Raw genomic sequence first — 114,351 nt, 5'->3', positions numbered from 1 at the left:
TAAAACACTTATACTGTCTTCACTTTCTTGCTGATTTATTTTAAAAAATATTATGTTATTTATTGTAATATAGCTGGCAAATAACAATACAATTAAGAACCAACCTATGCATTTTTTTCGAGTATCATTCATAACGTAATATCTCCGCTGGGTCTTGTGCAGCTGCCTGCAATGCAGGAGGAATTGTTGCTAAAAATGACAAGAACAATGCAAGTGCAGAAATGTTCACTACATCTTGAGAAACTAATATCACTGGCAAACTTGAAAAAAAGTATATCATAGGATCAAATAGCTTGATGTTAGTAATGTTTTCTAAAAACACTCTAATATTTTCAATATTGAGAGAAAAAACAACCCCTATAATAGAGCCAAGACAAGTTCCTGTAAAACCAATGAGCAATCCACAAGCACAAAATATGCGCATAATGCTTCCGCTTGTTGCACCAAATGTACGCATAATTGCAATTGCAGATTTCTTTTCTTGCACTATCATCATCAAACTTGAAACAATATTGAATGCTGCTACAACTATAATTAAAGTGAGAATTAAAAACATCACATTTCTTTCAGTCTTTAAAGCACTAACATAATGGCTTTGCTGAGATTGCCAACTTTCAGCTCTCATTCCTGTTTCTTTTGCTATAGCGTTTGCTAGCTTATTAGCCATAGCAATATCATCTACAAACACTTCTATACTTCTCACATTATCTTTATAATTAAAAAAAGCTTGAGCTGACTTTATGGGCATATACACCAAAGTATTATCATACTCAAACATACCCATATCAAATATTGCTACAACTTTATATTCTTTCATTTTTGGTATTTCACCAGACAATGCGTCAAATCCTTCAGGTGATATAAGCATAATGTTATCACCATAATCAATATTCAAAGCTTCTGCTAATCTTGCCCCTATTATGATACCTTCATCGAATTTTTCCACGTTACCCATAATTACATTATTCTTAACGGTAGTATTATTAAGTAAGTCTTTAGTTGACACACCACGGACTACGCTACCCACAATTCCACCATTTGCTGCAACGATCACTTGATCATTGGTCATAGAAGTAGCTTTTAATACACCTGGGATTTTCTCAATAGATTTTAACACTGCGTGGTAATCTGAATTTATGCTTCTATCAAAGTAAACATTAATATGGCCATTAATGCCAAGTACAGAGTCGAGCAGCTTTGCCCTGAACCCATTCATTACAGACATTACTACTATTAGCGTTGCAACTCCAAGAGCAATACCAATAATAGAAAACAAGGCCATTATAGAGCAAAATCTAGAATTCTTTACTCGCAAATAGCGAATAGCCATAGTAAATTCAAAGGCAATAGACATTATACTAAGATCTAAATATCATACTTTTTATGCTTCATATAACTGTAATTTTTCCTTTACCTCAAATTAGGTTGTCTAAATTTAGCAAGCTTATAGAATATATTCAATATTCTATATTAAGACCTTCCATATATATCGTCCAATCTTACTATATCATTATCAGATAAAAATTTTCCTACCTGAAACTCAACTATCTCAAGAGGAAATCTTGTACTTTTATTCTCAATTTTATGAAATACCTTCCTTGGAATCTCTATTACATGATTTTTCGTTATAGCATATGTTTTGTCATCTAAACTAACATATCCAACTCCTGATAGTATTATATGGTATTCATCTCTATAGTGGTGAAATTGCTTAGAAGTGCAGCTTAGTGGATTTATAAAAAGATATTTTATAAGAAAATTCTTGCCGATTAAAACTACACTATAAAATCTCCATGGCTTAATCTCTTTCCTTATTGGCTTTACTTCCTTAACTTTATTAATGAACAACATTAGGCTCTTATTTGGCCGTTTATAAACTCTACCTAGTAAATTTTTTGCATCATTTTCTGTCATCAAAACTGGCTCTCTTCCTTTGGTTACAGCTTGAAATGACTCAAAATTCTTATTAAATCTCTTACTTAACTCTAAAACTGAACCCCAAGTGCCAACATTCATCCAATCGAAATTGGCTTCTATCATTACAATATTTTCTGCTTTTTCTATCACTAGGTGATCAATAGATGTATCACCCATTCCTGCACAATTTTGCTGTTCTAAATACAGAAATCTCTCTCGTGATACAAAATGCTTTATACTTTTACAACATAAATTATAGAGAGTTGGAGCAATTTTTTTATCTCACCTATATAGCGTTTTGCTCTAAACACAAATATTCCAGAGTCCAACAATGATCGTTACTTACCTTACGCTCGAATTTTTCTGTAAAATCTTTTACTATATGACATTTCTCTTTCTGACCATATACTTCATTTATATAGCCGTATTCAGAATTGAATTCATGAGGCTTTACCCCAAAAGTGACTATAGAGTCAATTTCAGAGGCTAGCTTAGACGCTTTCTCAATAGAAACATAAAAATTATTCAAATCACCTATAAAATGGTCTGAAGGCAGAACTAAGATTGTCTCGTTCCTATCGCAGAGAAGCACAGCAATTAGCATTGCTGCCGCTGTCCCAATTTTAACTGGTTCAAAAACTACTTTACATTCCTGTAATGCATGTAATTCCTGCATCAATAATGACTCATATTGTATATTTGTGGTAATGATGGGTGGCATATAATCGCCTTTTAGCCTCAACAAAGTGTTGTGAAACATAGTATTCTGACTAAATATTTTCTGAAATTGCTTTGGCTTAGATAGAGGCCAAAGTCTGCTGCCACTACCACCACACAGTATTACAGGGCGCATTTAATTAAGATATTAATTATTTGATTAATATCTTATACTAACGGCAAAATGCATGCAAGTTTTTATTGTGAGATGATTAAAGTAAAAAGTAATTTAAAGTGATGGTTGACTACGCGCATTATGGAATCCCTACATTTCGTGATGAGTCTTGTCTTCTTTCTATCTCTCTATCAATATGAGGAGTGCTGCTTTTTTGATTAACGGCTGCAGCTATTTTTTTATCAGTTTTGTTTTTCAGCTTCTCCTTTAAGCTTTCTCCAACACCTGGTTCTCTGGATTTATTTATACTTTCACTACTTTTATTCAGCGCCTTTTCCAAGTCTCTTTCAATACCTGGACTTCTAGCGTCAAGCTCATCCCATGTGCCCACTATACTGAGTGGCTTATGATCCTTCTGCTCCTGCTTTAGCCCTTCTTCACCTTTAACAATATTAAAGTCACTTTTTGCCTCTTTCCAACATTCTTTCAATCGGTATTTCCACATAGTAAGATAAGCATCACCATACTTTTTCTCATTTTCTACAAATAATAAAATTGGAACCTTAAGTATTGTAGCTCCCATATTTACTAAATTTTTTACTACCACTGCAGGAGTGAAAAAAAGATAACCAAAAGATTTTGCAACTCGATTTTTTCTAGCTATCAAATTCTCTCCTAATTTCATAGGAATAAAAGTCAGCATTCTAGCACAAATCTTAGCTAAATCCGCAACAAAAACAATAGGAACAGATATCAGACTTTTATCTAGCTCTAGACTACTATTTTGATCTCTAATTTCTGAAAAATTAGTGCTTAATTTTTTATAATTACTAGTGTATAGTAATACTCCATTTCTTCCCTTTTCATCAACAACTCCCTGAACTTTACCCTTTCCATTTTTTACCTTTTTCATTAGCACAGAAGAGTGAGTTAATTCAAACGGATATTTAGGATCATTAGTTTTTTTAGCTTCAAAAATTGGAATATGTTTTTCAAGATCGATTTTTGAAAACTCAAATGGTTTATAGTAGCCATAATAATGCTTAACATCCTTGTTTTTTTCCCGATTAACTAAAAAGTCAATAGTAAAATAAGACCTATCGTCCGTTTCCTTGACAAAAGTTAATTCAAAATTTGACCGCTTTCGATCTCTTTCGCCATATGAAAGTTTATATATAGTCTCACCATCACTATTCTTACTTTCTATAACTTTCCCAGATTCTACAATCTGATCGTAATTCCTTGGATATTTGCATTTTCTTCCATCTGTATAGGTCATTACCTTTCTAAGATCTTTGACATAAATTTGAGATTCAGATGAAGCAAATAAACCTTTTGCTTTAAGTGTAAAATCTGTTACTGCTTTTTTAAACACTCCAAACATGTTGTCAAACCAAAATCGCTATAGTTCAATAATAAAATTAGTAAACTAATAATATATTAACACAAAACTAACAATTTTACAAGAAAATATGCCTATAAAAGAAAAAAGTCGTAAAAGCGAGGACTATATAAGTAATGCTTGATAAGTATTTTATGCATGTAATTGTAAAAATCCTTAGAGGTACGCTGTCTATATAATCTTCACACACTACCTGCATTCCAAGAACTGCATGCCAAAAAATGCAAAACACCAGTATAACAAAAAACAAAAGCTCTAGTGGATGATTAATAGCCTGAAATAATTTTTCATTGAGAGATAAAGGGCTATCAACATAAAATGTGCAAGAAAATGAGTAAATAAACCAAGGAAATAAAAATAACAAAATCACCGCAGAAACACGCTGGATCCACCAATGATGTACTGAATTTACAGATTGACTCATATAAATATAAATAAAAAAGCCATAGTAGAAAGAAATAGCATTATTGTTAGTAACATAGCACTTTTTAAAACACTAGCAATTTCTAAATTAAGCCCAGCATCCCACAATAAATGACGAATACCATTAAGAAAATGATACATAAAGCTTACAAAGCATAAGATATAAGCTAATTTAGCAACAGGAGTGAACAATAATGCATTTAAGCACCTTACTATAATTAACTTAGGGGAGTAAACATATAATATAAAATACCAAGAAAGTATGATTAATAAAAGAAATAGCAAGATACCAATCAATCTATGCATAATAGAAAAAAAACTAGTAACTTGTACTTTATATATTTGTAAATGCGGGGAAAGAGGCCTATTACTCATAAAATTTCGTTATCGAGAAATTAAAAAATAAAGTAGAAGTAAAGACAGCAGTATAGTACATAATGACACTATTATTTGAAATGATGAATTATGTACAAAGCCTAAGGAGGTAATCCAGCTGCAGATTCCCCTACTGCTACCTTGTTACGACTTCACCCCAGTCACTGATCCCACTTTAAATAACTCCTTCCTTGCGGTTAGGCCATTAGCTTCGAGTGAAACCAATTCCCATGGCGTGACGGGCAGTGTGTACAAGACCCGAGAACGTATTCACCGTGGCATTCTGATCCACGATTACTAGCGATTCCAACTTCATGTACTCGAGTTGCAGAGTACAATCCGAACTGAGATGTTTTTTAAGGATTAGCTTAGGCTTGCGCACCTTGCAACCCATTGTAGACACCATTGTAGCACGTGTGTAGCCCACTCCATAAAGGCCATGATGACTTGACATCATCCCCACCTTCCTCCAGCTTATCACTGGCAGTTTCCTTAAAGTACTCAGCATTACCTGATGGCAACTAAGGATGAGGGTTGCGCTCGTTGCGGGACTTAACCCAACATCTCACGACACGAGCTGACGACAGCCATGCAACACTTGTGTAAAATCCGGCCGAACCGACCCTATCCCTTCGAATAGGTATGATTTCCATGTCAAGAAGTGGTAAGGTTTTTCGCGTTGCATCGAATTAAACCACATGCTCCACCGCTTGTGCGGGTCCCCGTCAATTCCTTTGAGTTTTAATCTTGCGACCGTAGTCCCCAGGCGGAATGTTTAACGCGTTAGCTGTAATACAGAAAGTAAACTTCCCATATTTAACATTCATCGTTTACAGCGTGGACTACCAGGGTATCTAATCCTGTTTGCTCCCCACGCCTTCGCGCTTCAGCGTCAGATTTGAACCAGATAGACGCCTTCGCCACTGGTGTTCCTCCTAATATTTACGAATTTTACCTCTACATCAGGAATTCCTCTATCCTCTTTCAATCTCTAGATTAATAGTTTTAAAAGCAATTCCAAGGTTAAGCCTCGGGATTTCACTTTTAACTTATTAACCAGCCTACGCGCCCTTTACGCCCAATAATTCCGAATAACGCTAGCCCTCTCCGTATTACCGCGGCTGCTGGCACGGAGTTAGCCAGGACTTCTTCTGTAAGTACCGTCATTATCTTCCTCACTAAAAGAGCTTTACAACCCAAAGGCCTTCTTCACTCATGCGGCATGGCTGGATCAGGCTTTCGCCCATTGTCCAATATTCCCCACTGCTGCCTCCCGTAGGAGTCTGGACCGTATCTCAGTTCCAATGTGGCTGATCATCCTCTCAGATCAGCTATAGATCATTGCCTTGGTAGGCTATTACTCCACCAACTAGCTAATCTAATATAGGCTCATCTAATAGCAATAAATTTTCCCCCGTAGGGCGTATACGGTATTAGTTGCCGTTTCTAACAATTATTCCGTACTATTAGGTAGATTCCTATACATTACTCACCCGTCTGCCACTAAGTTATACAATAGCAAGCTACAGTATAACTCCGTTCGACTTGCATGTGTTAGGCCTGCCGCCAGCGTTCATTCTGAGCCAGGATCAAACTCTCAAATTTAGACTTCAACCTATAAAAGGCTGAGGGTACATCGGATAAATCCGACAAAAAATAATTTAGCTTAATACTGCTGTCTTTATTTCTACTTTAGAAATATTTTAGTCTCCAACTATTCAAACAACTCTAAGGATATTATTATGTGATATAATCACTATGTCAATATGTTTTTGCAAATCAAAAGCATTAATGTATAAATATATAATTATATGGAATATTACCATGAAAAAATACATCTTTCTGCTTGCACTCGCGCCAATGTTAGTTGGCATCACATTATACTTATTGCGCAACATTAATAACACAAAACAATCTATAACTGCAGGTGACAAGTTTTACGAAATATTATTCTTAAAAAAAGATAATAAGTCGCTGCTAGAAGAAATAGATTCAAATTGGAAGTATTTAGCAAATTTTGAACGCGCATTCAATCATATCTCAGATTCAATGCCAACAGACACAGCATCTATTATTTATAATGATTTGGCAGACGATAAAGATGCTCCTGATGTTTTGCGTGAGTTAGCAAAATACTTAGAAGTAATGAGCTTACTTCACTCCAGCGGTGAAAAAACAAATAGAGATAAAATTAGTAATTTAGAATCAAATGCAGTGTACCCTTATTCAAGCCAAGAAGCTATCGCTATAGTAAAGATAAACAGTAACGACATTAAAGGTGCAATTGAAATATTGCATTCATTATTAAATGATAGAGAATGTCCGACTCTAATCAAGGCCAATGCACAAGAATTACTTCGGATATACGAAAACTAAAAAACTTGCTTGCATAATAATTTGGCAGCGCATCTGATGAAATAAAGAACTTTACTTGACAAATCTCCCTATTTTATTAGGGCACTAAAAGTATTTATGACTCAAAATTTGTTTTTGACTGTAGGATCAATCACAAAATCCAGTAAAAACTTAGGTGTTTATTGGTAGATTACGTAAAATTATAGCGGTTTTTAAAATTTTTTCTATACTCAGCCAAGTCGCGGTTGTTAGAACATTATTACAGCACCACTTACAGTAATATAGAGTCAAAATTTCACTACTCAGAGGTTCCTTTTACCTTTTTATTTAGTAAGACTTCTCTATATTTATAGTTAATATATCAAAGAATAAACTTCACTAGAAGAATGTCATTCTAGCACAAAATGACAAAAAGAGGATAAAATCGCAATAGCTATGTATCAAGCACCGTTGTATTTTCTCTATATTTTAGATTACTTTGTTTACCCCCCTCACTTTACCATTCAACTACGCAGATAGTTACTACAAACCGTAAAGATGTTTAAAAGAAATCTAATTTTTTATCAACTCATACATTTCATTAACAACTTCACAATAAGGTGAAGCAGTTGGATAAAAATAATCAAAAAAGAAATAATCCTTTAGTATTTCTGTGCTGCATCCAGAATTATAGTAAGTATCAAGCCTTCCTTTAAATATCAACGATAGTATCTTCATACTTTTTCCAAATCACCTTACCCCAAACTGATCTACGATGTTTGATAAGTATGCATCTCGATCATTTAACCCTTTGCTCTTATATTTACCAAGCATACTTTTCATTTTAGAGTTAAGATCGAATGCTTTTATTTCAAGATCTACACCTTTCTTCATATAATCTAAATCATTAGCTAATTTTGTATTGAAACTCTGTGTAAACTTTGCAGCCAGCTCTCTTGCTTTTCGTCTTTATTAAAGCTAGTATCAAACCAACCTCAGTCACATTTGCAACAATCACATGCTTTACACCATATTCATTTAGAATCAAATGCATTACATATTTCACTAACCGCTTTATTTTAATACTTTTTCTGCTTTAACATTGTTATAAGCAGTGGCACCCATAATATTATTTCCTCGATTATAATGAAAAGTAAAATCTCCTTTACCTACGTCTGGATGATTTTTAATTACTGCGTTTAGCTGATTAACTAAACGAAATTTATTGAGGAAATAAGAAAAAATAGGGTTAAGAATTTCAGATGCTGTTGCATATAAAATCGCATAGTTATGATCTTTCTGTTCATAGTATCGATCAAAAAATGAGCATCTCCATGATGACTTAAATTCTTCTAAACCTAAATACTTTGCTACATATTCAACAACAGTAAGGTCATTGCTAAAAATCCTCCTTAATAAAAAGGGGCATTAAGTTTCACGTTTCTTACAAAGGAGAAGTTATTAAAATTTCAATAACTACACCATTATCAGATAAACTATCACCCAGAACACAAAAATTTTTACACTTTGAATTAGAGTTATTATTTTTATTTGCCATAACATTCAATATCTAATCATACTGCTCTATAAAGCCTATAAAAAAAGAAAATAGGGTGAAATTATAGAACTTTGGCTGAATTTTACCTATTTTTTGAGCAGCCCTTCTGCCTTAAAAGAAACCTCTAAGTTTTTTAGCACGGCTTGGATGTTTCAACTTACGTAGTGCTTTTGCCTCTATTTGCCTAATTCTTTCACGTGTAACATTAAAAATTTTTCCTACTTCTTCTAAAGTATGCTCCTTTCCATCTTTACCAAGGCCAAAGCGCATCCTTAGAATTCTTTCTTCTTTTGGTGTTAAAGTTGCAAGAACATTGGTCGTAATGCCACGCAAGTCGGCAAGTATTGCAGCATCCTCTGGTTTAGAAACTCGCTTATCTTCTATACAATCACCGAAGGTACTACTATCATCCTTTCCTGTTGGAGCTTCAAGACTTACGGGATCTCTTGCTATCTTCATAACTTTGCGTATTCTTTCTAGCGGCATCGCCAATTCTATACTCAATTCCTCTAATGTAGGCTCTCTACCCATTTCATGAGTCATCTTTCTTAATGCTTTGTTGATTTTACTGATAATTTCCACCATATGTACTGGTATTCTAACTACTTTAGACTGTTCAGGTATTGCCCTAGTGATTGATTGTTTTACCCACCAAGTACCATAAGTCGAAAATTTATACCCACGTTTGTAATCAAACTTATCCACAGCCTTCATAAGACCAATATTACCTTCTTGTATCAAATCAAGCAGATCAAGGCCTCTTTTTGAATACTTTTTAGCAATCGAAACCACCAGCCTTAAATTAGCCTTAATCATTTCTTGCTTTGCTTGAGAGACTTCTTGTTCATGTTTCTGTATTCTCTTGATTACCTTCTTAAACTCCTGAATTTTATCTCCTTGTACATAACTCTTAATATTGCTTAAGGCACTAGCTATATACTCATAGCTATCGTTTATAAACCTTAAGAATTTATTTTTTAATTCACCTGTAAAAAGAGATTGATTTTCATTAATCTTGAGAAAACTTATTTCACTAAACTTGTGCTCTAAAAGCACATCATCATAAACATTATAAAAACTTTCTCTATCAATATCGTACTTTCTAGCTTCAGTAATAAGATTAGCTTCTTCAAACGTGATTAGTCTATTTATTTCGTAAAGTTTTTGTGTAATTCTGGTAATAGCAGCATCACTAAACTGAATTTGTAATGCTACAGACCATATTTGATTATATAAATTTTCTAGCTCATTAGAGAAATCTTTAGAATTTTTTTTCAATACCAATGCTTCATTTGTTAAAGCAATGATCTCATCCAATGCCGTGATAACCTTTGGCAATAAATCACTTTCCATTTCAAGAACAGAAATATTTAAGTTAGCTGAACTTATGTCTTCACTCTCATTTCCCTTTTCATCATTACCTTTTTCCTCATCATTAACACAATCTCTAACATCTTCAGCTTCACTTTCTTCTTTGTCTACCATATTGAAATCAGAGTTATAAATTGCATCCAGATTTATAATTTCTCTCAGTAAAAAAGTTCCACCACTTAAATCATCACGCCATGTTTTGATTATTTTGAATGCCACTGATGTTTCAATTATTGCACGTAACATGTTATGCTTTTCAGATTCAATTTTTTTTGCTATCTTAATTTCATCTGCTCGTGACAAAAGCTTTACAGAGCTCATATCCTGTAAATAAATCCTTACTGGATCATCATTTTGCACTAAAGTTGTAGTAGTATTCAACGATGTCTCATCATCATCAAGCTTATTACCATCATCATTAGAAGGAGCTTCTTCCTCATCTTCACTACTTTCGAGTATGTTAATTCCAGAGTCTTGCAATAAAGCTATAGTATCATCTATAAAATCAGTTGAAAAATTTTCATCTGACAACTTATCATTTATATCATCAAAAGTGATAAAACCGCCCTTTCTTATACTTTTGGTTACAAGATCTTTGATGATCTTTTTCCTATCTTCCGTACCATTAATAGTTGACATCATTACCTTTACAGTTTATAATTTTATTTCTTATTTATCAAATAAACTTACAATTAGCAAGCTTATAGTTTTATTCTTAATTTATAGTTACTTGCTACTTCATATAGTTTAAGATACTATCAATTTATTCACATTCTTCTTAATCAACTAATCTCTCTATTCTTACTAATATGGACAATCCAACTGAAAATGTTGCAATTCCAACCACTATAGCAGTAAGCATTAAGACGTGAGGTATAGGATTGGTATATAAGTGAAAATTTGAAGTCAATATAGGAGGTAAAGAATTTTTTACATACCCTAAAGATATGTAAAACAACAAAACAGATGCTTGTAAGATACTTAATCCCATCATTTTTTTGATTAAGTTTTTATCATTTACAATGATATAGAAACCTAGCACCATTAATATAGTAATGCCTACATAATTATATAGAGTCATTGTTTTTTCTTGCGAGCAAAATTTATATATATGATTAACATGGAAGAAGAAACGGTAAGCAATACACCCAGCTCCACTAAGAAAATACCCAATTTTTGACCTGTTCTACTATCAGCTGACAATATACTATAGGATAAAAAATTTTGGCCAAATAAAACTGTTATAATACCAGCTCCTCCATAGGTTAAAATACCTAGTACGTTAGTAAATTTGATAATAGAGTAAGGTATTGCTTTTAAAGTTGTAGGTATATCAAATAACATAGAATATAATATTATCCCAGAAGCAATAATTGTTCCCGCCTGAAAACCTCCACCTGGAGTATATTCACCATGAAACTGTATGTATAAACCAAACAAAATGATAAAAGGTATCATCAAAAATGTTACTGCACTTAATACCGGATCTTTAATCACTTTCTTTCTCTTCTAATATTAACATTATACAAAGTGCAGCAGTAAAAACTACTATAGTTTCTCCAAATGTGTCATAGCCACGAAAGCTTGCTAAAACAGCTGTCACTATATTAGGAATACCAATAGCTTTTTCAGTACTTTCTACATAATAAGGAGCAACGTGCAAGTGAACTGGAGCATTATGACTGCCAAAATCTGGTAATTGAATCATAAAGTATGATAAACATGCAGTCAAAAATAACATAAAAAAAAGTGTTGTGGGGCTATGAGATAAATTTGCTTTGTAATTCTTTACCAAAGAGAGTGCTGCAAACGTAAAGACTGTGCTCAATCCTGCACCAACAGAAGCTTCAGTAATTGCAACATCTGGCGCATTCATAATCAAGTACATAAGTGCAATAAGTGCACTAAATACACACATTAGAACAGCACTTACAACCAAATGTTTCGAAAGAACTATAAAAACTGTAACCGTGAGTAATAGCAAAAGTAATATTAGATTCAGTGTTTCTAGCATCTTAACCTTCTTTAATAGTCTTTACTTTTATAATAAGTACGCGCTAAAACATAACTGTTAGTTGAATTGGCTATCCATATTATAAAAATCAATAATATAACTTTAATAGTATTGATTGAAAATTCATTTTGCCAAGCAAAACCAATCAACAACAACATTGCGCCACTAGAATCTGCAATACCTGCAGCATGTAGTCTAGTATAGAAATCAGGAAATACTACTACTCCTAAGCTTGAAATGACTATTAAACAAACACCTAAAAATATGAGAATGGATGCTACCATAAATTATCAAAACAACATTAATCTCATTAGCGCTATAGTTGATATAAAGCTGATGCTAGCATATAGTAATGCTATATCAATTAAAAAAAAATCATTCAGAACAATCGATATTGCTGTTATGAGTAAAACTAATTGTGTTGATAAATTATTGAATGCTAAAATCTTATTGTAAACATCACTTGACCTAAATACTATACAACATAACATTAAACTCATACAGAACAAAAGCACATAGATAGCAATACTAATCATTTATAAACTATTATAACCTCTATAGATTTCTAAATCGGTACTTCTTCACCACTATCTTAATCATCTATTTCATCATCGTGGCTTTCTTGACTTACATCCAGACTTATGTTAAGTTGATGATCAGAAAAATTTAACAAATTTGCTAGCTTACTTGGACTATTAATATAAGTATTATCTGTGTTTCCTTTCATGTGCTCCTTGCACCTTTTGACCAAAAGGTTAAACAGTTCATGAGTATTCACCTTCTTTTCCGCTATTTCATATAAAGAAACTATCGTATCCTTATGATCTTTAAACTTAACCATTTCAACGGGATCGCTTGCCCCTGTACTCAAATCATGCGTTCTTTGACTTGCTAGCAGAACCAATTTAAAACGGTTGTGTACCTGTTCTACACACTTTTCTACAATAGACTCAACCATAAAATACTACCTTGATAAGCTTTATACTATATCACAAAAAATAAGATGTCAACTTCAGATCTATTGAGATCTAATTCTACATTCTACTTTTTCTTCTTTATCTTTTACTGATTGATTTTCTGTTATTGTAATTGTTATTTCATGATCAAGCTTTTTCAAAAAACCTAACAGTCTCTCTAAAGAAAAACCACTTATCTTACCACTTTTAATTTGTGACACCTTTGGTTGATCAATACCAAGTTTCTCAGCCGCACAAGCTTGATTCCAAGTATTTTTTCCTATAATTTTACTTATTATGCCAAGCAATTTTTTTTTTATTGCTTCACTATCCAGATTGTTTAATGATATTATTTCCATAATTTTTACTCTCAGATACCAACTAACTTTATTAAATATTATATCATAATATTTAATATACCAATATATTAATAGTATATAACTTGTCAATAACTATCTGATACTCAAAATTTTAAATTGACTATAATTTTTATCAAAATACTAGTAATTTCAAACTATTATTTTGTAAAAAACTTACTATTAAAGAGAATAAGTTGAAATTGCAAAGTTTAAAATACAGAAATAATCATTTTACAAACTCGTTTTAGAGACTGTACATGATCTCAAGAAAGGAATAAAGCCGGAGATAGAGTATGTAAATTATGAAAACAGAGCAAGATGAGTAGGAGAAAAATTGAGTAGAGTTCTGTAGAAAGAAACAAAATCAAGAAGATTTAGGATGTATTTTACATAGTGTTACAGGTCCTAAAAAGTGGCTTCAGTGAATCAACAATGTTTTCAAAATGGCAAGATTATTTTAATAAATGAAGTAAAAAATATAGCGGAAGTAAAGAAAGTGTTTTGAAACATATATAAAAAAGTAGTTGCAAAGAAACAAATAAAAGGATTTAACTGTAGAGATCTTTGCAGTATTGTCAAAAGGTAAGTCTCTAATACTCTTATAGAAAAGTGTAGACAATTGTGATAAGCAAAATTCAATACTAGCTTACAAATCGTCTTCTTGCTTCCACCGCTTTGCTTCTAGAAAGATTATGAATAGACCCTTAATATCCGAAATTTACACCTCTATATTTTAATATAGGGATTCATTTCAATTTTTAAAGTTTCTATTTAATGAGAATGCTATATCATATTCGTAATTTAATTTAAATATCTGTTGCTTCTGAAATACTATTTGGTTAGTAAATAAAATCATGTCTAATACAGAAAAAATGAAAAAGGATGTTGCTGTAATTATGGGAAGCGAGTCGGATTATGGCACTATGGTGCATGCTATTAACCTATTAAAAGAATTGGAAATTTCACATGATGTATTTATAATATCCGCACACAGAACACCAGAGAGACTCTTTAATTTTACTAAGTCTGCTCAAGAAAAAGGCTTTAAGGTTATTATAGCTGGTGCAGGAGGAGCGGCTCATTTACCTGGTATGACTGCATCGCTTACTTATTTACCTGTTATCGGTATTCCTGTGCATAGCAAACAATTAAATGGGCTAGATAGTCTATTGTCTATAGTGCAGATGCCAAAAGGTGTTCCAGTTGCAACAATGTCTATAGGAGAGAGTGGAGCATGCAATGCCGCTATTACTGCTGCATCTATACTGTCGATTTCTAATAGTGAAATTGCAGATAGATTAAAAAAATGGAGAGAGGAGCAAACTCAAGCAGTAAAAGAAAAACCAACATTATAATGGCAATAGTTCTTTTAGATACAAAAACCATAAATCGTATAGCAGCAGGAGAGGTAATAGAAAGGCCTGCAAGTGTGGTAAAGGAATTAGTGGAAAATGCAATAGATGCGAGAAGCTCAGAGATAGAAATTAAGATAGAAAGTGGTGGGCGTAACCTCATTACTGTAATCGATGATGGTAGCGGAGTAAAAAAGGATGATTTAGAACTTGCGTTTATGCGCCATGCTACTTCAAAATTGAGTGACAGTGAATTGATAGAGATCAAGCATCTTGGCTTTAGAGGAGAAGCTTTGCCTTCAATTGCAGCAGTAAGCAGAATAAAATTATCATCTAAGGCAAGCAAAGCAGATCAAGCATGGTCTATAAGGTATGAGGGGGGAGAAAAAATAGGAGAGCTTGTTCCTTATCCTTTATCGATAGGAACATATATTGAAGTACGAGATTTATTTTTTGCCACACCAAATAGACTAAAATTTCTCAAAACCGAAAGGGCAGAAAAACAAAGCATTGTTGATATTGTAAACAACTTAGCAATGATCAATTATGGAATTGAGTTTACTCTTATCTCCGATAATAAGAAGCTTCTTAAGTATGCTAAGCAGACCTCATTATTTAGCAGGCTATGCGAAATAGAAGAAGAATTTCATGAAAACTCTTTGCAAATTAGTGAAGAAGAAGATGGCATTAGACTTACAGGATACATCTGTAAACCTACTGTCAATCGTAGCAATTCAACCCAGATCTATACATTTGTTAATGGTAGACCAATTAAAGATAATCTACTTATTGGTGCAATTCGTTATGCGTATCACGACCTTATTCCAAACAATAGATATCCTTTTGCAGCGCTGCACTTAGAGATACCGTATGATCAAGTTGATGTAAATGCTCATCCAAATAAATCAGAGGTAAGGTTTCAGAATAAGAGGCTAATATATGAAATAGTGAGAAGAGGGCTAATAAAAGTGCTATCAAAGAGAATAGATCTTGCAGAAACTGTATTGGCCCAGACTGGAACAACAACGAATCATCTATCATCAGATCCTTTTAGTAGGTCTAGTCTTAAAAATGAATTTTATGGAAGAAGGTCGGATCCTTTCGAAAACCAGTTAATGAGAGAATTTACTTCTCCAAATATAGAGACAAAAAGCTTATCAGAACATTCAAAGTCGTTTGATTATACTGGTATGCAAAAATCTCTTCCACGAGCAGAAACTACAATTTTGGAAAGGGAACAAACCGATCTAATAAGGGACTATCCACTTGGGTTTGCACACTGTCAAATCTACAATACTTATATTATTGCTGAGGTAAGAGACAAACTAATTATAGTAGATCAGCATGCAGCCCATGAAAGACTAGTATACGAGTGTTTAAAGGAGAAATCAAGTATAAAAAGACAAAAACTTCTTTTGCCTGAAATGGTTGAAATCAAAAATCAAGCTGGAATGGAGATGATTAAAACTTATAAAGATAAACTTTTTGAGATGGGTTTTGAGATTGAAATTAAATCAGAAAATAAGATCATAGTAAAAGAAGTTCCTGCAATCTTAGGAGCAGTAGAAACAAAGAGAATGCTCATTGATATAGAGGATAGACTAACAGAAATAGAAGATACATTACCTATAGAGGATAAGGTGAATAAAATACTAGCCACAATTGCTTGTTATGGATCAATAAGAGCAGGTAGAAAGATGAAATTGGAGGAGATGAATGAATTATTGAGGCAAATGGAAAAGACACCTTATTCTGGACAATGTAATCACGGAAGGCCAACTTATATAGAAATGAAATTAAGCGATATTGAAAAGTTATTTGAGCGAAGGTGAAAAGTTATCACAAATATGTATAAATTATACAACCCTAGTTTTGTCATCTCAAAACTCAGATACACAATTGTTTGAACATTGCAATTTGCAGGTAATTTGCATAGTAGATAATGTCATTCCATCACTTGACAATGATTTATTATGCAGCTACTTGATTAAAATTAAGTTTCCTAAATCCCAGGCATTGTCTTTTATGTTAATAATTAATATACAACTCAAGATACTTATCAAAAACGACAATAAAGAATTCAAAAAAAAGCTAGAAATTCTGTAGAATTGACCATAAGATATAGAAAAAAAGGAAGTGTATGATCACATCCTTCAATCTGATCATTAATTTGTAAACAAAATAGTTTTGCATTTTTTGATAAGATTAAGTAATATCAGCGTATTAGTTATACAATTAATAATTTTTATGGATGAGCGTAATCCTTGGAATCTTCGAAAGAAATCGTCAGGTCCAGGTAATGAAGATATTTTAAGTAAAGCTGTGTCTGATATAAGATGCCTTTTTAATGGCTTAACCAGAAATAGAGGGAAAAAACCTTATTTCATCATTTTCATTGTTTTGTTGTTTTATTTTTGTACTGGTTTCTATATTGTCCATCCGAGTGAGGAAGGTATAGAACTTACTTTTGGCAAATATTCTAATACAGAAACATCTGGTTTGCGTTATCACTTCCCCTACCCTATTGGCAAGGTTTTTAAAGTGAACGTTAAAGAAGTAAATCGTGAAGAAATTGGGATAAGCAGCTCTTATGGGCGAGATACAGATCGTGGTGAAGGAGTGATGCTTACCGGAGATGAGAACATAGTCAACGTTAACTTTGAGGTCCAATGGAGAGTCAAGGATGCTAAAGATTATTTATTCAAAGTGCGGGATTATAAACCTGGTTTTAGCGTTAAAAATGCTGCTGAAAGTGCTATGAGAGAAATAATAGGTAAGAATACGATCTCTTTTGCACTCGAAGGTCAAGGCAGGGCTGAAATTTCCAGAGATACTAGAATTTTATTGCAACAGATTCTTGATGAATATCAAATAGGTATAGAGATTTTATCCGTTCAAATGAAAAAAATTGATCCACCAGAAAAGGTGATTAGCTCATTTAGGGATGTACAAAGTGCTCGCGCAGATAAGGAGCGTACCATAAACGAAGCATACGCTTACAGTAATGATATTATACCTCGTGCAAAAGGTGAAGCAATAAAGATAAAATTAGATGCAGAAGCATACGAGAATGAAATAATAAATGAAGCAAAAGGTAATGCAAATCGCTTTTTATCTCTTCATGAAGAATATAGACAAAATCCTTCTCTTGTTAAGAATCGTATCTATCTTGAAACTATGGAAAATATTTTTAGCAAGGTAGATAAGTTTGTTATAACAGACGATCTGAAAGGTATGTTCTCTTATTTACCCCTTACAAATCTAGGAAAATAGTCATGAGTAGTAATATTAAAATTGTTTTTGCTTTTGTATTTGTTGCGTTATTGATTGCATTATCTAATTCAATCTTCGTTGTTCAAGAAACAAAACAAGCAATAGTTATACAACTCGGTAAAGTCGTAAAAAATGTTAGGGAAAGTGGTTTATATTTTAAATTGCCATTTATAAATAACGTAGAATTTCTTGATAAGAGAATTTTAGATTTAAGTCCTGATAAAACTCCAAGGGAAGTGATAACTGCAGATCAAAAGCGTATTATAGTAGATGCTTATGCAAAATATAAAATAATAGATCCTATTACTTTTTATCAAACTGTGAAAAATGAATCAGGGCTAGTTAGAAGATTATATCCTGTCATAGAAGCTCACATAAGGGAGAATATAGGAAGATTTTCATTAATTAATTTGTTAAATGAAAAGAGATCAGAAGTTATGCAATTAATTCAACGTGGAGTTTATTCTGAAGCTGGAAAATTTGGCATAGAGATAATAGATGTAAGAATTAAGAGAGCAGATCTACCAGAAGAAAATAGTTCTGCAATATTCCGCCGTATGCAAACTGAAAGGGAAAAGGAAGCAAAAGAAATTAGAGCAGAAGGAGAACAAGCTGGACAAGAAATTAGATCAAAAGCTGATAAATTAAAAAGGGGAATTGTCTCTAGTGCAGTAAAAGAATCACATGAAATAAGAGGCCGTGGTTATGCTGAAGCAACTAGAATCTATAATGAGGCATTCAAGGTTGATGAAGAGTTTTTTAACTTTTATCGCTCTATGAAAGCTTACAGTAAATCATTTGCTGAGGGTAATACTAAATTTGTGCTTTCACCAAATAATAATTTCTTAGATATTTTGAACAAGGGATGGAAATAGTTTATGAAAAGTAAAGCATTTATTTTATCTATATTTGCATATTTTTTAATTTCATTTTCTTCATATGCTAATCTGTTTGCAAAAACAGTTGCAGATCCTGTATGTAGTTGTAATAAAGGGCTTGCTGATATAGTGGAAGAACTTATTCCCGCAGTTGTAAATATTTCAAGTGAGCAAATAGTTAAGCAAGAAAATAACAGTAGAACTAAAATTCCCTTTACGCCAAGAAATAATTTCTTTGATGACTTTAGAGAATTTTTCGAGCATTTTGATCAATTTTTTGATAGAGCTCCTAGCATTAATAGAGAAGTGACGTTACTTGGGTCTGGATTTATTATAGATAAAAGTGGAACCATAGTAACCAACTATCACGTTATTAAAAATGCCCAAGATATTACAGTTACTATGAACGATAATACTTATTTTAAAGCAGAAGTTTTAGGCTATGATGCAAAAACTGATCTTGCTGTGCTTAAGATTAATTCTGATAAAGATCTTCCTTTTGTTGAATTTGGTAATTCTGATAAAGCAAGAGTTGGTGATACAGTTATTGCAATAGGCAACCCTTTTGGTTTGGGTGGCTCTGTAAGTACAGGAATTGTGTCTGCAAGATCTAGAGACATTAGTATTGGTACTATGAATGAATTTATTCAAACTGATGCTGCAATTAATAGAGGTAACTCAGGGGGACCACTATTTCATCTAAATGGAAAAGTTATAGGTATTAATACTGCTATTTATTCCCCATCTGAGTCTGGCGGTAACGTGGGTATAGGCTTTGCTATACCATCTAATCTAGCTATTTCAATTATTGACACATTAAAAAATGGTAAAAAAATAAAACATGGTTGGCTTGGCGTGCAAGTTCAGCCTATAACAAAAGAATTTGCTGAATCCTTAAGTTTAAAAGATATCAAAGGTGCATTAGTTGCAAGCGTAGTAAAGGGCAGTCCTGCAGAGAAAGGAGGAATCAAAGTAGGTGATATACTATTAGAGTTTGACGGCAAAAAAATTGATAGAATGACGCAATTACCTCATATGGTTTCACGAACTGAGCCCGGAAAGAAAGTACAGGTTAAGTTACTTAGAAAAGGTAAAGAAGTCAATATCAAGGTTGCAATCGAGGAATCTACAAATGATGATTCAGGTAATAATCAAGAAGAAAATAAATCAACATCTAGTTATATAAGTGGTTTAACCGTTTCAAATTTGCCAAAAAAACTAAAAAACAATGCATCCACAAAGGGTGTAGTAGTTACTAGTGTAGATAGTAGTAGTAATTCTACACTACATGTTATTAAGAAAGGTGATATAATTATCCAACTAGATGGAATCGATATTGAAAATACTAATGATTTTCAAAAACAAATTGATTCAGCAGTAAAAAAAGACGGCAAAGATTCAGTAATGCTGCTTATTTACCGCAACGGCAATCAATTTTTCACCTCAATCAAATTGAAGAAGTAGCTATTTATCTAGCTGGTCATGAAAAAATTGCTTAACAAATTTAACTAGCTTCTTTACCCTAAAGGTAAGGGTGTTTCTGTAGATTAATAAAATTTATCCCTATACTGAAAACCTTTCTAATGAGGTTATGGAAGAACTAGACTTCAGTATCAAGCACTGGAACGATATCATCCATAAGATGAAAGAGCTGGAGTGGTAAGAAATTCGATAACATAAAGTATTTTTATGCTCAGTTATAAAAAAACAACTTTCTTTCACAAGTTAATTTATAATTAAATTAATTATATCTAATCGCAAAGGGAGGTGGAGATGCGTTTTAAACTAGAAAAAGAAGATATTCCACAAAACGATTGTAATAATAAAACTGGTCGTAGGGTACCTGCACAAATAAGATTAAATAACAAAACAACATTTAGCCTGCCTAGTGTATCTTACATTATCATCGACAACAATATTGGTCTGAGTTTTTAAATTTGGGATTTGAAGCATGACGTGGCAAGTATACTAAACGACTTATCTCAAGAGCTACAACTAAAGCTAAAAAGCGTAAGAAATGATTACAAATTCGCTTTAGTTACCACCTCTGATCAACCTTATTATTATTACTATGATAGATATTATTGATAGATATTATTGATCGTATACCTCATGGTTACACAGATGATTTCTATGTTAACGCATATAATCGTGAAAGCTATAGTATTTATTATGAACTGCTAGAAAATAGGAAGGTTTTAATAAATCCAAAAGACATAATTAGTAGCGAAAATGTCAGTCTTATTTTGGAAGATCTTAAAAGTTCACCTGATAAAAGACTCAAAATAAAAATAGGAGACTATTTGTTTAAAGAATCAAGAAATATATACAAATTATATAGGAGCGCTCAGGTATATAATTTAACTGGTGGAAAAGTTGGCATATTGAATAATATGCTTTCAGCATTTACTCGTATAAGCAATACATTCGAGTTATTCCCTTTTCATGAAATGGAGAGCTTGAAAGCACAAGATACCTATTTCGCAGTAAAAAAGTTAGGCAATAATTATGTTGGTTGCATATCGTATGAAAATAGCACATGCAAAAATTTTTATAATTTTAACCCTAATTCTTTTGGGTATGAACACGACAATAGACCAGGTCCATATCCTTATTATTACAACTTAGAAAATTTTGATAACTTTTTGGAGGTTGAGGTGAATATTCAAGAACATATAAATTTAGAAACAGAAATTGAATTTTTAAAACGCAGAATTGAAAGATTAGAACATACTGGTATACAAGGTCCTAAAGGTGAGCCAGGTCAAAGGGGACAAAAAGGTGATAGAGGCTTCGATGGAACCCCTGGTCCTCAAGGTAACAAGGGGATATTGGATCGTCAGGTGCGCATGGATCAAAAGGCGATCAAGGACCTAAAGGAGAAAAAGGAAATCAAGGCACTAATGGAATAACTCCAAGTATTAATCAAGTTGTTACCGAATTTTCTTCTAACAGAGCCCATCTATATCCTTTAGCAGCAGCTATAATGGAAGAAGATCAGCGTAATTCTATGGGATTTTTAGAAAGAATAGCACATTTTTTTGGTGAGCATGTAAAGCGAGAAGATTCTTTAAAAGCGTTAGTTAAGGGCGAACAAGGTTCTAAAGGAGATACTGGCTCAAAAGGTGAGAAGGGAGATGCCTCAAGTGCTATAGAAATTGCAACTGAATTAGTTACCAGTAAAAAAGCTGATCTAGGAGAAGCAGTTCTTAACGCAAATGGTATCAAAGGTGAAAATCTTGCAACTCAGATTGCCGGTAAAATTAATCTTAATTCGCAGGAACTTGTGAATAAAATTGATGTAGCAAAACTTACTGAAGGAGTAGTAAGTAAACTTTCTTTAGAGGAAGCAAAAAACATTATAAAAGATACTGTGAGTAAGATAACAAGCGATGCCACAAAGAAAAATAATCCAGATCCTATAGCCTTCCAAAAATATGAAAATTTGCAGAAAAGCTTGCTAAACTACTTGTTGATAGAAGCAGTATGAGCGAGATAGAAGCTCACAATCTTAGAACCTGCTCATAATCTTTTCAGAAGCAAAGCAGCGAAAGCAAGAACGACCATTTGCAGGCTAGTGTTGAGTTTCCGCTCGCAATTTTTCCAAAGTCGCCTACATTTTTGCAACCAAGCAAAAGATCTCTCAACAACCCATCTTTTTGGCAATACAGCAAAGGTGTGTGATGGGTTGTTGAGAGATCTTCTTTTGCCTGGTTGCAAAAATGTAGGCGACTTTGGAAAAATTGCGAGCGGAAACTCAACACTAGCCTGCAAATGGTCGTTCTTGCTTTCGCTGCTTTGCTTCTGAAAAGATTATGAACAGGTTATAAGAGGAAGTCACGTTGCGTAGTTTCAAATTTGTCAGGAGCAAGACGAACAAAACCAATTTTGTATTCCTTTGCTGCTTTGATTAAGTCACTATCAACTTTTCTATTGAAAACATTTGCTCCCTTTCTAACTTCAGTTTGCCAAAAGAGCATTTTGCTGTTCTCCAGTATTGACTTAGCACTCACATTACAGAAAACTATAGAATACAAAACAGCTGTAATTAGAAGAAAAATTTTCATTTATATAATTTTGCTATAATGGTAAGTAACCTAACAGACAAGATCCCGTTTGTAAAGATGCACGGTACTGGCAATAGTTTTGTTATCATAGACTCACGTTCAGCAAATAATTTAGACTGGAATTATAGACAAATTGCTGATCAAGGCAGTTGTGATCAAGTGATAATTATAACAATGTCTAATGCTGCAAACTGCTTTATGCATATCTACAATGCTGACGGTAGTCGAGCTGAAATGTGTGGAAACGCAGCACGCTGTGTTGGATATTTGATAATGTTAGAAAAAGGTACTGAATATATCACTATTGAGCTGATAAATAATCGTATCTTAGAATGTTTTAAAGTAGGTGATAAATCAATAAAGGTCAATATGGGTAAACCACTGCTTAAATGGAATGAAATTCCTCTTTCTTGTGAATGGGATCCTCTTTATCTACCTATAGAGCTTGAAATGCTGAAAGAGCCAGTTGCAGTAAATATTGGTAACCCTCATATAGTTTTTTTTGTTGATAACATAAGCGAAATACCATTGCAGAATTTAGGACCAAAGCTAGAAAATCACGAATTATTTCCTCAGAAAACAAATGTTAGTATTGCACAAATAGAAAAATCTGGAGAAATAAACTTAAGAGTTTGGGAAAGAGGAACAGGTATTACTGCTTCATGTGGTAGTGCGGCTTGTGCAGCATTTGTTGCATCTATACTTCGTAAGTGTTTGGCTACTAAACAAACTTCAGTGCATTTACCAGGAGGTCAATTACTGATTGAGTGGTCAAAAAATATACTGATGACTGGGGATATAGGGTTTTTATGACCTAGGCTAGGCACTGACACTCATTACTTCTAACACCTTTTTACCAATCACAGCAGGGGTTTCTGCAATCGCAATCCCAGCACTGCGCATAACCTCTAACTTTGCACCAGCACTTCCGCCACTAGAGGAGATAATAGCCCCAGCGTGCCCCATACGTCTTCCTGAAGGTGCTGTTTGACCTGCTACAAAACCAACGATTGGCTTTTTAGTTTTTTCTGTTTTCACAAAATGTGATACATCCTCTTCTTCGTTTCCACCTATTTCACCAATAACTACAATACCATGAGTGTCATCATCTTTTAAAAACAACTCCATACAATCAACAAACGTCATACCATGAACAGGATCCCCTCCAATTCCTATACATGTTGACTGACCAAGACCAACAGCGGTTGTTTGTGCTACCGCTTCATAAGTTAAAGTTCCAGAGCGAGACATAATTCCTATATGTCCACGTCTGTGAATATGTCCTGGCATAATTCCTATTTTGCATTCTTCGGGTGTAATAACCCCTGGACAGTTTGGGCCAATCAATCGACTGTTTGAACCAGCGAGAGCGTGCTTTACCTTTACCATGTCAAGTATAGGAATGCCCTCTGTGATGCAAATTATTAATTCTATCTCTGCATCTATTGCCTCAAGTATTGCATCAGCTGCAAATTTAGCAGGTACATATATCACAGTAGCATTCACGTCAGTTTTTTCTTTAGCTTCTGCTACGGTATTAAAAACTGGTAAATTAAGGTGAGTGCTTCCACCCTTGCTAGGAGTTACACCGCCAACCATTTTGGTTCCATAGCTAATTGCTTGTTCTGAATGAAATGTAGCTTGTACACCAGTAAAGCCCTGACATATTAATCTTGTATCTTTATTTACTAAAACAGACATACTCTACTTCACCTCTTGTACTATTTTCTGTGCAGCCTCGTCAAGTTCGTCTTCAGCAATAATATTTAGCCCTGACTCTTCTAAAATTCTTTTTCCTTCTTTGAAGTTAGTGCCTGATAATCTAATCACTAAAGGGACCTTAATATCTATTTCTTTTGCAGCTTCAACTACTCCATTTGCAATGATATCACAACGCATTATACCGCCAAATATATTAACCAAAATTCCTTGTACATTACTATCAGATAATATAATTTTAAATGCTTCAGTGACAGTTTCCTTACTTGCTCCACCACCAACATCTAGAAAGTTAGCAGGCTCTGCTCCATAGTACTTTATTATATCCATTGTTGCCATAGCAAGACCTGCACCGTTCACCATGCAACCAATATTGCCATCCATTTTTATATAACTGAGACCATGCTTTGAAGCTTCTATTTCTTCTTTGACTTCTTCATCGTAATCACGTAGGCTAACGATTTCTGAATGACGATATAGAGCATTGTCATCAAAATTAATTTTAGCATCAAGTGCAATAAAATCTCCAGCATTCGTTTCAACTAGTGGATTAATTTCTATCTGGCTTGCATCAGTTGTAATAAACGCATCATATATATTTTTTGCAATATTCGTTACCTTTCCTATTTGTTCTGAACTCAGATTAAAGCTATTGCAAAGCTTATTGTTATCAAGACTTGTAAAACCAGTAGCAGGGTCAATATTAAAATTCACAATCTTTGTAGGAGAATTTTTTGCCACTTCTTCGATATCCATTCCACCTTCTGAAGAAAATATAAATACTAGCCTGCTAAGCTTTGGATCGACTACTAGACTCAAATAGTACTCTTTTTTAATGCTTGAACCTTCTTCAATGTATACTCTCTTTACCTGCTGTCCGCTTTGCCCTGTTTGATGAGTAACTAAAGTTATGCCAAGCATGTTCTTTACAAGTTGTTGAGCTTCTTTAGTTGACTTTGCTAGCTTTACGCCACCAGCCTTACCCCTACCACCTGCATGAATCTGAGCTTTAACCACAAACACGTCAGATTTTAGTTGATTTATTTGAGTTTCTACTTCTTCTGCAGATGTAGCAACAAAACCCTTTGGTACCGGGACATTAAACTTGTGTAAAATTTCCTTTGCTTGATATTCGTGAATATTCATAAGATAACTAATTATTAACCTTAGTAAAAGCTACCAACCATAACGCTGTCTTCTGCATTCTTGCTGATACCTCTTTTTCCTTGCTTCAGCTTTTTTTTTAGCTGTTTTCTCTGATTTCTTTTCGTGATATTTTTTTTTCATTTTGATCCCTCTTCCTTCCTTTTGAATTATTTTTTTCAACACTGGAAGAGCTCTATCTACATCACCATAATGGACTGATACTTCAATCAAACTCTATACCTCCTTCGGTAATCACTTCAAAATCCATTTATAAATTAGAAAATTAACATTGTCAATTATTTTATAAACTTGAGCGATAGAATATGATATGCAGTGATTTATATGAAAAAAGCTTCATTCTGCTGTCAATCATTTACTTGCTGATAAAAATTGCTCTTAGGTTACAGTGCTCTTGTAATTTTTCTAATCTCGGGGCGGAGAGATTTGAACTCCCGACCCTTTGGTCCCAAACCAAATGCGCTACCAGGCTGCGCTACGCCCCGACTTCTTTACTAAGAGTATCGATAATTCGGAAAAATGCAAGTTTCATTTATTTCTTTTAGGAAAAATATAATGCAGATTTCTTTATATAGAGTGTCAAGTTGCACTAGCCATATTAAAAAATCTAGCTATACCAATTGGTGAAGGTTAATGCAGCAACTACAGCAGTATCAACTCTCAAAATTCTTTTTCCTAGACTCAGTTTCTGACAAAATTTATTGGCAGAATCAAGTTCGCAAGATGAAAAACCACCTTCGGGGCCAACAATAATAGCAACGTTTTTCTTGCCTTTTAGAACTTTATTAGGAGGTTGTCCTTCACCTGTTTCATCACACAAAACAAAATTTTTATTTTGAGAATCGGATAATTCACAAAAATTAATAGGAAGAAAAATCTGTGGTATACTTGTCCTACCGGATTGTTCCGCAGCTTCAATTGCCTGTAATTTCGCTCTACTTAAGTTAATGTTTTTTACTACTGTACGTTCTGTTGAAATAAATTGAATGCAGGTTACTCCCATTTCAGTTGCTTGTCTTACTATGTTGCTTAAGGCGCCGCTTTTTACCAGAGCACAATACAAATATAGATTTTTTTCATGTTGTTGTTGTTTAGTGCGTTCTTTTATTATAACTTTTGTCGATTTACTTGATATATTCACTACTTCTCCTAACCATTCTCCATCCTTTCCATTAAAAAGATAGATGTTATCATGCTTCTTAAGCCGCATTACATTGTAAATATAGTGACTTTGTCGTGGATGAAGCGCCAAACTTACATTTTGTGATAAAGCTTTTTCAACATAAAGCCTAATTTTTTTCATTCAAAACTTTAGTTATTTGCATTCTGTTTGAGTGACTCTTACGGGATTTGAACCCGTGTTACCACCGTGAAAGGGTGGTGTCCTAACCACTAGACGAAAGAGTCGACTTGAATCTAACTGAGTTATATCGATTATACATATAAAGTCAATTCAATTATTTTGAATCACACAGTTAGAGTGATATATCAGTGATTTTATATCGACAGCCTCCTATTATCCCATGTTCAATACTTACTGAACCTATCTCAGATTTAGGAGCTTTAGATCCTAATTCTAATTTTTGTTCAACTTTTGTATCTAAATCATAGCCAGAATCTCTATGGTCAAAATTTTGCCTTATTTCTTTTACGTTAAAGCCAGCCTTGGTCTTGATTTGCTGACTCGCTGGCTTATTAGCACTTTGCTCATTTAGTTTTACTTGCAAATTATTCACTTTATCCTGCACTAATCCATGATAAGTCCCAGAATTATCTTTTATATGTTTTGCTTGTCTTTCTGATCTCTTTTTCGATAAATCTACCTTAGCATAAATAGGCTCTGGTTGCTTTTTATGATTTAAGCTAGTGGGCCTTTTTTACTTCTAAGAACCTGTACATGATCTCAAAAAAGGGATAGAATGAGAGGATAAAGTAGGATATGGGAAGTTTATATCCAAGTGATATAAGTCGAGGAAAGTTTGAGATTATTGTAGCAGATCTGAAGTCTTGCAGGAAGAGGACTGGGTTGTTGAGAGATCTTTTGCTTGGTTGCAAAAATGTAGGCGACTTTGGAAAAATTGCGAGCGGAAACTCAACACTAGCCTGCAAATGGTCGTTCTTGCTTTCGCTGCTTTGCTTCTGAAAAGATTATGAACAGGTTCTGAGAAATCATCTACATCTTCATAAATAGGTTCTCCTGATATACTAGAACAACCACTATCTTTCAATGATAAATTTTCAGTAGATCTTTTATGCAAATCATATACTTCAGCATAAATGGATTCTTCCAATACGCTCAACTCTTCTAATGAGTTACTAACCTTAGCGTCATATACCTCATCATAAATGGGCTCTTTTAAAAGTAAAATATCATCATGCTCAAAAATTCTAGGAGGTTTTTTAGGTGAGTTGGCCTTAAATTTTATCTCTACTTCCTCTTTAAGCTTGTCACAACTTTCCGTTTATTTCAAAATCTCCAATATTTCTTTTCTTTCTTTTTTTATTAGCTCACCAAGCACTAAACAACATTTTTCTTTACGATCTTTGAGACTGTCCTTATCTCCGTACTGAATAGCTTATGCTGCTATTTTGTATTGAAGGATTACATTTCCTATACTATTATTTATTTCATTAATATTTGCTCCAGCACTAATAAGTAACGTCATTACATTATGATCAAGATTTGTTACTGCATACTCTAAAGCTCGATTTAAAGTTTGATCATTATTCAAGTCAAATGACCCCTTGTTCCTAAAAGGATTAATTCTAGAAAAGAGTTTTTCAAAGCTGTTTACTATATTATGAAGACTTAAAGCTAGCTTCACGCCTCTTATATTGCTATTTCTAGCGGATTTAATTAAAAAACTATCTACTATACCCATGATTGTACCCCTCTATACAAAAGCTCACCATTGTGGTACAACTTTAAACTACAACGATTTATTTTATATTAATAATCGCTTTTCACACCCACTTAACAAGAGGCGGCATCGACATCATAATTGCATCGGGGTTACCATTAGTCATTAAACCAAACCTTGTACCACGATCATAAAGAAGATTGAACTCCACATATCTGCCACGTTTTATCAATTGTTCTTGTCGTTGTTCTTTTGTCCAAGATTTTTGCATATGTTTGTGTATGATGTGTAAGTAAATTTCTAAAAAGGCTTCACCTACTACTTTTGTGAACTCAAAATCATTTTTCCAGTTGCCAGAAGTTAGATTGTCATAAAAAATTCCACCAACACCACGTGGCTCTTTTCTATGTTGTAAAAAAAAGTAATCATCACATTGCTTTTTAAATTTCGGATAATATTCGATGTTGAACTCATCGCAAGTTGCTTTAATTGATTCGTGAATATACTTGCAATCTCCCTCATCTTTATAAATTGGAGTAAAGTCCATTCCTCCACCAAACCATTGTTTTGAGGTATATATCAGCCTTGTGTTCATATGTGCTGCAGGGATAAGGGGAGATTGCATGTGAGAAACTAAAGATATACCGCTTGCCCAAAACTCTCCATTGCTTTCACTTGCACCAGGAATTTCATTAATGGCTGAGTCTTCTAGCTTTCCGTATACTCTTGAAACGTTTACTCCAACTTTTTCAAAAATATTACCAAAGATAATTGTAGATTCACCACTTCCTCCACCTGGTCGGTTCCACTTTCTTTTTTCGATTTTTGGTTGTGTGAATGACTGTACCTCAATTGATAAGAAAGATTCGGTGATCTTGTTTCTTAGTGCGCAGAACCATTCAAATGCTTGTGTCTTTTGTTTTTCCATAATGCCTTCTGTTGGCTTATTAATATTATTGTACTCTATATTTACAGGACTTAATTAGATTGGGATAGTAACTACCCATCAAGAATGTTAATAAATCTATAATAATTAAATTAATATAGTAGAATATTTTTATATGTGCAAGGATGCCAAGCAATAATAATGAGTAAAAGATACATAGATAACAAAAAAGAGAACAGAGTTGACTTCATACTAAGAAATTATGGGATGTCAATTATTGTGATGGCAGTCATTATGTTCTTACCTCCAATAGCAATATCAGTACTTTATTTTTCTAATGTATATAGTCAGCATGTTAATATAGAGATTAATTTATTAATTAGCATTCTAATGACTCTCTTTGCGGTATATAATATAAAACGTTACAAGTATCTACTTAATATCATAGAGTTTCAAAATGCAATATTTGCAAATGCGCTGAATCATAATACAGAGTTTTGTCTCATTTTACATAAAGATGAGGGTATTATTTATGCTGATGCGAGGTTCTACGAAAGGTTTAAAGATCACATAAACGATGATGTTACGCTAGATAAAATTCTTGAAGCAGGAGATGTGTCAGAAAAAGACAGAAAATCACTCTATCATGCGTTAAGAAATAACACTTCTGTAAAAATATGCATTTCCTTAAGCAAAAAGAGTAGAATATCTAACTTTCTTTTGCTCTCTGAACCAATACCGGATAATCCACAAATTGCTATAAATAGTAATAAGACTTTAAATTTATCATTAGCCCCAATAGCAAGACCGAATGGGTATTTTGTACTGAAGGCAACACAGGTAAACAAAGAGCAGATATATGAAGAGTTGATAGAGAAACACAATATAGCAACTTACGTTGCAAATACAAAAGGAGGTATCTTATCTGTAAATAAAAGATTTTTAGACATGTTTGAACTAAAAAAATTGGAAAAAGGTAGCTCAATCAATGATTTTATATCTCAATCTAAGTATGACGATACAATAACCAAAAATGAAATTATGTTTTTTACTATAAGCGGTGCTCCATTTAAGGCTTATATGAGTGCTGCTATATTTTGTGATAAATACAATCATAGCTATATACACGGCTTTATAACACCAACTGAATCAAATATTGTTGATTATCAACTACACCCTTGTTTTACAAATTCGTCAATTGCTATTGCACAATGCGACATAAATGGCAATTTTATAAAGAAAAATATAGCATTAGTAAAACTTGCGGGGTCAAATAATGGTTCTATCTTTGCATTGATATCAGATGGTTATCATATGAAAGTGCGTGAATATTTTTCAAGTAATAGGATAAATAATGCGTCCTTTGATGTGCAGCTCAATGGCGGTAATAACATGAAAATATATTTTAATAAATTTCTTCATAATAAAGTGATGTTCATACTTTGTTATTTTATTGATAATACTGAACGTAAAAAACTAGAGATAAAACTTGAGCATTATCAAAAGGTGCAAGCTATAGGGCAATTAGCAGGTGGTATTGCACATGATTTCAATAATATATTAACCGGAATAATAGGATTTTGTGATTTACTTTTACTCCAGCACTCAGCTAGCGATCCATCTTTTGGAGATATAATACAGATACAGCAAAATGCAAAACGTGGGTCAAATTTAGTAAGACAACTCCTTGCTTTTTCAAGAAGACAGACTTTGCAGCCAAAGATTATTAATGTAAATGGTACGATAGCTAATCTTTATGAAATGATCAAAAGATTAATAGGTAAAAATATAAAATTTAATATTTATTATGGTAGCGATTTGAGTGCTGTTAGGGCTGACCAAGGACAATTAGAGCAAGTTATGCTTAACTTAGCAGTTAATGCTGGTGCTGCTATGGAAAAGGGGGGAGAGTTAACTATACGAACCTTTAATCAAAAGGTTGATTCATTAAATTCTACACCTCAGGATATGTTTTCTCCAGATAAGGAAACGATTGAACATGGGAATTATGTTGTGATTGAAGTGATTGATACTGGATGTGGAATGACGAGTGATATAATTGAAAAGGCATTTGATCCATTTTTTTCTACCAAAGATATTACTTCTGGTACAGGTCTTGGCCTCTCTACTGTATATGGCATTATTAAACAAACCGAAGGATACATCTATGTTGCTAGCAAAGTGAATCATGGAACTAAATTTAGCATATTTTTGCCCATAGTTTACATATCGGATGAAAATGATAAAGAGGAAGATAGTAAAGAAATAGAGAAACCGGTAGAGATTAAAGGTAATGGTATAATTTTATTAATTGAAGATGAAGATTCAGTAAGGGAATTTACTGCTAAGGCTCTTACAAGAAAAGGATTTAATGTAATAGAAGCGAGTATAGGCAGCGAGGCACTAGAGATCATTAGAAAAAAAAATCAACACATAGATCTAATAATCACTGATGTAATCATGCCAGAGGTGAGTGGTCCAGAAATAGTTAAAGAAACATTGATACATAGGCCAAATATCAAAGTTATTTTTATTTCTGGGTATGCAGAGGATGCTTTTTTAAAGAGCGATGAAATTAATATAAGAGACTTCCATTTTTTACCCAAACCATTTACTCTGAATGAGTTAGGAAATAAGGTTCAAAGTGTGTTACACAAGACAAAAAAAGGCAGTTTACTTTGAGTATGATTGGCAACAAAAAAAATTTTCTAATGCAAAAATTTCTTGCATATATACAATAGAGTTATTTTATACATAAGATAAAAGGCGTGAGCAAGATCATTGCAATAGTAAATCAAAAGGGTGGAGTTGGTAAAACTACAACTAGTATAAATTTATCAACAGCCTTTGCTGCTGTGGGAAAAAGTACTTTACTGGTAGATCTTGACCCTCAAGGAAATGCTAGTACAGGACTTGGGATTTCTTATCGTAGCAGGAAAGAAAAAAATATATATAAAATACTGCTGAGCAGCGAAAGTGAATTGGTGGAATCGGCAATTTTCAATATAAAGGAAATTCCAAATCTATCGCTGATTTCATCAGTGGTTGACTTATCAGCTGCAGAAATTGAGCTATCACAACTTGAGCAGGGAAAATTCGTACTAAAAGATACGCTAGAGAAAGTACGTAATAATTATGAGTACATAATTATCGATTGTCCTCCATCACTTGGTCTGCTTACTATCAATGCTCTGACCGCTGCTGACTCGATTATTGTTCCTCTTCAGTGTGAATTTTTTGCTCTGGAAGGATTGAGCCATTTAGTTAAGACTGTAGAGCTGATAAAAAGAAATAACCTAAACCCTTTCCTGTTAATAGAAGGAATATTGCTCACAATGTATGACAGACGCAACAAACTTAGTGAGCAGATTAAAAATGATATTTGCCAATATTTAAATGATAAAGTATATAAAACTATTATCCCCTTGTATGAGACCATTATTCCACGTAATGTACGGTTATCAGAAGCGCCTTCTCATGGAAAACCTGCTATTGTATATGATCTTAAGTGTCCTGGTGCACAAGCATATATAAGTTTGGTAAAAGAAATTTTAAAGAAACACATGAGCATCTGTAAAGAGAAAAAGCTGATAAGTGAGGGTGCAGCGTGAAGGACAATAGGCGCTTAGGTAGAGGTCTTGCTGGCCTCATAGGCGATAATTATGGTAATAAAGAAGATCGGTTACCTATTTCATTACTACACCCGAGCAAATTTCAGCCGAGAAAATATTTTGATGAGGAGTCATTAAAAGAACTTGCAGATTCGATAGAGAAAAATGGTATAATACAACCTGTTGTGGTGCGCAAAGATCCAAATAATGAAGGTTATGAAATAGTAGCAGGGGAACGTCGTTGGCGAGCAAGTAAGGTCATAAATCTTGATAGTGTGCCGGTTATCATAAAAGATTTAAATGATAAGGAATGCTTAGAAGTATCGATAATTGAAAACATACAGAGGCAAGATATTAATCCAATAGAAGAAGGTGAGGCGTACAGAAAACTAATAGATGAATTCTCCTATACACACGAAGAATTAGCCTTAACTTTAGGTAAAAGCCGCAGTCACATAACCAATATGATACGAATGATGTCACTCCCTAATGGAGTAAAAACAATGATCAACGAGAAAAAATTGTCTATGGGTCATGCAAGAGCATTGATTAATGTTGAAAATGCGGAAAGTATTGCAGAAAGAATAGTTTCTCAGGGCATGAGCGTTAGACGAACTGAAAAATTGATAAAAGACTTACAACAAAATAACGACCGAAAAGAGCATAAGTGTACTAAAAATCAAGATATGGCAGCATTAGAAGGAGCTATATCTTCTCAGCTTGGTTTAAAGATCAAAATTAATGACAGTAATTCTAAGGGTAAAGTCATGATACGTTATAACAACTCAAATGAATTGGATTTTATATTGAAAATTTTGAATAGAAGACTTGAATCAGCTATTAATGTCGAAAGTAGCTCATAGAAATTTCTTGACAAACCTTCCCACTTTCCTTGCAATGGAAGTGAAATGGTGGAGTTTGTCAAGTAAGTTATTTCATTTCTACCTTCAATAAAAATTTGCACGCAATAGCACAGAAGCATACGTTACTATTCCCTCATTTCTGCCAATAGAACCTAATTTTTCCGCTGTGGTTGCTTTGATACTTACGAATTCACCATTAATTTCTAATATTTTTGATATGAATTCCTTCATTTCTGCTTTGTAAGGCGATATTTTAGGCTCTTCACAAACTATAGTAATATCTAAATTAGACATGCTATATCCTTTTTCCTGTGCTTTTTTAGCAGCAAAGTCAAGAAAATGAGATGAATTGCAATCCTTCCATTTAGAGGAATTAGGAGGAAAATGTTCTCCTATATCGCCACATCCTAGTGCTCCGAGTATTGCATCAACGATTGCATGTATTGCAACATCACCATCGGAATGTGCCTCTATTGCCATATTATGCTCAATTTCCACACCGCAAATTTTTATAAAGCTCTTAGCATCATTTTGAATTTTAACAAATTTATGTATATCATAACCGGTTCCGACACGGAATTTTGGCTCTCCAAAGAGAAGTTTTGCCATATTGATATCCTCTTTTGTAGTTAACTTAAAATTCTTTTTCTCACCTTCAATAATCGCAACATGTTTTTTATGCTCCACCATTAGTGATGAATCATCAGTAAATTCTTTGACTGATTGATGGCACGATAATAATTCTCTGAAATTAAAAATTTGAGGAGTTTGCATGGCTTTAAGTTTTTCTCTTGAAATCGTAGATTCAATGAAATTATTACTCACCAACGATATAGTATCCTCGACTTCTATTGCTGGAACTACTCCTGTATATTGACCATTAATCATAGATTCAATCAAGATGTTTATTAGAATATTTGATACAAAAGGCCTACAAGCGTCATGTATAATAATAAAATTTGGATTGATCTTTTGCAAACTCTCCAGTCCAAGTTTAACTGAACTCTGCCTGCTTTTTCCTCCACATACTGGACTCAGCAATTTAGTATCTATAGTTGATGACGTAACTTCTTTATAGAAATCTTTTTGACTTTCATTCACTACCACTCTTATGTAACTTATGTACTGATTAGCTAAGAATTTCCTAATTGTATGAAATAAAACAGACTTACCTGCCAATTTTATATACTGTTTAGGAATTTTGGCATTGCATCTACTGCCTACTCCTGCTGCAACTATTAATGCTGCTATCTTGTATTCCTCAAGTCTGTTAGTGTACATGCTTACCATTTTCGGTGTTAATACAAGTTATCTAGCATTTTAAAAAAGTTGATCCAATTCTCAAAAAAGAATATTCTTTTACTAGGTGTAATATATGCTAGAGGAAAATAATACACGTTGCTAAGTATAATAAAGAAAATGAGATACATCTTATATTTTTTCATGAAATAGGTGATAATTATAAGAATGCGGCCAGGTATATACAAGATAGATCTACATATCTCCATAAGTCTAATTTTCACACTCATGCACATAAATACCCAATTGCATTTCAAAACTATATAACTTACGCAATAGCTAGTTTCTTGTTTTTAGGAACATCAATACTATTACCAACTTTAATATTACTTACTAATCCAATGACATCTAGGACAGCAAGTTTAGCCATCTTAGCAGCTTTAACTTGCACCTTTTTATCTGTACCACCACTCATGATTCCGTTTATAAATAAGAATCAAAGCTTGTCTCAGCCTTCAATAAAAGAAATCAGTAAATTAATTGACAATGGTGTGAAGCCTGAAAACATTATACTTCTTGGCCATTCCTTTGGAGGAGCAATTGCATCAGAAGTGCTGAAATATTTTACAGACAGAGATATTAAACTCGGAGGTATTATTTTTACCAGCACTTTCAGCTCTTTTTACAATGCAATAAAGCATTTTCCAATTTCTCAGACAAAAATTCTAAGCATACTACCCTCTTGTTTGTTTTAAAAAATGCTTAAGGTCCTAAATTTAGACTTTGATATAGTAAGCAATATACAAAAGCTACAAAATAATGATATATCAATAGCGGTCATTAATCATGAAAGAGACACCTTAATACCATATCCTGCACAATTAGCAAAAGGACTAGAAGATAATCAATCGTTAAATAGAAATTTGACCAAAATCGTTAATTTGAAAAGCTTTGAATATGACCCGCACAACGGAGTTTTATCTGATTGGGAATTGGATGAAAATTTAGCTGATCTAATACTTAATAAAACAATGAATAGATAGTATTTACAAAAATACTGTATATTTTTTGGTAAATTGACTATGTTAGACATATGCAAAAACGTCATATAACTATTTGTTGTGTACTACTTTTTATAATAGGGGCATTATTTTTGATGCGTCCTATGATTGCTCCGTGTCTAATATCCGTTTTTGTTGCACATTTGTTTAACCCTCTAGTAACCAAATTTGAAAAATACAGAATACCGCGTTCATGTTCTGTAGTTTTTATAACACTTGCCTTATTGATAGCTTTTATATTAGTTATTACATTTGTTTTACCTATTATATATTTTCAAATTACTTTAATATTAAATTTCTTAGTGAATAAGATACCTTCACTAAAACTTAAAGTGATTCCTTCTGTGCTAGAATTTCTTAATATAAAAACTGAAGATAGTTTATTTGATCACTTGTCTAAAAATCTAGTAGAAAATTACAGTGATTATATATCTTATTTTATAAATGCTCTTAGCATGGGCAGTAATCTTATAATTCAAGTGCTAAGTTCAAGCTTTAGTTTGATTTACATGGTATCATTAATAGCTATTACGCTTATGGTGTTTTTTTATGTATTACGTGATTGGCCTTCAATTGTAGAAAAGGTTAGTAAACTAATTCCCATTCTTTACAGAGAAAAAGCTGCAGGTTATTTTTCCAAAGTAGATTTCATTATATCTAATTACCTAAAGGGACAGCTAAACGTATGTATAGTTATGATGATCTTTTACTCCGTGGGCCTTAGCATAATTGGGCTGAAGCATTCTGTAGCTATTGGAATTTTATCAGGAACATTAACATTTATACCCTATATAGGGCAATTATTATACACTATTATCGGATTTTTGAGCGCCATTACTCAATTTAGTGGATGGTTTGAAAGTGCTGCTGTCTTGCTATTATTTAGTGTTGGTCAATTAATAGACTCAAGTATATTAGTGCCTTTATTAATAGGAAAAAAAGTTCATATACATCCAACTATCATTATTTTAGGAGTTGTCATATGCACCTCATATTTTGGGTTTATAGGTATATTATTTTTTATTCCAATAATAGCAATGTTCAGTGTATTAGTAGAATATACAGTTAATAAATATTTTGAAAGTGAGCTTTATAAAAATGGCTAATTAGTTCACGATAAAAAGAAAAAGGACCTCTGATACATTTGAGAGATGCAAGTAAATTTTTATGCAAAAATTATTATCAAAAAGTAGTAATGTAAGAGGCTTTACGTGCAATTAAATTTATTTAACAATAATCAAGTTGATTATTGTTGGCAAAATTATATCGTCTTAGACGAAAACAAGCACATATATAACTCGATAATTAATGATTTATCTTGGAAATGCTTAATTCTGTTTGGGCCTAAAAACTCTGGGAAAACTCACCTTGCTCATATCTGGCAATCAAAAAACGATGCTATTTTCATTGATGTAAATAATTTTGTAAGCGAAATGAGGTACAGCGATGCGTTTATTTTAGAAGATGTACAAAACATTAAAAATGAGGAAATGTTGTTACATTGTTATAATTACATGAAAGAAAATGATAAGAGACTGCTAATTACTTCTTCGATTTTACCGAAAAAGCTTAACTTCAAACTAAAAGATTTAAGCTCGCGAATATTATCAACTATCAGCGTAAAAATTTTACCTGCAAGCGAGGAATTACTAAGAATCATGCTAATAAAACAATTTTCAGATAAACAGTTAAAAATTGATCTCAAGGTAATTGATTATATTCTAGCAAGAATAGAACGTTCTTTCCACAGCATTAATAAAGTTATAGAAAAAATAGATAATGAATCTATAGGATCAAATGTAACCATTCCTTTTATTAACACTTTATTAAAAAAAAGTGCCAATTGATTCCTTTTTTTGTAAGGTATTTATTATATATATTAAAAATTTATTAATACCCATACAATAATGAAGTTGAAATCACTATTTCTTTATGTTAAAATTATAATAAATACTATGATGTAATAAGAATAAACAGACATAGCTAAGGGATATTTTATACGATAGTAAAATTTACTCTACAGGATGTTTTTTATAGATTCAATGTTATAATTGAAATATGGTAAAAATAAGATCAAATTTAAAAAAAAGGTTAAAACAAAGGTTTGTAGTACTTACTTTATTGATAAATGCTTTGTTTATCTCATATTTTCTTATAAAAAACACAAAAAATACTTTCAATCAAATTATAGTCAAAGAAATAAATATAGGAGCTGATAATGAAAAATAAACAACTACAAAATAAAAAAGAGAATCTTTACATAACGTATTACATAGATACTTTGGTTTCCGAAAAATCCTCTACACAAAATACTTTGGAAAGTTATCGTTCAGATTTACACCAACTTGAAAAATTTTTATTAGAAGGAGGCACTACCTTAGTTGGTGCAAGTAAAGCTAATATTAAAGATTATGTAAACTTTTTACGTACACAAAAGAAATATAAAATTAGCTCTATATCAAGAAAAATATCTGCTATCAAAAATTTCTATAAGTGCCTATTTAATGATGGAATAATAGACTTTAATCCAGCACCGGCTAATGAATTAAGAAATCCAAAGGTTTCCCGTCCTTTGCCTAAGTATTTAAGTGTTCAAGAAATATTTTTGCTCATGGAAACAGTAAAAAAATCAGCAAGCGGATCGAATAAAAAGATAAGCAGTAAAAGGCTATGTGCAATTTTAGATATCCTTTACTCTTCCGGGATGCGTATTTCTGAACTAATTAATATGAAGTTATGTGAAGTATCACATTTAGTAAACAGTAACGGTAAAGAAGGCTATATAATAATAAAAGGAAAAAGTAGCAGAGAAAGGCAAATCTTTTTTAATGAGCAAGCATTGCAAAGCCTTAAAGATTATTTATCAATTCGTGACAATCTGCTCCCTAACAACAAAAAATCTGATTGGCTATTCCCAGGTGATAAACCTAATCAACCAATTACAAGGCAAAGAGTTGGTCAATTAATAAAGGAATTAGCAAGAAAGTGCGATATTGATCAAAATAAAATCTCTCCACATGTGATTAGGCATTCTCTTGCTACCCATCTACTGAATAGCGGAGCAAATATTGTGCTGATACAAAAAATTCTTGGCCATACTAATCTTTCTACAACACAAATATATACTCATATTGCTAACGAAAAGTTAAAGGACAAATTAGCTGATTCTCATCCTATTACTCAGATGATCAATAATTAAACTTATTGCTTTTAGTTTTGTAGTAAAGTTAAATTCAAATAAGTTTACGTGTGTTTGTGATTGCAAGTTTATTGTTTAATTTACTCCTTATATTATGGGAAGTATTCTATACTTTAATTACTCTCCCTGTAATTTTCTTTCCTGAGTGTGTAATAACCATTTTCCTTGTTTGCTCGGTGAGAGTTGTATTATTCATGTTGCGTTTATTATGTGGCATTAAATATGAAGTGAGGGGAATGGAAAACATTCCTAAGCAACCTTTTATAATTGCATCTAAACACCAATCTCCATTTGAAACATTTATTTTTATACTACTCTTTAGAAAAGCAGTTTTTATTTTAAAACGTGAATTGAAATGGATTCCATTCATTGGTTTGCATCTCATGGCATTAAAAATGATTTTTATTAACCGCTCAGATGGTATTAGTTCTGTGCGTCATATCATAAAATTAACAAAAGTGTGTATAAAAGAAAATAGAGGCATAATAATATTTCCTGAAGGTACAAGAACAACTATAAACCAAAATATAAAATATCAATCGGGTATTGCTGCTTTATATAGCGTATTATCTGTTCCTGTGTTACCGATTGCTTTAAACACTGGTTTGTTTTGGCCAAAAAGCATACTTTCTCTGAGAAAGAATCCCGGAAAGGCGGTAATAGAAATATTACCTCCCATATATCCTGGGTTAAACAAAAATGAATTCTTGCAAAGTTTAGAAAAAATCATTGAAGAAAGAAGTAGTAGATTAATTGCAGAAAAAACTGATATTGCAAATTAACAAAAAAAACTTTATAATTAAAAGAAAAGTACAGGTATTAATATATGGCAAATCATAAAAGTGCTAAAAAAATGATGAAGGTAATAGCAAAGCGTACTTTAGTAAATAAGATGCGGAAAAGCAAAACTCGTACTGCTATTAGAAGATTAGTTGATATAATCAAGTCTGGTGATAAAGAGAATGTTGTCTTGGCATTTCGGAATGCTGAATCCAATTTACACAAATGTGTAAATAAAGGTGTCATTCATAGGAATACCGCTGCGCGTAAAATAAGTCGCTTAAATGCAAAAGTAAAAGCATTGATGACCGCTTAATACGGTTAATGTAAAGTTAGCTGTATTAATATATACTCTTCAGTTTGTTTCTGTATAAAATTAAGTAGCTCAAGTGATGGATAAAAAAGCATTATTGGAACTAAGTAATGGGTCAAAAATTGATCTGCCCGTATTAAGTGGAACAGTAGGTCCTGATGTGTTAAATATTAAGGATTTATATAAGAAGACAGGATTATTCACTTACGATCCAGGATTTGTTTCCACAGCTTCATGTTCTTCTTCGATTACATTTATTGATGGAGATGAAGGAGTTCTTAAATATAGGGGACATAATATAGCTGATTTGGCAGAGAATAATAATTTTACTGCTGTGATTTATTTATTGCTCTATGATGAATTACCCAGTTCAGAGCAACACAAAAAATTTCTTCTCAAAATACAAGAATCATCCAAAGTATCAGAGCAAGTTACAAATATAATCAAAGCATTTTCAAAAACTGCTCACCCTATGTCGATTTTAGTTGCATGTTTTGCAAATTTGTCAGCGTCTTACCATGAAATGCATGGCAAAAATGTCAATGGTGAAGATTTAGATTTTGGAATTTCTGCAATAGCAAAAGTTCCTGCAATTGTTGCAATGATTTATAGACATATCAACAATCAGGAATTCATAAATGCTAATAATAAATTAAGTTATAGTGAGAATTTCTTAAATATGATATTTGGCAGTGCTGTTAATAATACCATTTTTGTAAAAGCTCTGGATAAAATATTTACTCTCCATGCTGATCATGAACAGAATGCTTCTACAGCAGCTGTCAGATTAGTAGGGTCAGCTGGTTCTAATCTATTTGCAAGCCTGTCTGCAGGAGTTGCTACACTTTGGGGTCCAGCACACGGTGGAGCTAATGAGGCAGTTATAAATATGCTCAAAGAGATAGAGCAAAGTGGAGGTGTAGATAAATTCATTGAGAAAGCTAAAGATGATAAAGATCCATTTAAGCTAATGGGATTTGGACATCGTGTTTATAAAAACTATGATCCGCGTGCGCTTATATTAAAGGATGCTTGTCATGAGATTTTAAGCAAACTAGAGCAAAACAATGAATTACTTAAAATTGCAAAAAAACTTGAAGAAATAGCTTTAAAGGATGAGTATTTTATTACACGCAAGTTGTATCCAAATGTTGATTTTTATTCAGGTATAATAATGAATGCTATTGGTATCCCTTCAAGTATGTTTACACCCATTTTTGCACTTGCAAGAACCACTGGTTGGGTTGCCCAGTGGTATGAAATGGTAAACGATAAAGAAACCAAGATTTGTAGGCCAAGGCAGCTCTACCTTGGCAAATAAACTTTCATTCACAATTCGTCCTCAAATAGTCTAATTTTCTTTAGCTATAAAATACAACAAATTGATTTTTTACTAGTTGATGTCTGCTTTTTTGCAGAACATTGGTCAGGCTGTGATATAGAAGGTTGGTTAAATGTTGTTTTGGGCTTATTAAAAGAAGATCGTGCTGAAGAAGCGCCAAAACCACTATCTTTAGCCGAATTATCATCTTTAATTCTTTGTGCATTTTCATCATAGTAATTGAGGCCAAGTAATTTTCTTGAGTTTCCAGTATGTGATTTACCTACAACTAAATTCTTAGGTGAACCAAAAAAACCACTATCTGCACTTGGTCCATCCGTCCCTACTTTTTCTTCAGAAGGGGCAAGAGTTTGTGGTTTCATAGCTGGCACGCGCGCAGGATCAATGAAAAGTTTATAATCCTCATTGATTACAGAGCTCTCTGTGATCTTATTCATCACACAGTAAGCAATGTCTGGGTTAAAAAAGTCTATTGCATATATTCGTTCGGCACCATGTATTAGCAGACCTCTTTCTGCAATATCATTTTTTACATCACGAAATACTTTTGTACCACCAAACACCTTATTATTAATATGATCAACTTCTTTTTCATTTAAAAACTCTATGTAATTACCACAATCAATAACAGGAGCTAAAATTGAAAACTCATCTTTACTTTCTTTATGGGAAATATGCCACATAGAATTAATTGGTAGGTGCGGTAGTGCTTTATGAATTAAATCAACAACTGCAAACTTCAGAGTGTCATTCATTTCATCCTCGGTATTTGGAATATCAAAACAACGGCATGTCAGAGATACTATATGCTTTACTATGTCTTTAACAAGCTTAGGATTATCAAAAATGCTTTTCTTTAGATATACATAATTCCCTTTCTCTTCTAAAAAATCCTTAATTTTTTTAGGACCATTTTCATAACCTGTTATCCTCGATGAGAGCAAATCTACAAAAAAACGTTGCAAATTTCTATCAACACACTCCGCACTATATAGATAAGATCCCTTATCAAAGACTTCATCAATTATATTATAATCTACATGATTTTCTATCTCCTGCTCTATATCATCTGATAGATCCTCACAACCTAGTTCCGATTTTTTGTCTTCTTTTTTTTGCTCTTTAATAAGATCTGTTGCAAATCGCGCAATTTCATTGGCTAGTAAAAACTTTAGATTAGAAATCACCTCCTTCCTAATTGACACCAAAAATTTATTATCTTCAGCCGATTTCCCTTGATCAAAGTTAAAAGGAAAAAACTTTGTATAAAAACAATCATCAAGAATACTTTCATCCGGACAAAATCTTTCTATTACTTTTTTTTTCACACTTTTCAAGTACTCCTTGCGCTGATTAATAGTCATATTTTTATCAAACAAGATAACAATATGATCTTCTTTGTAAGAAAAAGTACCGTCTACAGTACAATTAGTAAACAAATCATCATTAAAACGAAGAATACTATTAAATGCTTTTACTAATTCTCGATTTATTTCACTTTTATTAGGCATAACGCCACCTCTCTAATTAATTAACATAATTATTTACTGCTACCCTGACCACTCTTACTACTAATGGATTGATTTTGCTTCATTCGTTCTTGTTCACGCTTAATTCTATCACTAAAATTATCTATCCTCTTTGGATCTAAATCTTTTTTATAAATCCTTGTTCTCCCTGAATCAGGTACTTTTTTATTTGGATCATTATTACCATGCATATTAGCCTCCGAATTAAATTATTATGTAATGAGTATATTAAGAATCAATTATTAGCACAAGCAGTTTTTTTACATAAATTTTATTCACCATTTTTATACTCCTGGATTCCAGACTGGGATGACAAGAGAGAGCTACTTGGATGACATTCCGCCATGTCATTCCAGCACTTGATGCTGGAATCCAGATGAAAAACCAGTGTCACTCACTGGGATGACAAGAGAGGAGGTAATGGAATAACATCTTTCCTTATTGACTTAAGTCGCAACTGTACAAACATTGCAATATGGCACATCGTTGGCACTACCTCCCATTCAAGACGGTGTCATTCCAATACTTTCTCTCTTGTCATTCAAGTAGCCTCTTTTGTATCATCAAGTAGCTCCTTTAATGTCATTCCAGTCTGGAATTCGGTAAATTTATTTATTATATATGAAAAGTTATTATATTTATATACTTGCAAGTGAACGCAATGGAACCCTATATACAGGTATAACATCAAATTTGACTAAACGAATTTGGGAACACAAAAGCAAAGCCATCTCTGGTTTCACGTCAAAGTACAATGTTTGTAAACTAGTCTATTTTGAAAAATTTCAAGACATAAATTTAGCAATTAGTAGAGAAAAACTCCTGAAAAGTTGGCAGAGAAAATGGAAAATAAACTTAATTGAAAAAATAAATCAAGAATGGAAAGATTTATATGATGAAATTGTATCTGGATGACAGTGTCTGAGTACACAACTTTACGAACATTGTAATATGGCGCATCGTTGGCACTGGCTTCCATTCAAGACGGTTTCATTCCAGTCTGAAATCTAGAAGAGAAAATGGATCCTAAACTGAAATAACAACTCTTTTAGACTAAGTTCTCTGGACTCCAGTGGGCTTTGTTGCATAGCAACTGAAAAAATCTGGTGGATACTGACAAAATTCATTATAAAATAGCCATTTAACTGTTGAAGAAAAAATATGCCACAGAAAATGAAAGTCAGTAACCAAAACGAATATAACAGATGGGTTGTTGAGAGATCTTCTTTTGCTTGGTTGCAAAAATGTAGGCGACTTTGGAAAAATTGCGAGCGGAAACTCAACACTAGCCTGCAAATGGTCGTTCTTGCTTTCGCTGCTTTGCTTCTGAAAAGATTGTGAACAAGCTCTTAAGGGTATGCCAGGTCCACAAGGTCCAAAAGGAGATACCGGAGCTCCAGGTGCGAATGGATTGCCAGGTTCCAAGGGAAAAGATAGAATAGGTGCTACATTAGCTGATCATTTTTTCGTGAGATAAGAAAAGCAAAAAATGAAACTCTGGATGCTAAAAATGCTTCAGAAGGTTTTGCCAAACAAGCTAAAGATACGGAAGATAAGGTTAAAATACTACACAATCAAACAGTGAATCTTACAGGAGAAGCTGAAGATTCTGCTGATCAAGCACTTCAATCCGCAGAAAATGCGGAAGCATTGCATAGTAGCGTAAGAGATATGTTTTGTACAATAAATCCTGCAGATCAAGTTTGTAGTGCACGCAGAAGAAGGAGGGAAACTAAAAAATCAATCAGTGACAAGCGGAGCAAGCAGACCAACTTCATTTATATCTCAAGTAATAAATTTCTTTTACCCTGCGGTAGGACAGGACGAATATAAAGTAAAAAATGAAATACAGGAAGTGGCAAAAATAATAGATGCAGCAGATGTTGTAACAAAATTTGAAGAAGTATTGGGAGCAACAGCTGTGAAATGTGTCATTTCAAAGAAAAGTCTAAATTTTGATCCAGTGGAACTGCAGTCAACCATTATCAATAAGTCATTACTTAATGATGAAAATCATAATGAGTTGTTGAAGTTCTTGTGTGTAACTGCAAAAAAATCACTCCCTAATTACAAACAAACTAGTAAATGTTTGTTTACTTTTAAAGATCATATGGAAAAAAGATTAAAAGACAATGAGCAGCCAAGGAGTTTTATAAGTTATGTCTCTCCTCCTAGTAGCCTCAGTGCTATTAATCAGCAAGTTGTCGGTTATTTAAGGTAATATCATGGAAAAACATATATTTAAAATAGAGGATAAAAACCCGCTCTATAAAAAATTGATTAAACTTCCTGCTGAATATTATATATTAAACAAAAATAGTAAGGTTATCCATTCACATATTGGTACAATTAAAGTAGAGAATATTAATGGTTTAAAGTTAAAGAAGCAGGGAGATAAAATATCTTTATATGAAGGAAATTACCCCTGCAGGCAGAAAGATCTGATGAAAGTGGAAACTCTATAAAAGAGGATCTTATTGTAGAACAAGAAGCTATAATAAGTACAAATAGAAACAATATTATAGAAAAGCTTGAATCAAAACCTGTCTTGATTTCGCTTTACAACATAAAAGATAGTCCTGACTTTGGCCTCAAATTGTCTGTTAGAGATATAACTGGAGTACTCAATTTTATCAATTTTAACGATGAAAATGACCCAGTACTACAAAAAAATTCAAGAAGAAAAAGGTGGACTTTATTTTAGAATAGAAGGTGATTATATCTATATATCAGATAAAGAAGGAAAATGTTTTCCATTATGTGAAGATGGTAGTTGCTATAAGTAGCAATACACAAAAAAATGAACATGATATATTAAAAATTAGTGAGATATCAACAATAATAAAAAAACTTAACTAAAACTGAGCAATGAAGTGCACCGGAAGCAACAGCTAAGACAGAGCAAAATTTTACTTTGCAGCAAGGAGAGAAGTTATCGGATAATATCTATCAAGCAGATATCATGTTAAACGGTAAGCTCGTAGCTACTTTACCGAAAATAGGTTACTGCATGCTTGATGACCAATTGGTCATACATAATCACGTTACAGAAGAAGAGATAAAAATTCCTAGAGACTTTCATTATCTTAAAGTAGTCAAATCCAGTAGTAATGATGATTATCAATTAACGTTTTGTAATTTCTTAGGTAATGAGTTTTTTGAACATAAAAAATACGATTCTCAATACTCAAATATTCCAAATAAATATCAATATATAAGTTTAAATTGTATGAAAAAGGAATATAAGCCAGATTTCTGCAAGTTACTTAACGATCAATCATCGTTTTTTATTGTGAAAGGAACTACTAATCAAGATTCTTCAGGCCACTGCCCAGCTGATGTATTTGAATTAACAAAAAGTGGAAAAGGTAAGAAAATGGCTACATTAATTGATCAATTTTGCTCTTTCAATAAAGAGGGTAAGTTTCAATATTGTGATTACCATAGAAAAGCAGATTACGATTTTTATGATTCTTATAAAATTAATAAAGAGTACAAAACAACAGATGAATTTCTCTTCAATGATGACATAGTCCTTTATACTATTCCAGAGCTATTTTAATCGCATACAAGGTATATTATAATTGTTTTTAAAATTGAATCGAGTAGACTTTCAAGCAGTGTAAAAATGTATTCTTTTTAGTTTAGATTCGCTACCATTTTGCCGCTCGTTAGTACCGCAGTGGTTTTGTAATAGAACACAAGCTGCAAAAACTTAAGGAAAAAATGGGTCAGTGCTTGACATTGGCATCTAGTTCTTTCCATAAAAAATGCTGTAAAGTGTTCACCAATTTAGTTGGATCCCAGTACTGGGATGATATTATGAAGACCTAGCAGTTTATGACGGTGTCATTCCAGCGCGTGGCGCTGGAATCTAGTTCTTATTACCTGAGTCTTCTGGGTCCCAGTACTCAGATGACAAGAAAAGGGAGTATTGGTTTCAGCATTAGCCATGCATCTGGATCCCAGTATCAAGTATAGCACTTCTCGCAATAGTCCGAATAGGATAAGATATGTGCTTATGGCTATGGTAGAGCAGTAGCATATTATGATCTGTTCGGATTATTGTAAAAAGAGCTATACTGGGATGATAAGAGAAAGAGGACACTGGGATGACATTATGAAGACCTCTAGCAGTTTATGACGATGTCATTCCAGTCTGGAATCCATCTTTTTTGTAATTTTATTGAAAATATCGTATAGCTATTTGTTCACAATTAATTCTTCTGGATCCCAGTACTCGGATGATAAGAAAAGAAACACTGGTTTCAATATTTGCATGCATCTGAACAGATACAGATGGCTAAAATATTGAAGAAAGCATACGCGTCAAGTTAAGAGCAAGTTTTACCCTAGCCTTCTTTGACTTGTCAAGAAAGGTCTTTTTTTTCCCCAGATCCTATTATCACATGCTGAAATGACATCGAAGGATGCTCTTGCTTCTTCATGTAATTATGCAAAAAGTCCTTTGAATTTTTGCAGCTTGAAAAATCTTTATAAAATTTACTTTCTTTAAATGCTTTAATCTTCTCTTCATTATTTAATGAGCCATTTTTAGAAAAATATTCATCTGTAATGTGAATATATAAACTAATCAACTCAGGAAAAGTGTAATCAGTTTTGTTGGAAGACTTTAAACACGTAATTGGCAATTTATGTATATCTTTATCAGCTTTTTTAGAATCAATACATTTATCATTCTTTCTTAATGTTGTATGCTGCTTAAAAAAGCCTTCATATTCCTCAAAATCTTCAAATATTTCTTTTTTTTTGATAATCTTTCCTTCTACCGCTTTGATCTATTTTTTCTATTTCTGTTGCAAGTTGCGCTGGCTGTTTTATCGTTTTATCTCCCTCTCGATTAAAGTACATTGTATAAGGAGTAATTGAATTTACGATTTTATATGTCTTTCAGTGGCAGCCAAGAATCTTTAATACCAATTTGATTATCGGAGCAAGAAAAATTTTTAATTTTGCTATGAATCCAAAATAATAAAGAGAAGCTTGTTTAAGTGAACTTGCAGCATTGCTAACGATGCATCTTAAATGTATATCCTTATACTTAAAATTTTTATGAACCTCTGCAGCCACATGTCCACCTAGGCAGTCTCCAAATAATATGATATCATCTGGCTTTATACCTTTTTCCAATAAGTTAGTTACAACTGCTACACCAGATTTAACTCTATTGCTACGTATCAATGAGTTATTTTTACTTAAACCAAGTCAAGGATAATTAAAGAGATGTACAGTAATTCCTTGCTCTGTAGCCCAATTCCAATTTTAGGAATAATCTTTACCAGGGCTTAACGCTCTATTTCCACCAATAAAGTATATCAGATGTTTTTCACCTCGATTATTGTTTTGATTTTTACCAAGAAGCGTCATTGTCTCTATTTTCATCCCGTTTTGAGTTTTTATAAATTCTCTTTCAGTTTGCTCTCTTATTTCTTTCATATTTTAACTCTCACTATGCTGATTTAATTATACAACAAAATCTTAAAAAAATCAACAAATCTTAATTTATGAACAATATAAACCTTCTCAAATTCATTGAATTATGCTTTCAAACGGTAGTGCCGGGGTGTGAGTATAATGATTATCAATATATAAAAGTCATAGCAGAAAGGCTTGAAGCAGCAAGCGCTGATGAAGCAAGAAGAATAATATTCAATATGCCGCCGCGTTCAATGAAGTCCATTTGTGTAAGTGTTGCATGGCCCGCATGGATACTTGAAAATCAGCCAACTGCAAGAATAATAGTTGCAAGTTATTCTCGTTTGCTTAGCGAAAAGCACTCACTCGATACCAGGTGCATAATGCAATCTGATTGGTATAGAAAGCTATTTCCGAAAGTAGAATTATGCAAAGATCAAAACACTAAATATAAATTTCAAAAAGTGCAAAGAGGATGTCGGATTGCAACATCAGTTGGGGGAACATTAACCGGTGAAGGTGGAGATTTCATTATCGTGGATGATCCACTAAGTCCCGCACAAGCTTTGAGCGAAACATTTAGAAAGCGTGCTGCAAACTGGTTTGATCAGGCTTTAGTAACCAGGCTCAACGACAGAAAAAAAAGAGTTATCGTTCTTGTGATGCACAGACTCCATTTAGAAGATTTAACTGGTCACTTCCTCTGTAAACCAAGAAACATATGGCATCATGTCTGTTTACCAATAATAGCTGAAGATAAGGAGATTATTTATTCAGTTAATAATCATATTCCAGAGCATGAACAGGAAATATACTCAAGAAAAGAAGGTCAATTGTTGTATTCCCTAACTGAAGGAAAAGAAGAAATTGAGATGATAAAAGTTGAACTTGGGAGTTATGGTTTTGATGCTCAATACCAACAAAACCCTCTACCACTTTCAAGTGCTCTAATTAAACGAGAGTGGTTGAAGCGCTATAAAAATTTTCCTGATAGCCTCTTGCATGTAACACAAAGTTGGGATACTGCAATTTCAACAAACAATACAAGTGACTTTAGTGTCTGCACTACCTGGACAAAAGTAGATAATACATTCTATTTACTCGATGTATATCGCACAAAACTTGAATATCCAAAACTTAAAGAGAAAGTTCTATCGCTGGCTGCAAGGTGGAAGCCACACGCAATTTTAATCGAAGCAAAAGCAAGCGGTCAGCAATTGGTTCAGGAGCTCGGGAAAAAAAGTGATTTACCTATTATTCAAATAGTACCACATGATGACAAATTAACTCGATTTCACCGAATTGTCCCAATTATAGAATCTGAGAGGGTTTTTCTCCTTAACCAAGCAGTATGGCTTAGCGACTTTGAGTATGAGATTTTAATGTTTCCAGAAACCCGTCACGACGATCAAGTAGACAGTACCGTGCAATATCTTCAGTGGGTGAGAAATAATATTGCTAGAGTGGTAGCTATACGTTCATTATAGCTTGAAAAGGTTCCTCGGAATTGTATATAATTTTTTTAACTGAGCTTATTTAACTTATCCATTTTCTGAATGATATTTTAGGGTTTATTAAAATAAATAGTATACAAAAATTCTATCTCTGGGTGCTTAGATGAATATCTTTATATTAGACGAAAATCCTGTAACTGCAGCACAAATGTTATGCGATAAGCACATAGTAAAAATGCCGCTAGAAACTGCTCAATTGCTTAGCAGTGTTTTTTCAATAGCATTAAAAGAGCCAAATCCTTTAGTCAGCATTACAAACCAGAATATAGAAGTTCCATATAAACTTACTCACAAAAACCATCCTTGTTCTTTATGGGCTAGACAATCAAAAGGAAATTTTGATTGGTTAATAAAACATGGAAAAGAATTGTGTATAGAATATAGCTTGCGATACAAAAGAACGCATAAATCCGAAGAAGTTATAGATTGGTGCGATAATAACAAGGATTTGCTAATATTTCGATCAGCTGATATACAAGCTTTTACACAAGCGTTACCTGATCGATATAAATGTAGTAACCCAATAGAAGCATATAGAGAATATTACCTAAAAGAAAAGATGAGATTTGCTAAGTGGGAAAAAGGTAGAGAAGCATCAGATTGGTTGCTAGACAAAATGCTATAGGTTATAAAATTATCCAAACCGATCATAAAAAAGGTAGAATTGAAGTTGCAAAAGCAATGCTGGCTGATAATGTTGATGTTTATCAAGTTTATTGATCTTTCTATTTGTGAGATTAAAGAATTCAGTAAACTGTTATTCCCAGTATATGGTAGGCTACTTGCACTATAGAGTGTCATGTACACATCTGTACTAACAAGCAGAGGTAAATCTAAGTCAGTTTAGATATAACATTTACTTTAAAAAACTTTATTTTACGCTGATATTCTAGCGCTTTTCTGTGGTATTTTGTTGGGGTATAATTTGCAAAACTATCTTCCTTATAGGTTAAAAAATTACACTGCTTTATATGTAACTCTATCCACTCTGCATAATCCTGATGATCAGTTGCAATAAATATTTCCCCTGTGATAAGTATTTTTTTTGCTAATAAATTTAAAAATTCCGTATTAATTAACCGTCTTTTGTTGTGACTTCTTTTTGGCCATGGATCTAGAAAGAGAATAAAGAATTTTTCAACACTGTGGTCAGGAAAATTGACAATTAATTCTCTTGCATCTTCTGTCCATATTAAAATATTTTTTATGCTGTGTGCTTCTATGCTTTTTAGCAAGAAAGAGACCCCCTTTAAATAAGGCTCACATCCTATAAATAATAGATCAGATTCATTGAATGCCTGATAAAGCATATTTTCACCATTACTGAAACCTATTTCTACCCGTATTCTTTTTTGTAAGTCTACGATCTTTTTTATAGATTCCTTGCTGTTTTTAATAGAATACTTCTCCAAAACATTCAACTTCAACCTAAATCTTCTGGAAAATGACCTAATCCAATTATTATTCCTAGATAACATATCTTACATAACTTAATCTTTTATAGCTTAAACAATTCTCGAAATGAATTAATGAGAATTTACTTGTCACTAATTATTAATATTATATAATATATGAGTTCTAATGAAGTTAAAATTAAAAGGTATGGAAAGTACAGTTGCTATCAAGAGGCTATCATCAAATAGGTTCATAGAAGAGATATTTCAAGATCAATTTGATAATCAAGACAATGACTTTTGTGAAGATTCTTTTGCTAACAAAATCAAAGAAGGAGATGTGGTAGAAGGTATAATCACAAGAAGAAATTCTAATGACATTGTGGTTGATGTTGGTTTAAAGTCAGATGGAAGAATTCTGATTAAGGAGCTCAGTTGTAATGATGATATCACTGTTGGCTCGAAAATTAGAGTTTATGTTGAAAGAATTGAAGATTACCATGGTAATGTTGTTCTTAGTCGTGAGAAAGCAATCAGAGACGAAAAATGGAATAAATTGGAAGAAAGCGCAGTTACAAAAGATGAAGTAACAGGAATCATTAAACGCTCAATTAAATGCGGTTTTATTGTTGATCTTGGTGATGGAATAAGTGCGTTTTTACCACTGAGTCATGTGGATTTGAAGCAAATAAAAGATGCTAATCACCTTATTGAAACTGAACAAAAATTCATCGTTCTTAAAATGGATAAGAAGCAGGGGAATATTGTAGTATCAAGAAAGTTGGTATTAGAGAAATTGCATGCTGGTGAAAAAATTAAGTTTTTAGAATCTTTAAATGAAGGTGATGTAGTAGAAGGCAAAATAAAAAGCATCACTCACTACGGTGCATTTGTTGGCATTCATGAATCAGATACAGTGGGAGTTATAGATGGACTGCTACATATTACAGATATCTCTTGGAGTAATGTAAGTCATCCATCTGCAATTTTTTCTTGTGGTCAGCATATAAAAACTAAAATTATAAAAATAGATAGAGAAAATGGAAAAATCTCCCTTGGTGTCAAACAATTAGGAGATAATCCTTGGCAAGATCTAGAGTCAAAATGTCCAATTAACAGCGTACACAAAGGATGTGTAACGGGCATAAAAGATTGTGGATTCATTGTTGAGATTAAACCTGGGATTGCGGGTTTGGTACACTCATCAGAAATAACTTGGAGCAAGAGTAATTTACCAATCAGTAGTTTTGTAACAATAGGACAAGAAGTGGATGTAAAAATTCTCGGTATTGACATTATTAAAAATAAGATGAGTTTAAGCACAAAAAGGTGCGTAGAGAATCCTTGGCAAGTATTTATTGATAAATATCCTCTTGGTTCTATTGTTTCTGGTAAAGTTAAAAGCAACAATAGTTCACAAATATCTGTAACTTTTGATAATTATGAGATATTTGAGGACGTAGAAGGAACAATTTATATGCAAAATCTAAGTTGGTCGAAAAACAATTCAGATGAGATAAAAAAGTATAATGTAGGTGATGAAATAGAAGCAAAAGTGATAAGGGCTAACGTAGATCGGACAAGAATTTATCTTGGAGTAAAGCAAATAGAGTATGATCCTCTTGAAGAACTGATAGAGAAAGTTAAAGTAGGGGATAAAATTCAGGTTACTATAAGTAAGAGAGAGGAAAATGGTCTAATCGTTGAGGTTGAGAACAATGTAACCCTTTTAGTAGATCAAGAGCATTTACCAGAAAATAAAAAGTTTTCTATATCAGAAAAAATACAAGTTGAAGTAGTAGGTATTGAAAAATATAATATAATATTATCTGCCAAATAACTTCTTGTGCTTCATATAAATGGCAACGAAATCTGATATAATAGCAAAAGTGGCAAAAAAACACCTTTTGTTAGATAAGGTCATTATAGCAGACATAGTTGATAGTTTCTTTCGAGTGTTTTCAAACACGTTGAAATATCATAATAGAGTTGAAATCAGGGGGTTTGGTTCTTTTTCAATTAGAAGCTATAACTTGAAAGAAGCAAGTAATTTGACGTCACAGAAGGTTGCAAAACATCAATACTTTAAAACTTATTTTCGTAGCAGTAAAAAGTTATCCCTCTTGATAAATGAATGAAAATCTATATTGTAAATTTGAAAGTTGTACAATATAGCATCATATGCAAGTAGTAGAAATAGTTATACGTAATAACACATATAAAATATCTTGCGAAAGTAAAAAGAAGGACCATTTATTACAACTTGCTAATAGCTTCAACAAGCTAGTTAGCTCCATATCTCAAAGAACTGGAGGTAAGGGCTCAGATGCATTAAATTTCTTACTTGCAGCATTGACTCTTGAAGACAAAATTTTAGAATTAACAAAGCGATTAGACGAAATAAATCAAGAATGCAAAAAGTATAGGGAGGAAAAAAGAGTAGAATATGCTGAAGTATTAGATAGGGTAAACAAGATTATTGGGTGCATAAGTGATTAAAGCAAGCAATCAAATCGACTACCTCACTACTCAAATCAGGGGGGAGAAGTTTCTTACGAGTTATGTAACAATATAATTCGCAATCATCAAGATCAACTATTTTTTCGTATTCAATTAGTTCACTTAAGGAAAATTTATCAAGATATTTCAATGCAAAATGCCCTAAAAGTATATCAGTTTCTTTATAACCCCTATGCCAACTCCTATACATCAATTTTCTTCTTAATAAGGAGATATCTATCATTGTCATTAAACTTTTTTTAAATTTAAAGACTAAACTAAATACTTGTCAAGCAAGGCGCATTTTAATATACTCAATGTTTGATTAAGATTTAAAACATAGGTGGAATTAATTTCTCATCAACTTAGCGCTGGAATATATTATTTTTTATCGTTTTCTTTAATAATTTCTATCATAGTATTCGTGCATGAATGTGGGCATTATATTGTCGCTAAAGCATGCAAGGTTAAAGTTGAATCTTTTTCTATAGGCTTTGGTCCTGAAATTTTTGGTTTTAACGACAAGTCTGGAACTAGATGGAAATTAAGTGCCTTTCCATTGGGTGGCTACGTTAAAATGTTAGGGGATACTAATGCAGCAAGCGTTCCTGTTGATCAACAAAAATTAACTGAAGAAGAAAAATTATACTCATTCCATACAAAACCTCGATATCAAAAAGCAGCAATAGTTTTTGCAGGGCCTTTTGCAAACATAATATTTACCGTTATAGCTTTTACAATATTTTTCAGCGTGGCAGGTTATTATCGTACTCCACCAGTAATTGGTAATGTAATTGAAAAAAGTGCAGCAAAGCAAGCTGGCCTATTACCAGGTGACACTATTACACAGATCAATGAGTACAAAATAAAATACTTTGAAGATATTTCACGCGTGATAATGTCCAACCCTGAAACAAGAATAGAAATTAAGTATAGCAGAAATAACGAAGAATACAGAACTATTCTAACTCCGTTTACAGTTGAGGATAGAGATGTCTTTGGTAACATAATAGAAAGAAAAACTATAGGAATTACCTCAATTAATATGATAGGGTTAAAACAGTCATCTTTTCTTGGAGCTGCTAGCCTATCAGTGAATGAAACCTACCACACTATGTGTTTAACAATCAAAGCACTCTTTCAAATTGTTGTTGGTAAAAGGAGTATAAATGAAATAGGTGGGCCAATAAAAATTGCAAAATATTCATGGCAATCAGCTAAAAAGGGATTTATTATGCTTCTATATTTTATGGCAATTATTTCAGCTAATTTAGCTGCAATTAACTTGCTGCCAATACCACTACTAGATGGTGGGCATTTATTTCATTATATTATAGAAGCAGTTATACGTAGAGATTTGAGTTTGAAATATCAAAAATATGCAGTCACTTTTGGTGCTACCATACTGTTTTTGTTGATGGCAGTTGCAATCACAAATGATATTAGGCATCTTTTTTAAGATACATATGAAAAAGTTATTTTACATACTAATAATAATACTTATTTCTTTTCCCACTCTACTTGTTGCTCTAGAAAATAAAGAAAAAGTACAGATAAAAAATATTAAGTATATTGGCAATGAGCGAGTAAGTGATCAAACAATAAGGTTTTATACAAAATTAGAACCAGGTAGTCATATAAATGATGATGATGTAGATTCAGTTATAAAAGATTTATATAAAACAAAGTTATTTGCTAATATTAACGCCTATATCGATGATGAAAAAAACTTAGTAGTAAAAATTCATGAGAATCCATTGATTAACAAAGTAATATTGAAAGGAAATAAGTTATTTAACAGTAAAGAGTTGCTAAATAACGTTATCCAGTCAAAATCACTAACTATTTTCACTGAAACAAAATTACAAAACGATTTAATAAATCTAGCTACTCTTTATAGGAACAGTGGTAAAATTGGTGTTAAAATTGCATATGAGCTAGATAAGCTTGGTAGCAATAGGATAAATCTAATTTTTAAGATAAAAGAAGGAAGAACGTCTAAAATTAAGGATTTACGATTCATAGGTAATAAAAACTTTTCAGCAAATGAGCTAGAGCAAGTTATTAAAAGGCATAGCAATGATATATTTAGTAAATTATTTAGAGCCATTTTTAAAAGCGGAACTCATTATTCACCTCAATATCTACTGATTAACACAGAACTGCTTGATCGCTTCTATTCATCTAAGGGATATATTCAAAATAATATCCAACCAATTGCTGAGGTTGATAATAACAACCAAATAGAGTTAACTTTTTTGATTGATGAAAAGCAGCAATACTTATTTGGAAATAATGAAGTTGATATTGAAACTGAGATTCAGGATTTAAGTTTAAGGGAAGAAATATTAGAATTTATCAAAGAGGAAAATAATCAAATATTTAATAGAGTTAAAATTAACAATACAGCAGAAAAAATAAGTAAACATTTAAACGAAAAAGGATATATATTTGCAAAAGTTAATCCAGAATATACACAACATAACAATATTGTGGATGTAACTTACAAAGTGCTACCAGGTAAAAAGATTTATATAAACCAAATTACTATTGATGGCAATGACCGCACTTTAGATAAAGTAATTAGAAGAAAACTTAGAATGGCAGAAGGCGACGCATATAACACATCTGAGATTCAAAAATCACGTAGAAAACTTATATATAGCGATTTTCTTGAAACAGTAAAAATAAATAGTTATATAGTGGATGAAAATGCAGTAAATCTTGATTTAAATGTCAAAGAAAAAAGAACTGCCTCGTTATCTTTAACAGGTGGCATATCTCTTCCTGGTGGAGTATTTGTTAAAACCGATTTCACAGATCGTAATTTATTTGGTAATGGTAAAGAGGTATCTTTTGCTCTTGAAAAAAGTCAATATGTTCTTTCTACTAGTATAGACGCTGTTGAAAATAATTTTAACGACTCTGATACTTCACTAGGCATGAGTATTTTTTATGAAAAACAAGACAAACCAAACACTACTTTCGATACCTGCAACTGGGGAGGAATAGCAAAAGTATCATATAAAATCTCAGAAAATCTAACCAATTCCTTTCAATATTCTTATAAGTATAATCACATATACATGGACAATAAGGGTGGAAAAGATGAGGATATCTCTGAGATAATAAGAGATCAAGAAGGTGAGTATCAGGTTTCATCAGTGGGATATACGTTATCATACAATAAACTGGATAACCTCAATACTCCTAAAGAGGGATATTTATTGCGTTTAAGTCAGGATATTTCAGGATTATGGGGAAATGTAAATTTCCTAAAATCTGAATTCTTATCTTTTTATACACACCCTATATTAAGCAAAATTGATGATGATATAACATTGCGCTTTAAAGTAGCAGCAGGTCATATTTTTTCCTATACTAATAAAGAGCTCAACATTGGCCAGCACTTCTTTAAAGGTGGCAATGAGATTAGAGGATTTGACCTTTCTGGTATTGGACCAAGAGCAGAAGACAAAAATAAAAGCTCATTGGGAGGTAAAACTTATTTTAATTTAACACAGCAAGTAGATTTTCCACTATCTAAATTATACGACTATGCTGGTATCAAAGGCTCACTATTTGTTGATTATGCAACACTTTTTGATTTAGATAAAAAGAAGGGATGTAGTGGGAAATATTACGATAGTAAGCTTATAAGAGTATCACCAGGTTTTGGCTTTTCAATGCCTTCTCCTTTTGGTAGGCTGAGATTAGATTTTGGGTTTCCTTTAGTAAAGGAAGCTTATGACATAATACCATCGACAAATGTTAAAATTTCTATTGAAGCGGGGATTTAAATGAAATATATACAGTTATTTACATCAGTTATTGCCTTAATTATTTCCTTATTTGTGGGGTATAAGTTTGTAGGGTATCAACCTCAGAGCGCGATTAATACAAAGGCTGCCATTATTGATAGTGACAAAGTTATCAATGAATCTCTGGCTCTGCAAAATATACAACAACAAATAAAGGAGCAGAATTCTAGATTACAGCAAGAATTTGAAAATGAGTTAGAAAAATTTAAGCCATCGAAAGAAGAATTTGACCTTTTGTCAGAAGAAGCAAAAAAAGAAAAGACGGAACAATTTAGTAAGCATACTGTAAGCGTTAGGAATAATTACACCAAGAAAATGTCACATTTAGAAAAAAATTATAGAGAAGCAGTAGAAAGTGTCTTTAACAAGATAAAAGAAGTTGCTAAAAGAACGGCAGAAAAAAACAATATAGATTTAGTACTATTTATTTCAAAAAAGAATCAAATTTTATACTCCATGGATGAAGTCGATTTATCGGATGTGGTATTAAAAAATGTAAACAAGGAAATACCTGAATTTGCTTTGCAAAGCATTGAGTAGGCTTATGCAATGTAATATAAATGATATTATAAAAATACTACCACATTCTTATCCTTTTCTCTTAGTAGATAGGGTTATAGAATGCGAACCTGGTAAAAGTATAAAAGCAATCAAAAATGTGACTTTCAACGAGCAATTTTTTACTGGTCATTTTCCTGGCCATCCGATAATGCCAGGAGTTTTGATAATTGAGTCTTTAGCTCAGGCATCTGCTATATGTGTTCTCGGTAAAAAAACAGTAGAAAATAAAGTTGTATACTTTATGTCCATTGAAAACGCAAAATTCAGAAAGCCAGTCTCTCCAGGAGATACCTTAATTCTTCAATCTAACTTTGAAGGTTTGCGTTTAGGTGTATACAAATTTAAGTGTGTTGCATCTGTTGGAAAAGAAGAGGTTGCAGGAGCAACAATCTTAGCAAAACTGCAAGATAAATAAAATCTTCATCTATAAGAAACAGTATGTACACTGTATAGTATAAAGATGCAACTGAATTTCAAAATCTCATTTTCAAACTTATACACTCGTAGTGAATTAATAAAGTTAGATAAGGCGTTTTTGGATTACATAAAATCGTGCGATGAAAGCTTGTTTTATTCATTAGTTGAAGCAAGAGAAAAAGCAGCTTCTTCTTCGATGTCATCCCAGTGTTCATCCCAGTGCTTGAAACTGGGATCCGGAAAACAAGAAGGATGGATTCCAGCTTGGATGAAAGATGTTTGTAATAGCCAGTTAACAATGGACCTCTCACATTTACTTGATGAATTTATTGCAAAATTTTTCAATATTGAAAAAGAAGTAGAAGAGTTAAAGGAAAAACACAATGACTTTGCTGTAATATACAGATGCAAAAGATTATTTGTTCAGCGTTATGCATTGAAGAAATACACTGATGTAGCAAATATTGATTATGTCACTAACAAATTAAATAGTTTCATTACTTTATCGACAACAGAAAAAAACTTTTCTGAGCAGGTAATGAGTTGGCTTAAAAATAAAGAAGAGCACAAAGAAGAAATAGAACTTGCGGCACAATATGCAGTGTGGAGAGTGAAAAATAAACAGAGTATATTATTCAGTATTCATAAAAAAATCGACCACGAAAACCTCATACCATTTTCTAAAAAAGAAGTAGACAAAGTTGAAGTGCTGTATTCAAATGAAGTAAAAAGACGATACGGGTTTGACTTAACAAACGAAAAGGCTAGTTTAAATAAAGCACTAGATAATGCTCACTACTGCATATTTTGTCATATGCAAAATAAGGAAAGTTGTTCAAAGGGGCTAATTAATAACAACAATACCTTTAAACAGTTCCCACTCAAGGTTGAGCTGCACGGTTGCCCACTAGAGCAGAAAATATCAGAAATGAATTTAGCAAAAAGCGAAGGGTACAGCATAGCAAGTCTTGCAATTGTGATGATAGATAACCCATTATGTGCTGCTACTGGACACAGAATATGCAATGACTGTATGAATTCGTGCATATATCAAAAACAAGAACCCGTAAATGTGCCAGCAATTGAAACAAGGATTCTAGATGATGTGCTTAGTTTACCGTATGGATTTGAAATATATTCTCTGCTTAGCCGTTGGAATCCTTTAAATTTTCAGCGTCCATTGCCAAAAGGAAACACTGGAAAAAACGTCCTAGTTGTAGGCCTTGGTCCTGCGGGTTTTAATTTAGCTCATCATTTATTAAACGATGGGCATAACGTTATCGCCATTGATGGACTAAAGATTGAACCTTTGATCGATAATTTACAGCTAATTAAAGATTTTGAACACGAAAAATTGAGTGAACGCACGGCAGATGGGTTTGGTGGAGTGTCAGAATACGGCATTACTTCTAGGTGGGATAAAAATTATTTAAAGATTATTAGATTACTGCTGGAAAGACGTGAGAATTTTGCACTTTATGGAGGCATTCGTTTTGGCAGCACGATAACTGTTGATGACGCATTTAACTTGGGTTTTGATCACATTGCCTTGGCACTTGGCTCTGGTAAGCCACGAATGATCAAAATAAAAAACATACTAGCCCGTGGAGTGCGCATGGCATCTGACTTTCTTATGTCGTTACAACTGACTGGCGCTCTTAAATTTGATTCTATAGCAAATCTGCAAGTTCGTATGCCAATAGTTGTCATAGGTGCAGGACTCACTGCAATTGATACTGCTACTGAAGTTTTAGCTTACTATCCGATTCAAGTAGAAAAATTTCTTCTTCGTTATGAAATATTGGTTGATAAGTATGGAAAGAAATATGTCGAAAAAGATTGGAAAGAAGAGGAATATGAACTTGCAAATGAGCTGATATCGCATGCACAATTGATCCGAAAAGAGCAAGAATCAGCAAAAAAAGAGAATAGAGAAGCAAAAATATTGGAACTAATGCAAAGTCTAGGGGGAGTGAAAATTGTATATAGAAAAGAGCTAAAAGATTCACCAAGTTATCGATTAAATAGCGAAGAGGTGCAAAATGCACTATCAGAAGGGATTTACTTTATTGAAAACTTAGAGCCGATTGAAGTTGTAACAGATAAATATAACCACGCTGAATCAATAAAACTAATAGACACAAAATCTGATGAAATCAAGCATATAAAAGCACGTTCTATTTTTATAGCAGCAGGTACTGAGCCAAATACAGTTATTGCAACAGAAGATAAAAAGCATTTTAAATTAAGTAACGGATATTTTACTCATTTGAATTCGTCGGGAAAAGAAATAGATCCTATCTTTTCTCCTAAGATGCGAGATAAAGATAGAATATTAGTATATAAGGAAGGCAATAAAACAATTAGCTTTTTTGGTGATCTTCATCCCTCGTATAGCGGCAGTGTAGTCAAAGCTATGGCAAGCGCTAAGAATGGTTACCCTATCATTTCTCAGCTTTTGAATAGAGTTAATAGCTTCATTTATGTCACTCCGGCTAGAATCTCGGAGTCATATGCACAATTGTATGAATGTTGTAATATAAGAGTAACTTTCACAAAAAAAGATGTCATTCCAGTGTCAGCTATTTGCACGACACCACCTGCTATGCGAATTACCTACAAATTGCAGCATTTGCACGCTAAAGCATCACGCGCTGGAATAATATCAGAACACCTAGCTAACAAAGAATTTTTCAATAAAATCAAAGAGCAATTCACTGCAAAGGTTATAAAAGTTCAATATTTAACAAACAAAGTTGTGGAAATAGTGATCAAAGCACCACTTGCAGCAAAGAATTTTAAACCTGGACAATTCTTTAGGTTGCAAAATTTTGAAACCAATAGCAGAAAAGCCAATAATACAAACCTTGCTATGGAAGGTATAGCAGTAACCGGCACTGAAGTAGACAAAAAAAAAGGATTTATTTCCACTATTGTGCTTGAAACTGGCGGTTCCACTAATTTATGTAAATGTTTTAAAAAAGGTGAACAAGTAATTCTTATGGGTCCAACTGGCAGTCCTACTGAGATTGATTAAACCTATTTTGTACTAATTATACTATAATGTATATTATTTATTAATAAATCTATACTACAATAATAATTTTTATTAAGGTAGTATTATGACACATCAGTTAATATTTACACTTCCAAAAGAAAGCTACTCTATAGCTATAGGACCATGTTCTGCAAAAAGTAGAAAGTGTAAGGAGTTTATAGCAAAAAACGAAGACGTAGGTATGAAATTTCTTATTTCTACTAAAGATGATACTGGCAAAACAGGAAAAATTTCCCTTTGTAAAGATAATAACGGTCAAGATGAGTGTACAACATCCTATACAGTTCAATTTCCAGTAATTTATAATGATCTTTTTAATGATAGCTTGAGCTACGTAAGTGTTCTTTTGGATCCTGATAAAGGACATTTAACTAGGATGCACAATGAATTCGATAAATATAATATTGATTACACAGTTATAGACAATGATACAACACAGAATGTGTTGTCAGAGGTTTTTATATAATCTAATTTTCATTATACAGCTACTCAGAGCTCTCTTGGTTCCATTATCTCTACTCGAATGCCGTCATTACAGTGCTTGATACAGGGATCTATAGATAAACAATTTAATATTCCACTACGTGTTAGCGGAACCTATCTATATCATTATCCAAAAAACATAAAAAACTAAATTAACGAAGAATTCTTTAATAGAATCAGATATTGCAAAGAGCATAAAAATCGAATGAGTGCATTAAAAACTGGCAGCTCCATTATATTTATGCAAATTCTGAAGAGAAAGCGAGTAAATAACTCTCAACTGACAGACTTAATGAAGTTCTAGATATTAAAGTGATGCCAAACTTTATTTCAAATAAGTAAATAATTTACTAACGCTCGTGCACAAATTAAAAATAAATTATGCATGAGTGTAGCACTGTGAATTAGGAGTGCTACATTAAAGCTTACCTCACTATTAAAGCTATCGGTCAGATTAGATTAAGAACCTAATCTGACCGGTTTCTCTATAACCTTCTAAACCCTGATATAATTATATGGTAATTAGTTTAACTAGTGGTTAATGTGCAAATTGATTTTATTTGTATGTTGAGGTAGCATAAACCATACTGTTTTACATCATTGTGCAACTTTATAAATTTTTATTGCTATTTCTATTGACTACATTAATAGTGATAGTCCTAATATTACCTGAAAATTTAGGTACTACACTGAATTGCTCTCATCCAGTTCTAAATTTTGATTTATCTTTTCGTATCGTACTAATATCTTTTTTATCAGTTGCATTTTTAGCTGTTCTACCAGCACAAAATTTGACTTTTTCAGAGATGCTATCTTTTGCTGCTTACACTATTAGTTCACTTTATGCAGTTTTATCTGAACATATGATATTGGTTATAATATTCTGTGAATTAATGACTGTCAGTGCATTTTTTACTATCGCAGCTGGCTGTAGAGATAGTGGACCTGCAATAAGGTACGCTTGTGTACATTTTTTCATTGGAGTTATATTAATAGCAGGATTGGCACTTCAAAGCACTAACCTGATAATTTTGGGTTTATTGATAAACTGCGCTTGTTTTCCTTTTTCGTTTTGGATTGTTGATGCATATCCTCCTGCATCGCTACATGGCACCACATATCTCTCTTTATTTACCACTAAAGTCTCTTTTTTAGTGATGCTTTTACACACTTATAACCTATGGCAAGATTGTACTGAAATATTAGCGCTTGTAGGCGCCATCACTGCAATTTACAGCATTATATTTGCTTCTCTTGAGCAAAATATTCGCAGATTTTTATGCTATAACGTTGTAGGACAAATGGGCTTGCTGATTATTGCAGGAAGTTTGCTCAGTCCTTCGGAAAAAGCAATACCAATTTTGATACTGCATATAATCTTCTCTCTTGTTTATCAATCATTATTGTTTGTGGTCAGTAATTCGATTATTTTACAAACAAAAACAATTAGTTTTAATGGAGTGGGTAAACTGATGTCAGTGGAAGGCATATGTGCTATAATCGCAATACTTACAATGGCTGCATTTCCTGGAACCGTTGGATTTATCAGTAAATCATATATCACAGCTGAAGTTGAAATGAATACTGTTGCCTTAAAAGGGTATAAAAATTTATATAAGCTTCTAAATTTGCTGCTTCATTTAAGCGTGGGGCTAAAGTTTCTTTATTACTTATTTATTGCAAAAAGTAAGTCAAAACCTTTAGCAGAGAGGGGAGGCAAAATGACTATGATTATTTTAGCATTTATATGCGTAATCGCTGGCAATCCTTACTTACCTATTTACAATAAACCTTCGATTTTCGATTTTTTGTACAACACAAAAAATGTTTTGTCGCAATTTAATTTATTACTATGTACCACTTTATTGTTTATTCCTTTACGCAAGTTATTTTACCCGAGAGTAAATTTTAAAATGGATGTTGATTGGATTTTTAGAGTTTTCATATCCTATATTGTCTTGTTGTTCAATCAGTTAGTCTCTAAAACTAGAGAAATGTTTGCCAATGTACTGCAAAACTTGACTAATTCACTTACTAGTTTATACTTTGATAATATTACCAAACTTAAAGAAGTGCTGAGCTATAACTCAGTGAGTTTTGTTTCAGTTTCTTCTCTCTTTTTAATGAGTATTCTACTAATGCTGTTATGTTTAAATCGTTAACCGAAAGTTTAAATTCCGTATTTAGTAAACTGAGAGGAAAGTCAATCATTTCTGAAGATGATTTTAACCTTGCCATGCGTGAAATACGTATAGCTTTAATTGAAGCTGACGTTTCACTTGAAGTTGCGAAAAAATTCATCAATGACATTAAAGATAAAGTGATCGGGGAAAAAGTAATAAAAAGTATTTCCCCAGCGCAAATGATAATCAAAATTGTGCAGGATAATTTAGTTACAGTTCTCGGATCAGAGAAAAGCGACTTAAACCTAGCAACTAAACCCCCTGCTGTGATTATGATGGTGGGCTTACAAGGTGCAGGTAAAACAACTACCTCAGGAAAGCTTGCTTTAAAATTAAAAAAGCAAAAGAAAAAAGTGATGCTTGCCTCTTTAGACATTTATAGGCCTGCTGCCCAGAAACAACTTGAGGTGCTGGGTAAACAAATAGACGTACAAACTTTATCTATAGTAATAAATGAAGGGCCTATTGCAATTACAAAAAGGGCACTAGCAGCAGCAAAGAACGATAATTATGATGTATTAATACTAGACACCGCAGGCAGGCTTCATATTGACAATAATATGATGAATGAGTTGAAAGTCGTAAAGGAAATAGCTTCACCTACAGAAGTTATTTTAGTAGCCGACGCAATGATAGGCCAGGATGCGGTCAACATTGCCAAATCATTCAATGAGGTAATAGGTGTAACCGGCATTATTCTCACCCGTGTTGATGGTGATGCACGTGGTGGTGCTGCTCTTTCTATGAAAATGATCGCCAATTGTCCAATTAAATTTATTGCTTGTGGTGAAAAATTAAGTGACCTCGATGATTTTTATCCCGATAGAATTGCAAAAAGGATACTTAGCATGGGTGATGTTGTATCATTGGTTGAAAAAGCTGCTGAGATTGTTGGTCAGGAAGAAATTGATAAGTTACAAAAGAAAGTAAAAAAGGGTAAATTCGACCTAAACGACCTAGTGGGAATGTTAAAAACTCTGAGTAAAATGGATGGCATTAGCAACATAATGAAATTCATCCCTAGTTCATTCACAAAAAAGCTAAGTAGCAGTGTGCCAGATGACAATAAATTGAAAAAATATATAGCCATCATAAACTCAATGACCGAAAAAGAAAGGCAAAATCCAGATATTTTAAATGGCAAAAGAAGACTTAGAATTTCTAAGGGGTCCGGAACAAGTGTAACTGACGTTAATCTTCTAATTAAGCAGTATAATCAAATGAGCTCTATGGTGAATAAGTTCAGTAAAGTTGACCATAGTAAACTTAAAGAATCTGATTTGATGGATATGCTAAGCAGAAAGTAAGTCAGCAGGTAGTGGAATGAAATAAAATCATCAGTTGTAATTGCTGTTGAATAGTAAAGTATATTATTTTAGCGTGAAGTAATAAATTCAATAAATTTCTTCAGTTGAAATTGGCATGATAATAAAAATTGATACAAGTTACTTTATCTATACTTAATGCGCTGTTTTATAGCTAACACACTATACCACCGTAGCACTACACTAGTAACAGACTGAAGGTTGTCGATATCTCAAGTTAGGCTAGTTACAGCATCTACAATATCGTTTGTAAATCTGTAGCTATATACAATAAATGAACTTTTTTATATATTCGTTGTTAGTATTTTGTATCTCCTGAACAGTTCCGTGAGAAATGATCTCCCCTTCATATAATACTGCTATTTTGTCAGCTATTTTAAATGCACTATGAATATCATGTGTAATCGTGATAATTGTAGGACGAAGATCTTGAGATAATTTTATTATTATCTCGTTTACTACATCTGACATGATTGGGTCTAATCCTGAAGTTGGCTCATCCAATACAATAATTTCTGGGTTGTGTGCAATTGCTCTTGCAAGTGCTACTCTTTTCTTCATTCCACCTGATAGTTCTACTGGAAACATTTCTGCTATATTTTCTTCCAGTCCAACGTCATTTAACTTCTCGATTGCTAGGCGTTTTGCCTCCTTTATGCTGATATTAAAGCGTTTTTTATAATTAAAAGATATATTTTCCCAAACTGTAACGTAGTCAAACAAAGCGGAATTTTGAAATAAAACTCCAAATTTATTTTTGCTTTTACTATTTATTTTAATAGACCCTGAGTCTGGTGTCAGTAATCCAATAATTATTTTTGTTAATACAGATTTACCACTTCCTGAGCCGCCAAGTATGACTAATGATTCTCCTTTCGATATATTGAAAGTTATGTTGTTTAATATCGTTCTATCATCAAAGGATAAGCTTAGATTCAATATTGATATTATGGGGCTATGCATATATTAAAGTAATTAAATAATTTGCTAAAATTATCAATATAGAGGATATAACAACAGTTGATGTTGTTGCAATACCTACTCCTCGTGCACCTTCCCTACAATGGTAACCGTAATAACAACTTGAAACAGAAATTATGGCGCCAAAAGCAGTCGCTTTCATTAGCCCAACAATAAAATTGTACATATTAAAGAATTGAGCTGTATATTTTATGTATATATTTAAATTGTGGTTAAATTCAAAGACTGCGGTGACATACCCTCCAAATATTCCTATTAGATCTGCACATACTGTAAGTATTGGAAATACTATAACTGACGCTAGAATTCTTGGTACAATTAAATATTTGAAAGGATTGATGTCCAAAGTTGTAAGTGCATCTATTTGTTCATTGATGCGCATCGTGCCAATTTCTGCTGCAATTGAGGACCCAACCTTTCCTACCATTATTAAGCTGATCAAAACTGGCCCTAACTCTTTAATGATAGTAATCGTAACAAGTTTAGGTACTACTTGTTCTTGATTAATCAATATACCACTTAAGCTACTCTGTAAAACTATCACTGCTCCTATAAAAATTCCAGTGAGCACAACAATTGGCAAAGAGAAAAAGCCTATCTCTATAATTTGTCTTGCCAAATTGCTAAAATAATATGGAGGAATAAAGCAGTGGTATAGAGATTGAATAAAAAATACAAATGCGTTACCAATCCTCAACAGAAAGTTGATAAAGCATCTACCGATTATTCTAACGCTGTCTATATTAAAGGAACTCACTTTACATTTATCTTAGCTAAAATTAGTTTTACTGATTTTATTAAAATTTTTATTAACTTCGCCAGAGTATAGTCAAGATATATCTTAAGTTCAATATACTTTGACCAAAATGCTTAAGTTTAAGTTTATAAGACTGAATTGTATAAGAAAAACTTACTTATTTCGCTATTTACTTCTTGTAAAAAACATGCTACCAATAAATTGTGTTATATAATTGAATTGGAGTAAGTTTTGGCAGTTCCGAAGAGAAAAAAGTCAAATTCAAAGCGTAATATGCATCGTTCTCATCATGCTATTAAGCCTAAGAATATTGTGGTATGTGCAACAACTGGAGAATTCATGTTGCCTCACAACATAGCAGTTGACAATAGTTACAAAGGAAATCGTATTTTCATTAAACAAAAGGCGGAGTAACTCATGATATGTTACCCACGGTCAAAAACAACATAGTTATCGCACTTGATGCTATGGGAGGGGATTTTGCACCTCTTTCCGTAATTCAGGGTGCTAGTTTTTTCTTGGATAATCTTATTGACCCAGGTGTTGAAGTTTTTTTTCATATTTATGGAGATCAGAAAGAAATATCTCCTTTACTTTCAAAATACAAAAAAGTAAGCGATAACTCCGAATTTACCCATTGCTCTGATAATGTTCTTCCAAATGATAAACCCTCTTTTGCACTTAAACATCGCAAAGATTCAAGTATGAAGGCAGCTGTTGAAGCAGTGAAAAAAGGTAAAGCTTTTGGGATGGTGTCTTCAGGCAACACTGGAGCATTGATGGCTATCTCCAGATTTATTTTAGGAACATTACCCAATATCTATCGTCCTGCTATTGCATCTGTCTGTCCAACTAAGACAAAAAGCTTTGCATTGCTTGATCTTGGTGCAAATGTTGACTGTAATACTGACTCATTATTTCAATTTGCATTAATGGGGAGTATATTTGCAAAAATAGCATTAAAAGTTGAAAATCCTGAAGTCGCTTTGCTAAACATTGGTACAGAGGAAGTGAAAGGTACTGACTCAGTAAGAGGAGCTTTTGAGTTACTCAAAAATGCTCCAAGTATTAACTTCAAAGGATATATAGAGGCAAGTGAATTTTTAGATGGTAATATAGACGTAATTGTTGCTGATGGTTTTGTTGGTAATGTAATGCTCAAGACAGCTGAGGCAACTGCTGGTACTTTTATCAGTCTAATAAAACAGGAAGTATTTAATTCATGGATGAAAAAAATGCTTGTTGGCATATTGTTGAAACCCAAGCTAAATAAAGCATTAGAGCGTTTTAATCCTAAAATTAGAAGTGGAGCTATGTTTTTAGGGCTAAATGGTATCATTATAAAGAGCCACGGAAATTCTGATGCTATTTCTTTTGCTCACGCTATAAAATTTGCAGTAAATGCAATCAGTGAAAATTTGAACCAGAAGATAATTAACGGGGTAAGTCATATTGAATAAAAGTTTCATATTGAGCACTGGTTCTTACTTACCAAAAAAAATTTTGAGTAATAACGAAATTGCATCGATAGTTGAAACAAACGATGAATGGATAAGGCAAAGAACAGGAATAGTTCAAAGACATATAGCAGATGAAGGAGAATTAACGTCAGATTTAGCTGTTAATGCAGCGAAAAATGCTATAGAAAAAGCGAAAATTTCAATAGATGAAATTGGTTTGATCATAGTTGCAACAACAACACCTGACAAAACTTTTCCTAGCTGTGCAACGATTATACAAAGTAAATTAAAGTGTAAAAACGCATTTGCTTTTGATGTACAAGCAGCATGCTCTGGTTTTATATATGCAGTTACAGTTGCTGATTCACTTATAAAGTCTAACGATAGAATTAAATACGCGCTTGTTATTGGTGCTGAAATAATGTCTAGGATTGTTGATTGGGAAGATAGGTCAACTTGTGTACTCTTTGGTGATGGTGCTGGTGCAGTGATAATGAAATCAGAAATGAGTATCAGTAGCATTATATCAACAAACTTACACTCTGATGGCAATGTGGACTTATTATGTACAAACGGAGGAATATCCTCTACTCGTGATTCTGGAAAGATACTTATGAATGGAAGAGAAGTGTTTAAACATGCAGTAGAGAAATTAACAGCCTCAGTAGAGGAAACTCTAAAATGCAATAGTTTGAAGATTACTGATATTGACTGGTTAATTCCCCATCAAGCAAACATTCGTATTATTGAAGCAGTAGTAAAGAAATTAGATTTTCCTATAGAGAAAGTGATTAATACCGTTGATAAGCATGCAAACACCTCAGCAGCATCAATTCCACTGGCCTTAGACTATGCAATACAAGAATCAAAAATAAAATCAGGAAATTTGGTACTGCTGATTTCAATAGGTGCAGGCCTGACATGGGGTTCTGTGTTACTGCGCTATTAAACTTCCTATTACCCACGCTTCTTTTTTCTCAGTTTTATCGTTACATGCTGTACTGACAAAATTTTGAGATATTATCACAAACATTATATTTACAAGAAATACTTGACTTCATGTGTACTAAGAAGCATTTTATATATGATGTGTGCCCGTAGCTCAGTTGGATAGAGCAACAGCCTTCTAAGCTGTGGGTCGTAGGTTCGAATCCTACCGGGCACATTCTTCTATCAATGCTTTCGATAAATTTTCAAGTATTCTGGTACCACATTTTCAATTGCTAGTGGTCTAATTTTCATTGTTCCGAGATCATCTGACTTTTCGATTGAACTACTCATCATAACTTTCACCTGATCTCGAGTAAGTATAGGGCTTGCATCTCCGGTTATAGGTTTTAACAGCACAGAAACAACTTTACTTTCTAAGAAAAAGGCTATCAATCTTGCCATTGGAAAAGGTACATTGATCAGTAGACACTTTCTGTTAGTCACATTCAGAATAAACTTTAATAAGCTTTTAAAAGAGTAAATTTTTGGTCCACCTATATTATAAATTTTTTTATCTTGCTTATTAAAGCTGATAATACGGTATACCACTTCAGCTAAGTTTGTTACACATATCGGCTGAAACTTCGTTATTCCACTACCGATTAACGGCAAAAAAGGAAGAATTGTTGCTAATCTTGCAAATTTATTGAAGAAACTATCTTCTTTACCGAATACGAGACTTGGCTTAATTATTATTGCTCCCTGAAATGCTGAAGTTACAGCTTTTTCACCTTCTAATTTACTGTGGGCATATCTTGACAGCTTACTATTTTCTATTCCCATGGCAGAAAAATGTATCATCATGTATACACTTTTTATTTGCGCAGCTTTTGCTATTCTTTCAGCTACTCCAACATGAACGTCATAGAAATCGTATTTTCTTTTTTCATATAATATTCCTACTAAATTTATAACAACATCACACCCCTCCATACTTTCTAAAATTGATTTTTCATTAAAAAAATCTCCTTCAATTATTGATATTTGTCCTAAATTTCCACATAACTTCAGACAAGCAGCTTTTTCCTGATCACGAGTAAATATTCCTATTAAATACCCCGCCGCTGCCAAGCGTCTTACGATGTGTTTTCCTATAAATCCCGTTCCACCAAAAATAACTATACGTTTTATCACAGTTAAAACTTCCAATAACTTAACTTTAAATTAATACAATAGTTTTATTTAATATTCTATTGTGAATTCCTGCACTATAAGGTCCATTCTCATTCCATGAGAACCTTTAACTAAAATTACATCATTACCTTGAACAATATTAGCTAAATTACTTTTCAATTGGTTAGAATCATCGAAATGCATGCCTTTTATATTCTCCGGTAAAAGTTTATTCAATTCTAACATAAATTTACCAACTATATGAACTTTATTCACATTTTGTTCTACTATAGAGTCAAGCAATTCTGTATGAAATACTATGCTTTCATTACCAAGTCCTAACATATCGCCAAGTAGTGCCACTTTTCTTAAATTAGAATATGTACCTAAAGTTCTTATTGCAGCCTTCATTGAAGTAGGGTTAGCATTATAGGAGTCGTTAATCAAATGTACTAATTTTCCATTGTATTTAGCTTGATGAACATTACCTCTACCTTCTGTTACAGTAAAATTCTCAAGTGCTAGTGGTAATTTAGATAAATCAAGTTCAAGACTTTGCAAAACTGCTGTAACAACTAATGCAGAGTATGCAAAATGTTCGCCTTTTAAAGGTAAATTACACTTCATAATTTGACCACTGTTCAGTTTGATTTTTACATTTAGACCGTTATCGTCTCTTATTAGGTCTAACAAACAAACAGTAGCACTTTCATTCTTACCAAAGCTTACTACATTTCTGTTAGCATTTGATAAGAGATAATCATAATGTTCATTATCCTTATTCAAAACCAAAGTACCATTATTTTTCATACCATGTAGAATTTCTAATTTTGCTTGCGCAATATCAAGTAGAGATGAAAAATTTTCAACATGCGCAGGTTCAATGTTGGTAATAACTGCAATATCCGGATTGCTAATCTCCGATAACTCTTTTATTTCACCAGCTCTACTCATTCCTATTTCAAGGATTAAATACTCGCAGTCTTCTGGTGCTTTTAGAATCGTAAAAGGCAATCCTATATTATTATTCAAATTACCTTCATTTACATGAGATACTCCATAATGCAACAAAACAGTGTTAAGCATATCTTTTGTAGTGGTTTTCCCAACACTACCTGTAATTGTGATAACTTTAGCATTAACAAGAATATTTCTAATGTAATATGATGCCATATTATGCAAAGCTTTTAGAGTATCTTGCACAATAATTAGAGGAAAATTTCTATATTTATCTTCTCTTACTACCGCAGCAACAGCTCCTTTTAAAAATGCTTCATGTAGAAAATCATGCCCATCAAATTTCTTTCCCTTGAGAGCAATAAATAAATCACCTTTTTTTATGCTTCTTGTATCCGTTGAAATATTTGAGCTATACACCGAATTACAAACACCCTCCCCTCTTCCGCCAGTAGCATCGATAATATTATTTGCGTTCCATTTTAACATAATTTATCTTTAAAGGTAATTTGAACAAGAAAAGCAGCAAAAATACTACATACTTTGGTCATGTACAAATAATGATTGCTATCTCTATAATTTCATCTTATAATAAATATACAAGCTTAAATATTTTCGTCTATAATTGGGTGTACTTTACTATCTGATTGTAGAAAGTGACTTGGAGTTATGTATGGCAAAAGATGAGTTAAATAAAAAGTCTATTTTGGCTAAGATAAAAGGTTTGTTTTTTTTTGTGCCTAAAGCACTTATTTATCCTATAAAGAAACCGTTTGCTTCAATTAATGAAATGAAGCATGATGCTAAAGTTTCATTAAAAAAGGCTGTGAGTGATGTACCTAAAGAAGAAGAGAAATATGACCAACCTATAAAAACCACAGAAGCTAGTAAGTACCTTAGCATACAAATAACAAAACAAGAAAAAGGTAAGGTAAGTTTTTTAGCGTCAAGAACTTTAACGGGGGATATACCTTACTTGAATCCAGAGAAATTAGATAAAATAAGGAAAGATCTGCCAAATATAACTATTTTTAGAGAAGAAAATAAAATTGTAATTGAAGTCGATGTTGAGAAGATTATCCAAGAAATAAAAGATAAAAATCCAGGTATAGATGAAAAAGTAATGAAAAAGTACGCTCTTGAAGGAATTTATAATAAAATTGATTGTGATCTCAAAGCAAAAATTACTGGTGGAGAGTTTAAAGTTCACAGAGATCGGAAATTGCTGTATGGTATTGCAGAAAAATTGTATAGTGGATATGATAGTAAAAAGCAAAAGTCACAGGAAGTTGTAAGGCCTATGGATAAAGAAAAGTCATCAGAGAAAATTTCAGATAATTGGCAAAAAGCTATTAAACAAGATTTTGAAAGTTGCGAAAGCATAAGAGGTAGGGGGAAATAAATTATGGAGAGCGTTATGAAAGAAGTTAAAATAGAGGAAAGGTATAATAGCCTAACTGTTCCTGAAGATATGTATCATTTACAACCAGAAGTTATTGCTGCAAGAAGGGCAAATAGAATAGAAACGTTTTCAAAAAGACACCAAATGGATTATGGGTCAGTTTTACGTGGACAAGATATACAGCTAAAAGACGTTTCAAGTCTTGAAGATTCTTCTAGCGAAGCAGCAATAAGCCCACCTTCTACACCAAATCATAAGCAAAATAGAAGAGGACCAGGAATTTAATAAAGTATGGGTAGTACAGCTTATGATGACACTAATATCTTTGCTAAGATATTAAGAGGTGAGTTGTCTTATGAGGAAACACACAAAAATGAAAATGTGCTAGCTTTTCGTGATAAGTATCCTGATGCACCAGTTCATATTCTAGTTATACCAAAAGCTCAATACGTTTCATACGATGATTTTGTTCTGAAAGCTTCCGAAGAGGAAATAGTAAGTTTTTTCAAAACTGTTAGAGAAATAGCACATAAATATAACTTAGAAAAAACAGGATATAGATTAGTTACTAATCACGGTAAAGATGGAGAGCAAGTTATACCTCACTTTCACATACATATTTTAGGTGGTAAAAGATTAGGAAAGCATGTAAATTCATAGTGTTATATGTTTTTTAAATGAGTGAATATTTAATCATATTAATTTTTATCTGTGTATCAATTGTAGTATCCTTTACTTTAGGTGTATTACCTATGTTTCTTGCAGTCAGTAACCCAGATGGTGAAAAGCTTTCTACATATGAATGTGGCTTTAATCCTTTATCAAGAGCCAGAAAAAGTTTCGACATAAAATTTTACTTAGTTGCAATATTGTTCATAATATTCGATTTAGAAATTGCTTTTCTTTTCCCTTGGGCCGTTTCTTTATCTAAAATAAGCTATTGCGGATTTTGGTCTATGATGATATTCTTTGCTATACTTACTATAGGCTTTATTTATGAGTGGTGTAAAGGTGCGTTGGAATGGGAGTAAATTTATCTAATGGCGACTGGAATCGTTGCAAAAAAGAAGGTTTTCTTATCACTAAATTTGGCGATTTAATAGATTATATAATGAACTGGGCAAGGTCTGGTTCATTGTGGCCAATGACATTTGGTCTTGCATGTTGCGCAGTAGAGATGATGCACACTGCATCCAGTCGTTATGATCTTGATAGATATGGCATAATCTTTCGTGCAAGCCCAAGGCAAGCAGATGTTATGATTGTTGCTGGCACGTTAACTAATAAAATGGCAGCAGCATTGCGTAAAGTTTATGATCAAATGGCGGACCCCAAATACGTCGTCTCTATGGGAAGTTGTGCAAATGGCGGTGGCTATTATCATTATTCTTACTCAGTAGTCCGTGGTTGCGATAGAATTGTGCCAGTTGATGTATATGTTCCTGGATGCCCTCCAACTGCTGAGGCGTTACTATATGGAATGCTATGTCTACAAAATAAAATAAAACGAACTAAGAATATATAGAATGGATAAAACTGCAAAATACATACAAAAAAAGACTAAATGTGAATGTATTCAGAAAAATGATGGCACTATTGTAATATATTCAGCTTTGAATGACATTGAAAATCACTTACTCTTTCTACGTGATGATGAAAAGTGTAGGCTTGAATTATTAGTTGACGTTTTTGGAGTTGATTACCCAGATAGAAAAAAACGTTTCGAGCTAATATACAATTTGCTCAGCCTTGTGCACAATATCAGAGTGCACATAAAGCTTCAGTTATGTGAAGGTGATATACCTCTAAGTGCAGCAAAGATATTTAACGCAGCTTCGTGGTTTGAGCGTGAAGTATTTGATATGTATGGAATAGAGTTTTCTAATCACCCAGATTTACGTAGGATTTTAACGGATTATGGATTCAAAGGTCATCCAATGTTAAAAGATTTTCCTCTCACTGGCTACGAGGAAGTAAGATACGATATAGAGGCAAAAAAGGTTGTATATAATCCTATAGACTTACCGCAAGATTTTCGTATGTTTGACAGCTTATCTCCTTGGGAAGGTAGTAAAGCCACAAAAGTAAATATAAAGGAGTAGAAAATGACAGCACAAAGAAAAAAAATATCTTTGATTGGCGCAGGAAATATCGGTGGAACACTTGCCCATATGATTGCACTAAGAGAGCTAGGAGATGTTATTTTGCTTGATGTAAGCGATAAAATACCACAAGGTAAAGCACTTGACATTACAGAATCATCTCCTATTGATCGATCTAATGTCAATATTACTGGTACAAATAGGTATGAAGATATAAAAAACTCTGACGCAATTATAATAACTGCTGGCATTGCCAGAAAACCTGGAATGAGCAGAGATGACCTTCTGCAAACTAATGCTGCAGTAATGAAAGAGGTTGGGGAAAATATTAAAAAACATTCTCCAAACGCATTTGTAATAGTGGTTACCAATCCTTTAGATGCTATGGTTTCAGTAGTATACAAATCTTCAAGCCTGCCAACTAATATGATTGTTGGTATGGCAGGAGTGCTTGACTCTGCTCGTTTTCGTTATTTTCTTGCAAGTGAGTTAAATATTTCTGTCGAAGATGTATCTGCTTTTGTGCTTGGAGGACATGGTGACACTATGGTACCACTAATCAATTATGCTTCAATTGCTGGCATTCCACTTACCCAAATCATTGAGATGGGTTTGATTACGCGAGGAAAAGTTGATGAAATAGTTGAGCGCACTCGTAATGGTGGAAAAGAAATAGTTGATCTACTTAAATCTGGATCTGCATACTATGCTCCTGCATCTTCAGCCATAAGCATGCTAGAATCATACTTAAAAGATAAAAGGCTTATATTACCATGCGCTGCTTATCTTAATGGTGAATATGGTGTGAAAGACTTATTCATTGGTGTTCCTACTATTATTGGCAAAAATGGAGTTGAGAAAATTCTAGAAGTTAAGATGGATGATAGTGAACAAGAGATGTTCAATAAATCTGTAAATGCAGTGGAAGAGCTTTGTCGGCTAAATTAATTGTCCTATATAATTTCTTTGAGCTCAAGTTTTGTAAACAGTCTAAAAAAATTATTTGTAGTTATTTTTGCTACTTCTTCTGGCGATTCATTCCATAATTTCGCTAAACAATTCACAACGTATTTCACCATTGCCGGTTCATTTTTTTTTCCTCTGTAAGGCTCAGGTGACAGGTAAGGTGCATCAGTTTCAACTAAAACACGCTCACGTGGCACATTTTGTGCAATTTCTCTTAGTAAGTTCGCATTTTTAAAAGTAATAATTCCAGAAAATGAAATGTATAATCCCAAGTCCATAGCCTTATAAGAAAGCTCTTTAGAAGAAGCAAAGCAATGCATTACTCCACTAAAAGCGTCCTTCTTCATTTCTGAATTTAACATATCAATCATCTCACTATCAGCACTTCTAGTGTGAATAACTAAAGGTAATCCTGTTACTTTTGCCGCTTCTATGTGTGATGCAAAACTTTTTTTTTGATTGATTTTGTTATCAGATTTATAAAAATCTAATCCGGTTTCACCGATACTAATTACCTTTTTGCCCTTAGTAAATTCAATCAATTCATCAGCATTTATACACTCACCTTTTTCCACAGTAGTATCAAGCGGATGTATACCAACGGAGCAGTAGACTTGATCATAGGATGAAGAGATTTTTAATAATTTAGGGATATCATTAATGCTTATACATATGTTATGCAAAATTCTCACACCATTTTGCTCTGCTCTTGAAATTACCTTTGGTATTTCATCATAAGAAAAATAAATTAGATGACAATGAGAATCAACTATCATAAATAGATCCTTTTATGATAGAAGAAAACTCTTCTATCACTTTTTTATAAACTTCTTTTTTGAACGGTATGGCACTGGCTACCAAATCATCCACATTTTGCCAACGCCACTCTTTGAACTCTGGATGATCAGTATAGTTAATATTAATATCCTTATCCTTCCCACAAAATTTCATTAAGAACCACCTTTGCTTTTGGCCAAAATATCTCCCATTCCAGCATATCGGTATAACTTCCTCGGGTAAGTTGTAATATATCCACTCTTTATTTTGAGCCACAACTTCTGCTTCATCAGTACCAACTTCCTCCAATAGCTCACGTAGCGCTGCCTGCTCTAGCTCTTCACCTTCATCAACTCCTCCTTGTGGCATCTGCCAATAAGAGTCACTATCAAAACGTTTTCCAATAAAAATATTTCCCTGTTTGTTAAATAACATTATGCCAACACAAGGGCGATACTCTTGCTCCTCACTAATCACAAATACTCTCTATTGCTAAATTATCTATCATAGAAGTTCCAATTACTTTTTTACTATTCATTTTTTCAACAATTTTTTTTGCAACTTCTTTTGCGCTTAAGTTTGAGTTATCAATTTCAAGTGAACCTTGAGGCATAAATAGTTTCTTTCCTTTAATTCTTCTTATAGCAAAATCTGAATCAGTAATTTTTCTCTCCTGCTCTCTTTCCTTTAATTGAACGCGCTTTACTAGTTCTCCACTATTACAATATAACACCACAGGGAGAATCTCCACGTTCATTTTTTTACTTAAATTCACCACTGAGTTATATACTTTTTGATCATAGGAATCACCTTTTATCAATTCGTTTGTAAATATATAATGCTTTGATTCTATATGGTATTTTTCCAATATTGCTAACATATTCTCTTTAATCACAAAAATTTCTTCCCATATTTCACTTGTAACCTCAGCGTTTCTGAAATCAATCATATCAAATATGGTATTATTAAACAGGTTATTGTCTACTATCACCCCATCAATAATATTACACAGCTCTTTTGCAATCGTAAGTTTGCCACTACCGGGAAATCCGATTAAGTAAATGATCATACCATCAGAAAACTATCATATATTACAAATATATGTATTATAAACGTTACACTAGAAACATATCAAAAATAGTTCATATTCAGAAATTTTGAGTGTATCATTACAGATAAATTATATAATTTAGAATAATGAATGGTGATACAGAATCAATAAAAAATACAATTGTAGATGTAATAGATCAAAACAAAGGTCAAGATATAGTTACTTTTGATGTACAGAATAAAACTGTCATTGCAAAATATATGATCATTGCATCCGGTGATTCGAGCCGCCATGTAAAAGCATTAGCTGAGCACGTGATGAAAAATATCAAGCAATATGATAAAATAGATGTAGAAGGTATGGATGAAGGTAACTGGGTGATTGTGAATTTTCAAGGTATAATGGTTCACCTATTCAGGCCAGAAGTAAGAGAATATTATAAGATAGAAGAGTTATGGAATTGATTATCCAGGTAGCTGGTATACACTTGCTCAAATGTTGTAATTTTGAAGGCAACCCTTATGAAGTTGGTTGTGTCATTCCAGTGCTTGACACTGAAATCTAGAAAACTTAATCATAAACGAGCACACTATACAACATTTTTGATGAAATTTCATAACAAACTGGATTCCAGCGTCAAGCACTGGAATGACGCCATCGTTAACAACACCGTTTACACACAAAATAACATATTATGAAACATAAATCCGAGTTTTTAAACTTCATTCAAGAAAGAGGATACCTATATCAATGTACAAACATTGATAGGTTAGACCAGCTATTATCACAAGATAATTATATAATTGCATACATTGGGTTTGATTGTACGGCACCAAGTTTGCATATTGGCAGTCTCATTCAAATCATGATGCTCCGTCACCTACAAAAATTCGGTTATAAGCCAATAGTTCTACTTGGAGGTGGCACAACAAAAATTGGTGACCCATCTGGTAAAGACAAAGCAAGAAGCGTCTTGCTGATAGAAGATATCAATCAAAATATACTTGGTATAAAGAAAACCCTCGAGAAGATGATATCTTTCGATTATGGAAAAACTGGTGCAATTATAGTAAACAACGCAGATTGGTTAGATAACATAAAATATATAGACTTTTTGCGTGATATAGGGACACATTTTTCTGTAAATCGCATGTTAGGCTTTGATAGTGTGAAAATTAGGCTAGATAGGGAGCAAAATCTAAGCTTTCTCGAGTTTAATTACATGTTGTTACAAGCCTATGATTTTGTCGAGTTGAATAAAAAGTATGGCTGTCGTCTCCAGATTGGAGGGTCAGACCAATGGGGAAATATAGTAAACGGAATTGAACTTAGCAAAAAGTTTAATTTACCTGAGCTGTTTGGTCTTACCACACCTCTTTTATTAAACGCACAAGGAAAAAAGATGGGGAAAACTGAAAGTGGGGCAGTATGGCTTGATGGCAGCATGCTAAATTCTTATGACTACTGGCAATATTTTCGCAATGTTGATGATCAAGATGTTGGTCGTTTCTTGAGACTTTTCACTGATTTACCAACTGATGAAATTAAAAAACTAGAGTCCTTGAAGGATCAAGAAATAAATGAAGCAAAAAAGGTCTTGGCAACAGAAGTGACAAAAATATGTCATGGTTGCAAAGAAGCTGAACTTGCACGATCTGCTGCAATCTCTGCTTTTGAAAATGAAGATAGTTCATTGCTTTCTGGTTACACTATCACAAGAGAACAAGTTGCAAATGGCATACTCCTGATAGACTTGCTTCATGACACCGGTTTTGAACCTTCAAAAGGTGCGGCAAAGCGTTTAATACAGGGAAATGGATGTAAAGTTAATGATAATACTATAAACGATGTTAACTATACAATAAACTCTGAAAGCTTTGAAGGTCAGCCATTTATCAAATTATCTGCAGGAAAGAAACACCATATTAAAATTTTAGTGAGTGAAGTAAGAAAGTAAATTTGTCTCTGTTCAGAAGAATAGCAAAATAAGGTAGCCAAAAAAAGACAATTATAGGGACAAATGGATATCATTGAAGCAGCTGACACTGTGGCAGAATCGCTAGGCAACCCTACTATCGCTAGCAGTTTCTTGCTGTCGATTTGCTGAGATTGGTTTATCAACTTGAGTGTCAGGCTTTGACAATTTATATATAGCATTGCCAACTATTAATGCTGTTGCTGTAATTGCAACTACTGCTATAACTATAGGTATTAACTCAGCTGTAATTGCTCCGGCTGTAAAAAGTGCTATAGATATAGCAGTACCTAATAATGCAGTTACTCCATCGGCAATCCACCCTTTCTTAATTGCTGGACTATTAAGATAGTATAAAGGAGTCTCTCCCCACATATCTACTGCATTAACATTGACACCTCTTTCTACAAGAGCATCTATTATGGCCATACTACGAAATAAAGCAGCATAGTGTAAAGGAGTCCTTCTCCATATATTTATTGCATTAACATCTGCACCTTTTTCTATGAGAGCGTTTGCTATGTTTATACTATCAAGATAAGTAGTATTATGTAAAGGAGTATCTCCTTTTACATCTTTTTCATTAACATTTGCCCTTTTTTCCATAAGAGCCTTCGCTATATTTTCTAGGTTAAAGGAAGCCACTAAGTGCAAAAGAGTCGCTTTTTCACCATCTTTAAACACATAATCTATATCAAAGCCAGACTTTTCCCACTCTTCATATTCCTTTGAATATCTTTTCAGCTCATTTTGTATTTTTTCAATTACGTTATCTTTGCTTAAATCTTTGTCAACATTAACTAAACTCAATAATTCGTGCCAATTTGAAATTTCCATTGCTATAACCTTACCTTTAATTTTCAATAATGTATTTAATTATATGATAAGAAGTCAATTTAAATAAATTACACATACATGGAACTTATCAGATAAATATATAATATGAACTAGATTCCAGCGGGCTTTGTTGCATCACTACCTATGAAAGGCTAACTATACAAGCAGCTTATTGAAAATCTTATTTTTTGCAATCAATCTGATTAAATTTAAGAATAGTAATTTATTGTTTGTACTAATAAATTTAATTCTACTTAAAATAGCTAAAGCATTGAAATGCTTGAATTCTAGCTAGATTAGTAAATGATAGTAAAACTTCTTTTACTTAAATTTAGATATTTACTGACTGTCCTTACTATAAATGCTAGAATAATAAGCTATTGATATTCTACATTTTTATCTTTTATCCATCGTAGATAGCGATGCAACAAAGCCCAATGGCGTCAACTTAAGGAAAGATGTTAAGGAATAAAATACTATAAAAAATAGGACCTTTGGTTTCTATTTTATTTCAATAAAGAAGATATCAGTAAAGCTTATCTATTAAGGTGTCACATAGAGGAGTGCTATAAACGACTCAAAGTAGAAGCAGAATTAGAGAATTTTTCTGGGATAAATTTAGAAACAAGAATTTTGTGCAAACTTGGTCATGTGCAATACTTCATATGTGTGATGCACAAGAGCCTTGGAACCCAGATCAAATTGCTGAGTATCGTTTAAATTTTTCAGTTTTATTTGGTGTAACGAGACAGAAACTTTATCAGGTGCTTGTTGGAACCAAAAAATTTCCAAGCACTTTTTAAGTATACGGACTAAAGTTAACGTGAAGATTGTATAGCTGCAATAAAGTAGATAAGCCTAAACGCCATCATGCCTTTAGGAGAGCTTGCTAATTTATTCTCTTAAGTTAACGCCATTGCCTGAACAGATACATAAAAAAGTAGTACTTGCAAGAAAGAGTTACTTAAGAAATTAATTAACTTTGCTATTTTCTCTAACATACTTAGAAGAAATAGATACATTATCTAATGCAGTCCTAATACTAGCATTGTTCTCATTAACAACTACAGCTAGCTCACAAGCATTCAAAGTATATCTACCATATGGAAACAGTACAGTACTTACTTCAGTAAATGCATCTTGTAGCATGCTACTATTTTTAGCTCGTATTAAAGTAGAATTGACACATTCATTATTACCTTTATATATAGCAAAGGCAAATGGTTTAATGACATACGTCACGCCTGGAAGCTGCACAATATCTTTATAAGTAAGGATATTTCGTAGTGTATCACTATTTTGAACTCGTATTAAAATAGAATTGATACATTCGTTATTGCCTTTATATATAGCAAAGTTAAGTGGCGTTAAAGTATACGCTATAATACTTAAATACTGTACAATATTTCTAGAAGCAAGAATATCTTGTAATATACCATTTTCTTGGGCTTTTGTTAAAATAACATTAATATACCTTCCCTTATTATGATGTATGGCAAAACCAAGCGATGTTAAGGTGTACATCAAACCATTTTGATAGTTTATAATATATGCAGTAGTAAGAATATCTTGTAGTATACCATTGTTTTGAGCTTGTTCTAAAATAGAATTAACACATTCATTATTGTCTCTATGTATAGCTAGGCTAAGCAGTGTTAAAGTGCGTCCTCCACCTGTTGGAAATCGTTTAGTATATCAAGTGATAAGAACTTTTAGTAAATCATTTCCTGAAACTGCTTCCAAGATATCGCTGATGCTCCTTCCATTCCATATGGATCTTTTTAGCTGAAAATACAAATCTTTTTGTTTTCGTGTTAAATTTTGATGATTTAGCATATTCTTGTAACCTCGTTTTAAAGTTAGTGCAGTTTAATTATTCTATGTTAGTATACACCAATAGAAAAAATTTCATCATATGTTCTGGAAAAAATTTACACAGGTTAATGAGGAAACCGTAAGAGAGAGCCTAAAAAAGGTTATAGAGAAGAAAAGTGGTAAGAATGTTGGTGTAGTATCCTCAATTGTTATTAAAGGTAAAGATGTTGCTTTTGCTCTTGAAGTTACTGAGCCAAATGAAGAATTAAGAAAAAATTGTGAGCAAGCTGTTAAGACGATACCGGGAGTAGGAAAGGTTACTGTAATTGCTACTGGTCAAAAACAAGCTAGGCAACAAAAAGCTAAACTTCATATCGAAGGAGTGAAAAATATAATTGTCGTTGCTTCTGGTAAGGGAGGTGTGGGTAAGTCGACAGTTGCACTAAATCTAGCTCTTTCGTTAGCAGAATTAAAACATAAAGTTGCGCTAGTTGATGCAGATATATATGGTCCTTCGATTCCTAAAATGTTGAGCACTGAGAAATTAAAACCAGAAATACAAAGTGGTAAAGCAATGCCTATAGAGAAACATGGTCTCTATACTATTTCAATTGGCTATTTTATTGATAAGGACCGCGCAGCAATATGGCGTGGACCTATGATCACAAAAGCACTTTACAATTTGCTAATAGGAACAAGGTGGTCTGATATAGAATATTTAATCATTGATACACCACCTGGCACTGGCGATGTACATTTAAGTCTGATGGAGAATTTTAGTTTAACTGGAGCAATAATAGTTTCAACTCCACAGGAGCTTGCTTTAGTCGATGCACGAAAAATTTATGATATGTTCACAAAGCTCAGCGTGCCAATTATCGGCATTGTGGAAAATATGAGCTATTTTGTTCAAGATAATTCAAAAATACACATATTTGGAAAAGGTGGTGCAAAAAAAATGTCTGAAGAGCTGGGAATCAAACTCTTGAGCAGAGTTCCTCTAGATCCGCAAATATGTAGTGCTTCTGATTGTGGAAATCCTTCAATACTAAGTGAGGATTTAGTAAGGATTTATGAAGGCATTGCTAAAGATGTTAGGTCTTTTGTATGCAGTCTATAAAGTTTTTTTAAACTACTTTTAAAAAAGGTAGAATGTAATTTTAGGTGAATAAAATATTTCAAATGGCAGCAGCTACCTCGTATCTGAACAGACAATAGACTTCTTGGATAACTTGATAAAACATCCAGATTTCAGGAGGATAAAGAGCTATTAAAGTTCAATAGGAGTATGCAAAAGTTTTATAAAAAGGGAATGTTCAACTCCCCCATAGAAGATCAAAAAATATCCTTAGGTTATCCAAGAAGTCTATTGTTGGTAAAAATAAAAGGCTATTTGCCTTTTTATCTAGTTTATACAGGAGATCTATATTTATTGTTGAGTGTGATTTTAGGCATTTCTGCTAAAACGCAACTTTTAAATCGCCAAAATTTCTTCTTGCCTTTACTAATTCCGATTCTTGGAGTGCACACATAATCTGGTTTGAGGTGATATTCATAGAGACAAAATTCATGACTTATAGTAAGGTCTTGTTTATTATGTTCTTTTGTAATGTTTAATTTTTTGCACAGTATGCCTGGCCCGCCTAAATTTGCTTCAAGCGGTTCAGTGAGCTTTAATCCTCGTATTAACACTGCTGCTGGGAATCCTTCTGCTTCTGTTACAATATTTAGACAATAGTACATTCCATATATAAAATATACGTACGAAAACCCTGGCGTACCAAACATTACTGAGGTTCGATTAGTATAGCCTCTTGCTGCATGACAAGCTTGGTCATCCATTCCTATATACGCTTCAACTTCAGTTATTATTCCACTAAAATTAGAAAATTTCAGAATCTTCCCTAGCAGCTCCCCAGCTACGGTTAAAGTTGGCCGTTCATAGAAATTTCTTGGTAATATTATGTTATTCATCATAGAAGTACAAGTTACTTACATTTGTAAGCAAGTTATACTATTTTTGCTTTTTCTTATTTATTTAGTCAAGAGCATCTCTGAGAAGTAGAAGTTGGTGTTGTTGTCACATTTGTTACACCTGTTGAAGGCTGCTGTAAAACCTTGACTGATTCAGAGCTCTTTTGTTGCAATTGCGGTACTAACGCTTCATATAAAGATTTTGGCTCACGTCTCTTACCTATTTTGACTTCTTTATTTGCACGCAACTGCTCTGCAGTAACACCGTTGCCTTCAAGAAGAGTTACACCATTCTTACCATCAATGTTAACTTTAACTTTGCATTCTCTTCCATCAACATACCACTTTAAAGTCATTTCATATAACCCACTAATTATTTCATAAACTCTTTCCTCATTATCACTATCATTATTAATATAGCAAGATGCCCCCCTCTTTTTTTCTTGATTAGGATGACAAAATGTAATTGTTCTTACACCATACTCTTTACATATATTACCGCCTAGAAGTTTAGCTATATCTACTCCTTTTTTATTGGCATGTAGCACAACTCTCACGGTAGGATAAACAATATTCTCTTCCCTTTTGCCTTCTTTTATCATTATGGACCCTATAGTATGATTTTTCATACCTTCAGATATCTCTGCTTTAATTTGGTCAGCAATTTTACCTATGATCTCTTTGCCACGATAGTGAGATTCTCCTTTCTTCGGAGAAAAAGGCTCTTTGTTCGTAGTATTAGTGTCTGGATCATTCTGTAACTCAAAGAATTCATCCCATTCTTCATCACTGTCTAATTTGATATATCCACGCTTGTTCTTGCCTGATACTGCATTCTGAATACTAGACGATCCTTCTGTTACAGTTGTACCAGAGCTATTGCTTTTACCTTTTAGAAGAACAAGATGCTCTTCTGACCTTTCTTCCTTACTCAACTTTGAAGCTGCATCACCAAAAGAAGGTTTCTCTACTATATGCGTGTAAGAATTTTTAACTCTACTCTCATTATCAGGTACTGTAGTAGCCCACAAAAGCTTTTTAATATAATCTAACATATGCCATCTCTTACCATTAACTAAATATCAGTATGCAAACTTTGCTATAACTAATCAATAACTAAATTTACTCCAAATAAAATGAGCTGATAAAAAGGTATAAATTGAGATTAGGTAAAGCTTTTGGTATAATATCTAGTTAATTTTGAATAGGAAGGTGATCTCAGCTACAAAGACGTTTTTTATCTCATTTATTTTTGGGTTTATTCTCTTTCCCTATTTTATAAAACTTCTAAAGAAGATAAGTGAAGATGGACAACCAATCAGATCATATGGACCAGAAAGTCATTTAATAACAAAAAAGAATATACCACCTATGGGTGGAATAATAATACTAACTTCTGCTTTATTACCAATCCTGCTTTGGACTCAATTAACACCAGAAATTTCATTGCTGGTATTTATAACTCTATTTTTTGCTCTACTTGGATTTATTGATGACTATTTAAAATTGAAGACAAATCACCACCGAGGTTTAAGTGCAAAAACCAAAATACTTATTCAGTTTGTCGTTACTCTGGTCTGTATGTTTATACTTAAGCTACAATCTGCTGAAGGTTTTACAAAAATTTCTCTATTTAGAGAAGTAGCAATCGACCTTGGCTATCTATATCTTCCGTTTGCTGCATTTGTTATTGTTGGCTCTGCCAATGCTGTGAATCTCACAGATGGTTTGGATGGCCTTGCTGCAACTCAAGCCATTACTTCCTTTGCTTTTTTGGGACTAGTTGCATACATCACTCAGACAGGTGTAAACATTACTTTATTCTGCATTGCATTTATAGGAGCTATTTTAAGTTTCTTGTGGTTTAACACACATCCAGCAAAAATATTTATGGGTGATGTTGGAAGCCTATCAATTGGTGCAGCTTTAGGACTCACTAGTGTTCTAATTAAAAAAGAAATGCTTTTTGCCGTTATTGGAATAATCTTTGTAATAGAGACTTTATCTGTGATTATTCAGGTATCATATTTTAAATATACAAAATTTAGATATGGAGCAGGAAGAAGAATTTTCCTTATGACACCAATACATCATCACTTTGAAAATAAAGGGTGGTCAGAAAATACAATAGTTATAAAATTTTGGATAATTTCTATCGTTTGTTCGATTTTTGCTTTAACTTTCTTATTATAGGAACTATGAAATATCCAAATTTCACATTAGAAAATACATTATCAGGAATTATAGCAGGAGTAGATGAAGTTGGAAGAGGTCCACTTGCCGGTCCAGTGATATCTGCAGCTGTAATATTTACTGATAGAGATACGGTTATTGATGGAATAAACGACTCAAAAAAGCTAATCCCTAAGTGTAGGCAAGTTCTATACGAAAAAATAACGTCTGTTGCAAAATTTGGTATAGGAATGGCAAGTGTAGAGGAGATAGACTCATACAATATCTTGCAAGCAACAAAGCTTTCAATGAAACGTGCGCTGGTAAATTTAGATTTAGAACTAGATTATGTGTTAGTTGATGGTAACCAATCACTTGAAGTGAAATGGCAAACAAAGTCTATAGTGAATGGTGATAGTTTAAGTATATCAATTGCAGCCGCTTCAATCGTTGCAAAAGTTACAAGAGATCGACTTATGGAAGAATTGCATAATAAACATCCTCAATATAATTGGTATAAAAATAAAGGATATGGAACAAAAGAACACCTCAGCGCTATTGGCCTTCATGGAATTACGAAGCACCATAGAAAGAATTTTGCACCTATAAGAATAATATAGCCTTTAATCACTTACCTTTTTTGAAAGGTATGTTTTCATTAAACAGGCAGACTGTACTTGATCCGTTTCTTAAGGTAAATACCGAGCTTACTCTTTCAATTATCAGGTAGTCATCAACTGTACGAAAATTTATCAAGGACTCATATCCTGCAGAATCAACCATAAAAACTGCCGGGAAATCAGAGTTTATTTTATTAAATTGTAGATATGTAAATTTTCCGTCATCAAAAACCTTAATTGGTATTATTGATTGACTGCCTTTAACGTGCGAGATGGAATAGTTAAAATTCAAGCCTTTCTTTATAACCTCAATATCACTTATATCAGGGATAGTGGTATGACTAGCTTGCTCTAGAATATCACCATTACTCGTTGAATAAATTTCATCACTGTTGAACAGTGGATAAAGAAACCTTACTTCATATGCTAACCTTGGATCATCTAGCCCGTTTGCTTCTTCAGCATGAAACTCGAAATAATAAACTCTTTTATTGGTAATTATAGTTGCATTAGTATCGGCAATATCATCTATAGGCTTAATAAATAATCTATTACCTTGAGGAAGGAGTTGCCAACCGGTTGCATCACCCATTGAAAGACTCTCTATTACCTCCCCTGGCTCAAACAATATGCTGGATTGATAACCATAAAAGCCCGTGTACTTATGTATAGCCTGTGGATTATAATTCATTACCTTTATGTGATTATCACCAGCTATTGGTCTTGGTTCCTGTTTTGCAAGTGCATAACCACCACAAAAAAATAATAGTGCAACAAAGAGTACCCTAATCATAGTATCAAAATAAACTGATCTTTATTTTATCATTGATAGACATGTACTGCAACTATCAAGCTATCCCAGTAGTAAGCGACAGAAAATGCAAGCTTCATAATAATTCATTACTGCAGGAAAAAGCAGGAAAAAATTCTTTAAACATTATTTTCATATATGTTAAAATGAGTTGTGAGGTAAATTAGGGAGTGTTAAATAAACCATACGCGTCAAGTTAAGGAAAAGTGGTATAAGGAAGAAAGGAAACGAAAAAAAACTATTTTATATACTAAGTAATAAAGTTATTAATTTATAGATTCTTCTGAAAAAATTATCTTCTTCTAGATAAGAACTCCCTAAAAAAATAAATGTAACAAATAAAATACCCATCTCAAATGTTGCTATATTTCACGATATTTCCTTAACTTGACGCGTATGGTTTATTTAACACTTCTTGCAAATTAACTACAGATTTTATGTCTAAGAACCTGTACATGATCTCAAAAAAGGGATAGAATGAGAGGATAAAGTAGGATATGGGAAGTTTATATCCAAGTGATATAAGTCGAGGAAAGTTTGAGATTATTGTAGCAGATCTGAAGTCTTGCAGGAAGAGGACGCCAAAAAGATGGGTTGTTGAGAGATCTTCTTTTGCCTGGTTGCAAAAATGTAGGCGACTTTGGAAAAATTGCGAGCGGAAACTCAACACTAGCCTGCAAATGGTCGTTCTTGCTTTCGCTGCTTTGCTTCTGAAAAGATTGTGAATAGGTTCTGAGTTACTTCACAAAATTTTTCCTTTCCTTATCCAAGATTCAAATTTATAGTATCGATTCCTTTTTATGAAATATGAAGCCATCTCAAGTTATAGTTAAGCCTATATTCAGTGAATTACTTTCACAAGTGCAATTGATTTTAGTGTTATACTGTTCTAACAGTAAAGAAGTCATATAGATAATAATGTCTTTTGTATCCAAACGAATATCATTTTTTTTTGTTAATTTGCTCACTAATAATGTACTTATTGATTTATGTTCATTTACTACTTTTATAGTGAGTAGTGTTTTATCTTCTGTTTTAGTCAGTAAAATAGACACTAATTCAATTTGTGCCACTGCACTGATTATAGTTATCACCATATTGGAAATTATCTTATTTATTTTTTCAATTAAGTTTTCTGTAGGACATTCACTTACTCTCCACTGAAGCTTTACTTTTTTTTTAATAAGTAATTTTCTATATTGGATTTAGTCTTAACAAAGCTGCAATTATCTGATGAATGAGAATACGCTTGCTTCATAACTTTATATTTATATATTAAATCATCGGAGCTTTCTTTAAGCAATGACAATGCTTCGTTTTGCATATTAGGGTTGTTTTCTTCAAGCTCTTCCAATCCACCCACTATTCCTTGCATAGAACTAGCAAAATCATGAAGAATTCGTCCTGATAGGCATTCTGTTATTAACATTATGTTTTTATTCATTGGATAAAAGTATAAATGATTTAAGTTAATCCTATATTGGTAGCACGTAGTAGTCAATTTAAGAGAAAATTTCGTTGCGCTTTTTGTGTCAAAGCATTAATGTAGTATTAATAATTATAAGATTTATGAAGGCGTTATGAATACTTATACCGAATCTGGAATAGACCTTAAACTATATAATGAATTAATAAAAAAAGTTAAACCTATTATTGAAAAGACTAAAGGAGAAGAAGTAATTAGTGAAGTAGGATCATTTTCCGCATTGTTTGACTTTTCTTCGCTGAGTAAGAAATACGACCATCCAGTACTTGTTTCCTCAACTGATGGAGTGGGCACAAAACTATTAATAGCTCAAGAGGTGAATAAGCATGATACTATAGGTATAGACTTAGTTGCAATGTGTGTAAATGATTTACTTGCACAAGGAGCAACACCTTTATTTTTCCTTGATTACTTTGCAACAGGCGTTTTAAACAAAAACGTTTTATTGTCTGTAATCCAGGGCATTGCAGAAGGGTGCAAGGAATCTAAAATAGCATTAGTTGGTGGAGAAACTGCAGAAATGCCTGGAATGTATGGTAACAATCACTATGACCTTGTAGGGTTTGTGGTTGGTGTTGTTGATCGAAAGCAAATTCTTCCAAATTGTAGTATAATGAAAGCAGGTGACTGTGTAGTTGGTTTAGAATCAAATGGAATTCACTCAAATGGATTTTCTTTGGTGCGCCATATTTTTAAAAGCTTAGGTATAAATTATAATGATATATCTCCATGGAATAATAAATCTTGGGGTGAAATATTACTTAAGCCAACAAAGATATATGTTGATTCTTTGTTGCCTATTATGCCAAAAGTAAAAGGCATTGCGCATATAACAGGTGGCGGGTTAATAGACAATATTCCAAGAATTCTCTCAGGAAATTTATTTGTAGACATAAATATTAATTCTTGGAAATGGCCAGATATATTTTTATGGCTGAAAGAAGAAGGCAAAATAGAAAAGAGAGAAATATTAAAAACATTTAATTGCGGCATAGGTATAGTACTGATTGTAGATCCCGATAATATGAAGGATGTGGAAAGCCATTTCCAAAAGCGTGGAGAAAAAATTGAGATTATTGGAAAACTTGATGAGGCATGTCACCCTCCACTTGATAGAGTAGTATTTAGTTAGTCTAACTTTACTGACAGTCTTTTTGCAACTTCTGAGTATGCTTCCTTTAAGTTTCCTAGATTTAAACGGAAAACATCTTTGTCTAGCTTTTTATGAGTATTTTTATCCCATAGCCTACAATTATCAGGGCTGATTTCATCGGCTAAAATGATTTTAATGCTGTTATTTATCAATTTGCCAAATTCTAACTTGAGATCAGCTAAATATATATTTGCATTTGAAAATAGGTCGACTAAGATTTTGTTGATCTTTAAAGTTGTAGTTTTAACTTCTTCCATTTCTTTATTGGATAACCAACCAAAATATAGTATGTGATTTTCATTCACCATTGGGTCGGCTAGGTCATCATTTTTGTAAAAAAACTCGATTATAGGAGATGTAAGTGTCTCACCTTCTTTGATATTAAAACGTTTGCAAAAGCTGCCAGCTGCAATGTTTCTAACCACTATCTCAAGAGGTATTATCTTGAGTTTTTTGACTAGCTGTTCTCTTTCGTTTAGAGTGTTTATAAAGTGCGTGCTAATTCCTGCTTCTTCAAGCTTTTCCATGATAAAAGCACTAACATGATTATTAATTATTCCTTTGCCCTCAATAATTTCATATTTTTCCTTGTTGAACGCTGTAACATCATCTTTAAAGTACTGTATAACAGTTGATGAGTCTTCAGTTTCAATAATGACTTTGGCTTTACCTTCGTATATCGTTTTATTCAGTGACATATTTAATTTAACTATGTATCGTATCAATTTACTGTTCTTAGAGTATAGCCCCAAATAACTTAAAATAAACCTTAATGGCGTTTAATGTTACAATATTAACCATATTTCCAGAAATGTTCCCCGGATTTTTGAACTATTCTCTTGCTGGAAGAGCGTTGGAAAAAAAAATATGGAATCTTGAAATAGTCAATATTCGTTCTTTTGCTAAAGATAAACATTCAACTATAGATGATGTTCCATATGGAGGTGGAGCAGGGATGGTTATGCGCCCAGATGTGATTGGTAATGCAGTTGATAATGTGCTTTCTGCTCATAAAAATACTAGATTTATTTATATGACTCCATCTGGTACAAAATTTAATCAGAGCATTGCAAAGGAGCTAACAAAAATTCCTCATGTAACAATATTGTGTGGTCGATTTGAAGGTGTTGACCAAAGAGTAATTGATGTGTATACTCCTTATGAGTTAAGTATTGGAGATTATATACTTTCGGGAGGTGAGCCAGCTGCAATGGTGGTTCTTGATGCATGTATTAGGCTTCTTCCAGGTGTAGTAAATAATTTCGATAGCGTTGCTGAAGAAAGTTTTAGTTATAGTGGAGGTATGCTTGAATATCCTCAATATACTAGGCCTGAAAAGTGGAGTAGGTATAAAGTTCCTGAGGTTCTGTTGTCTGGCAATCACAGAAAAATAAGTGATTGGAGAAGGGAACAGTCATATGTTAGAACAAAGGAACGTCGACCTGAATTGTTGAATGGAGATGATAAATGACAAATTTGCTTGAAAAATTTAACGAACAACAAATACAAAGATTAGCCAAAGAGATGCCAGCTTTTTGTCCTGGCGATGATTTGAAGGTCACTTTTAAGGTAGTTGATAGTATGGGTGAGCGTATACAGATATTTGAGGGCGTATGTATATCAAAAAGAAATCGTGGACTACACTCTTCTTTTTCAGTTAGAAAGGTAAGTCATGGAGAAAGTATAGTATCACAATTTTTTGTTTACTCTCCTGCATTAATTTCAGTACAAGTGATGAGAAAAGGAAAGGTCCGTAGAGCAAAATTATATTATCTGTGCAAGCTATTTGGGAAAGCTGCAAGGATCAAAGAACGTACTACTTATGTTAAAAAAAAATCTAAGTAGATACAATAGGGAGTGATGTCAATTGTATCATCTCAAAACCCTCTCTTATTATCCCAATGTGTGACGCACAACTGTACTTTGCCTCCCGCTGTGGTGTCATCCCAATGTTTGACACTGGGATCCAAATTCTCCTTTTGGTTTGTGCTTTCATGGAAAATATAAAAATTATTTGCAGGCAAAGCCTGCTAGATCTAAGTGTCAATCACTGGAAAAAGGGGAAAGTTTTTTCAAATCCTCATATAAAGAAAAGTAAATGAGTATAAAGAAAAAATTCCTTAAATTACTTCAGTCAAGGCGCGTACATGCTCGTGTAAAAAGAAAAAATAAAAAGAACAACATTTTATGCTTTTGCTCTTTTGCAGCACTGATTATCTCAATTGGATGTCCTATATGTATATTACTAAGTATATTAGTTAACTCTTATAGTGCTTTAACAGTAACGAAAATTTTATTGCCAGTTGAAATAAGTGCTGATCTTATTTTAACTAATAATCATGGTGATTTACGATATAAGTCCATTAGCCTACTCAATAACTCTTTACATAAAGTGTTTGAAGGAATTGACTTTAAAGACAGTGACGAAATTCTAAGTCGTAACTCTTACAAGGAGCTAGAGAGGTTTTTTCTTAAGAGAGTAAAAAATAGTGGTGAATATGAGATTTGGTTTACCGCATCGAGTGTGATCAATTCACTATATAAAAATAAATGTTTGAACGATTATTATGCTAAATTACTTGATTGGGTGAAAGAGAAGGGAAGAGTAAGAAAATTTTTTAATAAGTCTCTTTTTCTTAAGTCTGATTCTCGTGAGCCTGAGAATGCAGGGATTTTAGGGGCATTTATCGGTTCATTAATGACAATTATAGTATGCTTAGCGTTGGCATTGCCAATAGGAATTATGTCAGGTATCTGTCTTTATGAATTTATACCTAGAAATAGGCTAATAACCAGTATTGTAGAAATTAGCATGAATAACCTTGCTGCAGTGCCTTCGATAATATTTGGTGTGGTAGGACTGACTCTCTACTTGGGCATATTTGGTTTACCCCGTTCTTCACCGCTTGTTGGCGGGATGACTCTTTCATTTATGATGCTGCCTAATATTATTATTGCAACAAAAAATGCCTTTACAAACGTTCCTATTGCAATAAAAGATGCAGCGTTTGCGCTAGGTGCACCTCACATCAAGGTGATATTGGATCACTCTTTACCGATTGCGTTGCCACGGATAATACATGGTGCAGTGCTTGCAATTGCAAGGATTTTAGGCGAATCTTCCCCTTTACTTATGATAGGCATGGTAGCATTTATTGCTGATACACCTACATCCTTCTTCGATCCGGCAACTGCTTTACCTGTACAAATATACATATGGTCAAGTAGTCCTGAAATTGCATTTATTGAGCTTGCTGCCATTGCAATCATAGCTTTATTGTTAATGCTATTTGCTTTGAATTTAATAGCAAATTTTGTAAAAAGAAAGTTCGAGTTTTTTGATTCATGAAAATTACAATCCTATCTGGTTATGGCTTAAATTGCGAAAAAGAAACTGCATTTGCATTTATGGAATGCAGCAGAAAGCTTGGTATTAATAATATTGAAGTAAAAATCGTTCACATTAATGATATTATAGATAATCCAAGTGAACTGAAATTAAGCAATATACTTGCAATTCCAGGAGGTTTTTCCTATGGTGATGATACTGGTGCTGGTAATGCATTTGCTTTGCGTATAAAAAACAATTTGTTAGACAAATTTCAAAATTTCTTATCTCAGGATAAGCTTATTATAGGGATATGTAATGGTTGCCAGATATTAGTAAAATTAGTTCCAGAATTCTCTAATCTAGCTTTAACCTCTAATGATATAGGTAATTACCAATGTCGTTGGATTAGAGTGAGAGTTAATCCGCAGAGTAGTTCTGTTTGGCTACGGGGCCTGAGTGAGCTATATCTTCCTGTTGCTCATGGAGAAGGTAGGTTTTTTATGGATCAAGATATTTTAAATCAATTGATTGAAAATAATTCCGTTGCACTGCGTTACGTTGATGAAAATGGTGACTATGCAAATTTACAATTTCCTTATAATCCAAACGGATCTATATACGACCTGGCAGCTTTGTCAGACAAAAGTGGTAGAGTTTTAGCTTTAATGCCTCACCCAGAGAGAGGAATATTTTTTACTCAGCAGGACAACTGGCCTCTTGAAAAAGAAAAATGTAAACGTTCAGGAGTGGCTATGCCAAAATATGGTGATGGAATGCTCATATTTGAGAATGCACTAAAATATTTTGCGTAAGTATTACAATACGTTACATATAACAAGTTTTTAAGCCATAAAAAGTTACTTGATCAGGTCCTGTTATGACAATAAATCCTTATCTTTGATCTGCAGAGTAGCTTTCTCTAACGTTAGGGATATAATTGTTCCACTTTCCAATTGCTTTTCTCAACAAGAGTATATCTAAATCTAGTGTGTCTCCTATATTCACCTTCTTGCCAAAATTCAATTACCTTTGGGATTACGCAAAATCCCACCCAAAAGTCAGGACGAGAAACTTGTGTATTGTGAAATTCTTTCTCTTTCAATTCTATAGCCTGCTCAAAATCTTGCCAATTTTTCAGAACTCTTGATTGTTTTGAGCACCACGCGCTAATTTGACTATCACGTACTCGAGAAGAGAAATATTCGTCAGCCTTTTTGCCGCTTAGAAGCCTAACTTCTCCTTCAATTCGTACTTGTCTAGAAAATTCTGTCCAATGAAATACGAGTGCAGCTTTGGGGTTCTCAGTCAATTCTTTTCCTTTTCTACTGTTTACGTTAGTAAAGAACAAAAAACCTTCTTTACTATATTCCTTTAGTAATATCACTCTTGCAGATGGAATGCAGTCTTTGCTACACGTTGCTAGCGTCATTGCAGTTGACTCTTTACACGGAAAATTAAGTACTTCTTGATACCACTTTGAGAACAAATCAAAAGGATCTTTTTCAGGTAAGAGTGTCATATGCAAAAATAAAATTTAATTCTGACATGCATTGCAAAAATAAGTGCTACGACCATTTTGTCGTATAAGTGTTATGATACTGTTGCAGATTCTGCAAGGTTTTTGCACTTTACCATATACGTAAAAGTTATTTTGAAAGTATCCAGCAGATCCAGATGGTTGTGCATAATCTTTCAGTGTTGAACCACCAGCAGCAATTGCATCACTCAGAGTATTTTTTATTTCGATAACAAGTTTTTCGCACTCTATATATGTTAAATCTTGTGCTAGCCTAAGTGGTGATATGCGAGCTCTAAATAAGCTCTCAGAAGCATATATGTTACCTACGCCAACTATTAGCTTATTATTCATTAATACTGATTTGATATTTGCTTTTCTGTTCTTTAGCAACTTCTGTAAATAATGTCCGTCAAATTCATCTGTTAGGGGTTCTATTCCTAGGTTATTAAAAAAATTTAGTTCTTGCTCTCTGTTTAAAACAATCACTAATCCAAACCTTCTTGGGTCATTAAAGATTAGTGAAGTATTGTCAGAAAATAAGAATATCACATGATCATGTTTGTTCTGTGCTTGATTGTCTTCAGCATATATAAGCTTTCCGCTCATGCCAAGGTGTATGATTACAGCCATACTAAAATCTATATTCGAGATTATATATTTACCTCTACGCTTGATATCATTTATAACTTTGCCCTTTAGCAAATCATCAATATTCTTCGTTATTGGTATACGCAAATTACAATTATTGACTGTCACATTGCTTATTTTCTTATTTTTGATTTTATCAAATAAGAAGTTAGAGATTACTTCCACTTCTGGGAGTTCTGGCATCTTGTCTACTCTGTTGCTGTTTTTTTCTTTTTAGAATATTTTGCTTTAAAGCTTTTGCCAATCTTTTTCTCTCTTCTTCTTTTTCCTTATTTTTTTTCATGTTATTCATTATCATAATACGTGAACTTGCCGTTGTAGCTCAGGTGGTAGAGTACGTCATTGGTAATGACGAGGTCCCAAGTTCGAATCTTGGTAACGGCAGTTTAGAGGACGATATTCATAAAGTCAACCCTCTAGATTCTAATTAGATTATAGAAAAACGTCTAGTAAATACCTTTTATACATTACCACTAAGCTGCTTTTTCAGTATTACTATTCAATAATACCTGTCGTAATTTTTCTTTAGAAAATCCATACATTAAAAGAAATTGTATAATCCTTTGCCAAAAGATCTTCAATCCCTCACAATATACTGAAGGATTATTAAAATTTACGTTGGCAGGGTTAAACCTGTTACCATAACTTCCCCCACCACAAATATTTTCATAACAACACTGCTTACAATCGTCAGGCCTGTTTTCCATATCACTCAAAAAGTTATTAAAAAATTTATCTGATAAGAACTTAGCCCAACTAGTATTGCTTATGTTATATTCAACAAACTTATGAGGGACACATGTTCTCAAATCATCTAGTGGACCGAGATCACCATTATTGGAAACACATATTAACGGTAATACAAAAGGACTTCTTTTGCCAAATCCTTCAACTCTTGAATAATTACCATAAAATAGCTCTAATGCATTAATTCAATATCGAATGAACACCTTTGGACTATCTGAATTTTCTTTTATCCACTCATCAAACACCTTAATCATAAATTTACCATATTTTTCAGGTGGATAAGTGGGAAGAGAGCCATAGTTAGCATCTGGTAACAAAAAATCAAAATGTCTCAAATTTAGTTCTTTAGCAAAATGATTATAAACATCAGCGCCATTTGCCTCAGGATTAACAACAGATAATAACCCAAATTTATACTCACTTTCTTGACACAGCCTGATTTTACTAACTACCTTCTCATAAGTACTATTTCCTTTTTTGTCTAATCTATAAATATCATTCAGATTCTTTGTGCCATCTAAACTAATACCTATTCCAACATCATATTCTTTAAAAATTTTTATCCACTCAGTATAAATTAACATTCCATTTGTTTGTAGAGCAAATTTAATACTATTTAAATTTGACCGTTGTGCTGTGGTTTGAATTTTTTGACACATTTGAACAAAATAACGTTTCTTCTGGAGCAGTGGCTCTCCTCCATGAAACTCAACAAGCAAATCTGTAATACTCAGATCTTTTATTCCTTAAGAAATAAGATCATTGAACTTATCAATCATTTCCATCGATATATGAGGCTTTCGATTGCGCCACGATTGGTCAGCTTTATTAAAGTAATAACAGTAGGTGCAATTAATATTACACCTTTCTATAGTTTTAAGTATAATACCAGCTTTTTTTGGTTTCATAATTACCTCTAATCAAGCTCTTTTTATCGCAGCAACTTAACATATATTGGACGCTCACTTTATACCTATCAAATTGACAATATGTTCAAAGTAGTTATTTTTATCGTAAAAGTTATATAGAAATTTCTTTATCCTTTTCGTGATAATTGTCAGTCAGGTTTTCTGTAATCTTATCTGCCCAGCATATATTACCATGCCCTCCACCATCTCTATCAAACTGACAATGGCTGTCATGAGCACTGTGATTATTTCTACCATAAAAATTACCTGAAAGTTTCTCTATTCTTTTAAGTATAATACTACTACTAACTTGACCAATATTAACGCTAAGACGCTCTAATAATAAATCCACTTGTTTTTCTTTATTGTTTACCATAATTATTTTGCTTTAAAATAGCAAAGTCTAGGTTTACTATAGCTTTTGTCAAGCATTTATTTGAGCTATTTATATATTGGAGTGCTACTCGTTATTTTGTTGGCTTTCAAATATATAACTTTCGGTATCTTGTTTTCAAGGACTTTTAACTTAATATTACCACTATTAAAGTCAATACTATAACACTTTAGTTCTTGACCATTCTTGAGTCCCATATTATGGCAATCACTACCTAATTTAACCCCACGTATTTTTTGTAGCTCTAGACTTTTGGTTAAGTTAAAGCATATATCACTATACTTATCAGTATCTTGGAAAGTTAAATTTTTATTGAGTAATCTACTAGGTAATAAACTGAGAAGTATGCTAGAATCTCTTATAGAGGCTATGATGTCTTTTATAAAAGACTCTGGTAAGTAATATTTTAAATGATTTGCAAATAAGTCAACATTAAAATTAACTTGCTTTGAAGTTATTTCACTTATTATACTATTTACAATAGTTAATAAGTTATACCTTCCATTACTAACCTCATTTAATTTCTCATCAATTATCATTGCAAGAATAAAACCTCTGTTATAGCTCAACATGCTTATGTTTTGATCAAGTAAATGCTTTTGATTTATTTTTTCGAAATCAATATTAGGTATTAAAGAATTAAAATACTCTTTTAAAGTAATATTAATTATTTTTAAGTACTCATCTTTATCAATAAGTTTCGTGTCAAGTAAGGTTTTCAATCCATAAAATTCCGTAAATCCTTCAAAAAACCACTTATATTTTATTTCATTTTTCTTATCGTTGTCTTGTTCTATTATATGTCCTATATATCTGTGAATTAATTCATGTGATATCACTCTAGTATAATCTTTGATATTTTTTTTAGCTTCCCTCAATAATTACATAGTCCTTTCCTGCATCAACTGTAGTTCTACTAAGATTGGGATTATCAACAAGTACTATATTATACGGCTTACTTTCTAGTATGAATAAGTTATCTTGAGCTAAGATAATTTTATTAATAATATTTACAAGACTGATACTATTATCAGCATTGGTATAAAGCTTATTTCTTTTATCAAGATCAAAACTTCTAAAATTGTCAGTTCTAATAATTTTTTCTATATTATCAAAAGGTTTTCTAAAAGGTAAAAAATCAGGTAAGTTTTTTAAATGTGATGAAGAGTTATCTAAAGCAATAGCAGAATGCATATACTGAATGTATATAAGGAAAAAACAAATAATATAATTTAATAGACTGTGTACATTTTAAAGCTTAATGTTTGCCATAAATAAAACAGGACATTGAAGAATGTGTAAGTAATTACGATTAAGCAAATATAATTTATTGCTAAGTAGGTGATAAGGATAATTTTAATTATCTCTTTAAAACTTTACTCTTCCCATATTATTGAACACCTTATAATAAAGACTGAGAAGAAAGTTACAAAGGATTGTATATTCTTATCATCATAGCGCTGTTACTAAAGTAATAACACTAAGAATAACTATAAGTTTCTTTGAATGATAGTTGAATTTTGATTGAAGTTTTGAGGCTATAAAAACCGCAGGTACCAGTTGGTTTTTATTAGCTAAAGTAAAGGTCAAGTATTAGAATACTGAACATAAAATCCCCCTATGAAAAAAAGATTAGAAAAAAATGCAGTGCACATACGACAAAAATTAAGTATGTGTGTGTACACTGAAGAAGATACGCTACATTTTTGTATGAGTTTAATAAAAAAAGTCTGCAGACAAAGATAAATTTTTGAGCTCTAAAAGTATCTCTAATTGTAGTTATAATCAGATTTAAAATATGTGGAAGTAATTTTTAGCTAAAGTAAGAATACATTGTAGAAAAAAGAACCCAAAAGTTAGCGTTATTGGTAATCCAAGCGCTAGTCTTGGTGTAACGGCACTGTAGACCTTACAATAAAGACTGAGAGGAAAGTTACAAAGGAAGATTATCATGCTTCTTCCATATTCTTTCTACTTTCTTGTTTTTAAGTAGCTCTAATGCTTTGTGAAAGTGATGCCTTGTTTTACTTGGCACTATAATGTCATCAATGTATCCATGTGATGCAGCAAAAAATGGATTAGCAAATTTCTCTTTATATTCTTTGATTAACGTTTGCTGGTCTTTTTCATGCCTAAATATAATTTCAACTGCACTTTCAGGGCCCATTACAGCTATCTCAGCGGTTGGCCAAGCGTAATTTATATCACCTTTTAAATGCTTTGAGTTCATAACAATATATGCACCACCATACGCTTTTCTAGTGATAAGGCTAATTTTCGGCACGGTCGCTTCAGCGTAAGCGTAAAGCAGTTTCGCTCCGTGTTGTATTATATTATTGTATTCTTGATTCGTGCCAGGTAAAAACCCTGGAATATCAATAAGTGTGATGATGGGAATGTTAAATGCGTCACAAAATCTTACAAACCTCGCAGCTTTTCTTGAAGAGTCAATATCCAAGCATCCTGCAAGGTGCATAGGTTGATTTGCAACAACACCAATAGTATTTCCTCCAATTCTGCCAAAGCCAATTATGATGTTACGAGCAAAATCGGGTTTTAGTTCAAAAAATTTCCTTTCATCACACACCTTTTCAATGAGTTCATACATATCATAAGGAGTATTAGGATTACTAGGAACTAGAGTGTTCAAAGATTCATCAACATCATCAATTAAGTCGCAGATTGGTACAATTTTTGGCAACTCTTGATTATTTGCTGGCAAAAAGGTGAAGAATTTTCGCATTTCTAGTAGCATTTCAACTTCATTATTGAATGCAAAATCTGCTACTCCTGTTTTGCTCGTATGAATTTTTGCTCCACCGAGATCTTCGTGGCTTACGTTTTCGTATGTAACCTTTTTTACTACATCTGGTCCGGTTATAAACATGTATGAGCTATTTTTTACCATGAAAATAAAATCGGTTAGCGCTGGAGAGTAAACTGCACCGCCAGCACATGGGCCCATGATTAGAGAGATTTGTGGTATAATGCCTGATGCATTTACATTCCTTTGAAAAATTTCTCCGTAACCAGCAAGGGAATTTACTCCTTCTTGGATTCTGGCTCCACCAGAATCGTTTAGTCCGATAATTGGAATCCTGGCATTAATTGCCATATCCATAATTTTGCATATTTTTTTTGCATGTGATGCACCAAGTGATCCACCAAAGACAGTGAAATCCTGAGAATAAACAAAAACTTTTCTGCCATAAATAGTACCATGGCCAATTACAACTCCATCACCTAAAAAATCAGCATTTTGCATGCCAAAATCAGTTGCGTGATGCTTCACAAACTTATCATACTCTTGAAATGAATTTTCATCGAGCAATATACTCAGCCTTTCTCTAGCGGTTAGCTTTCCTTTTTCATGTTGCTTGTTAACTCTATCAGGACCTCCTCCTTTTTCGGCTTCTAATGTTTTAGTTTCTAGTATTTTAAAATCCTGCATATCAAATTTTTCAATAAGTTAAGTATACATTACTTTTTTGAAGTGTCTATTTTTGACATAAACACCTTCTTGAGGTCTAACGAAATTGATGAAACTGCACGCATTCACTTCAACTGTCACAAACAGATTTATAGTCTAGAATTTGAACATTTTTAACACTAAGCATGTACACTGTTTAACAGTGTACATGCTTTATCTATCAGCTTACTGTTAGAACTTCCTTAGAACGTTGAGATAGATTAGTATTGTCTAGAGTAGAAGAAGGCGTATTGCTTTTTGTTTGCACAAAGCTTTTGGCAGCTTCAACAATCTCATTTATACGAGGTTTTTCTTCTAGCTCTTTAAGATACTTTGAGAAGATTTCACAATTTTTGTCGCTCATATATACCATCATCTTACCAAATCTTGAAGCATCTTTTGAGGATAAAACCATTTCAACTGTTTCATCGTAAAAGGTAAAGGTCATTATTACGCTGCCTTTTATATCATGATATTTTCCATCTTTTATTCGAATTATACCATCTCCGATTTTTAGCGCTCCGTCTAAATCTTGAAGTTCTGGATGGTTCAGCAACTTTGTAGGAATGACAGTACACCCTGCTGGATACTTTACAAAATAGCATTGATTGTCTCTTTTTACTGCAACTTTGTTTATTTCACCATTATCAATACTTTCACTTGCAATTTTCTCTAGGTTTGATAAGTAATCTTCACATCTTTCAATTACATCTTCTGGCAATAATTCTAACACTCTCTCACTTACATAATTACCTTTTGAAACGAGATCACACACTTCTTCCCAAATAGGCTTTAATTTATCTTTGTCATTCCCCTTAATATTGTCATCCTTGTGTATGAGATGGTTAAGTCTACATATCAAGCTATCTAGTATTGCTGATCCTCTTTGGGGATCAAATGGAACACTCAGTATAACCTTTTTCTTTTTTGCATCTCTTATAGATTCTAGAAATCTATTTGCAATCCCTGTCACAGCCTGATCAATAGGCAAGTCTTCTGCATCATTATATATGTTATGAGCATTATGAAACTTTCGCGATATATCTAAAATATTTTTTCGCTCATGTTCGTCAATAAAAGCACTTATTTCTTCTGGATAACCTATCTCTTCCAAAGACCCTTTATTTGTACTTGATATTTTTTCTGGTATTAGCATAACTACCTCCTATGTAAATTTAGTATAAAACATACTGACTTTAGGATAAGTATATAATCTATCAAGTCAATAGTTAAACTAAAAAATTTTGATTATAATTTACTATGTATAAAATACGCTCTTAAACTATGCTGAAAATAGTCATAATAGGCCTTCCAAATGCAGGCAAGTCAACTCTATTTAATAGGCTAGTAAGAAGAAAAGCAGCGGTGGTTAGTGACATTCCAGGAGTAACGAGAGATAGGCGTGAAGGAATTGGAAGAATTAGTGATTTAGAGTTTAAAGTTATAGATACAGGAGGATGGAATGACCAAACCAGTTTTTCACTACAAGTTATTGAACAAATAGAGTTTTCTTTATTAAGCGCAGATGTAATTTTTTTTCTTGTTGATGCAAAAGTGCAAAACGAGCAGAACAAAGAGTTTGCAAAGTGGCTGAAGAGAAAAACGAACAAACCTGTAATACTAATAGCAAACAAATGCGAAAGTCATAAATCGGAAAATGTTGATTATTTGCAGTTCTTCAACTTCATAGGTCCGGTGTACATCTCAGCCGAACATAATCTTGGTATGATTGATCTTTATGATGTATTAGCTGGTGTTATTGAAGATTTTAACAAAAAAACTGAACTGCCTGAAAGTGAGTCCATTAGACTGAGGATTGCAATCATCGGTCGCCCAAACGTTGGAAAATCAACTTTTTTAAACAATTTACTTGCAGAAAATAGACTAATAGTAAGCTCAAAACCTGGTACCACGCGTGACTCTGTGGATATTTCATACGACCATAATGGGAAATTAATCACTCTCATCGATACTGCGGGAATCCGCAGAAAGGCAAATGTTGTTGATAACTTAGAATCAAGATTTGTTGAAAAAAGTATAGAGTCAATAAAGCGCTCTCATGTAGTGATTTTAATTCTAGATTCCTTGCTTGGCGTTGAGCAGCAGGATTTATCAATTGCTGAAGCTGCAATTAAAGGGGGAAAGGGAATTATCATTGTTTTAAATAAGTGGGATTTAATAGGTAAGGATGACAGAAGTAAGTTAATAAAATTTGTCAAACAACAGGAAGTGACTCGGTTATTTTTGGAAGTGCCAACTGTAACAATTTCTGCATTGAAAGGTATGCGCTGTGGTGATGTGATAGATAAGTGTCTTGAAGTGAGTGAATCCTTAAACAAGAAGATCAGCACTGCAAAACTGAATAATTGGCTAATAGATGCTGTGGAAAAACATTCTCACCCACTTATAAAAGGTAGAGCAATTAAAATGAAGTATATTGCTCAAATTGGCACCAAACCTCCAGCTTTTTCTTTGGTATGCAACGTCCCGGAAAGTGTTGATGAGAGTTATAAACGTTATTTGACTAATGGTCTTAGAAAAAACTTCTTTGTTGAAGGCGTACCAGTCAGATTACTTTTGAAAAAGAACAAAAATCCCTATGTAAAGTAGATAATCTTTTTTTATTAAAAATATAGTTTTTCATCTTAGGTAGTATCATTGATAAGTAAATAATATTACCTAAATAAGTAGTTAATAAATTAATATTGTATAGTAAAGTATTAACTTGTTTAGTACTTTTGCTATGAATTATAAAGGACAAGATTTAAGGCCTGGATCTCCACATACTTTCACGTTTGATACACCTTTAGTATTTCAGTGGCTTCCAAAAAGATATGGATATCCGATCCCAGAAAAATATTTGGAGAGATTGAGCGAATGGGCAAAAAGAGAAAATACACGTGTAGTGAAATTAGTAATAAATGGATCTGGTTTTACTCCTGAGCAACGTAAAGAGTTGGAGAATAAAATATCAAACAGAAAATTTAACCCAAACAAAAATATAGAACTTATAGATTTTAATGAGCTGGATTTAGGAGAGTATGAATTCAGCTTTCACTTACAACCCAATAAGAAAACAAAACTATCTAAATGTCCTTTATACATTGTATCTCAATATTTCAAAGATCTATATTCTATTCCAGAAAGTAAAATTTTGGTGTTGAGATAGACAGTATGCGTATATTTATGTTGTTAGCACTGAAGTCTCCTATGATCTATTTTGATTTTGATATTTTACTTAAGGAGGACAAAAAACTTGGTGAGATTCAGGCTGTGCATGGCTTTTTGGTTGCTGAAAATGACAGAAAAGGTTATGACTATGACGGTATAGCAAGTATTGAAAATGCTATCATTGCTCTAAGCGATGCTGGTAGAGTAAAAATTATGGAAATTTACAATGAAGTAAAGAATAAGTTTCAAAAAGATTATCCTTTGTTTAAGTTATCAGAACATGAGATTTACAAAATTATGGAAGAGATAGTATATTTCACTCTTTCTAATGACGTTCTTCTTATATCTAGCTATCAAGATTTTAACAAACGTTACAATAGACGTTTGGAAGAAGCAAGATTGCTTATGCAAGAAACATTTGGGTTTAAAACCAATGGAGGAGAAGTTGATATTCAATATGACAATAGCTGGACGAAAAACAAGGATGAATTGTATACTAAAGAAGAAATTGCAAAAATAGATAGTGATACTAGAGTTGCAACTGATATGAAAAGGCTGATTATTGAACCAATATACAACGGCGAGCATATGTATAGAGGTGTAAAAGTAGTAACATAGTACTTAGTGTTCTATCGTTACATGAAACGTTATCAAACAAGAGTTGACTCTTCACAGATATTGTAGTAATTCATTAACTATGTCAGATGTAAATAACAGTTCTATAATTTTTCTCTTATCAAGCGCTGTCGCTTTAATTTTTGCATATGTGCTAGAGTATTTTTTCAATATGATACCGTGTAAGTTATGTATATACGAGCGAGTAGTTTACTATGTTACAGGGCTACTTGCAGTTGCGTACATGTTCAAAGACAACAAAATCCTAATCTATGCGATGTTTTGCAGCTATCTCATTGGTGCAATAATATCTTTTTATCATGTAGGTCTTGAACTCCACTTATTTCATGATGTTTTAGGCTGTACAGAGCAAGCAAGTGGTAACGTTAGCATAGAAGAGCTAAGAAATAATCTATTAAACCCTAACTACTCTCCATCTTGTGACAGACCTCATTATATTTTTGGTGTCTCGTTAGCAACATGGAACTTAATTTACCTTATAGTAGCTCTGTTCTTATCAGGTAAAATGTATTGTAGAGAAAAAAATAAGGTATAACAGTAACTGGTATAGACGCTGTGCTTGTGCGTTACTTGCTGCTGTCCGTAATTTAAAAATTTGGTAAGTCATACCCACTGATTCTTGCACAGCTGTACGAACATTATGGTTCAGCATGCCAGTGCCCTCTTTCTTGTCATCCGAGTAGCTGAAACTGGAAGTGCAGCTATCATCCAAATAACCTTTTGTTGTTATTCAAGCAGCTTATTTCTTGTCATCCTAGTGCCCAGATACTGGGACTAAGTTTGTCCATAATCTCACCAAAAACGTTGTGTTTTAGCATAATTTTGTGCTCAATATGCTTATTTGTAGTAAAGGTTTCTGGATTCCAGCATCAAGTGCTGGCCTGAAGCTTTAGCTATAAATATTAATAAATTTACTAAGTAAAAAAAGGCAAAAGAATCCCTATATAGCGAGTTTTAATAATGTAAATTGATAATGTGCTAACGCTCATTTCAAGCGTGTTTTGGCCGAATAGAAAAAATTTAAAAAGCTGCTATAATTTTTATGTAATTTGCCAATAAATATCTTAGTTTTTTTACTGAATTTTGTTGTTAAATCTGTGGAGATTAAAAACAAGGATAAATACTCTTATTGATATGGTAAGAAAAGTGGGAAGGTTTGTCAAGTCGCTTCTATGCACCTGAGCATTGATTATATGGGTTCCATCTGTTATATATAATCTTTTTGAATACGAAGAAAGCTGATGAATGAGTATGATATTACAGTTATAGGCAGCGGTCCTGGTGGTTATATAGCAGCAATTAGAGCGGCGCAGTTTGGATTTAAAACTGCAATTGTTGAAAAGGAAGAAAATTTGGGTGGTATATGCTTAAATTGGGGATGTATACCAACAAAATCGCTACTTAGAGCATCTGAAATTTATAGGTTAATAACAAGATCAGAAGAATTTGGCATAAAAGTAAAGGATGTAAGTTTTGATATACAATCAATAGTGAAATACTCAAGAAACGTTGTTGATAAATTGTCAAGCGGTGTTGCATATTTGATGAAAAAAAATAACATCAAAGTTCATCAAGGCTTTGGTAAACTTGCAGGTAATCGTACTGTAAAAATTCTTGATGACAAAAAGGAGGAGGAAATTTCTTCCAATCATATCATTTTAGCAACAGGTGTTAGAGCGCGAAATCTACCTAGAATAGAGGCGGATGGAGATTTAATATGGAATGCGCAGCACGCTATGACTCCAAAGAAGTTACCAAAATCGCTACTAATCATAGGTTCTGGTGCGATAGGAATAGAATTTGCAAGTTTTTATAGTACTTTGGGGATTGATGTAACAATTATAGAAGTAAAAGACACTATTTTGCCGCTGGAAGATAAAGACATTTCAAATTTAGTACAAGAGATATTTACAAAACAAGGAATAAAAATATATACGAGCAATAGTGTAAAAACTTTCACTAACAATAAAGATTCTGTTCAAGTGCAGCTAAGTAGTGGTGATAATAAAGAATTCGATAGAGTAATTGTTGCAGTTGGCGTTCAAGCAAACACTGAAAATATAGGTTTAGAAAATACAAAAATTAAGTTGAGTCCTTTTGGTTTCATTGAAACGAATGAGTGGTATGAAACAAGTGAATCAAGTGTGTATGCAATAGGTGATGTAACTGGTCCCCCATGTTTAGCGCATAAAGCAAGTCATGAAGCTGTAATCTGTGTTGAAAAAATTGCTGGTAAAAATGCTCATAAGTTAAAAAAAGAGTGCATACCAAATTGCACTTACTCTCATCCGCAAGTAGCAAGCGTTGGCCTTACTGAGGAACAGGCAATAAAAAGTGGATACGATATAAAAGTAGGAAAATTTCACTCCAACTTTAATGGTAAATCTATTGCACTAAGTGAAACTGAAGGTTTAGTGAAAACAATTATAGACAAAAAAACAGGCGAACTTCTTGGAGCTCACATGATAGGAGCGGAAGTAACAGAGTTAATTAGCAATTTCGCTCTTGCAAAGCAACTAGAGGGAACAGACTGCGACATAAAATCTACGATTTTTCCTCATCCAACTATTTCGGAAATTATACACGAATCAGTACTTGCTGCAGATGATGAATCGTTAAATAGTTAAGCTAACGATTCATTGTTTTAGAGCTACAATTATCCTGATTAGGCGATTCAATTCTAATAGATTGATTACCAATATCAGATTTTTCTAACTTTTCTTTTAACCCTTCAGCTGCTTCTTTCACTTCAAGCTTTTTTTCCTGATTAAGATCCTCTGGGCTTTTTCTTTTACTGTCTAAACCTTGTTGTCTATCAATATTTTTATTGAGTTGTTCTTGCTGAGGTAGATCAACAACTGAGTTAAAAAGAGCTTTTGTTATGCTTTTTAACAATCCTATAAAACCTCTGCTTCCGCCTTCTCTTTGCTCTTGAGGCTTGTTTTTCACGTTTTTACTGTTGCTACTTTCAGGCATTTTTAACTCAACTATCATAAAGCTTAATAAAATTTTACATGCAGATTATTAAAAAATGATTAATAATCTATTATTAAATTGCTATTTACAGATGGATATTATTCTAGCAACAGGCGGTACAGGTGGGCATGTTTTTCCAGCTATAACCTTAGCAAAAGCACTAAAGGTACAAGGGCACAATTGTATATTATTCACTGATCAAAAAATCATCAATATAGAAAGTTATATTTTACCATTGTGCAAGCCAAGTGGCAACAAATTGAAGTTTCTCTTTTTGTTAATGTATAGTTGTGTATTAGCACTGTATCAAACAAGAAAATTAAAACCAAAGCTAATCATTGGTTTTGGTAGCTACGCTTCTTTTCCAACTCTTTTTGCAGTAAAGATTTTTTCTATACCTATAATTTTACATGAACAAAATATAGTTTTAGGGAGAGTAAATAGATTCTTTTTCAAGAGTGCAAAATTAATTGCAACTAGCTTTCCAGAGACTAAGTATGTAGAAGGTAGTAAATGCGTTTTTACAGGAAATTTTGTCGATATAGAAGCACAAGGATATTCTAGAGCTGAAACAGTTTTAAACGTGTTAATAATAGCAGGCAGTCAGGGTGCAAATTTTTTTGATGATGTAGTGAGCAGCGTAATTTGTGGTCTACCTGTTGAAGTAAAAGAGAGGATTAGAGTAACGCAGCAATGTACGAAGAAAAATATAAACAAGGTCAAGAATCTATACAAAAGTGAAGGAATTGATTGTGAGTTAAGTGAGTTTCTCGATGATATGGAAAATAAACTGGCCAATGCTCATTTGGTAATTAGCAGAGCGGGGGCAACTTCAATAGCAGAGATTACTCTTGCTGAGCGTCCTGCTGTATATATTCCTTATCCTCACTCAAAAGATAACCATCAATTTTATAATGCAAAACATATTGAAGATTCGGGAGCAGCTGTAATGGTTGAGCAAAATAGTAACGCGAAAAAGAATCTAGGAGAGTTGCTAGTTGATTTATTGCAAAATTGTCAAAAATTGCTTGATATGGCTAATAATACTAAGAAAACAAGAATAAGGAATGGAGTTGCTGAATTTATTAAGGCAATAGCTCAAGAACTTAGTTGACGAATTGCTTTTTCTTCAAATGCATCCCATAGTTCTTTTTCTAGTGATTTACTATACAACTTATTGATATAAACTACTCCCGTAGGCGAAGTTGTGTTAATTTCAAGAAGGAAGTCATCTATAATATCAATGCCAACGAATATTAGCCCTCTTTTCTTTAGCTCAGGACCAATTTTATTACATATTTCGTTGTCTCTATCATTCATTTGGGCAGGCTCAAAACTTGCTCCTAGTCTCAAATTTGTTCTGATTTCTCCGCTAGACTTTGGAACTCGCTTCATTACTCCTATTGGCTTTCCATCCAGTAGCAGTATTCTTTTATCTGTATTTATCTTTTTACAAAATGCTTGTGCAATTGCAGGACATTCATATTTTGCAATCATGAGATCGACTACCACTTGAATGCTATTTTGGTCTTGTATTCTTATTACGTCATTTCCTCCATAGCTATATAGTGGTTTCAAGATGATATCTTGATAGTCGTGACAAAAATTTCTAATCATCGATATATTTTCAGTGATCAAAGTTGGAGGAATTAGCTCTGGAAATAGTGAAGTAATTAATTTTTCAGGGCAATTTCTTATTTCTGTTGGATTATTTATTACTAACGCAGTAGTCTTTTCTAAGATATAGGTTGTTGTAATGTACCGCATATCAAATGGTGGATTATGTCTGATAAATATGATATCCATTTCATTTAGGTTGATTACTACATCCTCTTTTGAAATGAAGCTACAATCATCAACGCTGACTTTCTGAGCAAGGGCAATTGGCTGATTTAACTTGAGTGCTAAATTATTAGGTACATAAATAAAAATTTCGTACCTTCTTCTTTGCGCTTCTTTTATTAATGAAAATGTAGTATCAGCTTCAAAATTTATACTTTCATCCATCTGAAAAGCTACTTTCATTCCTTCCTATTACAATATAATATAGTACCATAAAAGTATTAATAATGGAGCAAAGTATGGAATTAACAATAGGAAATAATGCACCTGATTTTAGCTTGCCAACAGATTCTGGTGAGATTTTATCACTGAGTGAATTTTTTGATAAAAAAAATGTAGTTCTTTATTTTTATCCTAAAGACGATACTCCGGGCTGCACAATGGAGGCAAAAGGCTTTAGAGACAATATAGAAAATTTCTCTTCTCTTGACACAGTGATAATTGGTGTATCAAAAGATAGCGTTAAGTGCCACGCTAACTTCAAAGCAAAATATTCTCTGCCATTTTCTTTAGTTTCTGATGAAAATGCTGAAATGTTGGAAAAGTATGGTGTTTGGGTAGAGAAAAGTATGTTTGGCAAAAAGTATATGGGAGTAGAGCGTACTACTTTTTTAATAGATAAAAAAGGTAAAGTAGTGAAGATTTGGAAAAATGTAAAAGTGAGTGGACATGTTGATGAGGTTTTAGAGGAAGTAAGCAGAATATAAATTAAAGAATGGCTACCCATTGCTATATAAAAAAATTGAAATTACATAATTTTCGTAGTCATTCAAATTTCGAACTGGATTTAGACGATAGATCAGTTGTAATAACTGGTCAAAATGGTATTGGTAAAACTAATATACTTGAAGCAATCTCATTGCTTGCTAAAAGTAATGGCATGAAAAAAGTAAAAATTAGTGAGATGCAAAATAGACTCAGTAATGAAGATTGGGCAGTGCATTATGACTTTTTTAATGGAACATACTTTAACTCAATTGGTATAGGAAAGAATCTTAATAATAAACTAATACAAATTGATGGAAAAACACAATCAAGTTATTCATCTCTGTATAGAATATCCAATGTAATATGGCTCATTCCACAAATGGACTATATTCTTCTTAATTCTCCGAGCGACAGATTAAAATTTTTAGACCGTATCGTCTCATTGTTTGAAGAAAATTACACTTATTGCTATATGAAATACAGGAAAGCTAAATATGAGCGAAGTAAACTGCTTAGAGAGAATATTTTAGACGAAAATTGGCTCTCTAGCCTTGAAAATGTCATGGCTACCAATGCAGTTGATATTTTACGTATGCGTTTGTCTGTTTTAAAAATACTACAGGGCACAATTGATAACCATTCTTGTGAGTTTTTTCCAAAGGCAAGTTTGAAATTTAGCAGTCAGCTAACTTTGAACGATACTGCAGAATATTTTCAGAATCGTCTAAAGGAAAACAGAGAAAAAGACTCATTAACTGGTAGAGTAACCTTTTCTGTACATAATGATAATTTTCGGGTTTTTTGCCAAAAAGGGGACATGCCAATAAATCTTTGTTCTACTGGAGAGCAAAAGCTATTACTGCTTTCTATCATCTTATCTAGTGTAAAAGCAAGGTGTATTCATTACAATAAAGCACCTCTTCTTCTGCTTGACGATATAATGTCGCATCTGGATAAAGATTACAGAAAGGTGTTAATGGAGGAGGTGTTAAGCATTCAATGTCAAACTTGGATAACCGATGTAAATCAAGATAATTTCAATAACTATCTTTGCTCTTTCAAGTTTTTTGAATTATCAAGTAAATAAATTTCAAGCGTGCTGTCATACATCAAGCTCATATTCGGTATGTAAATCTCTAATTAAAGCCTCAGCGTGTTTTTTTTGAACAACTATACTGATCTTGATTTCGGACATTGTGACAGCAAGTATTTCTATCTTTTTTTCGCTTAAAATCTTAAGTGTGCGGTACATCACTTCAGTGTTAGACATAACACCAATACCAATTATTGAAATTTTAGCTATATTATTGTTTACGACATAATTTTCATTTTTGTTCAATAATTTTGTCATTAAATCAACATCAAATTTAGAAATCAAAAAGCTTGACCCATGTATCATGTCAACTTTAACGTTTGCTCCTGCTATATCTCTTAAAGTATCCAGAGTATTTGCAAAGTTAGTAAAAGTTACAAGAGCTTCGTGAGTGCTATAAGTTATTCCAGTAATTAAGTATCTTTCCAGTACATCTTTTTCGTGTAGTACTGTAGTGCCTTCTACTTCCTCAAAAGTGGATAACACTTGCACCTTAATATTATGCTTCATTGCAAGTTGTACTGAACGATTATGCAATATTTTAGCACCAGATGACGACATCTCCAATATTTCATTGTAAGAGATAGATTTAAGCTTGCGTGCCCTTGGAACAATTTTTGGGTCTGCTGTATATATTCCGTCAATATCAGTAAAAATTTCACAAGTACTAATACCAAAGACTACAGCAAAGGCAATTGCTGAGATGTCAGATCCTCCTCTACCAAAAGTAGTGATTCTATCATCGTATATACCCTGAAAACCAGCAATGATTGCAGCAGTATAACCCTCAGCAAAAGATCTTTTTACATGGTCAATTTTTATCTTTTTTATTTTAGACTCAGAATAAAAATTATCCGTTAGAATTGGTAACTGCCAGGCGAGCCATGATTTAGCATTAACTCCAACAGACAGAAGAGTGATAGCTAATAACCCGCAAGAGACTTGTTCTCCTGCTGAAAGCAGGACATCATACTCTGATAACTCTTGTCTACAATTTAAATTTGAAATTTGCCTGGCTTGAAAAGCCATTTGGTCAGTGAATCCTGCAGCAGAAGATACAACAGCAATTACATTATAACCTTTTTCAATATCGTTTTTTATTAGATTTGCAACTCGATTTAAGTCAGTTAGCGAAGTACCA

The 114,351-nt window shown here is 33.0% G+C and carries 122 protein-coding genes, 4 tRNA genes, 1 rRNA gene and 9 pseudogenes (2 of these 136 running past the window's edge); 73 read left to right on the top strand and 63 right to left on the bottom strand.

All coding sequences use genetic code 11. From position 1 onward, the window contains the following. From JSQ73_RS05245 to JSQ73_RS05210, 7 genes and pseudogenes are all read right to left on the bottom strand, one after another. Positions 1 to 132 carry the 5' portion of a hypothetical protein gene (locus tag JSQ73_RS05245; protein ID WP_214249867.1) on the bottom strand. 600 nt of this gene lie to the left of the window's left edge, so only the first 132 of its 732 coding nucleotides appear in the window; its start codon is at positions 130 to 132; its stop codon lies beyond the left edge, outside the window. Further along, on the bottom strand, positions 125 to 1,354 hold the full coding sequence (locus tag JSQ73_RS05240; RefSeq protein ID WP_214249866.1) for a lipoprotein-releasing ABC transporter permease subunit: 1,230 nt from the start codon (positions 1,352 to 1,354) through the stop codon (positions 125 to 127). The genes JSQ73_RS05245 and JSQ73_RS05240 overlap by 8 nt, the downstream gene beginning before the upstream one ends. A gap of 116 nt (positions 1,355 to 1,470) precedes the next feature. Further along, positions 1,471 to 2,770, bottom strand: a pseudogene (locus JSQ73_RS06945) (sugar phosphate nucleotidyltransferase). Positions 2,771 to 2,888: 118 nt separating this feature from the next. Next, entirely contained in the window at positions 2,889 to 4,133 is a 1,245-nt protein-coding gene (locus JSQ73_RS05225; RefSeq protein ID WP_214249865.1) for a hypothetical protein, read from the bottom strand. 76 nt (positions 4,134 to 4,209) lie between these two features. Then, positions 4,210 to 4,575 (bottom strand): succinate dehydrogenase, hydrophobic membrane anchor protein, encoded by a 366-nt coding sequence (gene sdhD / locus JSQ73_RS05220; RefSeq protein ID WP_214249864.1) that lies wholly within the window; start codon positions 4,573 to 4,575, stop codon positions 4,210 to 4,212. After that, entirely contained in the window at positions 4,572 to 4,949 is a 378-nt protein-coding gene (sdhC, locus tag JSQ73_RS05215; RefSeq protein WP_214249863.1) for a succinate dehydrogenase, cytochrome b556 subunit, read from the bottom strand. The genes sdhD and sdhC overlap by 4 nt, the downstream gene beginning before the upstream one ends. A gap of 102 nt (positions 4,950 to 5,051) precedes the next feature. After that, positions 5,052 to 6,554 (bottom strand): 16S ribosomal RNA (locus JSQ73_RS05210). Between the two features lie 153 nt (positions 6,555 to 6,707). Here JSQ73_RS05210 and JSQ73_RS05205 point away from each other — a divergent pair. Beyond that, on the top strand, positions 6,708 to 7,325 hold the full coding sequence (locus JSQ73_RS05205) for a hypothetical protein (protein WP_214249862.1): 618 nt from the start codon (positions 6,708 to 6,710) through the stop codon (positions 7,323 to 7,325). 531 nt (positions 7,326 to 7,856) lie between these two features. Here the strand turns inward: JSQ73_RS05205 and JSQ73_RS05200 are convergent. The 11 genes from JSQ73_RS05200 to JSQ73_RS05150 form a co-directional block, all read right to left on the bottom strand. Then, positions 7,857 to 8,021: a GDSL family lipase gene (locus JSQ73_RS05200; RefSeq protein ID WP_214249861.1), complete on the bottom strand. Its 165-nt coding sequence runs from the start codon at positions 8,019 to 8,021 to the stop codon at positions 7,857 to 7,859. A 12-nt stretch (positions 8,022 to 8,033) separates the two neighbouring features. Continuing rightward, positions 8,034 to 8,177 (bottom strand): GDSL family lipase, encoded by a 144-nt coding sequence (locus JSQ73_RS05195; RefSeq protein ID WP_214249860.1) that lies wholly within the window; start codon positions 8,175 to 8,177, stop codon positions 8,034 to 8,036. A gap of 13 nt (positions 8,178 to 8,190) precedes the next feature. Beyond that, a complete protein-coding gene (locus tag JSQ73_RS05190; RefSeq protein WP_234301694.1) occupies positions 8,191 to 8,337 on the bottom strand; it encodes a GDSL family lipase in 147 nt (48 codons plus the stop codon). 615 nt (positions 8,338 to 8,952) lie between these two features. Then, complete coding sequence (rpoD, locus tag JSQ73_RS05185) at positions 8,953 to 10,851, bottom strand: RNA polymerase sigma factor RpoD (RefSeq protein WP_214249871.1); 1,899 nt, start codon at positions 10,849 to 10,851, stop codon at positions 8,953 to 8,955. A 139-nt stretch (positions 10,852 to 10,990) separates the two neighbouring features. Further along, a complete protein-coding gene (locus JSQ73_RS05180) occupies positions 10,991 to 11,293 on the bottom strand; it encodes a cation:proton antiporter subunit C (RefSeq protein ID WP_214249858.1) in 303 nt (100 codons plus the stop codon). Then, on the bottom strand, positions 11,290 to 11,709 hold the full coding sequence (locus JSQ73_RS05175) for a Na(+)/H(+) antiporter subunit B (RefSeq protein ID WP_214249857.1): 420 nt from the start codon (positions 11,707 to 11,709) through the stop codon (positions 11,290 to 11,292). Before JSQ73_RS05175 ends, JSQ73_RS05180 begins: the two co-directional genes overlap by 4 nt. Next, complete coding sequence (locus JSQ73_RS05170; protein WP_211907727.1) at positions 11,702 to 12,226, bottom strand: DUF4040 domain-containing protein; 525 nt, start codon at positions 12,224 to 12,226, stop codon at positions 11,702 to 11,704. Before JSQ73_RS05170 ends, JSQ73_RS05175 begins: the two co-directional genes overlap by 8 nt. 11 nt (positions 12,227 to 12,237) lie before the next feature. Beyond that, on the bottom strand, positions 12,238 to 12,510 hold the full coding sequence (mnhG, locus tag JSQ73_RS05165; RefSeq protein WP_214249856.1) for a monovalent cation/H(+) antiporter subunit G: 273 nt from the start codon (positions 12,508 to 12,510) through the stop codon (positions 12,238 to 12,240). A gap of 6 nt (positions 12,511 to 12,516) precedes the next feature. Next, the gene (locus JSQ73_RS05160; RefSeq protein ID WP_214249855.1) at positions 12,517 to 12,762 is read right to left on the bottom strand and encodes a monovalent cation/H+ antiporter complex subunit F; all 246 of its coding nucleotides are present in this window, start codon (positions 12,760 to 12,762) and stop codon (positions 12,517 to 12,519) included. Positions 12,763 to 12,818: 56 nt separating this feature from the next. Continuing rightward, the gene (gene rpoZ, locus JSQ73_RS05155) at positions 12,819 to 13,184 is read right to left on the bottom strand and encodes a DNA-directed RNA polymerase subunit omega (RefSeq protein ID WP_214249854.1); all 366 of its coding nucleotides are present in this window, start codon (positions 13,182 to 13,184) and stop codon (positions 12,819 to 12,821) included. A gap of 60 nt (positions 13,185 to 13,244) precedes the next feature. Further along, positions 13,245 to 13,541, bottom strand: a complete 297-nt coding sequence (locus tag JSQ73_RS05150) for a helix-turn-helix domain-containing protein (RefSeq protein ID WP_214249853.1) — start codon at positions 13,539 to 13,541, stop codon at positions 13,245 to 13,247. Between the two features lie 854 nt (positions 13,542 to 14,395). Between JSQ73_RS05150 and purE the strand changes: the two genes are divergently transcribed. The 8 genes from purE (at position 14,396) to JSQ73_RS05110 (ending at position 22,534) form a co-directional block, all read left to right on the top strand. Then, positions 14,396 to 14,896, top strand: coding sequence for a 5-(carboxyamino)imidazole ribonucleotide mutase (purE, locus tag JSQ73_RS05145; RefSeq protein WP_214249852.1), 501 nt, complete (start codon positions 14,396 to 14,398; stop codon positions 14,894 to 14,896). Continuing rightward, a complete protein-coding gene (gene mutL / locus JSQ73_RS05140) occupies positions 14,848 to 16,725 on the top strand; it encodes a DNA mismatch repair endonuclease MutL (RefSeq protein WP_410543635.1) in 1,878 nt (625 codons plus the stop codon). The genes purE and mutL overlap by 49 nt, the downstream gene beginning before the upstream one ends. Before the next feature lie 415 nt (positions 16,726 to 17,140). Beyond that, positions 17,141 to 18,166 (top strand): FtsH protease activity modulator HflK, encoded by a 1,026-nt coding sequence (gene hflK, locus JSQ73_RS05135; protein WP_214249851.1) that lies wholly within the window; start codon positions 17,141 to 17,143, stop codon positions 18,164 to 18,166. A gap of 2 nt (positions 18,167 to 18,168) precedes the next feature. Beyond that, positions 18,169 to 19,041: a protease modulator HflC gene (gene hflC, locus JSQ73_RS05130; protein ID WP_214249850.1), complete on the top strand. Its 873-nt coding sequence runs from the start codon at positions 18,169 to 18,171 to the stop codon at positions 19,039 to 19,041. 3 nt (positions 19,042 to 19,044) lie between these two features. After that, positions 19,045 to 20,508, top strand: a complete 1,464-nt coding sequence (locus tag JSQ73_RS05125) for a DegQ family serine endoprotease (protein WP_214249849.1) — start codon at positions 19,045 to 19,047, stop codon at positions 20,506 to 20,508. 309 nt (positions 20,509 to 20,817) lie between these two features. Then, positions 20,818 to 20,979 (top strand): hypothetical protein, encoded by a 162-nt coding sequence (locus tag JSQ73_RS05120; protein ID WP_234301693.1) that lies wholly within the window; start codon positions 20,818 to 20,820, stop codon positions 20,977 to 20,979. 149 nt (positions 20,980 to 21,128) lie between these two features. Then, positions 21,129 to 21,956, top strand: a complete 828-nt coding sequence (locus JSQ73_RS05115; RefSeq protein WP_234301692.1) for a collagen-like triple helix repeat-containing protein — start codon at positions 21,129 to 21,131, stop codon at positions 21,954 to 21,956. Positions 21,957 to 22,030: 74 nt separating this feature from the next. After that, entirely contained in the window at positions 22,031 to 22,534 is a 504-nt protein-coding gene (locus JSQ73_RS05110; RefSeq protein WP_234301691.1) for a hypothetical protein, read from the top strand. Positions 22,535 to 22,566: 32 nt separating this feature from the next. Here the strand turns inward: JSQ73_RS05110 and JSQ73_RS05105 are convergent. Continuing rightward, positions 22,567 to 22,725 (bottom strand): annotated as a pseudogene (locus JSQ73_RS05105) (transposase); the annotation flags it as partial. A gap of 3 nt (positions 22,726 to 22,728) precedes the next feature. Between JSQ73_RS05105 and JSQ73_RS05100 the strand changes: the two are divergent. Continuing rightward, positions 22,729 to 22,863: pseudogene (locus JSQ73_RS05100) on the top strand (IS5/IS1182 family transposase); the annotation flags it as partial. 5 nt (positions 22,864 to 22,868) lie between these two features. Here JSQ73_RS05100 and JSQ73_RS05095 read toward each other — a convergent pair. Continuing rightward, entirely contained in the window at positions 22,869 to 23,111 is a 243-nt protein-coding gene (locus tag JSQ73_RS05095; RefSeq protein ID WP_234301690.1) for a hypothetical protein, read from the bottom strand. 18 nt (positions 23,112 to 23,129) lie between these two features. Between JSQ73_RS05095 and dapF the strand changes: the two genes are divergently transcribed. Beyond that, positions 23,130 to 23,924, top strand: a complete 795-nt coding sequence (dapF, locus tag JSQ73_RS05090) for a diaminopimelate epimerase (protein ID WP_214249775.1) — start codon at positions 23,130 to 23,132, stop codon at positions 23,922 to 23,924. A 6-nt stretch (positions 23,925 to 23,930) separates the two neighbouring features. Here dapF and sucD read toward each other — a convergent pair whose 3' ends face one another. The 7 genes from sucD to JSQ73_RS05055 all read right to left on the bottom strand — a co-directional run bounded on the left by sucD (position 23,931) and on the right by JSQ73_RS05055 (position 27,730). Further along, positions 23,931 to 24,812: a succinate--CoA ligase subunit alpha gene (sucD, locus tag JSQ73_RS05085; protein ID WP_214249774.1), complete on the bottom strand. Its 882-nt coding sequence runs from the start codon at positions 24,810 to 24,812 to the stop codon at positions 23,931 to 23,933. 3 nt (positions 24,813 to 24,815) lie between these two features. After that, positions 24,816 to 25,976 (bottom strand): ADP-forming succinate--CoA ligase subunit beta, encoded by a 1,161-nt coding sequence (gene sucC / locus JSQ73_RS05080; RefSeq protein ID WP_214249773.1) that lies wholly within the window; start codon positions 25,974 to 25,976, stop codon positions 24,816 to 24,818. 30 nt (positions 25,977 to 26,006) lie between these two features. Beyond that, the gene (gene rpsU, locus JSQ73_RS05075; protein ID WP_211907618.1) at positions 26,007 to 26,207 is read right to left on the bottom strand and encodes a 30S ribosomal protein S21; all 201 of its coding nucleotides are present in this window, start codon (positions 26,205 to 26,207) and stop codon (positions 26,007 to 26,009) included. Between the two features lie 198 nt (positions 26,208 to 26,405). Then, a tRNA-Pro gene (locus JSQ73_RS05070) sits at positions 26,406 to 26,479 on the bottom strand. A 122-nt stretch (positions 26,480 to 26,601) separates the two neighbouring features. Beyond that, positions 26,602 to 27,297, bottom strand: a complete 696-nt coding sequence (locus JSQ73_RS05065) for a 16S rRNA (uracil(1498)-N(3))-methyltransferase (RefSeq protein ID WP_214249772.1) — start codon at positions 27,295 to 27,297, stop codon at positions 26,602 to 26,604. Between the two features lie 32 nt (positions 27,298 to 27,329). Then, positions 27,330 to 27,401 (bottom strand) — tRNA-Glu (locus tag JSQ73_RS05060). 68 nt (positions 27,402 to 27,469) lie between these two features. Continuing rightward, complete coding sequence (locus tag JSQ73_RS05055; RefSeq protein ID WP_234301689.1) at positions 27,470 to 27,730, bottom strand: hypothetical protein; 261 nt, start codon at positions 27,728 to 27,730, stop codon at positions 27,470 to 27,472. Positions 27,731 to 28,016: 286 nt separating this feature from the next. Between JSQ73_RS05055 and JSQ73_RS05050 the strand changes: the two are divergent. Next, a pseudogene (locus JSQ73_RS05050) lies at positions 28,017 to 28,148 on the top strand (IS5/IS1182 family transposase); the annotation flags it as partial. 422 nt (positions 28,149 to 28,570) lie between these two features. Here the strand turns inward: JSQ73_RS05050 and JSQ73_RS05045 are convergent. Together JSQ73_RS05045 and hemF are read right to left on the bottom strand one after the other, a co-directional pair. Next, complete coding sequence (locus JSQ73_RS05045) at positions 28,571 to 28,876, bottom strand: hypothetical protein (protein ID WP_234301688.1); 306 nt, start codon at positions 28,874 to 28,876, stop codon at positions 28,571 to 28,573. A gap of 82 nt (positions 28,877 to 28,958) precedes the next feature. Beyond that, complete coding sequence (gene hemF / locus JSQ73_RS05040) at positions 28,959 to 29,783, bottom strand: oxygen-dependent coproporphyrinogen oxidase (protein ID WP_214249770.1); 825 nt, start codon at positions 29,781 to 29,783, stop codon at positions 28,959 to 28,961. Between the two features lie 159 nt (positions 29,784 to 29,942). Between hemF and JSQ73_RS05035 the strand changes: the two genes are divergently transcribed. The 3 genes from JSQ73_RS05035 to JSQ73_RS05025 all read left to right on the top strand — a co-directional run bounded on the left by JSQ73_RS05035 (position 29,943) and on the right by JSQ73_RS05025 (position 34,215). Beyond that, the gene (locus tag JSQ73_RS05035) at positions 29,943 to 32,423 is read left to right on the top strand and encodes a response regulator (protein ID WP_214249769.1); all 2,481 of its coding nucleotides are present in this window, start codon (positions 29,943 to 29,945) and stop codon (positions 32,421 to 32,423) included. Between the two features lie 86 nt (positions 32,424 to 32,509). After that, positions 32,510 to 33,352, top strand: a complete 843-nt coding sequence (locus tag JSQ73_RS05030; RefSeq protein ID WP_214249768.1) for a ParA family protein — start codon at positions 32,510 to 32,512, stop codon at positions 33,350 to 33,352. After that, the gene (locus JSQ73_RS05025; protein ID WP_214249767.1) at positions 33,349 to 34,215 is read left to right on the top strand and encodes a ParB/RepB/Spo0J family partition protein; all 867 of its coding nucleotides are present in this window, start codon (positions 33,349 to 33,351) and stop codon (positions 34,213 to 34,215) included. The genes JSQ73_RS05030 and JSQ73_RS05025 overlap by 4 nt, the downstream gene beginning before the upstream one ends. Before the next feature lie 84 nt (positions 34,216 to 34,299). Here JSQ73_RS05025 and ispD read toward each other — a convergent pair whose 3' ends face one another. After that, positions 34,300 to 35,505: a 2-C-methyl-D-erythritol 4-phosphate cytidylyltransferase gene (ispD, locus tag JSQ73_RS05020; protein WP_214249766.1), complete on the bottom strand. Its 1,206-nt coding sequence runs from the start codon at positions 35,503 to 35,505 to the stop codon at positions 34,300 to 34,302. A gap of 101 nt (positions 35,506 to 35,606) precedes the next feature. Here ispD and JSQ73_RS06940 point away from each other — a divergent pair. The 7 genes and pseudogenes from JSQ73_RS06940 to JSQ73_RS04975 all read left to right on the top strand — a co-directional run bounded on the left by JSQ73_RS06940 (position 35,607) and on the right by JSQ73_RS04975 (position 42,128). Next, a pseudogene (locus JSQ73_RS06940) lies at positions 35,607 to 36,497 on the top strand (alpha/beta hydrolase family protein). Positions 36,498 to 36,547: 50 nt separating this feature from the next. Continuing rightward, the gene (locus tag JSQ73_RS05000) at positions 36,548 to 37,621 is read left to right on the top strand and encodes an AI-2E family transporter (protein WP_214249765.1); all 1,074 of its coding nucleotides are present in this window, start codon (positions 36,548 to 36,550) and stop codon (positions 37,619 to 37,621) included. A 105-nt stretch (positions 37,622 to 37,726) separates the two neighbouring features. Continuing rightward, positions 37,727 to 38,362, top strand: coding sequence for an HdaA/DnaA family protein (locus JSQ73_RS04995; protein WP_214249764.1), 636 nt, complete (start codon positions 37,727 to 37,729; stop codon positions 38,360 to 38,362). Between the two features lie 371 nt (positions 38,363 to 38,733). Then, positions 38,734 to 39,714: a tyrosine-type recombinase/integrase gene (locus JSQ73_RS04990; protein ID WP_214249763.1), complete on the top strand. Its 981-nt coding sequence runs from the start codon at positions 38,734 to 38,736 to the stop codon at positions 39,712 to 39,714. A 56-nt stretch (positions 39,715 to 39,770) separates the two neighbouring features. Then, on the top strand, positions 39,771 to 40,496 hold the full coding sequence (locus JSQ73_RS04985; RefSeq protein WP_214249762.1) for a lysophospholipid acyltransferase family protein: 726 nt from the start codon (positions 39,771 to 39,773) through the stop codon (positions 40,494 to 40,496). A gap of 44 nt (positions 40,497 to 40,540) precedes the next feature. Further along, complete coding sequence (rpsT, locus tag JSQ73_RS04980; protein ID WP_007302369.1) at positions 40,541 to 40,810, top strand: 30S ribosomal protein S20; 270 nt, start codon at positions 40,541 to 40,543, stop codon at positions 40,808 to 40,810. Positions 40,811 to 40,886: 76 nt separating this feature from the next. After that, the gene (locus tag JSQ73_RS04975) at positions 40,887 to 42,128 is read left to right on the top strand and encodes a citrate synthase (protein ID WP_214249761.1); all 1,242 of its coding nucleotides are present in this window, start codon (positions 40,887 to 40,889) and stop codon (positions 42,126 to 42,128) included. Between the two features lie 44 nt (positions 42,129 to 42,172). On the opposite strand, the gene JSQ73_RS04970 is transcribed toward JSQ73_RS04975, so the two are convergent. Together JSQ73_RS04970 and JSQ73_RS04965 are read right to left on the bottom strand one after the other, a co-directional pair. Beyond that, a complete protein-coding gene (locus tag JSQ73_RS04970; protein WP_214249760.1) occupies positions 42,173 to 43,660 on the bottom strand; it encodes a hypothetical protein in 1,488 nt (495 codons plus the stop codon). Between the two features lie 29 nt (positions 43,661 to 43,689). After that, positions 43,690 to 43,869 (bottom strand): hypothetical protein, encoded by a 180-nt coding sequence (locus tag JSQ73_RS04965; protein ID WP_214249759.1) that lies wholly within the window; start codon positions 43,867 to 43,869, stop codon positions 43,690 to 43,692. A 430-nt stretch (positions 43,870 to 44,299) separates the two neighbouring features. Here JSQ73_RS04965 and JSQ73_RS04960 point away from each other — a divergent pair, with 430 nt between their 5' ends. The 6 genes and pseudogenes from JSQ73_RS04960 (at position 44,300) to JSQ73_RS04935 (ending at position 47,240) form a co-directional block, all read left to right on the top strand. Next, positions 44,300 to 44,593, top strand: a complete 294-nt coding sequence (locus tag JSQ73_RS04960) for a GIY-YIG nuclease family protein (RefSeq protein WP_214249758.1) — start codon at positions 44,300 to 44,302, stop codon at positions 44,591 to 44,593. 288 nt (positions 44,594 to 44,881) lie between these two features. Continuing rightward, positions 44,882 to 45,019: pseudogene (locus tag JSQ73_RS04955) on the top strand (IS5/IS1182 family transposase); the annotation flags it as partial. Between the two features lie 367 nt (positions 45,020 to 45,386). Further along, positions 45,387 to 45,899 carry a hypothetical protein gene (locus JSQ73_RS04950; protein ID WP_234301684.1) on the top strand — a complete coding sequence of 171 codons (513 nt, stop codon included), beginning with the start codon at positions 45,387 to 45,389 and terminating at the stop codon, positions 45,897 to 45,899. Between the two features lie 4 nt (positions 45,900 to 45,903). Beyond that, entirely contained in the window at positions 45,904 to 46,143 is a 240-nt protein-coding gene (locus JSQ73_RS04945; RefSeq protein WP_234301683.1) for a hypothetical protein, read from the top strand. Between the two features lie 247 nt (positions 46,144 to 46,390). Next, positions 46,391 to 46,537 (top strand): hypothetical protein, encoded by a 147-nt coding sequence (locus JSQ73_RS04940; RefSeq protein ID WP_234301682.1) that lies wholly within the window; start codon positions 46,391 to 46,393, stop codon positions 46,535 to 46,537. 103 nt (positions 46,538 to 46,640) lie between these two features. Continuing rightward, positions 46,641 to 47,240 carry a hypothetical protein gene (locus tag JSQ73_RS04935; protein WP_234301681.1) on the top strand — a complete coding sequence of 200 codons (600 nt, stop codon included), beginning with the start codon at positions 46,641 to 46,643 and terminating at the stop codon, positions 47,238 to 47,240. A 785-nt stretch (positions 47,241 to 48,025) separates the two neighbouring features. On the opposite strand, the pseudogene JSQ73_RS06935 reads toward JSQ73_RS04935, so the two are convergent. Then, positions 48,026 to 49,135, bottom strand: a pseudogene (locus JSQ73_RS06935) (alpha/beta hydrolase). Positions 49,136 to 49,203: 68 nt separating this feature from the next. Here JSQ73_RS06935 and terL point away from each other — a divergent pair. Together terL and JSQ73_RS04910 are read left to right on the top strand one after the other, a co-directional pair. Continuing rightward, positions 49,204 to 50,601: a phage terminase large subunit gene (gene terL, locus JSQ73_RS04915; RefSeq protein ID WP_214249970.1), complete on the top strand. Its 1,398-nt coding sequence runs from the start codon at positions 49,204 to 49,206 to the stop codon at positions 50,599 to 50,601. Between the two features lie 130 nt (positions 50,602 to 50,731). Then, positions 50,732 to 51,253, top strand: coding sequence for a pyrimidine dimer DNA glycosylase/endonuclease V (locus tag JSQ73_RS04910; protein ID WP_214249969.1), 522 nt, complete (start codon positions 50,732 to 50,734; stop codon positions 51,251 to 51,253). A 208-nt stretch (positions 51,254 to 51,461) separates the two neighbouring features. Here the strand turns inward: JSQ73_RS04910 and trmB are convergent, their stop codons facing one another. Continuing rightward, positions 51,462 to 52,106, bottom strand: coding sequence for a tRNA (guanine(46)-N(7))-methyltransferase TrmB (trmB, locus tag JSQ73_RS04905; RefSeq protein WP_214249968.1), 645 nt, complete (start codon positions 52,104 to 52,106; stop codon positions 51,462 to 51,464). Between the two features lie 103 nt (positions 52,107 to 52,209). On the opposite strand from trmB, the gene JSQ73_RS04900 reads away from it, so the two are divergent. From JSQ73_RS04900 to JSQ73_RS04890, 3 genes are read left to right on the top strand one after another with little or no spacing between them, the layout of a single operon-like run. Further along, complete coding sequence (locus JSQ73_RS04900) at positions 52,210 to 53,862, top strand: 30S ribosomal protein S1 (RefSeq protein ID WP_214249967.1); 1,653 nt, start codon at positions 52,210 to 52,212, stop codon at positions 53,860 to 53,862. Between the two features lie 19 nt (positions 53,863 to 53,881). Beyond that, a complete protein-coding gene (locus tag JSQ73_RS04895; protein ID WP_010404234.1) occupies positions 53,882 to 54,160 on the top strand; it encodes an HU family DNA-binding protein in 279 nt (92 codons plus the stop codon). A gap of 43 nt (positions 54,161 to 54,203) precedes the next feature. Further along, positions 54,204 to 54,521: a cell division protein ZapA gene (locus JSQ73_RS04890; RefSeq protein WP_214249966.1), complete on the top strand. Its 318-nt coding sequence runs from the start codon at positions 54,204 to 54,206 to the stop codon at positions 54,519 to 54,521. Here the strand turns inward: JSQ73_RS04890 and JSQ73_RS04885 are convergent. Beyond that, a complete protein-coding gene (locus JSQ73_RS04885) occupies positions 54,499 to 54,765 on the bottom strand; it encodes a succinate dehydrogenase assembly factor 2 (protein ID WP_214249975.1) in 267 nt (88 codons plus the stop codon). The two genes, JSQ73_RS04890 and JSQ73_RS04885, sit on opposite strands and share 23 nt — an antisense overlap. Positions 54,766 to 54,864: 99 nt before the next feature. Between JSQ73_RS04885 and rseP the strand changes: the two genes are divergently transcribed. From rseP to ffh, 8 genes are all read left to right on the top strand, one after another. Beyond that, a complete protein-coding gene (gene rseP / locus JSQ73_RS04880) occupies positions 54,865 to 55,980 on the top strand; it encodes an RIP metalloprotease RseP (protein WP_214249965.1) in 1,116 nt (371 codons plus the stop codon). A gap of 7 nt (positions 55,981 to 55,987) precedes the next feature. Further along, a complete protein-coding gene (bamA, locus tag JSQ73_RS04875) occupies positions 55,988 to 58,321 on the top strand; it encodes an outer membrane protein assembly factor BamA (RefSeq protein WP_214249964.1) in 2,334 nt (777 codons plus the stop codon). After that, positions 58,322 to 58,882, top strand: a complete 561-nt coding sequence (locus JSQ73_RS04870; RefSeq protein WP_214249963.1) for an OmpH family outer membrane protein — start codon at positions 58,322 to 58,324, stop codon at positions 58,880 to 58,882. It abuts the gene before it with no gap. Positions 58,883 to 58,886: 4 nt separating this feature from the next. Further along, positions 58,887 to 59,318, top strand: a complete 432-nt coding sequence (gene fabZ / locus JSQ73_RS04865; protein ID WP_214249962.1) for a 3-hydroxyacyl-ACP dehydratase FabZ — start codon at positions 58,887 to 58,889, stop codon at positions 59,316 to 59,318. A 45-nt stretch (positions 59,319 to 59,363) separates the two neighbouring features. Continuing rightward, positions 59,364 to 62,357 (top strand): FAD-dependent oxidoreductase, encoded by a 2,994-nt coding sequence (locus JSQ73_RS04860; RefSeq protein WP_214249961.1) that lies wholly within the window; start codon positions 59,364 to 59,366, stop codon positions 62,355 to 62,357. Between the two features lie 85 nt (positions 62,358 to 62,442). Continuing rightward, positions 62,443 to 62,844 carry a hypothetical protein gene (locus tag JSQ73_RS04855; RefSeq protein WP_214249960.1) on the top strand — a complete coding sequence of 134 codons (402 nt, stop codon included), beginning with the start codon at positions 62,443 to 62,445 and terminating at the stop codon, positions 62,842 to 62,844. Between the two features lie 619 nt (positions 62,845 to 63,463). Further along, positions 63,464 to 65,023 carry a proton-conducting transporter transmembrane domain-containing protein gene (locus JSQ73_RS04850; RefSeq protein ID WP_214249959.1) on the top strand — a complete coding sequence of 520 codons (1,560 nt, stop codon included), beginning with the start codon at positions 63,464 to 63,466 and terminating at the stop codon, positions 65,021 to 65,023. Continuing rightward, complete coding sequence (gene ffh / locus JSQ73_RS04845) at positions 65,008 to 66,351, top strand: signal recognition particle protein (protein WP_214249958.1); 1,344 nt, start codon at positions 65,008 to 65,010, stop codon at positions 66,349 to 66,351. Before JSQ73_RS04850 ends, ffh begins: the two co-directional genes overlap by 16 nt. Positions 66,352 to 66,630: 279 nt before the next feature. Here ffh and JSQ73_RS04840 read toward each other — a convergent pair whose 3' ends face one another. Both JSQ73_RS04840 and JSQ73_RS04835 read right to left on the bottom strand, forming a co-directional pair. After that, entirely contained in the window at positions 66,631 to 67,332 is a 702-nt protein-coding gene (locus JSQ73_RS04840) for an ABC transporter ATP-binding protein (protein ID WP_214249957.1), read from the bottom strand. After that, entirely contained in the window at positions 67,325 to 68,107 is a 783-nt protein-coding gene (locus JSQ73_RS04835) for an MlaE family ABC transporter permease (RefSeq protein ID WP_214249956.1), read from the bottom strand. Before JSQ73_RS04835 ends, JSQ73_RS04840 begins: the two co-directional genes overlap by 8 nt. A 231-nt stretch (positions 68,108 to 68,338) precedes the next feature. Between JSQ73_RS04835 and rpmF the strand changes: the two genes are divergently transcribed. The 4 genes from rpmF to JSQ73_RS04815 all read left to right on the top strand — a co-directional run bounded on the left by rpmF (position 68,339) and on the right by JSQ73_RS04815 (position 70,732). After that, positions 68,339 to 68,521 (top strand): 50S ribosomal protein L32, encoded by a 183-nt coding sequence (gene rpmF / locus JSQ73_RS04830; protein WP_214249955.1) that lies wholly within the window; start codon positions 68,339 to 68,341, stop codon positions 68,519 to 68,521. A gap of 8 nt (positions 68,522 to 68,529) precedes the next feature. Continuing rightward, entirely contained in the window at positions 68,530 to 69,567 is a 1,038-nt protein-coding gene (gene plsX / locus JSQ73_RS04825) for a phosphate acyltransferase PlsX (protein ID WP_214249954.1), read from the top strand. Continuing rightward, the gene (locus JSQ73_RS04820; RefSeq protein ID WP_214249953.1) at positions 69,560 to 70,516 is read left to right on the top strand and encodes a beta-ketoacyl-ACP synthase III; all 957 of its coding nucleotides are present in this window, start codon (positions 69,560 to 69,562) and stop codon (positions 70,514 to 70,516) included. The genes plsX and JSQ73_RS04820 overlap by 8 nt, the downstream gene beginning before the upstream one ends. Before the next feature lie 142 nt (positions 70,517 to 70,658). Continuing rightward, positions 70,659 to 70,732 (top strand) — tRNA-Arg (locus tag JSQ73_RS04815). 8 nt (positions 70,733 to 70,740) lie between these two features. On the opposite strand, the gene JSQ73_RS04810 is transcribed toward JSQ73_RS04815, so the two are convergent. Together JSQ73_RS04810 and JSQ73_RS04805 are read right to left on the bottom strand one after the other, a co-directional pair. Further along, the gene (locus JSQ73_RS04810) at positions 70,741 to 71,691 is read right to left on the bottom strand and encodes a complex I NDUFA9 subunit family protein (RefSeq protein ID WP_214249974.1); all 951 of its coding nucleotides are present in this window, start codon (positions 71,689 to 71,691) and stop codon (positions 70,741 to 70,743) included. Between the two features lie 48 nt (positions 71,692 to 71,739). Further along, on the bottom strand, positions 71,740 to 73,116 hold the full coding sequence (locus tag JSQ73_RS04805) for a UDP-N-acetylmuramoyl-tripeptide--D-alanyl-D-alanine ligase (protein WP_214249952.1): 1,377 nt from the start codon (positions 73,114 to 73,116) through the stop codon (positions 71,740 to 71,742). Positions 73,117 to 73,300: 184 nt separating this feature from the next. On the opposite strand from JSQ73_RS04805, the gene JSQ73_RS04800 reads away from it, so the two are divergent. Genes JSQ73_RS04800 through mdh form a run of 7 tightly spaced genes read left to right on the top strand, consistent with a single transcriptional unit; the run spans position 73,301 to position 77,079 of the window. After that, a complete protein-coding gene (locus JSQ73_RS04800) occupies positions 73,301 to 74,029 on the top strand; it encodes a hypothetical protein (RefSeq protein ID WP_214249951.1) in 729 nt (242 codons plus the stop codon). Positions 74,030 to 74,032: 3 nt separating this feature from the next. Then, entirely contained in the window at positions 74,033 to 74,314 is a 282-nt protein-coding gene (locus JSQ73_RS04795) for a hypothetical protein (RefSeq protein ID WP_214249950.1), read from the top strand. A gap of 6 nt (positions 74,315 to 74,320) precedes the next feature. After that, positions 74,321 to 74,689: an HIT domain-containing protein gene (locus JSQ73_RS04790; RefSeq protein ID WP_214249949.1), complete on the top strand. Its 369-nt coding sequence runs from the start codon at positions 74,321 to 74,323 to the stop codon at positions 74,687 to 74,689. Positions 74,690 to 74,706: 17 nt separating this feature from the next. After that, on the top strand, positions 74,707 to 75,060 hold the full coding sequence (gene ndhC, locus JSQ73_RS04785; protein WP_214249948.1) for an NADH-quinone oxidoreductase subunit A: 354 nt from the start codon (positions 74,707 to 74,709) through the stop codon (positions 75,058 to 75,060). Beyond that, a complete protein-coding gene (locus JSQ73_RS04780) occupies positions 75,051 to 75,554 on the top strand; it encodes a NuoB/complex I 20 kDa subunit family protein (protein ID WP_214249947.1) in 504 nt (167 codons plus the stop codon). Before ndhC ends, JSQ73_RS04780 begins: the two co-directional genes overlap by 10 nt. 1 nt (position 75,555) lies before the next feature. Further along, the gene (locus tag JSQ73_RS04775; protein WP_214249946.1) at positions 75,556 to 76,131 is read left to right on the top strand and encodes an NADH-quinone oxidoreductase subunit C; all 576 of its coding nucleotides are present in this window, start codon (positions 75,556 to 75,558) and stop codon (positions 76,129 to 76,131) included. Positions 76,132 to 76,134: 3 nt separating this feature from the next. Continuing rightward, on the top strand, positions 76,135 to 77,079 hold the full coding sequence (gene mdh / locus JSQ73_RS04770) for a malate dehydrogenase (RefSeq protein ID WP_214249945.1): 945 nt from the start codon (positions 76,135 to 76,137) through the stop codon (positions 77,077 to 77,079). 5 nt (positions 77,080 to 77,084) lie between these two features. Here the strand turns inward: mdh and JSQ73_RS04765 are convergent, their stop codons facing one another. From JSQ73_RS04765 to JSQ73_RS04755, 3 genes are read right to left on the bottom strand one after another with little or no spacing between them, the layout of a single operon-like run. After that, positions 77,085 to 77,873, bottom strand: a complete 789-nt coding sequence (locus JSQ73_RS04765) for a TatD family hydrolase (protein ID WP_214249944.1) — start codon at positions 77,871 to 77,873, stop codon at positions 77,085 to 77,087. After that, the gene (locus tag JSQ73_RS04760; RefSeq protein ID WP_214249943.1) at positions 77,863 to 78,351 is read right to left on the bottom strand and encodes an RNA pyrophosphohydrolase; all 489 of its coding nucleotides are present in this window, start codon (positions 78,349 to 78,351) and stop codon (positions 77,863 to 77,865) included. Before JSQ73_RS04760 ends, JSQ73_RS04765 begins: the two co-directional genes overlap by 11 nt. Continuing rightward, positions 78,344 to 78,943, bottom strand: a complete 600-nt coding sequence (locus JSQ73_RS04755; RefSeq protein ID WP_214249942.1) for an AAA family ATPase — start codon at positions 78,941 to 78,943, stop codon at positions 78,344 to 78,346. The genes JSQ73_RS04760 and JSQ73_RS04755 overlap by 8 nt, the downstream gene beginning before the upstream one ends. A gap of 128 nt (positions 78,944 to 79,071) precedes the next feature. On the opposite strand from JSQ73_RS04755, the gene rsfS reads away from it, so the two are divergent. Further along, positions 79,072 to 79,389, top strand: a complete 318-nt coding sequence (gene rsfS / locus JSQ73_RS04750) for a ribosome silencing factor (RefSeq protein WP_214249941.1) — start codon at positions 79,072 to 79,074, stop codon at positions 79,387 to 79,389. A 230-nt stretch (positions 79,390 to 79,619) separates the two neighbouring features. Next, positions 79,620 to 80,882, top strand: a complete 1,263-nt coding sequence (gene tyrS, locus JSQ73_RS04745) for a tyrosine--tRNA ligase (protein WP_214249940.1) — start codon at positions 79,620 to 79,622, stop codon at positions 80,880 to 80,882. Positions 80,883 to 80,984: 102 nt separating this feature from the next. Here the strand turns inward: tyrS and JSQ73_RS04740 are convergent, their stop codons facing one another. Continuing rightward, on the bottom strand, positions 80,985 to 81,737 hold the full coding sequence (locus JSQ73_RS04740; protein ID WP_214249973.1) for an ankyrin repeat domain-containing protein: 753 nt from the start codon (positions 81,735 to 81,737) through the stop codon (positions 80,985 to 80,987). A 510-nt stretch (positions 81,738 to 82,247) separates the two neighbouring features. Between JSQ73_RS04740 and JSQ73_RS04735 the strand changes: the two are divergent. Continuing rightward, positions 82,248 to 82,630 (top strand): annotated as a pseudogene (locus tag JSQ73_RS04735) (IS4-like element ISWosp8 family transposase); the annotation flags it as partial. Positions 82,631 to 82,709: 79 nt separating this feature from the next. Here JSQ73_RS04735 and JSQ73_RS04730 read toward each other — a convergent pair. Beyond that, a complete protein-coding gene (locus JSQ73_RS04730; protein ID WP_458694696.1) occupies positions 82,710 to 83,375 on the bottom strand; it encodes a WD_0033/WD_0034 family tandem repeat-containing protein in 666 nt (221 codons plus the stop codon). Between the two features lie 277 nt (positions 83,376 to 83,652). Here JSQ73_RS04730 and JSQ73_RS04725 point away from each other — a divergent pair, with 277 nt between their 5' ends. Beyond that, a complete protein-coding gene (locus JSQ73_RS04725; protein WP_214249939.1) occupies positions 83,653 to 84,672 on the top strand; it encodes an Mrp/NBP35 family ATP-binding protein in 1,020 nt (339 codons plus the stop codon). Positions 84,673 to 84,962: 290 nt separating this feature from the next. Here JSQ73_RS04725 and JSQ73_RS04720 read toward each other — a convergent pair whose 3' ends face one another. Together JSQ73_RS04720 and JSQ73_RS04715 are read right to left on the bottom strand one after the other, a co-directional pair. Next, positions 84,963 to 85,526, bottom strand: a complete 564-nt coding sequence (locus tag JSQ73_RS04720; RefSeq protein ID WP_214249938.1) for a DNA-3-methyladenine glycosylase — start codon at positions 85,524 to 85,526, stop codon at positions 84,963 to 84,965. Positions 85,527 to 85,594: 68 nt separating this feature from the next. Further along, complete coding sequence (locus JSQ73_RS04715; protein WP_214249937.1) at positions 85,595 to 86,581, bottom strand: hypothetical protein; 987 nt, start codon at positions 86,579 to 86,581, stop codon at positions 85,595 to 85,597. Between the two features lie 157 nt (positions 86,582 to 86,738). On the opposite strand from JSQ73_RS04715, the gene mraY reads away from it, so the two are divergent. Further along, a complete protein-coding gene (gene mraY / locus JSQ73_RS04710; RefSeq protein ID WP_214249936.1) occupies positions 86,739 to 87,719 on the top strand; it encodes a phospho-N-acetylmuramoyl-pentapeptide-transferase in 981 nt (326 codons plus the stop codon). 5 nt (positions 87,720 to 87,724) lie between these two features. Then, positions 87,725 to 88,318, top strand: coding sequence for a ribonuclease HII (locus tag JSQ73_RS04705; RefSeq protein WP_214249935.1), 594 nt, complete (start codon positions 87,725 to 87,727; stop codon positions 88,316 to 88,318). Between the two features lie 7 nt (positions 88,319 to 88,325). Here JSQ73_RS04705 and virB9 read toward each other — a convergent pair whose 3' ends face one another. Further along, the gene (gene virB9, locus JSQ73_RS04700) at positions 88,326 to 89,111 is read right to left on the bottom strand and encodes a P-type conjugative transfer protein VirB9 (protein ID WP_007302273.1); all 786 of its coding nucleotides are present in this window, start codon (positions 89,109 to 89,111) and stop codon (positions 88,326 to 88,328) included. Positions 89,112 to 89,701: 590 nt separating this feature from the next. Here virB9 and JSQ73_RS04695 point away from each other — a divergent pair. Next, positions 89,702 to 89,854 (top strand): annotated as a pseudogene (locus JSQ73_RS04695) (IS5/IS1182 family transposase); the annotation flags it as partial. A gap of 93 nt (positions 89,855 to 89,947) precedes the next feature. Here the strand turns inward: JSQ73_RS04695 and JSQ73_RS04690 are convergent. Both JSQ73_RS04690 and JSQ73_RS04685 read right to left on the bottom strand, forming a co-directional pair. Then, on the bottom strand, positions 89,948 to 90,313 hold the full coding sequence (locus tag JSQ73_RS04690; protein ID WP_125855783.1) for a histidine phosphotransferase family protein: 366 nt from the start codon (positions 90,311 to 90,313) through the stop codon (positions 89,948 to 89,950). Further along, positions 90,298 to 90,573: a hypothetical protein gene (locus tag JSQ73_RS04685; protein ID WP_012481935.1), complete on the bottom strand. Its 276-nt coding sequence runs from the start codon at positions 90,571 to 90,573 to the stop codon at positions 90,298 to 90,300. The genes JSQ73_RS04690 and JSQ73_RS04685 overlap by 16 nt, the downstream gene beginning before the upstream one ends. Positions 90,574 to 90,709: 136 nt before the next feature. Here JSQ73_RS04685 and purM point away from each other — a divergent pair, with 136 nt between their 5' ends. Beyond that, positions 90,710 to 91,747: a phosphoribosylformylglycinamidine cyclo-ligase gene (gene purM, locus JSQ73_RS04680; protein WP_214249841.1), complete on the top strand. Its 1,038-nt coding sequence runs from the start codon at positions 90,710 to 90,712 to the stop codon at positions 91,745 to 91,747. Here purM and purC read toward each other — a convergent pair. Beyond that, on the bottom strand, positions 91,744 to 92,466 hold the full coding sequence (gene purC / locus JSQ73_RS04675) for a phosphoribosylaminoimidazolesuccinocarboxamide synthase (RefSeq protein ID WP_214249840.1): 723 nt from the start codon (positions 92,464 to 92,466) through the stop codon (positions 91,744 to 91,746). The genes purM and purC overlap by 4 nt on opposite strands. A 74-nt stretch (positions 92,467 to 92,540) precedes the next feature. On the opposite strand from purC, the gene trmD reads away from it, so the two are divergent. The 4 genes from trmD (at position 92,541) to JSQ73_RS04655 (ending at position 95,911) form a co-directional block, all read left to right on the top strand. Then, the gene (trmD, locus tag JSQ73_RS04670) at positions 92,541 to 93,239 is read left to right on the top strand and encodes a tRNA (guanosine(37)-N1)-methyltransferase TrmD (RefSeq protein WP_214249839.1); all 699 of its coding nucleotides are present in this window, start codon (positions 92,541 to 92,543) and stop codon (positions 93,237 to 93,239) included. Beyond that, entirely contained in the window at positions 93,236 to 93,613 is a 378-nt protein-coding gene (gene rplS, locus JSQ73_RS04665; RefSeq protein WP_214249838.1) for a 50S ribosomal protein L19, read from the top strand. Before trmD ends, rplS begins: the two co-directional genes overlap by 4 nt. 253 nt (positions 93,614 to 93,866) lie before the next feature. Next, the gene (gene pstA / locus JSQ73_RS04660) at positions 93,867 to 95,117 is read left to right on the top strand and encodes a phosphate ABC transporter permease PstA (RefSeq protein ID WP_214249837.1); all 1,251 of its coding nucleotides are present in this window, start codon (positions 93,867 to 93,869) and stop codon (positions 95,115 to 95,117) included. Beyond that, positions 95,114 to 95,911, top strand: a complete 798-nt coding sequence (locus JSQ73_RS04655; RefSeq protein WP_214249836.1) for a phosphoribosylformylglycinamidine synthase subunit PurQ — start codon at positions 95,114 to 95,116, stop codon at positions 95,909 to 95,911. The genes pstA and JSQ73_RS04655 overlap by 4 nt, the downstream gene beginning before the upstream one ends. 113 nt (positions 95,912 to 96,024) lie before the next feature. Here the strand turns inward: JSQ73_RS04655 and pdxH are convergent, their stop codons facing one another. Together pdxH and mutM are read right to left on the bottom strand one after the other, a co-directional pair. Then, positions 96,025 to 96,618 (bottom strand): pyridoxamine 5'-phosphate oxidase, encoded by a 594-nt coding sequence (gene pdxH, locus JSQ73_RS04650; RefSeq protein ID WP_214249835.1) that lies wholly within the window; start codon positions 96,616 to 96,618, stop codon positions 96,025 to 96,027. 15 nt (positions 96,619 to 96,633) lie between these two features. Next, positions 96,634 to 97,449, bottom strand: coding sequence for a bifunctional DNA-formamidopyrimidine glycosylase/DNA-(apurinic or apyrimidinic site) lyase (gene mutM / locus JSQ73_RS04645; protein ID WP_214249834.1), 816 nt, complete (start codon positions 97,447 to 97,449; stop codon positions 96,634 to 96,636). A gap of 128 nt (positions 97,450 to 97,577) precedes the next feature. Between mutM and JSQ73_RS04640 the strand changes: the two genes are divergently transcribed. Continuing rightward, a tRNA-Thr gene (locus JSQ73_RS04640) sits at positions 97,578 to 97,650 on the top strand. An 89-nt stretch (positions 97,651 to 97,739) separates the two neighbouring features. Here the strand turns inward: JSQ73_RS04640 and JSQ73_RS04635 are convergent. The 8 genes from JSQ73_RS04635 to JSQ73_RS04600 all read right to left on the bottom strand — a co-directional run bounded on the left by JSQ73_RS04635 (position 97,740) and on the right by JSQ73_RS04600 (position 103,940). Then, a complete protein-coding gene (locus JSQ73_RS04635) occupies positions 97,740 to 98,075 on the bottom strand; it encodes a hypothetical protein (protein ID WP_234301676.1) in 336 nt (111 codons plus the stop codon). Between the two features lie 123 nt (positions 98,076 to 98,198). Beyond that, the gene (locus JSQ73_RS04630) at positions 98,199 to 98,732 is read right to left on the bottom strand and encodes a radical SAM protein (RefSeq protein ID WP_214249833.1); all 534 of its coding nucleotides are present in this window, start codon (positions 98,730 to 98,732) and stop codon (positions 98,199 to 98,201) included. 27 nt (positions 98,733 to 98,759) lie between these two features. After that, a complete protein-coding gene (locus JSQ73_RS04625; RefSeq protein WP_214249832.1) occupies positions 98,760 to 98,921 on the bottom strand; it encodes a hypothetical protein in 162 nt (53 codons plus the stop codon). Between the two features lie 112 nt (positions 98,922 to 99,033). Beyond that, positions 99,034 to 99,297, bottom strand: coding sequence for a hypothetical protein (locus JSQ73_RS04620; RefSeq protein ID WP_214249831.1), 264 nt, complete (start codon positions 99,295 to 99,297; stop codon positions 99,034 to 99,036). Between the two features lie 65 nt (positions 99,298 to 99,362). Beyond that, positions 99,363 to 100,193 (bottom strand): M61 family metallopeptidase, encoded by an 831-nt coding sequence (locus JSQ73_RS04615; RefSeq protein ID WP_234301674.1) that lies wholly within the window; start codon positions 100,191 to 100,193, stop codon positions 99,363 to 99,365. After that, positions 100,180 to 100,509 carry a hypothetical protein gene (locus JSQ73_RS04610; protein ID WP_214249830.1) on the bottom strand — a complete coding sequence of 110 codons (330 nt, stop codon included), beginning with the start codon at positions 100,507 to 100,509 and terminating at the stop codon, positions 100,180 to 100,182. The genes JSQ73_RS04615 and JSQ73_RS04610 overlap by 14 nt, the downstream gene beginning before the upstream one ends. Before the next feature lie 739 nt (positions 100,510 to 101,248). Beyond that, complete coding sequence (locus JSQ73_RS04605; protein ID WP_214249829.1) at positions 101,249 to 102,766, bottom strand: acyl-CoA carboxylase subunit beta; 1,518 nt, start codon at positions 102,764 to 102,766, stop codon at positions 101,249 to 101,251. Between the two features lie 199 nt (positions 102,767 to 102,965). After that, positions 102,966 to 103,940 carry a hypothetical protein gene (locus JSQ73_RS04600; protein ID WP_234301673.1) on the bottom strand — a complete coding sequence of 325 codons (975 nt, stop codon included), beginning with the start codon at positions 103,938 to 103,940 and terminating at the stop codon, positions 102,966 to 102,968. 128 nt (positions 103,941 to 104,068) lie between these two features. On the opposite strand from JSQ73_RS04600, the gene der reads away from it, so the two are divergent. From der to lpdA, 5 genes are all read left to right on the top strand, one after another. Further along, complete coding sequence (der, locus tag JSQ73_RS04595; RefSeq protein WP_214249828.1) at positions 104,069 to 105,394, top strand: ribosome biogenesis GTPase Der; 1,326 nt, start codon at positions 104,069 to 104,071, stop codon at positions 105,392 to 105,394. Between the two features lie 133 nt (positions 105,395 to 105,527). Next, a complete protein-coding gene (locus JSQ73_RS04590) occupies positions 105,528 to 105,953 on the top strand; it encodes a hypothetical protein (RefSeq protein ID WP_234301672.1) in 426 nt (141 codons plus the stop codon). A 41-nt stretch (positions 105,954 to 105,994) separates the two neighbouring features. After that, positions 105,995 to 106,573 (top strand): hypothetical protein, encoded by a 579-nt coding sequence (locus tag JSQ73_RS04585; RefSeq protein ID WP_234301671.1) that lies wholly within the window; start codon positions 105,995 to 105,997, stop codon positions 106,571 to 106,573. A 79-nt stretch (positions 106,574 to 106,652) separates the two neighbouring features. Further along, a complete protein-coding gene (locus JSQ73_RS04580; protein WP_214249826.1) occupies positions 106,653 to 107,126 on the top strand; it encodes a disulfide bond formation protein B in 474 nt (157 codons plus the stop codon). A 706-nt stretch (positions 107,127 to 107,832) separates the two neighbouring features. After that, positions 107,833 to 109,218 carry a dihydrolipoyl dehydrogenase gene (gene lpdA, locus JSQ73_RS04575; RefSeq protein WP_214249825.1) on the top strand — a complete coding sequence of 462 codons (1,386 nt, stop codon included), beginning with the start codon at positions 107,833 to 107,835 and terminating at the stop codon, positions 109,216 to 109,218. Position 109,219: 1 nt separating this feature from the next. Here the strand turns inward: lpdA and JSQ73_RS04570 are convergent, their stop codons facing one another. After that, the gene (locus JSQ73_RS04570) at positions 109,220 to 109,585 is read right to left on the bottom strand and encodes a hypothetical protein (RefSeq protein ID WP_015588102.1); all 366 of its coding nucleotides are present in this window, start codon (positions 109,583 to 109,585) and stop codon (positions 109,220 to 109,222) included. Between the two features lie 73 nt (positions 109,586 to 109,658). On the opposite strand from JSQ73_RS04570, the gene JSQ73_RS04565 reads away from it, so the two are divergent. Next, positions 109,659 to 110,681 (top strand): UDP-N-acetylglucosamine--N-acetylmuramyl-(pentapeptide) pyrophosphoryl-undecaprenol N-acetylglucosamine transferase, encoded by a 1,023-nt coding sequence (locus tag JSQ73_RS04565; RefSeq protein ID WP_214249844.1) that lies wholly within the window; start codon positions 109,659 to 109,661, stop codon positions 110,679 to 110,681. Here JSQ73_RS04565 and gshB read toward each other — a convergent pair. Beyond that, positions 110,666 to 111,592: a glutathione synthase gene (gshB, locus tag JSQ73_RS04560; RefSeq protein ID WP_214249824.1), complete on the bottom strand. Its 927-nt coding sequence runs from the start codon at positions 111,590 to 111,592 to the stop codon at positions 110,666 to 110,668. The genes JSQ73_RS04565 and gshB overlap by 16 nt on opposite strands. Before the next feature lie 56 nt (positions 111,593 to 111,648). Between gshB and bcp the strand changes: the two genes are divergently transcribed. Next, positions 111,649 to 112,116 (top strand): thioredoxin-dependent thiol peroxidase, encoded by a 468-nt coding sequence (gene bcp / locus JSQ73_RS04555; RefSeq protein WP_063630873.1) that lies wholly within the window; start codon positions 111,649 to 111,651, stop codon positions 112,114 to 112,116. Positions 112,117 to 112,124: 8 nt separating this feature from the next. Beyond that, on the top strand, positions 112,125 to 113,204 hold the full coding sequence (gene recF / locus JSQ73_RS04550) for a DNA replication/repair protein RecF (RefSeq protein WP_214249823.1): 1,080 nt from the start codon (positions 112,125 to 112,127) through the stop codon (positions 113,202 to 113,204). Between the two features lie 15 nt (positions 113,205 to 113,219). Here recF and JSQ73_RS04545 read toward each other — a convergent pair whose 3' ends face one another. After that, positions 113,220 to 114,351: the 3' portion of an aspartate kinase gene (locus JSQ73_RS04545; RefSeq protein WP_214249822.1), read on the bottom strand. 29 nt of this gene lie beyond the right edge of the window; only the last 1,132 of its 1,161 coding nucleotides appear in the window; its start codon lies off the right edge, out of view — the gene reads right to left on this strand; its stop codon occupies positions 113,220 to 113,222.

The sequence above is a fragment of the Wolbachia endosymbiont of Anopheles demeilloni genome, assembly GCF_018491735.2.
Taxonomy (GTDB): domain Bacteria; phylum Pseudomonadota; class Alphaproteobacteria; order Rickettsiales; family Anaplasmataceae; genus Wolbachia.
The sequence above is the reverse complement of the archived record's forward strand: the minus strand, read 5'-3'. Positions and strand labels throughout refer to the sequence as shown.

Excerpts from the sequence above, each read along its gene's own strand:
- JSQ73_RS05240 (WP_214249866.1), bottom strand. The coding sequence starts at position 1,354 with ATGTCTATTGCCTTTGAATTTACTATGGCTATTCGCTATTTGCGAGTA.
- rpoD (WP_214249871.1), bottom strand. The coding sequence starts at position 10,851 with ATGTCAACTATTAATGGTACGGAAGATAGGAAAAAGATCATCAAAGAT.
- JSQ73_RS04605 (WP_214249829.1), bottom strand. The coding sequence starts at position 102,766 with ATGCAGGATTTTAAAATACTAGAAACTAAAACATTAGAAGCCGAAAAA.
- JSQ73_RS05045 (WP_234301688.1), bottom strand. The coding sequence starts at position 28,876 with ATGGGTATAGTAGATAGTTTTTTAATTAAATCCGCTAGAAATAGCAAT.
- JSQ73_RS04890 (WP_214249966.1), top strand. The coding sequence starts at position 54,204 with ATGCAAGTAGTAGAAATAGTTATACGTAATAACACATATAAAATATCT.
- JSQ73_RS05125 (WP_214249849.1), top strand. The coding sequence starts at position 19,045 with ATGAAAAGTAAAGCATTTATTTTATCTATATTTGCATATTTTTTAATT.
- JSQ73_RS04780 (WP_214249947.1), top strand. The coding sequence starts at position 75,051 with ATGGGAGTAAATTTATCTAATGGCGACTGGAATCGTTGCAAAAAAGAA.
- JSQ73_RS05120 (WP_234301693.1), top strand. The coding sequence starts at position 20,818 with ATGCGTTTTAAACTAGAAAAAGAAGATATTCCACAAAACGATTGTAAT.
- JSQ73_RS04600 (WP_234301673.1), bottom strand. The coding sequence starts at position 103,940 with ATGCTAATACCAGAAAAAATATCAAGTACAAATAAAGGGTCTTTGGAA.
- sdhD (WP_214249864.1), bottom strand. The coding sequence starts at position 4,575 with ATGAGTCAATCTGTAAATTCAGTACATCATTGGTGGATCCAGCGTGTT.
- terL (WP_214249970.1), top strand. The coding sequence starts at position 49,204 with ATGAACAATATAAACCTTCTCAAATTCATTGAATTATGCTTTCAAACG.
- JSQ73_RS04765 (WP_214249944.1), bottom strand. The coding sequence starts at position 77,873 with ATGATAGTTGATTCTCATTGTCATCTAATTTATTTTTCTTATGATGAA.
- JSQ73_RS04910 (WP_214249969.1), top strand. The coding sequence starts at position 50,732 with ATGAATATCTTTATATTAGACGAAAATCCTGTAACTGCAGCACAAATG.
- JSQ73_RS05110 (WP_234301691.1), top strand. The coding sequence starts at position 22,031 with ATGGAAGAAGATCAGCGTAATTCTATGGGATTTTTAGAAAGAATAGCA.
- JSQ73_RS04740 (WP_214249973.1), bottom strand. The coding sequence starts at position 81,737 with ATGGAAATTTCAAATTGGCACGAATTATTGAGTTTAGTTAATGTTGAC.
- JSQ73_RS04970 (WP_214249760.1), bottom strand. The coding sequence starts at position 43,660 with ATGCCTAATAAAAGTGAAATAAATCGAGAATTAGTAAAAGCATTTAAT.
- JSQ73_RS04585 (WP_234301671.1), top strand. The coding sequence starts at position 105,995 with ATGATCTATTTTGATTTTGATATTTTACTTAAGGAGGACAAAAAACTT.
- JSQ73_RS04565 (WP_214249844.1), top strand. The coding sequence starts at position 109,659 with ATGGATATTATTCTAGCAACAGGCGGTACAGGTGGGCATGTTTTTCCA.
- der (WP_214249828.1), top strand. The coding sequence starts at position 104,069 with ATGCTGAAAATAGTCATAATAGGCCTTCCAAATGCAGGCAAGTCAACT.
- JSQ73_RS04795 (WP_214249950.1), top strand. The coding sequence starts at position 74,033 with ATGGAGAGCGTTATGAAAGAAGTTAAAATAGAGGAAAGGTATAATAGC.
- rpsT (WP_007302369.1), top strand. The coding sequence starts at position 40,541 with ATGGCAAATCATAAAAGTGCTAAAAAAATGATGAAGGTAATAGCAAAG.
- dapF (WP_214249775.1), top strand. The coding sequence starts at position 23,130 with ATGGTAAGTAACCTAACAGACAAGATCCCGTTTGTAAAGATGCACGGT.
- hemF (WP_214249770.1), bottom strand. The coding sequence starts at position 29,783 with ATGGAAAAACAAAAGACACAAGCATTTGAATGGTTCTGCGCACTAAGA.
- rplS (WP_214249838.1), top strand. The coding sequence starts at position 93,236 with ATGACAAATTTGCTTGAAAAATTTAACGAACAACAAATACAAAGATTA.
- rsfS (WP_214249941.1), top strand. The coding sequence starts at position 79,072 with ATGAATGGTGATACAGAATCAATAAAAAATACAATTGTAGATGTAATA.
- mdh (WP_214249945.1), top strand. The coding sequence starts at position 76,135 with ATGACAGCACAAAGAAAAAAAATATCTTTGATTGGCGCAGGAAATATC.
- hflC (WP_214249850.1), top strand. The coding sequence starts at position 18,169 with ATGAGTAGTAATATTAAAATTGTTTTTGCTTTTGTATTTGTTGCGTTA.
- JSQ73_RS04725 (WP_214249939.1), top strand. The coding sequence starts at position 83,653 with ATGTTCTGGAAAAAATTTACACAGGTTAATGAGGAAACCGTAAGAGAG.
- JSQ73_RS04965 (WP_214249759.1), bottom strand. The coding sequence starts at position 43,869 with ATGCATGGTAATAATGATCCAAATAAAAAAGTACCTGATTCAGGGAGA.
- JSQ73_RS05200 (WP_214249861.1), bottom strand. The coding sequence starts at position 8,021 with ATGAAGATACTATCGTTGATATTTAAAGGAAGGCTTGATACTTACTAT.
- JSQ73_RS04775 (WP_214249946.1), top strand. The coding sequence starts at position 75,556 with ATGGATAAAACTGCAAAATACATACAAAAAAAGACTAAATGTGAATGT.
- JSQ73_RS04945 (WP_234301683.1), top strand. The coding sequence starts at position 45,904 with ATGGAAAAACATATATTTAAAATAGAGGATAAAAACCCGCTCTATAAA.
- JSQ73_RS04625 (WP_214249832.1), bottom strand. The coding sequence starts at position 98,921 with ATGAAACCAAAAAAAGCTGGTATTATACTTAAAACTATAGAAAGGTGT.
- JSQ73_RS05180 (WP_214249858.1), bottom strand. The coding sequence starts at position 11,293 with ATGACTCTATATAATTATGTAGGCATTACTATATTAATGGTGCTAGGT.
- sucD (WP_214249774.1), bottom strand. The coding sequence starts at position 24,812 with ATGTCTGTTTTAGTAAATAAAGATACAAGATTAATATGTCAGGGCTTT.
- purC (WP_214249840.1), bottom strand. The coding sequence starts at position 92,466 with ATGTCACTGAATAAAACGATATACGAAGGTAAAGCCAAAGTCATTATT.
- rpoZ (WP_214249854.1), bottom strand. The coding sequence starts at position 13,184 with ATGGTTGAGTCTATTGTAGAAAAGTGTGTAGAACAGGTACACAACCGT.
- JSQ73_RS05195 (WP_214249860.1), bottom strand. The coding sequence starts at position 8,177 with ATGAAGAAAGGTGTAGATCTTGAAATAAAAGCATTCGATCTTAACTCT.
- JSQ73_RS04885 (WP_214249975.1), bottom strand. The coding sequence starts at position 54,765 with ATGATAGATATCTCCTTATTAAGAAGAAAATTGATGTATAGGAGTTGG.
- JSQ73_RS04855 (WP_214249960.1), top strand. The coding sequence starts at position 62,443 with ATGACACATCAGTTAATATTTACACTTCCAAAAGAAAGCTACTCTATA.
- JSQ73_RS05150 (WP_214249853.1), bottom strand. The coding sequence starts at position 13,541 with ATGGAAATAATATCATTAAACAATCTGGATAGTGAAGCAATAAAAAAA.
- JSQ73_RS05170 (WP_211907727.1), bottom strand. The coding sequence starts at position 12,226 with ATGCTAGAAACACTGAATCTAATATTACTTTTGCTATTACTCACGGTT.
- JSQ73_RS04900 (WP_214249967.1), top strand. The coding sequence starts at position 52,210 with ATGAAGTTAAAATTAAAAGGTATGGAAAGTACAGTTGCTATCAAGAGG.
- JSQ73_RS04870 (WP_214249963.1), top strand. The coding sequence starts at position 58,322 with ATGAAATATATACAGTTATTTACATCAGTTATTGCCTTAATTATTTCC.
- gshB (WP_214249824.1), bottom strand. The coding sequence starts at position 111,592 with ATGAAAGTAGCTTTTCAGATGGATGAAAGTATAAATTTTGAAGCTGAT.
- JSQ73_RS04620 (WP_214249831.1), bottom strand. The coding sequence starts at position 99,297 with ATGGTAAACAATAAAGAAAAACAAGTGGATTTATTATTAGAGCGTCTT.
- recF (WP_214249823.1), top strand. The coding sequence starts at position 112,125 with ATGGCTACCCATTGCTATATAAAAAAATTGAAATTACATAATTTTCGT.
- JSQ73_RS04655 (WP_214249836.1), top strand. The coding sequence starts at position 95,114 with ATGAAAATTACAATCCTATCTGGTTATGGCTTAAATTGCGAAAAAGAA.
- mutM (WP_214249834.1), bottom strand. The coding sequence starts at position 97,449 with ATGCCAGAACTCCCAGAAGTGGAAGTAATCTCTAACTTCTTATTTGAT.
- ndhC (WP_214249948.1), top strand. The coding sequence starts at position 74,707 with ATGAGTGAATATTTAATCATATTAATTTTTATCTGTGTATCAATTGTA.
- virB9 (WP_007302273.1), bottom strand. The coding sequence starts at position 89,111 with ATGATTAGGGTACTCTTTGTTGCACTATTATTTTTTTGTGGTGGTTAT.
- bcp (WP_063630873.1), top strand. The coding sequence starts at position 111,649 with ATGGAATTAACAATAGGAAATAATGCACCTGATTTTAGCTTGCCAACA.
- JSQ73_RS04755 (WP_214249942.1), bottom strand. The coding sequence starts at position 78,943 with ATGATCATTTACTTAATCGGATTTCCCGGTAGTGGCAAACTTACGATT.
- fabZ (WP_214249962.1), top strand. The coding sequence starts at position 58,887 with ATGCAATGTAATATAAATGATATTATAAAAATACTACCACATTCTTAT.
- JSQ73_RS05160 (WP_214249855.1), bottom strand. The coding sequence starts at position 12,762 with ATGATTAGTATTGCTATCTATGTGCTTTTGTTCTGTATGAGTTTAATG.
- purM (WP_214249841.1), top strand. The coding sequence starts at position 90,710 with ATGAATACTTATACCGAATCTGGAATAGACCTTAAACTATATAATGAA.
- JSQ73_RS04990 (WP_214249763.1), top strand. The coding sequence starts at position 38,734 with ATGAAAAATAAACAACTACAAAATAAAAAAGAGAATCTTTACATAACG.
- ffh (WP_214249958.1), top strand. The coding sequence starts at position 65,008 with ATGTTTAAATCGTTAACCGAAAGTTTAAATTCCGTATTTAGTAAACTG.
- JSQ73_RS05225 (WP_214249865.1), bottom strand. The coding sequence starts at position 4,133 with ATGTTTGGAGTGTTTAAAAAAGCAGTAACAGATTTTACACTTAAAGCA.
- JSQ73_RS04840 (WP_214249957.1), bottom strand. The coding sequence starts at position 67,332 with ATGCATAGCCCCATAATATCAATATTGAATCTAAGCTTATCCTTTGAT.
- mutL (WP_410543635.1), top strand. The coding sequence starts at position 14,848 with ATGGAGAGAGGAGCAAACTCAAGCAGTAAAAGAAAAACCAACATTATA.
- JSQ73_RS04580 (WP_214249826.1), top strand. The coding sequence starts at position 106,653 with ATGTCAGATGTAAATAACAGTTCTATAATTTTTCTCTTATCAAGCGCT.
- lpdA (WP_214249825.1), top strand. The coding sequence starts at position 107,833 with ATGAATGAGTATGATATTACAGTTATAGGCAGCGGTCCTGGTGGTTAT.
- ispD (WP_214249766.1), bottom strand. The coding sequence starts at position 35,505 with ATGGTAAGCATGTACACTAACAGACTTGAGGAATACAAGATAGCAGCA.
- JSQ73_RS04610 (WP_214249830.1), bottom strand. The coding sequence starts at position 100,509 with ATGCATTCTGCTATTGCTTTAGATAACTCTTCATCACATTTAAAAAAC.
- pdxH (WP_214249835.1), bottom strand. The coding sequence starts at position 96,618 with ATGACACTCTTACCTGAAAAAGATCCTTTTGATTTGTTCTCAAAGTGG.
- JSQ73_RS04805 (WP_214249952.1), bottom strand. The coding sequence starts at position 73,116 with ATGTTAAAATGGAACGCAAATAATATTATCGATGCTACTGGCGGAAGA.
- tyrS (WP_214249940.1), top strand. The coding sequence starts at position 79,620 with ATGAAACATAAATCCGAGTTTTTAAACTTCATTCAAGAAAGAGGATAC.
- trmD (WP_214249839.1), top strand. The coding sequence starts at position 92,541 with ATGGCGTTTAATGTTACAATATTAACCATATTTCCAGAAATGTTCCCC.
- JSQ73_RS04790 (WP_214249949.1), top strand. The coding sequence starts at position 74,321 with ATGGGTAGTACAGCTTATGATGACACTAATATCTTTGCTAAGATATTA.
- JSQ73_RS04570 (WP_015588102.1), bottom strand. The coding sequence starts at position 109,585 with ATGATAGTTGAGTTAAAAATGCCTGAAAGTAGCAACAGTAAAAACGTG.
- JSQ73_RS04935 (WP_234301681.1), top strand. The coding sequence starts at position 46,641 with ATGTTAAACGGTAAGCTCGTAGCTACTTTACCGAAAATAGGTTACTGC.
- JSQ73_RS04720 (WP_214249938.1), bottom strand. The coding sequence starts at position 85,526 with ATGAATAACATAATATTACCAAGAAATTTCTATGAACGGCCAACTTTA.
- JSQ73_RS04860 (WP_214249961.1), top strand. The coding sequence starts at position 59,364 with ATGCAACTGAATTTCAAAATCTCATTTTCAAACTTATACACTCGTAGT.
- JSQ73_RS04975 (WP_214249761.1), top strand. The coding sequence starts at position 40,887 with ATGGATAAAAAAGCATTATTGGAACTAAGTAATGGGTCAAAAATTGAT.
- mnhG (WP_214249856.1), bottom strand. The coding sequence starts at position 12,510 with ATGGTAGCATCCATTCTCATATTTTTAGGTGTTTGTTTAATAGTCATT.
- hflK (WP_214249851.1), top strand. The coding sequence starts at position 17,141 with ATGGATGAGCGTAATCCTTGGAATCTTCGAAAGAAATCGTCAGGTCCA.
- JSQ73_RS05000 (WP_214249765.1), top strand. The coding sequence starts at position 36,548 with ATGCAAAAACGTCATATAACTATTTGTTGTGTACTACTTTTTATAATA.
- JSQ73_RS04800 (WP_214249951.1), top strand. The coding sequence starts at position 73,301 with ATGGCAAAAGATGAGTTAAATAAAAAGTCTATTTTGGCTAAGATAAAA.
- JSQ73_RS04705 (WP_214249935.1), top strand. The coding sequence starts at position 87,725 with ATGAAATATCCAAATTTCACATTAGAAAATACATTATCAGGAATTATA.
- purE (WP_214249852.1), top strand. The coding sequence starts at position 14,396 with ATGTCTAATACAGAAAAAATGAAAAAGGATGTTGCTGTAATTATGGGA.
- JSQ73_RS05190 (WP_234301694.1), bottom strand. The coding sequence starts at position 8,337 with ATGCATTTGATTCTAAATGAATATGGTGTAAAGCATGTGATTGTTGCA.
- bamA (WP_214249964.1), top strand. The coding sequence starts at position 55,988 with ATGAAAAAGTTATTTTACATACTAATAATAATACTTATTTCTTTTCCC.
- JSQ73_RS04590 (WP_234301672.1), top strand. The coding sequence starts at position 105,528 with ATGAATTATAAAGGACAAGATTTAAGGCCTGGATCTCCACATACTTTC.
- sucC (WP_214249773.1), bottom strand. The coding sequence starts at position 25,976 with ATGAATATTCACGAATATCAAGCAAAGGAAATTTTACACAAGTTTAAT.
- JSQ73_RS05095 (WP_234301690.1), bottom strand. The coding sequence starts at position 23,111 with ATGAAAATTTTTCTTCTAATTACAGCTGTTTTGTATTCTATAGTTTTC.
- pstA (WP_214249837.1), top strand. The coding sequence starts at position 93,867 with ATGAGTATAAAGAAAAAATTCCTTAAATTACTTCAGTCAAGGCGCGTA.
- JSQ73_RS04960 (WP_214249758.1), top strand. The coding sequence starts at position 44,300 with ATGAAAAGTTATTATATTTATATACTTGCAAGTGAACGCAATGGAACC.
- trmB (WP_214249968.1), bottom strand. The coding sequence starts at position 52,106 with ATGTTATCTAGGAATAATAATTGGATTAGGTCATTTTCCAGAAGATTT.
- JSQ73_RS04895 (WP_010404234.1), top strand. The coding sequence starts at position 53,882 with ATGGCAACGAAATCTGATATAATAGCAAAAGTGGCAAAAAAACACCTT.
- JSQ73_RS04715 (WP_214249937.1), bottom strand. The coding sequence starts at position 86,581 with ATGTTAGATTATATTAAAAAGCTTTTGTGGGCTACTACAGTACCTGAT.
- JSQ73_RS04685 (WP_012481935.1), bottom strand. The coding sequence starts at position 90,573 with ATGAATAAAAACATAATGTTAATAACAGAATGCCTATCAGGACGAATT.
- plsX (WP_214249954.1), top strand. The coding sequence starts at position 68,530 with ATGTTACCCACGGTCAAAAACAACATAGTTATCGCACTTGATGCTATG.
- JSQ73_RS05035 (WP_214249769.1), top strand. The coding sequence starts at position 29,943 with ATGAGTAAAAGATACATAGATAACAAAAAAGAGAACAGAGTTGACTTC.
- JSQ73_RS05205 (WP_214249862.1), top strand. The coding sequence starts at position 6,708 with ATGTCAATATGTTTTTGCAAATCAAAAGCATTAATGTATAAATATATA.
- JSQ73_RS05065 (WP_214249772.1), bottom strand. The coding sequence starts at position 27,297 with ATGAAAAAAATTAGGCTTTATGTTGAAAAAGCTTTATCACAAAATGTA.
- sdhC (WP_214249863.1), bottom strand. The coding sequence starts at position 4,949 with ATGAGTAATAGGCCTCTTTCCCCGCATTTACAAATATATAAAGTACAA.